Raw genomic sequence first — 114,086 nt, forward strand, 5'->3', positions numbered from 1 at the left:
GCGATGAGCTCGAACGCCTGCGCGGCCGTCTGGCCCTCGGGGATGGTGACCTTGGCCTGGCTCTGGCTCGACGGATCCTGCAGCAGCGCCAGCGCGGACGCCGCGCTCATCTGCTTCCGCAGCGTGTACGTGCCCGGCTGGAAGACGACCTCGCCGCCTGATGCGACGACGGCCCGGTAGAACGCCTTCGACGTCTTCACGACGTCCTGCGACGCGAGCGTGTCGCCGATGGTGCTGCCCGTGTCGCCCGTCTTGACGACCACCTGCACCTCGCCGGTTCCGTCGCCGTCGTAGTCGGTGGGCTCGGCGGGCGTGAGGAGCGCCGTCACGACCGGGCCGAAGAGCGACGTGGCGATGACGGCCGCGCCGCCGAACAGCGCGATGAGCAGGACCACGACGTACGGCCACTTCGGGTGGCGGCGCTTCGGCTTCGGGGCGACGGGGACCGCCCTGCGCTCCGGTGCGCCGCGGCCGCCGTCCGCCGCATCGCGGGTCGGGGTGAGCGGGGTCGGGGTGGTCCGGGCGGCGCTCGGGGCCGCCTCCTCGACGCGCGGACGCTCCTCGGAGGCGGGACGCGGCGCGCCGGCGGAGGCGAGCGGCGCGGTCTCGCGCGCGGGGGGACGCTCGTCGGCCACCGTGCGTCGTGGTGCGTCATCCGGTGCGGAAGCCCCCGCCTGCGCCTCCGCCGCCTCGCGCAGCGCGCGGAGCTCGCGTCGGGTCATGGGCGCCCCGGTGCCGATGCCCGGTCCCTCTCCGCGGGGAGCGGCCGCGGGATCCGGCGCGGGAGCGGCCGCGGGCGTCGACGCCGGGGAGTCCGCGGGGCGGTCGCCGAAGAGGCTCTCGAAGGGGTCGCCACCTCCACCCGCGGCCGCCGTGGCTCGTCGGGTGGGATCGGTCTCAGGCGTGTCGGTCAGGATCGACTCGGTTCCTCGGGACGAGAGCACCGGGTGGGGAGCCGGCGGCGCGCTCGGTCTCGAGCGCGTGTTGAAGGATTATAACGGCCGCCACCTGGTCGATCACCGGCTTCTGCTTACGGGAGCCTCTGCCCGAGGCCCGCAGGGCGCCCTGCGCGGAGACCGTCGAGAGGCGCTCGTCGACCAGCCGCACGGGGATCCCGGTCGCGTCCGCGAGCCGCCGGGCGAACCCCTCCGCGTCGTCCGTGGACGCGGTCGCGCGGCCCGAGAGCGCCAGCGGCAGGCCCACGACGAGCTCCGCGCAGTCGATCTCGGCCGCCACCTCGAGGATCCGCCGCACGTCCGCCGAGCCCCCCGCGTCGCGCGGCACGGTCTCGACGGGCGTCGCGATCAGGCCGTGCGGATCCGACCGGGCGAGGCCGATGCGGGCCTTGCCCACGTCGACGGCCAGCCGGGATCCGATCCGCATCAGGAGGCGAGCGCCTGGCGGACCGCGGCCAGCGCGTCGGCGATGGCTGCCACGTCGGATCCGCCGCCCTGCGCGAGGTCGTCCTTGCCGCCTCCGCCGCCCCCGAGCACGGCCGCCGCGGCGCGGGCGAGCTGCCCGGCCTTGGCGCCGGCGTCGCGCGCGGCCTGGTTCGTGGCCACGATGACGGTCGGCTTGCCGCCCGCGTCGCCCGCCAGGGCGACCACGACGGGCTCGGATCCCGCGCGCTCCCGCACGAGGGTGACCAGCTGGCGCACCTCGTCCGCCGAGCGGACGCTGCCGAGCGACTCCTGGATCAGCATGACGGCGCCCACGCGCGCGCCCTGCAGGAGGAGCGCCGGCACGCGCTGCTGCAGCGCCTGCGCCTCGAAGTCCGCGATGCGCCGCTCCGCCGTCTTGAGGTTCTGCATGAGATCGGCGATCCGGTCCGGCAGCTGCTCGCGCGGCGTCTTGAGGCTCGACGTGAGCTGCGACACGATGGCGCGCTCGACGGCGAGGTCCTGGAACGCCTCGCGGCCGACGAGGGACTCGATGCGACGGTTGGTGGATCCGACGGACGACTCCCCCACCACGTTGATGAGCCCGATCTGCGCGCTGGACGACACGTGCGTGCCGGCGCACAGCTCGCGCGACCACGGACCGCCGATGTCGACCACGCGCACGGTGTCGCCGTACTTCTCGCCGAACAGCGCCATGGCGCCGAGCTGCTTGGCCTCGTCGATGGGCATCACGCGCGTCACGACCTGCAGGTCGTCGCGCACCGCCCCGTTGGCGATGTCCTCGATCTCGCTGCGCGTCTCCGCCGACAGCGCCTGGTTCCACGCGAAGTCGAGGCGCATGTAGCCGGCCCGGTTGTAGGAGCCCGACTGGTGCGCGTCCTGGCCGAGCACCTGGCGGAGCGCGGCGTGCACGAGGTGCGTGCCGGAGTGCGCCTGGGTCGCGCCGCGGCGCCAGTCGGCGTCGACGACGGTCGTGGCGGCGTCCCCGACGCCCACCTCGCCCGAGCGGACCTGCACGCGGTGGCTGATGAGGCCCTTCACGGGCTTCTGCACGTCGAGCACCTCGAGGTCGAAGCCGTTCCCGACGATGCTGCCCGCGTCGGCCTCCTGGCCGCCGGACTCCGCGTAGAGGCTCGTCTCGGGGAGGATGACCTCCGCGATGTCGCCCGCGACCGCGTGGTCGACGCTGTGGCCGCCCACGATGAGGCCGAGGATCGTGGTCCCGGTCTCCAGCTCGTCGTACCCGGTGAAGCGCGTCTCGCCGGCCGCGCGGAACGCGCTGTAGACGGTGAGGTCGGCCAGCGCCGTCTTCTTGCTCTTGGCATCGGCCTTGGCGCGCGTGCGCTGCTCCAGCATCAGGCGGTCGAAGGCCTCGCGGTCGACCGTGAGGCCATTCTCCTCGGCCATCTCGAGCGTGAGGTCGATGGGGAAGCCGAACGTGTCGTGCAGGAGGAACGCGGTGTCGCCGGCGATCCGCTCGCCGCCCTTGGCCTTCGTCTCGCCGACGGCCACGTCGAGGATCGTCGTGCCGCCCGAGAGCGTGCGGAGGAACGTCTCCTCCTCGGCGTACGCGAGGCGAGAGATGCGCTCGAAGTCGTCGGAGACCTCGGGGTACGCGGCCTTCATCGCGTCACGCGACGCGGGGAACAGCTCGCCGAAGGTCGCGGCGTCCACGCCCATGAGGCGCATGGCGCGCACGGTGCGGCGCATGAGGCGGCGCAGGATGTAGCCGCGCCCCTCGTTCGACGGCCGCACGCCGTCGGACATGAGCATGAGCGAGGAGCGCACGTGGTCGGCGACGATGCGCATGCGCACGTCGTCCTCGTGGTCGGCGCCGTAGCGGCGGCCCGCGAGCTCGGCCGCGCGGTCGAGGACCGGGCGCACCTGGTCGATCTCGTACATGTTCTCGACGCTCTGCTTGAGGAACGCGACGCGCTCGAGCCCCATGCCGGTATCGATGTTCCTCTTCGGCAGGTCGCCGAGGATCTCGAACTCGCTCTTGCTCGTGCCGGCGCCGCGCAGGTACTGCATGAAGACGAGGTTCCAGATCTCCACGTAGCGGTCGTCGTCGGTCGCCGGGCCGCCGTCGGCGCCGTACGCGGGACCGCGGTCGAAGAAGATCTCCGAGCAGGGGCCGGCGGGGCCGGGCTGGCCGGTGTGCCAGTAGTTCGTGTCGCGCCCGAGGCCCTGGATCCGGTCGTCCGGCAGGCCCGCGATGCGCTTCCACGCCTGCCGGGCCTCGTCGTCCTCGTGGTACACGGTGACCCAGAGGTCGTCGGGCGCGAAGCCGAGGCCGCCGTCGGCCTCGCTCGTGGTGAGCAGCTCCCACGCGTACGCGATGGCCTGCTCCTTGAAGTAGTCGCCGAAGGAGAAGTTGCCGTTCATCTGGAAGAAGGTGCCGTGCCGCGGCGTGCGGCCGACCTCCTCGATGTCGAGCGTGCGGATGCACTTCTGGACGCTCGTGGCGCGCGGGAACGGCGCGGGCACGACGCCCGTGAGGTACGGCACGAACGGCACCATGCCGGCCACCGTGAACAGCAGCGTCGGGTCGTCGCTCACGAGCGACGCCGACGGCACCACGGTGTGCCCCCGGTCGCCGAAGTACGTCAGCCAGGCGTTGCGGATGTCTGCGGTCTGCATCGGGTCTACTGCTTTCCCAGCTCGGTGATGGTGTCCTCGGCCTCGCCCACGGCGGAGCGGAGCTCGGCCTCGCGGCGGCGGTAGCCGTGCTCGACGGCCTCGCCGAAGCGGCGGGCCCGGGCGTCGACGCCCTGGAAGAGGCGGTGCCCGGCGGGCGTGCGGTCGACCACGTGGGCGACGGCGAAGCCGATCGCGACCCCCACGACGATGAGGACGAGGTTCTTCATGCTTCTCCCCTTCCGGGAGGTGACGCGACGGGCTGCTGGCCTTCGGGGCCGAGGGCGATCCTACCGGCCGGGCCCCGCGCCTCCCCGGCCGAGCCGCCCCAGCGACGCCCGGATACGCCGCGAGGCGGGCCGCCCCGGGAAGGGACGACCCGCCTCGCGGGATGGTGCGATGGGGCTAGCGGGCCGCGTAGTACTCGACGACCAGCTGGACCTCGCAGGTCACGGGGACCTCGGCGCGCTTCGGCAGTCGCACGAGGCGGGCCTGCAGCTTGTCGAGCTCGACCTCGAGGTACGGGGGGAGCTTCGGCAGCACGTCGGCGTGACCGCCGGCGGCGGCGACCTGGAAGGGCTCGGTGCCCTCGGAGCGCGGCTTGACGTGGATCATCTGGCCGGCCTTCACGCGGAAGGAGGGGCGGTCGACGATCTTGCCGTCGACCATGATGTGGCGGTGCACGACGAGCTGGCGGGCCTGCGCCGTGGTGCGCGCGAGGCCGGAGCGGACGACGAGCGCGTCGAGGCGCTGCTCGAGGATCTCGACGAGGTTCTCACCGGTCAGGCCCTGGGTGCGACGCGCCTCCTGGAAGGCGATCTTGAGCTGGGCCTCGCGGATGCCGTACTGGGCGCGCAGACGCTGCTTCTCGCGCAGGCGGACGGCGTAGTCGCTGTCCTGCTTGCGCTTGGACCGGCCGTGCTCGCCCGGCGCGTAGGGGCGCTTCTCGAGGTACTTGGCCGCCTTCGGCGTGAGCGGGATGCCCAGCGCGCGGGAGAGGCGGGTCTTGCTGCGGGTGCGTGACTTGGTGGACACGTTTTCCTTCCAGGGAGAAAGTCTCAGACTACGGGTGGTGCAGGGCGTCCGCGCACACGCATGGGCGCGCGACGACACGAGACCGCTGATGCGGTGTCCTGCGGAAGTAGAGGGATTCGCCACGGGTCGTCCGGCTACAGGACGTGTCCCTTGATCATGATGTCGACGCAGCCGCACGCGACACCCGATTGAGGCGTCAGCAAGCGTAGCACGCGACCGCCGTGATCTCCGGGATGCGCCGCGCCGGCATCAGCCTCCGCGGACGATGCGCCGCAGCTTCTCCAGCCGCGCCGACAGGTCGCGCTCGTGCCCGTGCTGCGTGGGCGAGTAGTAGGTGCGGCCGACGAGCTCGTCCGGCAGGTACTGCTGGGTGACGACGCCGATGTCCGCGTCGTGCGGGTAGCGGTAGCCCTTGCCGTGGCCGAGCAGCTTCGCGCCCGGGTAGTGCGCGTCGCGGAGGTGCAGGGGGACGCGGCCGAACGCGCCGGCGCGGACGTCCGCGATCGCCTGGTCGATGCCGAGGTAGGAGGCGTTCGACTTGGGCGCGGTCGCGAGGTGCACGACCGCCTGCGCCAGCGGGATCCGCCCCTCCGGCATGCCGATGAGCTGCACCGCGTCCGCCGCCGCGACCGCGACGACGAGCGCCTGCGGGTCGGCGAGCCCGATGTCCTCGGACGCGGAGACGATGATCCGCCGGGCGATGAAGCGCGGGTCCTCCCCCGCCTCGATCATGCGGGCCAGGTAGTGGAGCGCGGCGTCGACGTCGGATCCGCGGATCGACTTGATGAACGCGCTGATGACGTCGTAGTGCTCGTCGCCGTTGCGGTCGTAGCGGAGCAGCGCCCGGTCGACCGCGAGCGCGACCTGCTCGGTGGAGATGGGGATGGGCGCGGGATCCTCGGCGGGGGCCGCGTCGCCGTCCTCGTCCTCGTCGCCGTCCTCGTCGTCGTCCGCCGCCGCGCGCGCCTTGCCCGTCGCGTCCGCCTGCGCCGACACGGCCGCCGCCTCGAGCGCCGTCAGCGCGCGGCGCGCGTCCCCGGACGCCAGGCGGATGATCATGGCCCGGGCGTCGTCGTCGAGCGCGAACCGCCCGCCGAGGCCGCGGTCGTCGGCGACGGCGCGGTCCACGAGCACGCCGAGGTCGTCGTCGTCGAGCTGCTCCAGCGTCAAGAGGAGGCTGCGGGAGAGCAGCGGCGAGATGACGGAGAAGGACGGGTTCTCCGTGGTGGCCGCGATGAGGATCACCCACCCGTTCTCCACGCCGGGCAGCAGCGCGTCCTGCTGCGCCTTGGTGAAGCGGTGGATCTCGTCGAGGAAGAGCACGGTCGAGACGCCGAAGAGGTCGCGGTCGCTCAGCGCCTTCTCCATCACCTGACGCACGTCGCGGACGCCCGCGGTGACGGCCGAGAGCTCGACGAAGCGGCGGCTGGATCCATGCGCGATGGCCTGCGCGAGCGTCGTCTTGCCCGTCCCGGGCGGGCCCCACAGGATGATCGAGACCGAGCCCTGCTCCCCCGCCACGTCCGAGGCGAGGCTCACGAGGGGCGAGCCGGGCGTCAGGAGATGGCGCTGGCCGGTGACCTCGTCGAGGCTGCGGGGTCGCATCCGGACGGCCAGGGGCGTCGCCCCCGAACGGAGGCCCGGTCGCGTGTCGGTCATGGTCTCGATGGTAGGCGCGACCGGCTATGGTTCCCGTACCGCCGCCTCGGGCGGGACCGACCGTGAGGACGCCGTGGCCCCGAAGAACGACCGCGCAGCCCGCGAGGCGCAGGCCCGGCTCCGCCGTTACGCCGCCCGTCAGGAGCTCCACTCCCGGTCCGTGCGACGCCGTCGCCGCGACGACCTGGCCGCGGTCGTCGCCGTGGTCCTCGTCGCCGCCCTCGCGGTGGGGGCCCAGCTCGCGTACGAGTCCGGACCCGGCGCCCCGGAACCGGCGCCGGCCCCGTCGTCCTCGCCGTCGACCCCTGCCCCCGCCCCGGAGACGCCGGACGCCACGCCGACCCCCTGACCCGCCTCCGCAACCCGGTCCCCGCGGTGCGCGCGACCGGAGGGTCGGCCCCCCGGTCCTCACGGGCCCCTGCGAGGCGCGTCGGATCCGCGGAGACCGGAGCATCGGCGGCCCGCCCTGGGGCATGATCGACAGGTCAGCCAGCGCCCGGCGCGAGACGATCGCGCCCGTGAGGCGTGCTCTAGGCTGGCGTGCACGTCTCCGCACCGGTCCGGCCGGTCCTACGAACAAGGTGAGCATCCGTGGCTGACAACGATCAGACCCCCTGGGGCCGCGTCGACGAGACGGGCACCGTCTTCCTCCGCGAGGGCGACGGCGAACGCGCCGTCGGCCAGTACCCCGACGGCACCCCCGAGGAGGCGCTGGCCTACTTCCAGCGCAAGTTCACCGACCTCGCGGGGCAGGTGACGCTCCTGGAGCAGCGCGCCAAGCGCGGTGCCCCTGCCGCCGACGTCTCCAAGGCCGTCGCGCACCTCATCGAGGCCGTGGACGGCGCGAACGCCGTCGGCGACCTCGCCGCCCTCCGCGCCCGGCTCGACGTCCTCGCCGCCACCATCGGCGAGCTCACCGAGAAGCAGGGCGAGGAGCAGCGTCAGGTGGTGCAGGGCGCCATCGCCGAGCGCACCGCCATCGTCGAGGAGACGGAGCGCCTCGCCACCCAGGACTTCTCGAAGGTCCAGTGGAAGCAGCTGACCGCCGAGGTCGACGCCCTGTTCGGCCGCTGGCAGCAGCACCAGCAGACGGGCCCACGTCTCCCCAAGAACGACGCCAACGAGCTCTGGAAGCGCTTCCGCACGGCGCGCTCCACCATCGACACCGAGCGCAAGGCGTTCTTCGCCGAGCTCGACAACGCCCACAAGGACGCCCGCTCCAAGAAACAGGCCATCGTCGACCAGGCGCGCGCGCTCGAGCCGCAGGGCGTCGGCGGCATCCCCGCGTACCGCCGTCTCCTGGACGAGTGGAAGCTCGCCGGTCGCGCGGGCAAGCGCTACGACGACGCGCTGTGGGCGCAGTTCAAGGCCGCCGGCGACGTGCTGTACGGCGCCAAGGCCGAGGTGGACGCTGCGGACGACGAGGAGCAGCAGGCCAACCTGCAGGCCAAGCTCGCGCTCCTCGACGAGGCCGAGCCGATCCTCCAGATCACCGAGCGCACGGCGGCGCGCGACAAGCTCACCGCCGTCCAGCTGCGCTGGGACGCGATCGGTCGCGTGCCGCGGGACAGCGTGAAGACCGTCGAGGACCGCCTGCGCAAGGTCGAGACCCACGTGCGCACGCTGGACGAGGAGTTCTGGCGCAAGAACAACCCGGAGACGAAGGCGCGCTCCGAGGGGCTCGCCTCGCAGCTCGGCGCGGCCATCGACAAGCTCCAGCGCGAGCTCGACGCGGCCAAGGCCGACGGCGACGTGCGACGCATCAAGGACGCGGAGGAGGCCCTCGCGGCCCGCCACGTCTGGCTGGACGCCCTCGGCTCCTAGCCGACGCCTCCGCACCGCAGGCGACGGCCCGGGATCCTCCACAGGATCCCGGGCCGTCGTCTGTCCGGCGACGCGCGATGGCATGGTGCGCCCATGTCACCCCGCCTCGCGCCCGTCCTGTCCGTCCTCGATCTCCCGCTCGCCGAGCTCTGCTCCGCCCGCCTCGACGGCGAGGTGTACGAGGTCGACGCCTGCTACTCCCCCGTCGACGAGCTCGCCTCGCCCTGGCTCCGCGCCGCGGCCCTCGCCGCCCAGGTCCCCTCGCGCCTCATCGCCGAGCGGTCGACCGCGGCCTGGGTGCACGGCGCCGTCCGCACCCCGCCGCGCACCCACGAGTACTGCGTGGACAGCGTCGCGCGCTGCCACCCGCCGGCGTTGCGCAACGTGCGCATCCGCGAGGTCGTGCTCGACGAGCGCGACACGTTCGTGCTGGCGGGCCTCCGCGTCACGACGCCGCTGCGGACCCTGTGCGACATCACGCGCACGGTCGCGGACTTCACGCCGACCCACGAGGCCGCGTGCCTCGGCCTGCTGGCCCTGCCCGGGGTCACCGGGACCGCCGCGCGCGAGCACCTCGCGGCCTCGGGGGCGCTGCCCGACAAGCGCCGCGCGCTGCTCCGGCTCGACGCCCTGGCCCGCCGCACCGCGTCGTCGGATCGCGCGGACGGCCGGCCGGCGGCGGATCCGGTCAGCCGCCGTTGACGCGGTACACGTCGTACACCGCGTCGATGCGGCGCACGGCGTTGAGCACGCGGTCCAGGTGCGTCACGTCGCCCATCTCGAAGACGAAGCGGCTGATGGCCAGGCGGTTGGCCGACGTCGAGACGGACGCGGAGAGGATGTTGACGTGGTGTTCCGACAGCACGCGCGTCACGTCGCTGAGGAGGCCGGACCGGTCGAGCGCCTCGACCTGGATGTGCACCAGGAACAGGCTCTTCGACGACGGCGCCCACTCGACCTCGATCATGCGGTCGGGCTCCGCGCGCAGCGAGTCCACGTTGTGGCAGTTCGCCTGGTGCACGGAGACGCCCGCGCCCCGGGTCACGAACCCGATGATCTCGTCGCCCGGCACCGGGGTGCAGCACTTGGCGAGCTTCACGAGGATGTCCGGCGCTCCGCGCACGAGCACGCCGGAGTCGCTGTTCCGGGACACGCGCGAGCGCTGCGTGACGGCGAAGACTTCCTCGGCCTCCCCGCCGCTGTCGCCCTGGATGGACGAGAGCACCTTCTCGATCACCGACTGGGTGGAGACGTGGCCCTCGCCGACGGCCGCGTAGAGCGCCGCGACGTCGTCGTACTTCATGCTCTGCGCCACGTCCGAGAACGCGTCCTGGTTCATGAGCTTCTGCAGCGGCAGGTTCTGCTTGCGCATGGCGCGGGCGATGGCGTCCTTGCCCTGCTCGATCGCCTCCTCGCGCCGCTCCTTGGTGAACCACTGCTTGATCTTGTTGCGCGCGCGGGCGCTCTTCACGAACGCGAGCCAGTCCTTGCTCGGACCGCTGTCGGGGTTCTTCGACGTGAATACCTCCACCACGTCGCCCGTGGTGAGGGGGTTCTCGAGCGGCACGAGCCGGCCGTTCACCTTCGCGCCCATCGTGCGGTGGCCCACGTCCGTGTGCACCGCGTACGCGAAGTCCACGGGCGTGCCGCCGGCGGGCAGGCCGATGACCTTCCCGTGGGGCGTGAAGACGTAGACCTCCTTCGCGCCGATCTCGAAGCGCAGCGAGTCGAGGAACTCCCCGGGATCCGCCGTCTCGGACTGCCAGTCGGAGATGTGCGCGAGCCAGGCGAGGTCGGTGTCCGCCTGCGGCGACACCTCGGCGGCGCGCCCGCCGTTCATGCGCTCCTTGTACTTCCAGTGCGCCGCCACGCCGAACTCGGCGCGCTGGTGCATCTCGTGCGTGCGGATCTGGATCTCCACCGGGCGGCCCTTCGGCCCGATCACGGTCGTGTGCAGCGACTGGTAGAGGTTGAACTTCGGCGTGGCGATGTAGTCCTTGAAGCGCCCGGGCACCGGAGTCCAGCGGGCGTGGATCGCGCCGAGCACGGCGTAGCAGTCGCGGAGCGAGTCGACCAGCACGCGGATCCCGACGAGGTCGTAGATCTCGTCGAACTCGCGACCGCGCACGACCATCTTCTGGTAGATTGAGTAGTACTGCTTCGGTCGCCCGGCCACCTTGCCGCGGATCTTGGCGGCGCGCAGGTCGTCGTTGACGCTGTCGATCACCTGCTGCACGAACTCCTCGCGCTGCGGGGTGCGCTGCTTCACGAGGTTCTCGATCTCGATGTATATCTTCGGGTAGAGCACCGCGAACGAGAGGTCCTCGAGCTCCCACTTGATGGTCGAGATGCCGAGGCGGTGCGCGAGCGGCGCGTAGATCTCGAGGGTCTCCTTGGCCTTCCGCTCGGCGGACGCCGACTCGACGAAACCCCACGTACGCGCGTTGTGCAGGCGGTCGGCGAGCTTGACGACGAGCACGCGGATGTCCTTCGACATCGCGACGACCATCTTGCGCACCGTCTCGGCCTGGGCGCTGTCGCCGTACTTGAGCTTGTCGAGCTTGGTGACGCCGTCGACGAGCATGGCGATCTCGTCGCCGAAGTCGTGGCGCAGCATGTCGAGCGTGTACTCGGTGTCCTCGACCGTGTCGTGGAGGAGGGCTGCGGCGAGGGTCTTCGGACCGATCCCGAGGTCGGCGAGGATCTGCGCCACCGCGACCGGGTGGGTGATGTACGGCTCGCCGCTCTTGCGCTTCTGGCCCTCGTGCGCCCGCTCGGCGACGGCGTATGCCCGCTCGATGAGGCTCATGTCGGCCTTCGGGTGGTGCAGGCGCGCGGTGCGGATGAGCTGCTCGACGGCGCCGGCGGGCTGCGCCCGGGAGAAGAGGCGGGGCACCAGGCGCCGGAGGGAAGCCGTGCTCGAGGTCGTCTCCGTCATCGTTCAGCCTCCCAGGCGTGTGCTGGAGACCAAATTATCACCGGCCCCGAGAGCTCCCGACCACGGGCGGCCGTCGCGACGAGCGGGACGCGACGGACGGGGCTCAGGCGATGCGGCCGGGCTGCCCGTCGTCCGTGACGACGTCGCCGCCCATCTCGGACCAGGCGTGCATGCCGCCCGTGATGTTGGAGGCCGCGAATCCGCCGCGCAGCAGCGCCTGCGTCGCGATGGCGGACCGGTGGCCGGAGCGGCAGACGACGGCGATGTGCTGGTCGGCGGGGATCTCGGCGACGCGGGCCTCGAGCTCGCCCATCGGGAGGTGGTGGGCCACGGCCGAGTGTCCGGCATCCCACTCGTCCTGCTCGCGCACGTCGAGCAGCCACGACTCCCCGGTGGCGGTGCGGGCCTTGGCCGTCGCCGCGTCGAGGTCCTCGGGCACGCCGGCGCCCTGCGAGCTCGTCACGACTCCACCGTCACGGCGGCGCGCTCGGCCTGGGCGCGGCTCGCGGCCGAGGCGGCGAGGGCATCGCCCCGCTTCACCTTGGGCTCGCTCTCGCGGAGGTGCGCATACAGCGGGGCCGCGATGAAGATCGTCGAGTAGGTGCCGACGATGATGCCGATGAACAGCGACAGCGCGATGTCCCGCAGCGTCCCGGCGCCGAGGACGACGGCGCCGATGAAGAGGATCGAGCCGACCGGGAGGATGGCGACGATCGAGGTGTTGATCGAGCGGACCAGGGTCTGGTTCACCGCGAGGTTCACCGACTGCCCGAAGGTGCGCCTCGACTCCTGCCCGTCCTCCGCGGTGTTCTCGCGGATCTTGTCGAACACCACGACGGTGTCGTAGAGGGAGTACCCGAGGATCGTGAGGAACCCGATGACGGCTGCCGGCGTGACCTCGAAGCCCGTGATCCCGTAGATGCCCGCGGTGAGGACGAGGTCGTGCAGGAGGGCGACGATCGCGGCCACGGACATCTTCCACGTGCGGAAGTAGACCGACATGACGACCGCGGCCAGCGCGAGGAAGACCACGAGGCCCCAGAGCGCCTGGCGCGTGATGTCCTGACCCCACGACGGCCCGATGAAGGACTCGGTGACGCTGGACGTCTCGACGCCGTACGCCGTCGCGAGCGCCTGGCGGACCGCGTTGCTGTCCGCGGGCTGGAGCTGGTCGGTCTGGACGCGGACGGCGTCCGACCCGACGGACGAGACGCGCGCCGGAACGGGCGTCACGGTCGCGACCGCCTCGCTCGCGATGTCCTGCGACTGCGACTGCACGCCGCTCACCGTGTACTCGGATCCGCCCGTGAACTCGATCCCGAACGTGAAGCCGCCGCGCAGCAGCGGACCGAGGATGGAGACGAGGATGCAGATCGCCGCGATCGAGTACCAGAGGCGGCGGCGGCCGACGATGTCGAACGAGCGCTTGCCCGTGTAGAGGTCGTTGCCGAACTCGGAGAAGCCAGCCATCAGTCGTCCCTGCTCGTGTCGTCGGCCCGCGGTGCGTCGATCGTCGCGGTCTTCGTGGATCCGGGCGCCTGGCCCTGGGCGGCCTTGCGCTCGGCGATGGTCTGCCGGCGCGCCGCCTCCTTGGCCGCGGCGGCGTTGCGCCCCGCGGTGGCGGTGGGGGTGCGGAAGGTCGCGCGGCCGCGGTACACGGCACCGAGCGCGCGCGGGTCGAGCCCGCTCATGCGGTGGCCCTCGGCGAAGAAGGGCCGGTTCGCGAGCAGCTGGAGGATCGGGTGCGTGAACAGCGACACGACGATGAGGTCGATGATCGTCGTGAGCCCGAGCGTGAGCGCGAAGCCCTTGACATTGCCCACCGCGAGGATGAAGAGCACCGCGGCCGCCAGGAAGTTGACCGTGTCGGACGCGATGATCGTGCGGAGTGCGCGCTTCCAGCCCTGCTCGACCGAGGAGACGAGACCGCGGCCGTCGCGCAGCTCGTCCTTGATGCGTTCGAAGTACACGATGAACGAGTCGGCCGTGATGCCGATGGCCACGATGAGCCCCGCCACCCCGGCGAGCGACAGCCGGTACCCCTCCCGCCAGCTGAGCAGCGTGATGAGGAGGTAGGTGATGACGGCGGCGATCACGAGCGACGCGATGGTCACCGTGCCGAGCACCCGGTACTGCACGAGCGAGTAGAGCACCACGAGCACGAGGCCGATGAGCCCGGCGATCAGGCCGCTGGTGAGCTGCGAGGACCCGAGGGTCGCCGAGATGACGTCCGAGCTCTGCAGCGTGAAGCTGAGCGGCAGCGCGCCGAACTTGAGCTGATCGGCCAGCGCCTTCGCGCTCTCCTGCGTGAAGTTGCCGGTGATGGAGGGCTTGCCGTTCGTGACGACGCCCTGCGTGACGGGCGCGGAGATGACCTCGTTGTCGAGGACGAACGCGAACTGGTTGCGCGGCGACTCGAGCGTGATGAGGCGGGTCGACATGTCGCCGAACTGCTTCGTGCCGTCGCCGTCGAAGACGAGGTTGACGGACCAGGTGCCGGTGCTGACGCCCTGGCTCGACTGCTGGAGGCCGCTCGTGGCGTCGGAGATGGTGCTGCCGTCGACCTCGACCGGGCCGAGCACGTACTTCGCGGAGCCGTCGTCGGAGCAGGCGATGATCGCGCGGTCGGCGGGGGCCGCCTGGCCGTCGCTCTCGGGGGCGGTCGCGCAGTCGTAGGCGGCGAACTCGGCCTGGAGCCGCGGGGTGACCCAGGACACGTCGCTCGGGCCCGTGGGCTCCGCGGTCGGCTCGTCGGAGAGGGTGGAGGGATCCGGGGTGGCCTCGGCCGCGGGCGTCTCCGCCGCGGGGGTGGAACCGTCGGCGGGCGCCGATCCGTCGGTGGGCGTGGGCGTGGGCGTCGCGGCGGACGACGCCGTGCCGGCCGCGGCGATGAGGACGGGGCGCAGCTCGAGCTTCGCCGACGACTGCAGGCGCTGCATGGTGGCCGCATCGGGCTCGCCGGGCAGGCTCACGACGATGTTGCTGCCGCCCTGCGTGGTGATCTCCGCCTCGGAGACGCCGCTCGCGTCGACGCGCTGGCGGATGATCGACACCGCCTGGGCGAGCTGCTCGCTCGTGGGCCCGGAGGACGCGCCGTCGAGCTGCGGCGCGAGGATGATCTGCGTGCCGCCCTCGAGGTCGAGCGCGAGCTTCGGGCTCCAGGACCCGTTGCTGAACGCCACGCTGGCGGCGTTGCCGCCGGCGAGGAGGCCGATGATGACCAGCAGCCAGATGAGCTTGCGCCTGGCCTTGCGTACCGGTGTGGGCGACTTGGCCACCTGGACACTCGACTTTCTTCGCGGTGGGCCGGCGGGATCCGCGCGGCGCACCGGATGGAGGGGGGTGAACGGGTCCGGGCGGCGAGCCGCCCGGGAGGGGCGGGCGACCGGTGGTCGTCCGCCCGGAGGATCAGGAGCGCGCGGTGGGGGCGTCGCCGTCGTCGAGGCGGCGCGACGCGTCGCTCGTGCCGGTCTCGTCGACCACGTCCGCGACGGGCGCGTCGTCCACGAGCACGGAGGCGTCCTCGGCGACGGTGGGCTCGACCACGCGGGCGATGGTCTGGCGGTGCAGCTTCAGCACCGTGCCGGGCGAGACCTCGAGGTACGCGAAGTTGTTCTCCTCGTCGAAGGAGACGAGCGTGCCGTAGATGCCGGACGCGGTCATGACCTCGGCACCGGGGACCATCTGCGTCTGCAGCTCGGCGAGATCCCTCTGGCGCTTCCGGCTGTTGCGGAACATGAAGAAGATGAGCAGCGCCAGGACGGCGAACATGATCAAGGTGAACGGGTCCATGCGGGACGGGCCTTTCAGGTGCTGGGAGGTGACGGACACGACGAACCGGCGACGTTCCGCGGGAGGCCAGCTTGAATCATAGTTCATCGCCGAAGAGGGCCCCGGCGGCATCCCACGGACCCGACGCGCGGGCGGGAGCGCCCGGCGATGCGGGCGCCTGGAGGCCGAAGTGCTCCCACGCCGCTGGCGTCGCGACGCGACCGCGCGGCGTGCGCGTCACCAGCCCGATGCGGACGAGGAACGGCTCGACGACCGACTCGATCGTCTCCGCTTCCTCCCCCACGGACACGGCGAGGGTGTTGAGCCCCACCGGTCCGCCGCCGAAGCGCGTGAGGATGCCGCGCATCACGGCGCGGTCGAGGCGGTCGAGGCCGAGCGGGTCCACGTCGTAGAGGTCGAGCGCGGCGCGCACGGACGCGAGGCCCGCCTCCGTGCCGTGCACGAGGGCGTAGTCGCGGACCCGGCGCAACAGGCGGTTCGCGATGCGCGGCGTGCCCCGGCAGCGTCCCGCGATCTCGGCGACCGCCTCGTGCTCGATATCCAGGTGGAGCATGCGGGCGGCCCGCCCGATCACCTGCTCGAGCTCGTGCGTCTCGTAGAACTCGAGGTGCGCGGTGAAGCCGAAGCGGTCGCGGAGCGGGCTCGGCAGCATGCCCGAGCGCGTCGTGGCGCCCACCAGGGTGAACGGCGACAGTTCCAAGGGGATGGAGGTCGCGCCCGCGCCCTTGCCCACCATGATGTCGATGCGGAAGTCCTCCATCGCGAGGTACAGCATCTCCTCGGCGGAGCGCGCCATGCGGTGGATCTCGTCGACGAAGAGGATCTCGCCCGGCACCAGCGCCGACAGCACGGCCGCGAGGTCGCCCGCGTGCTGGATGGCCGGACCGCTCGTGAGACGCAGGGGCCGACGGCTCTCCTCCGCCACGATCATGGCGAGCGTCGTCTTGCCGAGCCCGGGCGGGCCCGCGAGCAGGATGTGGTCGGGCGAGCGGTTCTGCATGGCGGCGGCGGTCAGCAGCAGCTCCAGCTGGCCGCGCACCTTGACCTGGCCGACGAACTCGGAGAGCGACCGCGGGCGGAGCGCGCCCTCGAACGCGAGCTCCGCGTCGGACTCCGGGACGGGACTGGACGCGTCGCCGTGCTCGATGCCGCTCACCGGTCGGCCGCCTGGCCGGCGGCGGACGCGCCCGCGGGCTGCTGCGGCCCGAGCATCCCCAAGGCCACGCGCAGGAGGCGGGGCATGTCGGCCGGGAGGCCCTGCTCGGCCGCGGCGGCCACGGCGTCGTCGACCGCGGTGCGGGCCACGCGCTCGGACCAGCCGAGGCCGACGAGGGCCGTGACGACGTCCGCCGTGACCGTCGACGCGCCGGACGCCGTCGGGCGGGCCCGCGGCTGCGTGACGAACAGCTTCCCCGCGAGCTGCAGGACGATGAGCTTGGCGGTCTTCGGGCCGATGCCGGAGACGCGGCGGAACGCGGCGTCGTCCTCGGCCGCGACGGCCTGGGCCATGGCCTCGGGATCCAGGTGCTCGAGCACCGCGAGGGCCGACTTCGGGCCGACGCCCGTGACGCCGCAGAGCAGCTCGAAGGCGCGCAGCTCGTCGGGCCCGGGGAAGCCGAAAAGGGTGAGCGAGTCCTCGCGGACGACCAGCGAGGTGAGCACGGTGGCCTCGGATCCGTGCCGCAGCTCGAGCGCGTGCCGCGGCGTCACGGAGACGCCGTAGCCCACCCCGTGCACCTCCAGCAGGAGGGTCTGACCGGAGACGGACAGCACGGTGCCGCGGAGGGAGGAGATCACTCCTCAACCCTACGAGCTAGCGCCGACCCCGCTGCGCGCGCTCGGCCGCGAGCCACGCGGCCTGCGCCGCGGTCGGTCCCGCACCCGCCGCCGCGTCCGCGACGGAGGAGCGCGCGGCCGGCGCCGGCGTCCCCGCGATGCCGGCGCGGGACATGCCCGCGCGCCAGCCGGCGCAGATCGCGAGGGCGAGCGCGTCGGACGCGTCGGCGGGCGTCGGCAGCTCGTCGAGGCCGAGGATCCGCGCGACCATCGTCGCCACCTGCTTCTTGTCGGCCTGGCCGTACCCGGTCACGGCGGCCTTGACCTCGCTCGGCGTGTGCAGGGCGACGTCGAGGCCCCGGCGCGCCGCGCCCACGAGGGCGACGCCCGTGATCTGCGCCACGCCCATCACGGTCGAGAGGTTGTCCTGCGCGAATACGCGCTCGATGGCGACGACGCACGGCCGGTGCCGGTCCACGAGCTCCTCGATGCCGTCGCCGACCGCGAGCAGCCGGTGGTGCAGCTCCGCCGTCGGGCTGGTGCGGACGACCTGCACGTCGACGAGCCGGGCCGACCGGTCCGGGTAGACGTCCACGACCCCGACGCCGCAGCGCGTCAGGCCGGGGTCGATCCCGAGGATCCGCACGGACGGGCCGCTGCCCGACGCGCCGCTCCCCCGCACCCCGGCGATGAGGGCCTACTCCTCGTCGTCGTCCAGCGCGGCCTGCACGTCGGCGGGCACATCGCTGTTGACGTAGATGTTCTGGACGTCGTCCAGGTCCTCCATCGCGTCGACGAGCTTGTTCACCTTGCGCGCGGTCTCGAGGTCGACCTCGACCTTGACCTGCGGCACGAACTCGACGTCGGCGGAGTCGTAGTCGATCCCCGCCTCCTGCAGCGCCTGCCGGACGGCGACCATGTCGGACGGCTCGCAGCGGATCTCGAACACCTCGCCGTGGTCGGTCACGTCCTCTGCGCCCGCGTCGAGGACGGCCGCCAGGACATCGTCCTCGGTCGGCGCCTCGGCGTGCGGCACGGCGAGGACGCCCTTGCGATGGAAGTTGTAGGCGACGCTGCCCGGGTCGGCCATGGTGCCGCCGTTGCGGCTCATGGCCGTGCGGACCTCGGCGGCCGCGCGGTTCTTGTTGTCGGTGAGGCACTCGACGAGCATTGCGACGCCGTTGGCCGCGTAGCCCTCGTACATGATCGTCTGGTAGTCGACGACCTCGCCGAGCAGGCCGGCGCCGCGCTTGACCGCGCGGTCGATGTTGTCGTTCGGGACGCTGGTCTTCTTGGCCTTCTGCACCGCGTCGACGAGGGTCGGGTTGCCGGACATGTCGGCGCCGCCCATCTTGGCCGCGACCTCGATGTTCTTGATCAGCTTCGCGAACGACTTGGCGCGCCGCGAGTCGATGATCGCCTTCTTGTGCTTCGTGGTCGCCCACTTGGAATGTCCGGACACGGGTGGTTCTCCTTACGCGGCGTCTGCTCGCTGTCAATGATGGACCATCGGCGCACCCCGTCGGGGGACGCGGGGGGGTCAGAGGGTGCGGCCCGCGTCCTCGACCATGTCGAGGAAGAGGCGGTGGAACCGGAGGTCGCCCGTGACCTCCGGGTGGAACGACGTGCCGAGGAGCGCGCCCTGCCGCACGGCGACGACGCGGCCGTCGTCGAGCGACGCGAGCGCCGACGCGGCAGGGCCGACCGAGGCGACCACGGGCGCGCGGATGAACACGGCGTGCACGGGAGGGTCCCCCAGCGCCGGCACGTCGAGGTCGACCTCGAACGACGCGGTCTGGGATCCGAACGCGTTCCGCCGCACGGACACGTCGAGCCCGCCGATGCTCCGCTGGTCGTGGATCGCGTCGACGATCTCGTTGGCCAGCATGATGAGGCCCGCGCACGTCCCGTAGACGGGGAGGCCGTCGTCGATCGCCGCGCGCAGCGGCGCCGCGATCCCGAACTGCCGCGACAGCTTGTCCATGACGGTGGACTCGCCGCCGGGGATCACGAGCCCGGAGATCCCGGGGAGGTCCTTCGGCTGGCGCACGAGACGGGTCCGGGCGCCGAACCCCTCGAGCACGCGCACGTGCTCGCGGACGTCCCCCTGCAACGCGAGGACGCCGACGAGCGGACCGCCGCCGGGCGTGCCTGCGCTGCTACCAGCCACGCTCGGCGAGGCGGTGCGGGGCGGGGACGTCGGCGACGTTGATCCCGACCATGGCCTCGCCCAGCCCGCGCGACGCCTCGGCGATGGCGTCGGGGTCGTTGAACAGCGCGGTGGCCGTGACGACCGCCTTCGCGCGCGCGACCGGGTTGCCGGACTTGAAGATGCCGGATCCGACGAACACGCCGTCGGCGCCGAGCTGCATCATCATCGCGGCGTCCGCAGGGGTGGCCACGCCGCCCGCGGTGAAGAGGACGACGGGGAGCTGACCCGTCGTGGCGACCTCGAGCACGAGGTCGTACGGCGCCTGCAGCTCCTTCGCGGCGACGTAGATCTCGTCGTGCGTGAGGGCCCTGAGCGCGCGGATCTCGGACTTGATGGTGCGGATGTGCTTGGTGGCCTCGGAGACGTCGCCCGTGCCGGCCTCGCCCTTGGAGCGGATCATGGCCGCGCCCTCGGTGATGCGGCGGAGCGCCTCGCCGAGCGTGGTGGCACCGCAGACGAAGGGGACGGTGAAGCCCCACTTGTCGATGTGGTTCACGTAGTCGGCCGGGCTCAGCACCTCGGATTCGTCGATGTAGTCGACCTCGAGGGACTGGAGGACCTGCGCCTCGACGAAGTGGCCGATGCGGGCCTTCGCCATGACGGGGATGGAGACCTCGGCCTTGATCTGGTCGATGAGGTCGGGGTCGCTCATGCGGGCGACGCCGCCCTGCGAGCGGATGTCGGCGGGGACGCGCTCGAGCGCCATGACGGCGACCGCTCCCGCGTCCTCCGCGATGCGCGCCTGCTCGGCGGTGACGACGTCCATGATGACGCCGCCCTTGAGCATCTCCGCGAGTCCGCGCTTGACGCGGCTCGAGCCGACCTGTCCGGGGGTGTTGGTGTCAGTCATTGTGGTCCCTATCCTATTCGCCCGCGGGGGGCGGGCCAGGCTGCGGCGATGGATGCGCGCACGTCGCCCAGCAGCTGCGGCAGCGCCTTGGTCTTCGCGATGATCGGCAGGAAGTTGGCGTCCTGCCCCCACCTCGGCACGATGTGCTGGTGCAGGTGCTCGGCGATGCCGGCGCCCGCCACCTGGCCCTGGTTCATGCCGATGTTGTAGCCGTCGTTCCGCGACACCTCGCGCACGACCCGCATGGCGGTCTGCGTGAGGGACCCGATCTCGGCGACCTCCTCGGGGGTCGCCAGGTCGTAGGTCGCGATGTGACGGTACGGGCAGACGAGCAGGTGCCCGCTGTTGTACGGAAAGAGGTTGAGCAGCACGTACGCATGCTCGCCGCGCGCCACGATGAGCGCGTCCTCGTCCGCCATCGACGGCGCGATGCAGAACGGGCACTCGTCCCGGCCGGGCTGCTGCCCCTTCTGGATGTAGACCATGCGGTGCGGGGTCCACAGGCGCTGGAACTCGTCGGGCACGCCCACGAGATGGCCGGGGTCGTCGACGCGGACCTCGCCCGCCTCGCCATCTCCCCCGGACTCGTGGTCCGACATCGTCAGACGGGCCACGCGGTCACCACCTGCTCGCGGCGCGCGATGGCTCCCGTGATCCGCTCCACGGCCTCGGCCACGGGCACGCCGTTGACCTGCGTGCCGTCGCGGAAGCGGAAGCTCACGGATCCCGCGGCCCGGTCGTCCTCGCCGGCGATGAGCTGGTACGGCACGCGCGCCTTCGTGTGCGTGCGGATCTTCTTCGGCATGCGGTCGTCCGACGTGTCGAGCTGGACGCGGACGCCCTCCGCGCGCAGCCGGTCGAGGACGCCGCCGAGGTACTCCTCGTAGTCCTCGGCCACGGGGATCCCGACGACCTGCACGGGCGAGAGCCACACCGGGAACGCGCCCGCGTAGTGCTCGGTGAGCACGCCGAAGAAGCGCTCGATGGAGCCGAACAGCGCGCGGTGGATCATGACCGGCTGCTTGCGCGTGCCGTCGTTCGCCGTGTACTCGAGGCCGAAGCGCTCGGGCAGGTTGAAGTCGAGCTGGATGGTGGACATCTGCCACGTGCGCCCGATGGCGTCGCGCGCCTGCACCGAGATCTTGGGGCCGTAGAACGCGGCGCCCGCGGGATCCGGCACGAGCTCGAGGCCCGTGTCGACCGCGACCTGACGGAGCGTCTCGGTCGCCTCCTCCCACACCTCGTCGGATCCGACGAACTTCTCCGGGTCCTTCGTGGACAGCTCGAGGTAGAAGTCGTCGAGCCCGTAGTCGCGCAGGAGCGACAGCACGAACTCGAGCGTGCCCTTCAGCTCGTCGGCCATGCGCTCGCGGGTGGTGAAGATGTGGGCGTCGTCCTGCGTCATGCCGCGCACGCGGGTGAGGCCGTGGATCACGCCCGACTTCTCGTTGCGGTAGACGGTGCCGAACTCGAACAGGCGCAGCGGCAGCTCGCGGTACGAGCGCTGGCGCGACCGGTAGATGAGCACGTGCATGGGGCAGTTCATGGGCTTCAGGTAGTAGTCCGCGCCCTGGCGGGTGATCTCGCCCTCGTCGTTCCGCGCCTCGTCGAGGTGCATGGCGGGGAACATGCCGTCCTTGTAGAAGTCGAGGTGGCCGCTCGTCTCGAACAGGTTCGACTTCGTGATGTGCGGCGAGTAGACGAACTCGTAGCCAGCCGTCTCGTGCCGGCGGCGCGAGTAGTCCTCCATCTCCCGGCGGATGATGCCGCCCTTGGGGTGGAAGACCGCGAGGCCGGATCCGATCTCGTCCGGGAAGGAGAAGAGGTCGAGCTCGGCGCCGAGGCGGCGGTGGTCGCGCTTGAGGGCCTCCTCGATGCGGCCCTGGTACGCGCGCAGCTCGTCCTTCGTGGGCCACGCCGTGCCGTAGATGCGCTGCAGCTGCGGGTTCTTCTCGGAACCGCGCCAGTAGGCGGCGGCCACGCGCGACAGCGCCCAGCCGTTGCCGACCATGCGCGTGCTCGGCAGGTGCGGGCCCCGGCACAGGTCGCGCCAGAAGACCTCGCCGGTCTTGCCGTCGACGTTCTCGTAGACCGTGAGCTCCGCGCCGCCGACCTCGACGGACTCGCCGTCCTCGCCCAGCTCCTCGCTGGATCCGCCCTTGAGGCCGATGAGCTCGAGCTTGTAGGGCTCGTCGGCCATGAGCTCGCGCGCCTCCTCCTCGGAGACCACGCGGCGCGTGAAGCGCTGCCCCTGCCGGATGATGCGCTCCATGTTCTTGGAGATGGCCTTGAGGTCCTCGGGCGTGAAGGGCTCGGCGACGTCGAAGTCGAAGTAGAAGCCGTCGGTGACGGGCGGGCCGATGCCGAGCTTCGCCTCGGGGTTGATCTGCTGCACGGCCTGCGCCATCACGTGCGCCGCGGAGTGGCGGAGGATCGCGAGGCCGTCGGGCGAGTCGATGCGGACGGGCTCGACGACGTCGCCTGCGGCGACCTCGGCCGCGAGGTCCTTGAGCTCCCCGTCGATGCGCATCGCGACGACGGCGCGGTCGGAGAACAGCGTGAACCCGGTGCCCGCCTCCGTCGCCTCGACCGGCTGCCCGGTCGGCTCCGCGGGCGCGGCCTCAGTGTGGATCTCGGGCTGGGCGGCGTCTACCACTGCGGGCTCCTTGCGGGACGGGGAGGGAACCGATCCAGACTACCGGCGCGCGACGGGACCCCTTCGACGCGAGGAGCTCGGGAGAGCCTCGACGGCAGACGGCCGTGAGCACGGGGCACCCGGGAAATGCAGAAGGCCCCGGTCTCCCGGGGCCTTCGTGTGGTGAGCGATACTGGGATCGAACCAGCGACCTCTTCCGTGTCAGGGAAGCGCGCTACCGCTGCGCCAATCGCTCATGCACTTGCTCGAGGTGGGGACGGGATTTGAACCCGCGTGGACGGCTTTGCAGGCCGCTGCCTCGCCTCTCGGCCACCCCACCACCGGTGGTTCCCACCTTGTGAAAGGCACCCCCTTCGGGGCCCCTGTTCGAGCGGATGACGAGATTCGAACTCGCGACCCTCACCTTGGCAAGGTGATGCGCTACCACTGCGCCACATCCGCATTTCGCTCGCGCGCCGCCGGCTTCCCGGCGACCCTGCGTGCTCGATGACTCTAGCCGATCTCCTGGCGCGGGTGCAAAACGACGCACGCCCGAGCGCTCGCCATGCTCCGCGCGCACGCCGTTCGCCCCGTGTTCACGCGGATCGGGTGGACGCGGGCCCGACCGCGACCCGGGCGTGTCGCGACGGCGCCCGACCCTCGATCGCGCCGCCGACGCCCCCCTGACCGCGACCGACCCCGCGGTATGGCATCATGGATCCGCACCGTCCGCGGTGCGAGCACGGGCGATTGGCGCAGTTGGTAGCGCGCTTCCTTCACACGGAAGAGGTCATCGGTTCGAGTCCGGTATCGCCCACCGAAGCAGTCCCTCCCTCACCCGCCGCGGATCCGTCGCGTCACGCGAGCAGCGCCCGGGCCGTCCCCTCGTCGAGCACGATGTCGGTCACGAGCCCGGCGGCGAGCGCGCCCCGCACGCTGCGGACCTTGGACGCGCCGGCGACCACGCACACGCGCCGCGGCGCCCGGCGGATGGTGGCGAGATCCGGTCCGCTCGCCCGGGCGTTGATCCCGATGTCGGCGGACGAGCCGTCCTCGCGGAAGAAGACGGTGGACACGTCGCCCACCACGCCGTCGGCGTCCAGCGCCCGCTGGTCGGACCGCTCCAGGTAGCCGCCCGAGTAGACGTGGCTGGGCACGAGGGCGACCGGGGATCCGACGCCGAACAGCACCATGTCCATCCGCTCCTGCAGCTCGAGCACGCGCTTCGTGCTCCGCTCGCGCCAGAGCGCCTGCTTGGTCGCCGGGTCGTCGAAGAACGCCGGCACCGGGAACTGCTGGACGGTCGCGCCGTACGCCTGGCCGAACCGGCGGAGGATCTCGCTCGCGTACATGATCCCGGTGGTGCGCACGTTGCCCGCCCCGTTGAGCTGCACCACGAGCGTGTTGTGCGTCGGCTTCGGCACGAGGTAGCGGCTCACGGCGCTCACGGTCGAGCCCCACGCGACGCCGACGACCATGTTCGAGTCGACGTACTGGGTGAGCATCCGTGCAGCGGAGAGGGCCACCCGGTCGACGCGATCGACGTCGCTCGTCTGGTCGGGCACCGGCACCACGTGCGCGACCACGCCGTAGCGCTCGTGCAGCTGCTCCCCCAGCACCGTCGCGAGGTCGAGCGGCGAGCGGATCTGGATGTCCACGAGGCCCGTCTCCCGGGCGAAGGAGAGGAGGCGCGACACCGAGGACCGGCTCGTGCCGAGCTCGCGCGCGATCGCCTCCATCGTGAGGTCCTGCATGTAGTAGAGGTGCGCCGCGCGGAGGGCGTCCTGAGTGCGCTCGTGCGCGATGCCGTCGACCATGACGCGAGCCTTGCACATCCGTGCACGGGCTTCGCATGATCCGTTCGCGAGCGGATGATGGGGGGAGACGCGCGAACGATGCGCGCATGCACTGACAGAGAGAAGCCCCTCGTGACCCAGTCGAAGAAGACCGACCTGCGGGACAACGTCGCCCGCATCCACAACCGCCCGAGCGCGAAGGTGCTCGTCATCGGCGGCGGCATCAACGGCATCGCGACGTTCCGCGACCTCGCGCTCCAGGGCGTCGACGTCGTCCTCGTCGAGCGCGCCGACTACGGCTCGGGCGCCTCGGCGGCGAGCTCGCACATGATCCACGGCGGCATCCGCTACCTCGAGAACGGCGAGTTCCGCCTCGTCCGCGAGTCCGTCGAGGAGCGCAACGGCCTCATCCGCATCGCGCCGCACTACGTGAAGCCGCTGCAGACGACCATGCCGATCTTCTCCACCTTCTCCGGCATCCTCAACGCGCCCCTGCGCATGCTGACCCACAAGCAGCGCTCCACCAAGGAGCGCGGCGCCCTCCTCATCAGCGTCGGCATGACGCTCTACGACTCCTTCTCCCGCGACGGCGGCTCGGTCCCGCGTCACCGCTTCCGCATCGGGAAGGCCGCCCGCGAGGACATGCCCGCGTTCAACAAGGACGTCAAGTTCACCGGCACCTACTACGACGCCTCCGTGCACGAGCCCGAGCGCCTCGCGCTCGACGTGCTCAAGGACGGCCTGGCCGCGGGCGACCACGCGCGCAGCGCCAACTACCTCGAGGCCGTGGGCGTCGCGGACGGCGGCGTGAAGCTGCGCGACGTCGTCTCCGGCACCGAGTTCGTCGTCACGGCGGACGTCGTCGTCAACGCGTCCGGCCCCTGGACCGACCTCACCAACGAGGCCATGGGCGGGGACACGAAGTTCATGGGCGGGACCAAGGGCTCGCACATCGTCGTCGACAACGACGAGCTGCTCGAGGCCACCAAGGGCCGCGAGATCTTCTTCGAGAACAACGACGGCCGCATCGTCCTCATCTACCCGCTCAAGGGCCGCGTCCTCATCGGCACGACGGACATCGACGCCGACCCGAGCGAGCCGGCCGTCTGCACCGAGGAGGAGGTCGACTACTTCTTCGACCTCGTCAAGCACGTCTTCCCGCAGATCGAGCTGAACCGCGACCACATCGTGTACCGCTACTCGGGCATCCGCCCGCTGCCGCGCCACGAGGACACCGCGCCCGGCTTCGTGTCGCGCGACTACCGCATCGTCGAGACCGAGATCGCGGGCCTGTCCGGCAGCAAGGTGCTGAGCCTCGTCGGCGGCAAGTGGACGACGTTCCGCGCGCTGTCGGCGCACCTCTCGACGGAGGCCACCACGCGCCTCGGCGTCGAGCGCTCGGTCGACACGACCGGCATGCCCATCGGCGGCGGCAAGGACTTCCCGTCCTCCAGCACCGCCCGGGCCCGCTGGATCGCGACGCAGGCCGCGCGGTCCGAGGGCATCGGCACCGAGCAGGTCGACCGCCTGCTCAACCGCTACGGCACCCGCGCCACGAGCGTCATCGACGTCCTCTCCGGACAGCCGTCGACGCCGCTCACGACCGACCCGCAGCTGACGCGCGCCGAGATCGCGTACTTCGCCACGCACGAGGACGCGGTGCACCTCGCCGACGTCGTCCTCCGTCGCACGAACCTCGCGTTCGTCGGCGGCGTGACCCACGAGATGCTCGCGGAGATCGCGGACGTGCTGCAGGAGGCGCTCGGCTGGAGCGACGACGAGCGCGACGACGAGATCCAGGACACCGTCGACACGCTGCGCACGTACCACGGCGTCGACGTCGGCGCCACGAAGGTCGCGGCTGACGCGACCGTCACGGAGTTCGCGAACTAGCACCACGCACGGCGGATCCGATCCGCATCCGGGAGGCCGGTCGCCGAGAGGCGGCAGGCCTCCCCGCGTCCCGGCAGCCGGGAGCCGCTGTCAGGGGACGGGTCTACGTTCGGGCCATGACGCATCCCCGACTCGATCCGATCCCGCTGACCACCCTCCAGGGAGAGGACACCACGTTCGGCGCGTACGCCGACAAGGTCGTGCTCGTCGTCAACGTCGCCTCGCGCTGCGGCCTGGCGCCGCAGTACGAGAAGCTCGAGCAGCTGCAGCGCACCTACGGGGAGCGCGGCTTCACAGTCATCGGCTTCCCGAGCAACCAATTCCTGCAGGAGCTCGGATCCGCGGAGGCCATCGACGAGTACTGCTCCACCACGTGGGGCGTCACCTTCCCGATGATGGAGAAGGTCAAGGTCAACGGCCGGTCCGCGCACCCCGTCTACGCGGAGCTGACGAAGACGCCCGACGCCGAGGGCAAGGCAGGCCGCGTGAAGTGGAACTTCGAGAAGTTCGTCGTCACGCCGTCGGGCGCCGTGCACCGCTTCCGGCCCACGGTCGAGCCGGACGCACCGGAGATCGTGTCGCTCATCGAAGCCGAGCTGCCCTCCTGAGGGCGGTGGCGGTCGGCGGTCGCTCGCGCCGATGCGCCTCCGTCGTCAGCGGCGACGGGCGACGAGGCCCGCGAGGTACGACGCCTGGCCGGCGTGCTGCAGGTCGTCGGAGAGCACGCTGACGAGGCGGGCGCCGAGCGTCACGGGCGGGGTCCAGTCCTCGTCGACCACGCGGTCGAGGTCCGCGTCGTCGAGCCCGGCGAGGTAGGACAGCGTGGCCGACTGCACGGCGTCGAGGTAGCCGAGCAGCAGCTCGGCGGTGACGCCCGCGAGCGATGCGACGTCCTCCGGCGACTGCCCGTACCCGGTCGCCGTCTCGTCGAACGGGAGGGCGAAGCGTCCCTCCCATCCCCCGGCCTTCCACGTCTGGTCCCGGCCGGCGACGTCGGCGACCTGGGCGTCCTGCACGCGGGCGAGGTGCCAGACGAGCCAGCCGACGGAGTTGGCCGGGGGATCCGGACGGAAGGCGAGATCGTCGGCGTCGAGCCCGTCGACGGCGACGCGGACGATCTCGGCGATGCGCCCGTAGGCGTCCACGAGCAGGTCGGTGGCGGGGGTCATGGTGCTCCTCGGGTCGCGGATCGAGCGGGCCGGCGGGCGCGGTCGCCCCTCCATCCTGCTCCGCGTCGCCGGCATGGGAGGCTCGCAGGATGACGCGCCTCTCCCCCGAAGCCCCGTGGTCGACGCCCGACGACGACGCCTGGTGCCCGTGCACGAGCGGCAATCCGTACGGCGCGTGCTGCGGTCCGCTGCACCGGGGCGACACGGACGCGCCGACCGCGGAGCGGCTGATGCGCTCCCGGTTCTCCGCCTACGCCCGCGGCGACGCGGCGTACCTCGCGCGCAGCTGGCACCCCTCGACGCGACCCGGGGAGATCGACCTCGACCCGTCCGTCCGGTGGTTCCGGCTCACGATCCACCGCACGGCGCTCGGCGGGCCCGACGACGCGACGGGCGTCGTCGACTTCGAGGCGGTGTTCCGGCACGACGGCGAGCGCGGCAGCCAGCGGGAGGCGAGCCGCTTCGTCCGGCAGACGGGATCCTGGGTGTACCTCGACGCCCTCTGACCGCCCCGGCCGCGAGAGCCGCGTCAGGCCTCCCCGAACCCCGACTCGATCAGCTCGACCAGCGCGGTGACGGCCTCCTCGGCGTCGTCGCCCGTGGCCTCGATCACGACGTGCGCGCCGCGGGTCAGGCCGAGGGCCATGACGCCCAGGAGCGACGCCGCGTTCTGCCCGTTGACGGTGACGGCCGCGGAGTAGGCCGACGCGCGCGTGACGAATTCGGCGGCGGGCCGGGCGTGCAGGCCGTCGCGGTTGACCAGGGTCGCCTCGCCGCGGACGGTGCCCGATCCGCCTGCCGGTGCGGGCTCGGTGCAGTCGGCGCCCGGATCCGGAGCGAGGCCCGCGTCGGCGTCCTCCGCGGCGTCCGCGCTTGCGGCCGAGGCGGCGGCCGCGGCCACGTCCTCGAGGGAGCCGCCCGTCTCGGCGGCGACCGCGGCGGCGACCGCGCCCTCCACCAGCGGCGCGCGCACCACGAGGACGCGCGCGGCGGCGTCCTCGTCGAGCAGGTCGACCGCGGTCTCGGCAGTGAGGTACGCGGATCCGAGGTCGGCGAGCACGACGACGCCGTCGCCGCCCTCGGCCTCGGCGAGCGCAGCGGAGACGACTTCGAAGCTGGTGCCGATGCCCGCGTCGTCGCGCGTGCCGTCGCCGGATCCGCCCGCGGGCACGAGCGCGACGGTCGGCGCCATCTGGCGCGCGAGGTCGACGAGCCCGTGCGCGATGAGGGCGCTGTGGGAGACGAGGACGATGCCGACGCTCACGACGCGGCCCCCTCGGCGTCGCGGGCCGTCGCGGCCGCCGCGCGCAGGAGGAGCGCGGACGACTGCGCGCCCGGATCCCGGTGACCGATGGCGCGTTCCCCCAGGTAGGACGCGCGTCCCTTGCGGGCGACGAGCGGCTCCGTCGCCTTCGCCCCGCGCGCGGCGGCATCGGCGGCGGCCCCCAGGGCGTCGGCCGGGCTCGATCCCGCGTCGGCGGCCGCACGCGCGGCCTCGGCCGCGGGGCCCCACGCGTCCACCATCGTCTTGTCGCCGCGCTCGGCCTTGCCGCGGAGGACGATGCCGCCCACCGCCGCCTCGAGGAGGTCGGCGATCGCGGACGCGTCGAGGTCGGCGCGGCCCGTGACGGCCGCGGAGGCCTTGAGGTAGGCCGTGCCGAGCAGCGGGCCGGACGCGCCGCCGACGGTGGAGATCAGAGTGGTGGCGACCGTCTTCAGCGCGTCGGCGGGCGAGGCGTCGGACGCGAGGCCCGCCAGCTTCTCCGTGACGGCCCCGAAGCCGCGGTCGAGGTTCTCGCCGTGGTCGCCGTCGCCGATCTCGCGATCGAGCGTGATGAGCTCACCGCGCTGGTCGGCGACGACGCGCGCCGCCTCCGTGATCCAGGCGACGACCCAGTCGGTCCCGAGTGCCATGAGCTACCTCCCCCACCGCAGCGCGGCGGTCTGCACGGGCGAGTCCCACAGGTCGACGAGCTCGTCGTCGAGCAGGAGCACCGTGAGGGAAAGACCCTCCATGTCGAGGGCCGTGACGTAGTCTCCCACGAGGCTGCGGGCGACCGTCAGGCCGGCCTCCTCGAGCACGGCGGCCGCGCGGCGGTAGGCGATGTAGAGCTCGGACAGCGGCGTCGCACCCATCCCGTTCACGAGGAGCAGCACGCGGCTGCCGGCCGGCGCACCGAGATCCTCGAGCACCGGGTCGAGGAGGCGCTCCACGATGGCGTCCACCGGCTCGAGGGGCAGACTGACGCGGCCGGGCTCGCCGTGGATCCCGATGCCGATCTCCATCTCGTCGTCCTCCAGCGCGAAGCTCGGCTCGCCGGCGTGCGGGACGGTGCATGCGCGGATGGCGACGCCCATGCTCCGCACCTGCCCGACCACCCGCTCGGCGATCGCGGCCACGGCCTCGAGGTCGTCCCCGCGCTCCGCGGCGGCGCCCGCGATGCGCTCCACGAGCACGGTGCCCGCGACCCCGCGGCGGCCGGCCGTGTACAGGGAGTCGGTCACCGCGACGTCGTCGTCGACCACGACGGTCCGCACCCGCACGCCCTCCGCCTCCGCGAGCTCGGCCGCGGTCTCGAAGTTGAGGACGTCGCCCGTGTAGTTCTTCACGATGTGCAGCACGCCCGCCCCGCCGTCCACGGCCAGGGTGGCGGCGACGACCGGATCCGGGGTGGGGCTCGTGAACACCGGCCCGGGCACGGCGGCGTCGAGCATCCCGTGGCCCACGAACCCGGCGTGCAGCGGCTCGTGCCCGCTGCCGCCGCCGCTGACGAGGGCGACGCGCCCGGGGCGGGTGGCGTCCGCGCGCCGGACGAAGAGCGGGTCGGCGCTCAGGACGACCAGGTCGGGGTGGGCGGCGGCGAAGCCCGCGACGGCCTCGTCGGCCACCGCCCTCGGATCGTTGATCAGCTTCTTCACTGCCGGCTCCTCGCGGGTCCCGGGCGGCCCCTCGGCCGCCGCGCATCCGAGCCGGATCGAGATCGGGACTCGGTCGGCGGCGACTCGGGCATGCCGCCAACTTACGCCCGGCAGGAGGAGCTCCGACAGCCCCGCGGACCCTCCCCCGCGGGCCGGATGCACGTCGCGGAGCGGCCAGCCGGGACAGGGACGCCCTCGTCGCCGGCACTAGATTGGAGGGACCGCAATGAGGCGGAAGAGGTCGCCCCCGCGCCTCGACGAACGATCGGAGCACCACGCAGTGGATCTTGGAGTCATATTCCTGTCGGAGACGGTGGGCACCGCCCTCCTCGTCCTCCTGGGATGCGGAGTCGTGGCGAACGTCGCGCTCATCAAGTCGAAGGGCCTCGCCGGAGGCACCCTGATGGTCAACTTCGGCTGGGGCCTCGCGGTCTTCGCCGGCGTCACCGTCTCGTACGCGTCCGGCGCGCATCTGAACCCCGCCGTCACGCTCGGCCTCCTCGCCGCCGGCAAGATCGAGGACGTCGCGAGCGTCCCCGTGTACATCCTCGCCCAGATGGTCGGCGCCATCATCGGCGCCGTCTTCTGCTGGCTCGCCTACAAGCAGCACTTCGACGAGGAGCCCGACGCGGCCACCAAGCTCGGCGTCTTCTCGACCGGCCCGTCCATCCGCAACTACGCGTGGAACCTCGTCACCGAGATCATCGGCACGTTCGTGCTCGTCATCGTGATCCTCGGCTTCAGCCTCGCGAACAACCCCGACGCGGACGCGGCCACCCCCGCCGGCCTCTCCGCCCTCGGCGCGATCCCCGTCGCGCTGCTCGTGGTCGGCATCGGCGCGTCCCTCGGCGGCCCGACCGGCTATGCCATCAACCCCGCACGTGACCTCGGGCCCCGCATCGCGCACGCGATCCTCCCCATCAAGGGCAAGGGCTCGAGCGACTGGTCCTACGCGTGGGTCCCCGTCGTCGGCCCCGCCATCGGCGGCGTCCTCGCCGGCCTCGCGTCCTACGCGCTGCTCCCCATCCTCTAGAACCCCGACCCTCATAGGAGAGACCACATGAGCGAGAAGTACATCGTCGCCATCGACCAGGGCACCACCAGCACGCGGGCCATCGTCTTCGACCACAGCGGATCCATCGTGTCCACCGGCCAGCTCGAGCACGAGCAGATCTTCCCCCGCGCCGGCTGGGTCGAGCACGACCCGATGGAGATCTGGCGCAACACGCGCGAGGTCATCGGCCAGGCGCTGTCCAAGGCCGACATCACGCGCCACGACGTCGAGGCCGTGGGCATCACCAACCAGCGCGAGACCGCCGTCGTGTGGGACCGCACCACCGGCAAGCCCGTCTACAACGCCATCGTCTGGCAGGACACCCGCACCCAGAGGATCGTCGACCGCCTCGCGGCCGACGGCGGCGTCGAGCGCTTCAAGCCCACCGTCGGGCTCCCGCTCGCCACCTACTTCTCCGGCACGAAGATCGTCTGGATCCTCGAGAACGTCGACGGCGCCCGCGAGAAGGCCGAGGCCGGCGACCTCATGTTCGGCACGACCGACACATGGGTCCTGTGGAACCTCACCGGCGGCACCGACGGCGGCGTCCACGTCACCGACGTGACGAACGCCTCCCGCACGCTCTTCATGGACCTCGAGACCCTCCAGTGGGACGACGAGATCCTGGAGGCGTTCGACGTGCCGCGCTCGATGCTCCCCGAGATCAAGAGCTCCTCCGAGGTCTACGGGCACGTCGAGTCGTCGAGCCTCCTGCGCGAGGTCCCCATCGCGGGCATCCTCGGCGACCAGCAGGCCGCCACGTTCGGCCAGGCCGCCTTCGACCAGGGCGAGTCGAAGAACACGTACGGCACCGGCAACTTCCTGATCTTCAACACCGGCACCGACATCATCCACTCGCAGAACGGCCTCCTCACGACGCTCGGCTACAAGCTGGGCGACGCCGAGCCGCACTACGCGCTCGAGGGATCCATCGCGGTCACGGGCTCGCTCGTGCAGTGGATGCGCGACAACCTCGGCCTCGTGTCGAGCGCCGCGGAGATCGAGACGCTGGCGGCCACGGTCGAGGACAACGGCGGGGTGTACTTCGTCCCCGCGTTCTCCGGCCTGTTCGCGCCGTACTGGCGCTCGGACGCGCGCGGCGCCCTCGTCGGCCTCACGCGCTTCGTCAACAAGGGCCACATCGCCCGTGCGGCCCTCGAGGCCACGGCCTTCCAGACCCGCGAGGTGCTCGACGCGGTCAACGCCGACTCCGGCGTCGACCTCACCGAGCTCAAGGTCGACGGCGGCATGATCGCCAACAACCTGCTCATGCAGTTCCAGGCCGACATCCTCGGCGTCCCCGTCGTCCGCCCGGTCGTCGCGGAGACCACCGCGCTCGGCGCCGCGTACGCCGCGGGCCTCGCCACCGGGTTCTGGAAGGACCTCGACGACCTCCGCAGCAACTGGCAGGAGGACAGCCGCTGGACGCCGGACATGGACGACGCCGAGCGCGAGCGCCAGCTGCGCCTCTGGAAGAAGGCCGTCACGAAGACCTTCGACTGGGTCGACGACGACGTGCAGTAGACCGCACCCGCACGATCCGCGCGCCCCGTCAGCACCGCTGGCGGGGCGCGCGGCGTCTCCCGGCGGCCATGCGGCCGCCCGTTCGCCCGCGGCCGCGTCAGAGGAGCGTCGGCTGCTCGCCGTCCGCGGGCGCGTCGTCGACGGGCGCGACGAGGTCGGGCCCGTCGTTCCGCACGCTGTTGACGCGCGTCGACACGAGCCGCGGCACGAGGTGCGGCTCCGGCAGGGAGCCCAGCAGGTGCCGCACGTCGTCGACGGCGGTCGTGCCCGCGTCCAGCCAGTCGTCCAGACGATCGCGCGGCACGATCACGGGGGTGCGGTCGTGGATGTGCCCGAGCGCATCGCTCGCGGCGGACGTGATGATCGCGAGGCTCCGCAGCCACGCGCCGGGCTCGCCGTCCGGGACGGACGGGTCCCGCCAGTGCTCGTACACGGCGGCGAATGCCAGCGGGCGATCGTCCTCGGCGTGCAGGTAGACCGGCTGCTTCCCGGACGCGGTGGCCTGCCACTCGTAGTACCCGTCCGCCGGCACGACGGCCCGCCGCGTGAGCACGGCCCTCCGGAACGTCGGCTTCTCGGTGACCGTCTCGACCCGCGCGTTGATGAGCGGCGCCCCCTGCACGGCCTTCGCCCACGGCGGGACGATCCCCCACCGGGCGCCGGTCACGACGCGGCGGACGTCGCCGCCCGGGTCGCCGTGCGGATGCCGGTCGGCGACCATGCGGACCGTGGTCGTCGGGGCGACGTTCCACGAGGGGGCCGGGTCGTCGCCCTCGACGTCGTCGACCGACCAGTCCCCGACGAGGTCGCCCGTCGCCCGCGCCACCACGAATCTCCCGCACATGCGTCCATCATCCGCTCGCACGGCGGACATCGTCAGCGGCGACGCGGATCAGGCGCGCGTCGCCGCCGCCCACTCCTCGAGCTTCGCGGCGGCGCGGCCGGAGTCCACCGCGTCGGCGGCGACGGCGAGCTTCTCGCGCAGCCGGCGCGCCATCGGCTGCTGCACGCGCGTCGGATCCCCCATCAGGTCGAATGCCTCGAGGCCGGCGGCGACGTTCAGCAGCACGACGTCGCGCTGCGGACCGGCTCCTCCGGCGAGGACGCGGCGGATCACCTCCGCGTTCTCCTCCACCCCCGCGCCGAGGAGCGCCTCGATGGGAGCGCGCGGGATCCCGAGCTCGAGCGGGTCGAGGTCGTGCTCCGTGACCGCGCCCCGGCTCACCTCCCAGATGTGGCTGTGCCCCGTGGTCGTGAGCTTGTCGATCCCGTCGTCGCCCCGGTACACGAGCGCGGTGGCGCCGCGGGTCCGGAAGACCCCCACCATGAGCGGGACGCGCGACAGGTCGGCGACGCCCACCGCGGACGACTCGGGCCGCGCCGGGTTGCAGAGCGGCCCGAGCACGTTGAACAGCGTCGAGATGCCGAGCTCGCGCCGGGTGGACGCGGCATGGCGGAAGCCCGGGTGGAAGAGGGCGGCGTGCGCGTACGTGATGCCGGTCTCGCGGAGCACCTCCGCGACGCGCTCGGGCGCGATGGTGAGGTCGACCCCGAGGGCGCTCAGCACGTCGGACGCGCCCGAGGGCGAGCTCGCCCCGCGGTTGCCGTGCTTGATGACGGGGACGCCCGCGGCGGCCGCGATCACCGACGCCACCGACGAGATGTTGAGGACCGCGCCGTAAGGGTCCCCTCCCGTGCCCACGATGTCGAGCGCGCGCGGATCCGCGTCGAGCGGCAGCGCCTCCTCGAGCACCGCGTCGCGGAAGCCGACGATCTCGTCGACGGTCTCGCCGGACGCCCGCAGCGCCACCAGGAGGCCGCCCAGCTGCGCGGGAGTCGCCTCCCCGCGCATCACCTGGCGCATCGCCCAGGTCGACTCCGACACCGAGAGGTGGCGCCCCTCAATGAGCGTGGTGATGAGCGCGGGCCAGGTCGGGGCGGAGGGCATGGCGATCAGCCTAACGAGCGGCTGGATCGGATCTCACGGGCGGCCGGGGTGGGCATCGGGTGTCGTCGGCCTAGGTCATAATGGAACCTGTGACCACCACCTCAATCTCCCCAGTATCGACCGCGCCGGTGGTGAACCGGCCGAACACGGTCGCCGTCGGCACCATCGTGTGGCTCGGCAGCGAGGTGATGTTCTTCGCGGGTCTCTTCGCGATCTACTTCACCCTGCGTTCCACGTCCGGTGCCCTCTGGGAGTTCGAGGCGGGCCGCCTCAACGTGCCCTTCTCCCTCGTGAACACGCTCATCCTCGTGTCGAGCTCGTTCACGTGCCAGTTCGGCGTGTTCGCGGCCGAGCGCCTGCAGGCACGGGCCACGGGCTGGAAGCCCAGCCAGTGGGGCACGGTCGAATGGTTCTTCCTCACCTACGCCCTCGGCGCCATCTTCGTCGTGGGCCAGATCTTCGAGTACGCCACCCTCGTCACCGAGGGGATCACGCTCGGCAGCAATGCCTACGGCTCGGCGTTCTACATAACCACGGGCTTCCACGGCCTCCACGTCACCGGCGGCCTCATCGCCTTCCTCCTCGTCATCGGCCGCATCTTCGCGGTCCGGTCGATGGGGCACAGGGAGGCCACGAGCGCCATCGTCGTGTCCTACTACTGGCACTTCGTCGACGTGGTCTGGATCGGGCTCTTCCTGGTCATCTACGTCCTCAAATAGCACCGAGCGGGAGCAACAACCACAGCATGAGCACCAAGACAGCACGCGCCCGTCGAACCGGTCGCCGCAGCCCCCTGACCACCATCGCCCTGCTCGCCATCGGCCTGCTCGCCACGGGCGGCGCCTACTCGATGATCCAGTCGGGCACCGCGTCGGCCGAGGTCGACCTCAAGTCCGCGCAGACCATCGACGAGGGCCAGAAGCTCTTCGGCTCGAACTGCGCCACCTGCCACGGCATGGACGCGACCGGCACGGGCGTCGCCCCGAGCCTCATCGGCGTCGGCGCGGCCTCCGTCGACTTCCAGGTCGGCACCGGCCGCATGCCGCTGCAGGGCACCACGGTCCAGGCACCGGAGAAGCCCACGCAGTTCACCGACACCCAGGTGAAGCAGCTCGCGGCCTACGTCGCCTCCCTCGCTCCGGGCCCGGCCATCCCCGACGGCCAGTACCTCGATGGCAAGGGCGACGCGGCGAACGGCGCCGAGCTCTTCCGCATCAACTGCGCCATGTGCCACAACGTGGCCGCGGCAGGAGGCGCCCTCACGGAGGGCAAGTTCGCCCCCAGCCTCGAGGGCGTGGCCCCGGTCCACATCTACGAGGCCATGGTCACCGGCCCGCAGAACATGCCGGTCTTCAACGACACCAATATCTCCCCCGAGGACAAGCGCGACATCATCACGTCGCTGCAGTACATCGAGGAGAACAGCACGGTCGGCGGCGCGAACCTCGGCGGGCTCGGCCCGGTCTCTGAGGGGCTCTTCATGTGGATCTTCGGCCTCGGCGGCATCGTCGCCCTGACCGTGTGGCTCACGGCCCGGTCCAACTGACGCCCGCATCGATGACCCGCAGCAGAACACAGGAGAGGCACGTACATGGCACACGACGATAAGGACGAGTCGGGCGTCGTCCCCGCGGGCTACGACGCCGGCGAGCTCGAGCCGGCAGGCCGTGACGTCGTGCTCCCCGGCGGCACCGCCGTCGCCACGCGCGACGCCTTCCAGAACCCCGGCTTCCCGGAGCACCGCATCCGCGTCACCGACAAGGACCCGAAGAAGGCGAAGACCGCCGAGCGCGTCGTCTACACCTGGTTCTACCTGTCCATCGTGGGCAGCGTCTTCGCCATCGGCGCGTACTTCGGCTTCCCGATCTACGCGGACGACCCCGGCAGCGTGCGCCTCAACAACCTCTTCCTCGGCGTCGGCATCGCGCTGGCGCTCCTGAGCCTCGGCATCGGCGCCATCCACTGGTCCAAGTCCCTCATGAGCGACCACGAGCTGATCGACGAGCGCCACCCGCAGGGCGGCTCGCCCGCCACGCAGGCCCGCGCCGTCGAGATCTTCGCCCAGGCCAATGAGGAGTCCGGCTTCGGTCGTCGCTCCCTCATCCGCAACAGCCTCATCGGCGCCCTCGTCGCGTTCCCGCTCCCGGCCGTGATCCTCTTCCGCGACCTCTACCCGGGCAGCGCCGAGGAGCCCGCCTCCGCCCTCAGCCACACTCTGTGGAAGAAGGGCGAGGTCCTCACCCGCGATCCCTCCGGCACCCCCATCAAGGCGTCGGACGTCACGATCGGCTCGGCGTTCCACGTCATCCCGGCCTCCCTCATGGAGCTCGAGGAGGGCAAGCTCGAGGAGAAGGCCAAGGCCGCGGTGCTGCTCATGCGCCTCCGCCCCGAGGACCTCGTCGAGACGCCGGAGCGCAAGGGCTGGTCCTACGACGGGATCGTCGCGTACTCCAAGGTCTGCACGCACGTGGGTTGCCCGGTGGCGCTCTACGAGCAGCAGACCCACCACCTCCTCTGCCCCTGCCACCAGTCCCAGTTCGACGTGACCAACCACTGCGAGGTCATCTTCGGACCGGCCAAGCGGCCCCTGCCGCAGCTGCCCATCGCCGTCAACGACGAGGGCTACCTCATTGCACAGAGTGATTTCACCGAGCCCGTAGGGGCGAGTTTCTGGGAGCGTCGTGGTGACTACAACAGCTGATCCGACCACGACGGGTGCCGCCGCGCCCGCCGCCAAGAGCGGGGGCGGCCTCACCGCCGCCGCCGCCACCTACCTCGACGAGCGCACCAGCGTCAGCGTCGCGGTCAAGGAGTTCGGGCGGAAGATCTTCCCGGACCACTGGTCCTTCATGCTCGGCGAGGTGGCGCTGTACAGCTTCGTCGTCATCCTGCTCACGGGCACGTGGCTCACGTTCTTCTTCAACCCGTCGATGGCGGAGACGCACTACGCCGGCTCGTACGCGCCCCTCAAGGGCGTCGAGATGTCGGTCGCCATGTCGTCGTCGCTCGACATCTCGTTCGACATCCGCGGCGGACTGCTCATGCGGCAGATCCACCACTGGGCCGCCCTGCTGTTCGTGGCGTCCATCGGCCTGCACATGCTGCGCATCTACTTCACGGGTGCCTTCCGCAAGCCGCGCGAACTGAACTGGTTCATCGGCTTCGTGCTCTTCATCCTCGCGATGGCCGAGGGCTTCACGGGCTACTCGCTCCCCGACGACCTGCTCTCCGGCAACGGCCTGCGCATCATCGACGGCATGGTCAAGGGCATCCCGGTCATCGGCACGTGGATCTCCTTCCTGCTCTTCGGCGGCGAGTTCCCGGGAACGCACATCATCCCGAGGCTCTACACCCTGCACATCCTGTTGCTGCCGGCGATCCTCGTGGCGTTCCTGGCGCTCCACCTCCTGTTCGTGGTCGTGCACAAGCACACCCAGTTCGCCGGCCCCGGCCGCACCAACGAGAACGTGGTCGGCGTCCCGGTGCTCCCCACCTTCGCGGCGAAGGCGGGCGGGTTCTTCTTCGTGGTCTTCGGCGTGATCGTCGTCATGGCGTCGTTCTTCACGATCAACCCGATCTGGAACTACGGGCCCTACGACCCCTCCCCCGTGTCGGCGGGAACGCAGCCCGACTGGTACATCGGCTTCGCGGACGGCGCGCTGCGACTCGTGCCGCCAGGACTCGAGTTCGTGCTGTTCGACCACACGTTCTCGTTCAACATCATCCTGCCGATCATGGTCCTGGGCCTGTTCATCGTGCTCGTCGCGCTCTACCCCTTCATCGAGGCGTGGATCACGGGCGACAAGCGCGAGCACCACATCCTCGACCGCCCGCGCAACGCCCCGACGCGCACCGCGATCGGCGCCGCCGGCGTCACGTTCTACGCGGTCCTCTGGTCCGCCGCGAGCTCCGACCTCATCGCCACGCACTTCAAGGTGTCGATGGAGGGCGTCATCCACACGCTGCAGGCGCTGCTGATCCTCGGACCGGTCATCGCCTACCAGGTGGCCAAGCGCATCTGCTTGGCGCTCATGAAGAAGGACCGCGAGATCGCCCTCCACGGCGTCGAGTCGGGCCGCATCGTGAAGCTGCCCGGCGGTGAGTTCATCGAGGTGCACGAGCAGCTGGACGAGTACGAGCGCTGGCGCCTGGTCAGCTTCGACGACTACAAGCCGCTCATGATTCGCCCGGACAGCCGTGGACGCATCACGGTCAACCAGCGGGCCCGCGCGGCGCTGTCGAAGTGGTTCTTCGAGGACCGGATCTCACCGGTCACCACGAAGGACGTCGAGCGCAGCGACCACCACTAGGCACGATCTCCGCTCGCGCTGAAGCTCGAGCACGACCGAGAGCCGGTCCGGCCGCACGCCGGACCGGCTCTCGTGCGTCCGGGTCCGAACATCGCCCACCACCACCGAGGAGCATCCGTGGACCTCGCGCGCCTCGCCTCCTGGCTGCGCTGCCCCACCTGCGGCGCCGACCTGCACCCGGATCCGCCACTCGTGCTCCGCTGCGAACGGGGCCATGCCGTCGACGCGAACAAGCGCGGCTACGCGACACTGCTGGCCGCCGGGACGCGCGTCACGGGCGACAGCGCGGAGATGCTCGCGGCCCGCGGCCGCTTCCTCGATCGCGGCCACTACGCGCCCGTGGTCGACGCGCTCGCTGACGCGCTCGGCATCGGACACCCGCCCATGGGGCTCCACCCCTCCGAGGGCGCGGACCCGACGCTCCCCGGAGGCGCCCTCCGCCTGCTCGACGCGGGGTGCGGCACCGGCCACTACCTCCACGCTCTGCTCGACCGCCTGCCGCGCTCCATCGGACTCGCGGCGGACCTCTCCCCCGTGGCCGTCGCCACGGCGGTGCGCGGCCGCACGCATGTGGACGGCGTCGTCGCGGACACCTGGTCCGGCCTGCCCCTGCGCGACGGCGCGGCGGACCTGATCCTCGACGTCTTCGCCCCCCGGAACATGCCGGAGTTCCACCGTGTGCTCGCGCCCGAGGGGCGCGTCGCGGTCGTGGCGGCGGGACCGGACCACCTCGCGCAGCTGCGCGAGGCGGGTCGGGCGGTCGGCGTCCAGGAGGCCAAGCGCGAACGGATACTCGAAGCGGCCGACCCGCTGTTCGAGGCCGTCGCGGAGACGCGCGTCCACCGCACCCTGCGTCTCTCCGACGACGACGTCGCGCTGCTGCTGGGGATGGGGCCGTCCGCGCATCACACGGGCGCTCACACGACGGGCGCCGCCGACGCTTCGGAGGCGCGAAGCTGCGCGCACGACCTCGAGCTCCAGGACGTGACGATCGACGTCATGATCCACGTCCTCCGCCGACGACAGGACGACACGTCCGACTGACGCCCGGGTCGTCCCGCCGAGCTGGGCGCGCATGCTCGGGCGCGCTGGTCGTCCGCGTCCCCGGGAGGCACCGGATCCCCGGGTCACGGCGACCGGATCTCCGCCCGGCGAAGCACCCCCCCGGTTCCCCCGGAGTCTTTTCCCTGCACCTAGAATTTCTCGGCGCGGCAGGTAGCCTGACAGGGTCACTGTGCTGCTGTCCGGGGGGAAGCGGTTCCCCGGCGTCGATGCTCCCCGCGCGGGAGCCCCGCACTCACGACGGAGGATCCCGCACCGGATCGACCGTCGGGCCCGACCCAGGATCACGGACCGCACCTTGCTCGACTTGACCACCCTCCGCGTCACGTTCGGCGTCTCGACCCTCACGCTGTTCCTGCTGTTCGCGCTCGTCACCTACCGGCACACCCGCTCGCCCTTCAGCTTCTGGTGGTGCGCCGCGCTCGCCCTCTTCATGGGCGGATCACTGGCGTACCTCCTCGACGGCACTCCGGGCCAGGCATGGGGCAACCCGCTCGGCAACGGCCTCATCGTCGCCGGCGCCGCGTCGACCTGGATGGGGAGCCGCTCCCTCCGCGGCCTGCCGACGCCGTGGTGGCTCGTGGTGGCGCCGACGGCGCTCGTCGTGGCCGTCTCGAGCGTCGATTCACCGGCGACCGACGACTGGTCCGGCGGCGCCCTGTACCTCGCCCTCATGTGCGCCCTGATCGCCCTGTCCACGCGGGAGCTCGTGCTGCTGGACGCCGGGCTGTCGCGCACCCGCTGGCCGCTGATCACGGCTTCCGGGGCGCTCGCGCTGTACTACGCCGTGCGCTTCGTCGTCTTCGTCGCGAGCGGGCCGCGGAGCGAGCTGTTCGGGGCCTGGTTCGGCACGCCGTCCACGACCCTGATCACCCTCGTGCTGCTCGTCGTGGTGTCCTTCAGCATGGCGTCCTTGAGCGGCGAGCAGGTGGCGAGGATGTTCGCCGCCCGTGCCGCACGATCCCGCCAGGAGCTCGTGGACGGCGGAGGCGTGCAGCGGCGGCTCCTCCCCCAGGCCGTGCCCGACCTGCCCGGCTACGACGTCGCCGGCTCGTGCGTGCCGAGCGGCGCGGTCAGCGGTGACTTCTTCGACTGGAAGGCGACTCCGAACGGCCTCGTCGTCACGCTCGCCGACGTCATGGGCAAGGGCGTGGGCGCCGCCATGATCGCCGCGACAGTGCGCGCCGCCCTGCGCATCGCCTCCCCCGAGCACGACCCCGCGGGCACGCTCACGGTCGTCGACCGCACCCTGGAGTCCGACCTCGATGTGAACGACGCCTTCGTCACCCTCCTCCACCTCCGCCTCGAAGCGTCCACCGGCGAGGTGGCCGTCGTGGACGCCGGTCACGGACTCGGCGTCGTGTGCCGCGTCGACGGTACGCGGGAGTCCGTACCGTCCCTCAACCTCCCGCTCGGCGCACTCGGGACGCAGCAGTGGGCCACGAGCACCGTGCGCCTCGATCCCGGCGACCTCCTGCTCACCTGCAGCGACGGGGTGCTGGACCTCTTCGACGGGACGCTCGCGTCGCTGGACACGGCCGCGCTCACCGCCATGGCCGCGGAACCCACGGCCCACGCGGCCGTCTGCAGCCTCACGCGACTGGCTGCCGAGGGGACGCCGCCCGACGACGTGACGGTGGTCGCCATCCGGCGCACGACCGACGCGCCCTGAGGAACGGCGCCGCTGCGCGCGGCGCTCGGCGATCACGTGGTCCGGGGCCCACCCGGACGTCGATGCGCTGCCCGCATCCCCGGCCGCGGAGAGCGCGGGCACGGTCCATGAGCGATCACCGCCCGCGGACGTCACCGCGCGGCCGGCTGCTGTCGACGTGGTCGGCGCGCGGTCTGAACGCGACGATGCCCGGCTCCCATGGGGGCCGGGCATCGAGGAGTGCGAGGTGGATCAGCGCAGGAGCTTCTTGTAGAACTCCGCCGTACGCTCGTAGCCGAGGCGCTTGTAGAAGTCGCCGGCGCGACGCGTGCTCATGGTGATCTGCCCGACGCCGCGGTCACCGCACAGGCGCTCGACTGCACGGACCAGGGCCGAGCCCGTCCCGGCGCTGCGGGCCGTCGTGTCCACCACGAGCTCCTCAAGGTGCGCGCTCAGTCCGCCCGCGTACAGGAGACGCGACACGACGAGGTAGGCGTACCCCACGACCGTCCCCGCGTCCTCCGCTATGAGGAGGACGTCGCGCCCCTCGTCCTTGTTCGCGCGCAGGATGTGGGAGAAGGTGACGTCGAAGTCGTCCCGTGTCGCCGGGGCGTTGATCATGTCCAGCTGCTGGCAGAGCGCGAACACCGCGTCGCCGTCCGAGGCCTGGGCGTGCCGGATGTCGACCATCGGATCAGCGGGCGAAGTAGCCGCGGTAGTACTCGTAGGTCCAGCCCACGAGCGCGATGAGCGCGAGCCCACCGCCGATGATGGCGATCCAGATGCCCACGGCGAGGCCGAGGAACACCGATGCGGCACCGGCGGCGAGGATCACGGGCCACCAGCTCCACGGGCTGAAGAATCCGAGCTCCGGGTCGCCGTCGTCGACGTTCGCGTCGCTGCGGTCCTCCGGCAGCTCCCCGTTCTGCGCGGCGTACAGCCGTGCCACGAAGAAGCCGATGAACGCCGCCAGCGCACCCGAGAGCGCGATGGTGAGCGTGCCGACCCACTCGACCGTGCCCTGGTCGATCAGGTGCCAGATCGTGTACGCACCCGCCGCGATGACGAAGAAGACCGCGAGGACGTAGAAGAGGTTCCTATTGGCGCGCACGTCACTTCACCTTGTCGCTGGAGATGTCGTAGGTCGCGGCATCGGGAGCGTCCTTGGCCGGACCGATTCCCACGGGTATGCCCGCCTCGGGGTGGTTGAGGTCGAAGGCCGGGGCCTCCGAGCGGATCCGCGGGATGGACGTGAAGTTGTGCCGCGGCGGCGGGCACGAGGTCGCCCACTCGAGCGAGCGGCCGTAGCCCCACGGGTCGTTCACGGTGACGCGCGGAGCCGTGCGGGCGGTGATCCAGACGTTCAGGAAGAACGGGATCATCGACAGCGCGAGGATGCCGGCGCCGATGGTGGACAGCTGGTTCATCCACGTGAAGTCGTCCTCGGGCTGGTACGTCGCGTAGCGACGCGGCATGCCCATGACGCCCAGCCAGTGCTGGATGAGGAACGTGGTGTGGAAGCCGATGAACAGCAGCCAGAAGTGGACCTTGCCGAGGCGCTCGTTGAGCATCCTGCCCGTCCACTTCGGCCACCAGAAGTAGAAGCCCGAGAACATGGCGAACACGACGGTGCCGAAGACCACGTAGTGGAAGTGCGCGACGACGAAGTAGGTGTCGGACACGTGGAAGTCGAGTGGAGGCGACGCCAGGATGACGCCGGTCAGACCACCGAACGTGAACGTGATGAGGAAGCCGATGGCCCAGAGCATGGGCGTCTCGAACGTGACCGAGCCGCGCCACATGGTGCCGATCCAGTTGAAGATCTTCACGCCGGTGGGGACCGCGATGAGCATGGTCATGAGCGAGAAGAACGGCAGCAGCACGGAGCCCGTGACGTACATGTGGTGCGCCCACACCGTGACCGAGAGGGCCGCGATGGAGATGGTGGCGTACACGAGCGTCTTGTACCCGAAGATCGGCTTGCGGCTGAAGACCGGGAAGACCTCGGACACGATGCCGAAGAACGGCAGCGCGATGATGTACACCTCGGGGTGCCCGAAGAACCAGAAGAGGTGCTGCCAGAGGATGGCGCCGCCGTTGGCCGGGTCGTAGATGTGCGCGTCGAAGATGCGGTCGGCGCCGAGGCCGAACAGCGCGGCCGCGAGGACCGGGAACGCCATGAGCACGAGGATCGACGTCACGAGGATGTTCCACGTGAAGATCGGCATGCGGAACATGGTCATGCCGGGGGCGCGCATCGTGATGATGGTCGTGACGAAGTTGACCGCACCGAGGATGGTGCCGAAGCCGCTGAGCGCGAGGCCCATCACCCAGAGATTGCCTCCCAACCCTGGCGAGAACGTCGTGCTGGACAGCGGCGCGTACGCGAACCATCCGAACGAGGCCGCGCCGGCCGGGGTGAGGAAGCCGGCGACCGCGATGAGCGAGCCGAAGTTGAACAGCCAGTACGCGAACGCGTTGAGACGCGGGAACGCGACATCGGGTGCGCCGATCTGCAGCGGCATGAGCACGTTGGCGAAGCCGGCGAAGAGCGGCGTCGCGAACATCAGCAGCATGATCGTGCCGTGCATGGTGAAGAGCTGGTTGTACTGCTCCTTCGTCTCCACCACGTGCAGGCCCGGTTCGAAGAGCTGGGCGCGGATGACGAGCGCCATGACCCCGCCGAGGCAGAAGTAGAGGAACGAGGTGATCAGGTACAGGTACCCGATCGTCTTGTGGTCGGTGGAGGTGATCCAGTTGACCACGACGTTGCCACGACGCTCGGCCCTGCCGGAGCCGTCGAGGACCTTCGCCTGGCCCGCGGGGATCGCGGTGGGACGGTTCAGTGTCGATGTCACGATGTGTGCCCTACTTCTCGGACGACTCGGTGGTGGCCGGCACATCGGTGCCGGGGAGGTTCTGCAGGCGGTCGTAGTCCTTGCCGAGGTCTCCGGCGAAGCCGGCCGCCTTCTGCTTCTCGATGTAGGCGTTGTACTCGTCGATGGAGACGACCTTCACCTGGAAGAGCATGAGGGAGTGGTACTCGCCGCAGAGCTCGGCGCACTTGCCCATGAACGTGCCCTCCTTCTCCGGGATGAACGTCATGTAGTTCGTCTTGCCGGAGATGAGGTCCTTCTTGTAGAGGAAGTCCACGACCCAGAAGGAGTGCAGTGTGTCGCGCGTGTTGAGCTCGAGCTCGACCTTCGTGTTGACCGGCAGGTAGAGCGTGGGGAGCTTGTCCTTGTCGATGGAGCCCTGGGGGCCGTTCGGGTCGTCGACCGCCTGGACGCCCTGCTCGTACGCGCCGCCCTCGATCGGCTGGCCGGCCTCGGTCTCGCCGCCCAGGTAGTTGAAGTCCCACGCCCACTGCTTGCCGAAGACCTGGACCTTGACCTCGGGCTTGTCGAAGCGGGCCTCGATGGCGGCCTGGTCCTTGGCGGTGAACGCGAAGAAGCCGAGGACGAGGATCAGCGGCACGATCGTGTAGAAGATCTCGATCGGCATGTTGTAGCGCATCTGCAAGGGCAGGCCGGTCTGGCCCTTGCGACGGCGGTACACGACCGCGGCCCAGATGGTGAGGCCCCACGTGAGGACGCCCACCGCGAGGAGGACGATCCAGGCGGTGACCCAGAGGCCGATGACCGAGTCGACGTGGTTGGTCGTGCCCGGCTCCGTCGGCAGGAAGCCCTGGAGCTGCTGCTGCGTGCACCCCGCGAGGAGTATCGAGATGCCCAGGGCGACGGGGATCGTCAGCCAACGTTGACGGCGAGTGAAGCGCACGTGCAGACCCTTCGGAGAACCGGATGTGACGGGTTCCACACTACGCGACAGGGAGCCGCCCGAAGGACGACTCCCTGCTCGGGCCCCGTGTTTCCGGGCCCAGATCCGCTTACCGTTCGGTGTGTCAGTGGAACGAGTCACCGCACGCGCACGAACCGCCCGCGTTCGGGTTGTCGATGGTGAATCCCTGCTTCTGGATGGTGTCCTCGAAGTCGATGGTGGCGCCGTCGAGGTACGGGACGCTCATCTTGTCGACGATGACCTCGACGCCGTCGAAGTCGACCGTGGCGTCGCCGTCGAGCTCGCGCTCGTCGAAGTACAGCTGGTAGATGAGGCCGGAGCAACCGCCGGGCTGGACGGCGACGCGGAGGCGGAGGTCCTCGCGGCCCTCCTGCTGGAGCAGGCTCTTGACCTTGCTCGCCGCGGTCTCCGTGAGTCCGACGCGGTGGGCCGCCTGCGCGGTCTCGGTCAGCGTGGTGTCGGTCATGAGCACTCCTCGGGTGGTGGGATCTGCGGTCGGACGACTCCGGTGGAGTCTACGTCGTGCAACCGCGGGAGTCACCCGGGTGTTCCCGGCCACCGGCCCGATCCGCCAGGCGCTCATGGACCGGGGCGCGAACGTCAGCTGCGGCGGGCGATCCGCGACAGGAGGACGGCCTCGCTGAGGATCGCGCGCTGCAGCACGCCGAGGTGCTGCGACTCGTTCGGGCTGTGGGCGCGCGTGTCCGGGTCCTCGACGCCGGTGACCAGGATCTGCGCCGAGGGGAAGGCCTCGACGAGGTCGGCGATGAACGGGATGGATCCGCCGATGCCGGCCTGCACGGGTGCGCGCCCCCATCCGGCGGTCATGGCGGCCGTGGCCTCGGCCATCGCCCAGCCGGTCGTGTCGACGAGGAACGGGTCGCCCTGGTCGACGTCGCTGATCTCGACGTGCGCGCCGAAGGGGCGGTTCCCCTGGATGTGCGCCTCGAGGGCGCGGTACGCGTCCGCGGCCGTCTGCCCGGGGGCGATGCGCGCGCTGATGCGGACGGACACCTCAGGGAGGAGCGTGTTGCTCGCGTTGGCGACCGAGGGGGCGTCGATCCCCGTCACCGTGATGGACGGCTGCGCCCACAGGCGCGTGAGGATCGGGCCGGTGCCCACCGCGGAGACGCCGTGCAGGAGCGCGGCCTCCTCGGCGAGACGCGCGTCGTCGTAGGCGGGCGTGTCCATCTCCGTGGAGGCGAGGCCCGCGACCGCGACGGAGCCGCGCTCGTCCCAGAGCGAGTCGAGGAGGCGGACGGCCGCCATCATCGCGTCGGGGACGGCGCCGCCGAACATGCCGGAGTGCGACGCGTGGTCGATCGTGCGCACCGTGAGGCGGAAGGTGACGTTGCCGCGGAGGGCGATGGTGATGGAGGGGGTGTCGACGTCCCAGTTGTCGCTGTCGGCGACGACGATGACGTCGGCCGCGAGGGCGTCGTGGTGCGTGGCGAGGAAGTCGGAGAAGGATCGGGATCCGGCCTCCTCCTCGCCCTCGATGAAGACGGCGAGGCCGAGGTCGAGGTCGTCGCCCTCCGCCTCGACGAGCGCGCGGATGGCCGCGACGTGCGTCATGATGCCGGCCTTGTCGTCCGAGGCGCCGCGGCCGTGCAGGCGATCGCCGCGCAGGGTGGGCTCGAAGGGCGGCGTCTCCCAGTGCTCGTCCGCTCCGGGGGGCTGCACGTCGTGGTGCGCGTAGAGGAGCACCGTGGGCTTGCCGTTGCGCGGAGCGCGCGTGGCGAGGACCGCCGGCTGCCCGTCATCGCCCGACGGCGTCGTGGCGCGGTGGACGGAGACGTCGTCGAAGACGCCGAGCCCCGCGAGGAGGCCCGCGACGGCGTCCGCGCTGGCGACGACGTGGGTGGGATCGAAGGCGGGCCAGGACACGGAAGGGATGCGCACGAGCGCCGAGAGGTCGGCGATCGTGGTGGGGAGCCCTCCCGCGACGGCGGCGGCGAGCCGGTCGACGGCCTCCTGGTCCGGTGCGGTCACGGCGTCTGCGGAGGTGTCGGGAGGCGTCATGCAGGTAATCTTAGATTCACTCCAGGCAAGGACGAGAGACGTGGCGAAGCAGCAGACCCCCGCAGAGACCCCCTCCGAGACGAGCGTCCCGGCGTCCGTCGACGGCCGCACGGCCGACGGGAAGAAGGGCCCCACCCCGACCCGTCGGGAGCGCGAGGCCGCGAACCTCCGGCCGCTCGTGCCCCAGGACCGCAAGCTGGCGGCCCAGCAGGCCAAGGAGAAGGCCCGCGAGGCGCGCGCCCGGGCGAACGCCGGCATGGCCGCGGGCGACGAGCGCTACCTGCCCGTCCGCGACAAGGGCCCGCAGAAGCGGTACGCCCGCGACGTGGTGGACGCCCGGTGGAGCGTGGGGGAGTTCCTGCTGCCCGTCATGGGCGTCGTGGTGGTGCTGGCCTTCGTCGTGCCGAGCCTCTCGGCAATCCCGCTGCTGTCGATCTACGTGTTCGTCATCGCCGCGATCGTCGACGCGTACTTCACCGGCCGCCGCGTCCGGGCCGCCATCGTCGCCCGTGTCGGCGCCGACCGCGTCGAGCGCGGCATCCGCTGGTACACCGGCATGCGGACCATCCAGATGCGGCCGATGCGCCTGCCGAAGCCGCAGGTGAAGCGGCACGAGAAGGTCACCTTCCGCTGATCCGTCGGCTGCCCGCCCTGGTCGGGTGCGCGGACGCCGCTGCATCCGGTCGTCCGGGGAACACGGGTCAGCGCGGGCGACGGAGCCGCGCGAGGCCGGTGTTGACCGACCGGGCCCAGAGCGGGCCGCGGTAGAGGAACGCCGTGTAGCCCTGCACGAGGGTCGCTCCCGCGTCGAGCCGCGCCTGCACGTCCGCGGCCGTGTCGACGCCGCCGACCGAGATCACGCACGCGTCGGCCGGCAGGACGCGGCGGAGGATGCGGAGGACCTCGAGCGCGCGCGGTGCCAGCGGCGCCCCGGAGAGCCCGCCCGCACCGGCCGCCTCCACCACCGCGGCGTCCGTGCGGAGGTCCGCGCGGGACAGCGTGGTGTTCGTCGCGATGACGCCCGCGAGCCCCAGCTCCGTCGCGAGCTCGGCGATGCGGTGCACCTCCACGTCCTGCAGGTCCGGCGCGATCTTGACGAGGACGGGCACCCCGTCCGCCGCGTCGCGGATGCTCGTGAGCAGCGGCCGGAGCAGCTCGATCTCCTGCAGGCCGCGCAGCCCCGGGGTGTTCGGCGAGCTGACGTTGACCGCGAGGTAGTCGGCGACGGGGGCGACCAGGCGCGTCGTCGTCACGTAGTCCGCCACGGCATCCTCGACAGCCACCACCCGGGTCTTGCCGATGTTGACGCCGATGACCGGCCGGTCACGCCGGGCCCGCACACGGCGGAGCCGGTCCGCGAGGGCCGCCGCTCCCCCGTTGTTGAACCCCATGCGGTTGATGACGGCGCGGTCCTCGATGAGCCGGAACAGCCGCGGCCGCGGGTTGCCGGGCTGCGCCTCCGCGGTGACCGTGCCGACCTCGACGTGACCGAAGCCGAGCTGGCCGAGCCCGAGCACGGCCTGCGCATCTTTGTCGAAGCCCGCGGCGACGCCGAACGGGGAGGGGAAGCGGAGGCCGAGCGCGTCGACCGCGAGCGACGGATCCGGTGCGGTCAGCCGCCGGGCGATCCAGCCGAGGCCGGACGACGGGAGGAGGGCGATGGCCGTGGACGCGAGGTGGTGGGCGTCCTCCGGGTCCATGCGCGACAGGACCGTGCGGAAGAGGAGGGGATACATCGGCACCAGGCTAGCGCCTGCGCGGGCACCCGCCGGCTGCCGCGACCCGCGTCGCGCCAGGGATCAGAGCGCGTCGGCGTCCGGGGTGGCGGCGTGCGCGACGCGGAGCTGCGCGATGGCGGACTCGAAGTCGTCGAGCGAGTCGAAGCCCTGGTAGACGCTGGCGAAGCGGAGGTACGCGACCTCGTCGAGCTCGCGGAGCGGCGGCAGGATCGACAGGCCGATGTCGTTCGCCTCGATCTGCGACGCGCCGGTGGCCCGGATCGCCTCCTCCACGCGCTGCGCCAGCACCGCGAGATCGGTGTCCGTGACGGGACGACCCTGGCACGCCTTGCGGACGCCGGTGACGATCTTCTCCCGGCTGAACGGCTCGACCACGCCGTTCCGCTTGATCACGCTGAGGCTCGCGGTCTCCGTCGTGCTGAAGCGGCGACCGCACTCGGGGCACTGCCGACGCCGGCGGATCGACAGCCCGTCGTCGCTCGTGCGGGAGTCGACGACGCGGGAGTCGGGGTGGCGGCAGAAGGGGCAGAACATGGTGTGGCCAGGATACGTCAGCGCGTGAGGCGCGCGGTCACCGCGTCGCCGTGCGCGGGGAGGTCCTCGGCCCGGCTGAGCGCGACGATCATCGGCTCGGCCTCGCGCAGCGCGTCGGCGTCGTAGCGCACCACCTGCTGCGGCCGGAGGAACGTGTACGCGCCGAGGCCCGAGCCGAACCGCGCCTGGCCGCCCGTGGGGAGGACGTGGTTGGACCCCGCGAGGTAGTCGCCGAGGCTCACCGGCGAGTGCGGGCCGAGGAAGATCGCGCCGGCGCTCTGCAGGTGCGCGAGGAGCGCGTCGGGGTCGGCGGTCTGCACGGACAGGTGCTCGGGGCCGTAGGCGTCGCTGTAGCGGGCGGCCGTCGCGAGGTCGTCGACGACGAGGATGGCCGACTGCGGGCCGGTGAGCGCCTGGCCGACGCGGGCCGCGTGGCCGGTGGACGCGGCCAGGGCCTCGACCTCGGCGTCGACCGCGCGAGCGAGCTCCGGCGAGTCGGTGACGAGGACGGATGCCGCCATCTCGTCGTGCTCCGCCTGGCTGACGAGGTCGGCGGCGACGAGGCGGGCGTCGGCGTGCGCGTCGGCGATGACGAGGATCTCCGTCGTGCCGGCCTCGGAGTCGATCCCCGTGACGCCGCGGACGACGCGCTTGGCCGCCGCGACGTAGATGTTGCCGGGTCCCGTGACGACGTCGACGGGCTCCAGGCCGAGATCCGGCACGCCGTGCGCGAAGGCGCCGATGGCGCCGGCGCCGCCCATCGCGTAGACCTCGTCGACGCCGAGGAGGCCGGCAGCGCCGAGGATGACCGGGTGCACCGATCCCCCGTGCGCGGCCTGCGCGGGAGAGGCGAGCGCGATGCTCGCGACGCCGGCGACCTGCGCGGCGACGACGTTCATCACGACGCTCGACGGGTAGACGGCCTTGCCGCCGGGCACGTAGAGGCCGACGCGGCGCACGGGCTGCCAGCGCTGGACGATGGTGCCGCCGGGCACGACCGTGGTCGTGGTCTCCGGCGGGACCTGCGCCGCCGAGCCGAGGCGCACGCGGCGGATGGCCTCCTCGAGCGCCGCGCGGACGGCGGGGTCGAGCCCGTCGACGGCGGCGGCGATGGCCGCGGAGGGCACGCGCAGCGTCTCCGGTCGCACGCGGTCGAGCCGCTCCGCCTGGTCGAGCAGGGCCGCGCTCCCCCGGGTGCGCACATCCTCGACGAGCTCGCGGGCCACGTCGAGCGCGACGGCGACGTCGGTGACGGGACGCGGGAGGAGGGCGAGCAGATCGGCGGTGCTGGGCGTGGTGCCGCGGAGGTCCTGGATGCGCATCATGACTCCGGAAGTCTACCGAGCGGGCGTCCGGCGGATCCGGCGGCTAGCGTCTCCAGGCATGGACGCGCACCCCGCCACCACGCTCGCCGAGGCCCCGGGCCAGGCCGCATTCCGCGCCGCGTTCCGGCGCCACGCCGCGGGCGTCGCGGTCGTCACGACCCGCGATGCCCAGGGCTCCCCCGTCGGCTTCACGGCGACGTCGCTCGCCTCCGTCTCCGCGGATCCGCCGCTCGCCAGCTTCAGCCTGGCGCGCACGGCGTCGAGCGCCGCCGCCCTCGCCGTGGCCGACCACGTCGCGATCCACGTGCTCGGCGCGCGCGACCGGCACCTCGCCGAGCGCCTCAGCGGCCCGGCGCCCGAGCGCTTCGCGGGCGACCACTGGTCCTCCGGCCCGCACGGCCTGCCGGTGCTCGCGGGCGGGACCGCGCTCCTCGTCGCGCGCATCGTCGAGCGGGTCCAGGTGCACGACGCGATCGTCGTGATCGTGCGGGTCGAGGACGGCGGACCCGGAGTGGACGACGAGCCGCTCGTCTACCACGCGCGCCGCTACCTGCGGCCGGGCGCGGAGGCCTGAGCGCCGGGCCGCCGCACGCCGACGCCGACACCCGGGGAACCGACCCGGCGGATCAGCCCAGGCAGTTCGGCCCGAGCAGCGACTTCAGCTCGCCGTAGAGGTCCGCGCTCACGGTGACCGGGAACGGGATCTCGAACACGCGCCCCGTGTCGCCCTTCACGAGCTGGAGCCGCACCTCGGTGTCGCCCGAGTGGCGGATGAGCACGTCGTTGAGGCCCATGACGGTCTCCGTCGTCGCGCGGTTCTCCGCGAGGCTGATGAGCAGCGGCCCCGAGCCGAGGCTCTGCCCGAGGTCGGGCTGGAACATCGAGAAGGCGTGGATGTTCATGCCGTCGTCGCGGGTGGACACGCGGCCGCGGATCACCACGACGGTGTCGCTCTGCAGGGCCGGCGCGAACTCCTGGTACGCCTTGCCCATGAACATGCAGGTGATCTCGCCGCCGAAGTCCTCGAGCTGCACCATGCCGTACTGGTTGCCCGAGTTCCGCGCCGTGCGGTGCTGCACACTCGTGAGGAGCCCCGCGAGCGTCACGGTCTCGCCGTCCATCGACGCGTCGGTCGCCAGCAGCTCGGCGATGCCCGTCGAGGCGAGCTTCGCCAGCGGGATCTCGAGGCCGGCCAGCGGGTGGTCGGACACGTAGAGGCCGAGCATCTCCCGCTCGAACGCGAGCTTGTCGCGCTTCGCCCACTCCGGCCGCTCGGGTACCTTGCGCGCGTGCTGCGGCTCGTCCCAGAGGCTGTCGAAGTCGAAGCCGACCTGGCCGTTCATCGCCGCGCGCTTGTCGCTGACGGAGGCGTCGATCATGCCCTCGTGCACCTCGAGGAGCGCCCGCCGGGTGTCTCCCAACGAGTCGAAGGCGCCGGCCTTGATGAGCGACTCGACCGTGCGCTTGTTCGCGACCGGCAGCGGGACCTTCTTGAGGAAGTCGTCGAAGGACTCGAACGCGCCCTGCTCGGTGCGCGCGCCGCGCAGCGCCTCGACCACGTTCGCGCCGACGTTGCGCACGGCGCCGAGCCCGAAGCGGATGTCCGCTCCCGCTGCCGCGAAGAAGCCGATGGACTCGTTGACGTCCGGCGGGAGCACCTTGATGCCCATGCGCCGGCACTCGTTGAGGTAGAGCGCCATCTTGTCCTTGGAGTCGCCGACGCTCGTGAGGAGCGCGGCCATGTACTCGGCCGGGTAGTGCGCCTTGAGGTAGGCCGTCCAGTAGGAGACGACGCCGTACGCCGCGGAGTGCGCCTTGTTGAACGCGTAGTCGGAGAACGGCAGCAGGATGTCCCAGAGCGCCTTCACCGCGGCCATCGAGTAGCCGTTGTCCTTCATGCCCTGCGAGAAGCCCTCGAACTGCTTGTCCAGCTCCGACTTCTTCTTCTTGCCCATGGCCCGGCGGAGCAGGTCGGCCTGCGCGAGCGTGAAGCCCGCGAGCTTCTGCGCGACCGACATGACCTGCTCCTGGTAGACGATGAGGCCGTGCGTGGTGCCGAGCACCTCGCGCAGCGGCTCCTCGAGCTCCGGGTGGATGGGGGTGATCTCCTGCAGCCCGTTCTTCCGCAGCGCGTAGTTCGTGTGCGAGTTGGCGCCCATGGGGCCGGGCCGGTACAGCGCGATGACGGCCGAGATGTCCTCGAAGTTGTCGGGCTTCATCATCCGCAGCAGCGAGCGCATGGGCCCGCCGTCGAGCTGGAAGACGCCGAGGGTGTCGCCGCGGGCGAGCAGGTCGTACGCGCCCTGGTCGTCGAGGCCGAGGTCCTCGAGCACGAGCTTCTCGCCGCGGTTGGACTCGATGTTGTTGAGCGCGTCGTCGATGATCGTGAGGTTGCGCAGACCCAGGAAGTCCATCTTGATGAGGCCGAGCGACTCGCACGCGGGGTAGTCGAACTGCGTGACGATCTGGCCGTCCTGCTCCCGCTTCATGATCGGGATGATGTCGATGAGCGGCTCGCTCGACATGATGACGCCGGCCGCGTGCACGCCCCACTGCCGCTTGAGGTTCTCGATGCCCTGCGCGGTCTCGAAGACCTTCTGCGCCTCGGGGTCCATCGCGAGCACCTCGCGGAAGTCGCCGGCCTCGCGGTAGCGCGGGTGCTCGGTGTCGAGGATGCCGGACAGCGGGATGTCCTTGCCCATGATCGCGGGCGGCATGGCCTTGGTGAGCTTGTCGCCCATGGAGAACGGGTAGCCGAGCACGCGGCTCGAGTCCTTGAGCGCCTGCTTGGCCTTGATGGTGCCGTACGTGACGATCTGCGCGACGCGCTCGTCGCCGTACTTGTCGGTCACGTAGCGGATGACCTCGCCGCGGCGACGGTCGTCGAAGTCGACGTCGAAGTCGGGCATGGAGACGCGGTCGGGGTTGAGGAACCGCTCGAACAGCAGGCCGTGCTCCAGCGGGTCGAGGTCGGTGATGCCCATGGCGTACGCGACCATCGAGCCGGCGCCCGACCCGCGGCCGGGGCCCACGCGGATCCCGTTCTCCTTCGACCAGTTGATGAAGTCGGCGACGACGAGGAAGTAGCCCGGGAAGCCCATCTGCGCGATGACCCCGACCTCGTAGTCCGCGCGCTTGCGCACGTCGTCGGAGAAGCCGCGCGGGTAGCGCCGGACGAGGCCGCGCTCGACCTCCTTCACGAACCAGGTCTGCTCGCTCTCGCCCTCGGGCACCGGGTAGCGCGGCATGTAGTTGGCGGACTCGTTGAACTGCACGTCGCACCGCTCGGCGATGAGGAGCGTGTTGTCGCATGCCTCCTCGTGGTCGCGGAAGAGGTGGCGCATCTGCTGCGCGGTCTTCAGGTAGAACTCGTCGGCGTCGAACTTGAAGCGGTTGGGGTCGTCGAGCGTCGTGCCGGACTGGACGCACAGGAGGGCCGCGTGGCTCGTGGCGTCGTGCTCGTGCGTGTAGTGCAGGTCGTTGGTCGCGACGAGCGGGAGGCCGAGGTCCTTCGCGAGGCGGTGGAGGTCGGTCATGATGCGGCGCTCGATGCCGAGCCCGTGGTCCATGACCTCGCAGAAGTAGTTCTCGGCCCCGAAGATGTCGCGGAAGTCCGCGGCGGCCTTCACGGCCTCGTCGTACTGGCCGAGGCGGAGGCGCGTCTGCACCTCGCCGGACGGGCAGCCGGTGGTGGCGATGAGGCCCTTCGCGTACGTGCTGAGGAGCTCGCGGTCCATGCGGGGCTTGAAGTAGTAGCCCTCGAGCGAGGCGCGCGACGAGAGCCGGAACAGGTTGTGCATGCCCTCGGTCGTCTCGGCGAGCATCGTGAGGTGCGTGTAGGCGCCGGATCCGGAGACGTCGTCCTGGCCGCCGTTGCCCCACCGGATGCGGGTGCGGTCGCCGCGGTGCGTGCCCGGCGTGATGTACGCCTCGGTGCCGATGATGGGCTTCACGCCCGCGGCCTTCGCCTGCTTCCAGAAGTCGAAGGCGCCGAACACGTTGCCGTGGTCGGTGATGGCGACGGCCGGCATCTTCTGCTCGGCCGCGGCCTGCACGAGCGGGCCGACGCGGGCCGCCCCGTCGAGCATCGAGTACTCGCTGTGGACGTGGAGGTGGACGAACGAGTCGTTGCGGGGCACGGGTCTCTTCTACTGGTCGATCGACGGTGTGGCCATCATAGGCAGGCTCCGGGAGGCCCCTCGGGCGTGTCGCCCATCAGTCGCGCAGGACGTCGAGCGCGTGCTGCAGGTCGGCCGGGTAGGTGCTCGAGAACGACGCGCGGTCGCCCGTCGCGGGGTGCGTGATCTCGAGCCGCATCGCGTGCAGCCATTGCCGGTGGAGGTCGAGCTGGGCCGAGAGCGTCGGGTCGGCGCCGTACATCGCGTCGCCCGCGCAGGGGTGGCGCTGCGCCGCCATGTGCACGCGGATCTGGTGGGTGCGGCCGGTCTCCAGGTGCACCTCCAGCAGCGCCGCGCGCCGGAACGCCTCGAGCGTCTCGTAGTGCGTGACGGACGGCTTGCCGTCGGCGGTGACCGCGAACTTCCAGTCGCTGCGGGGGTGGCGGCCGATGGGCGCGTCGATGGTGCCCGCGAGCGGATCCGGATGCCCCTGCACGACCGCGTGGTAGACCTTCTCGACCTCGCGGTCGTGGAACTGCCGCTTGAGCTCCGTGTACGCGCGCTCGGTCTTGGCCACCACCATCAGGCCGCTCGTGCCCGCGTCCAGCCGGTGCACGATGCCCTTCCGCTCCTCCGCGCCCGAGGTGCTGAGGCGGAACCCGGCGGCGGCCAGCGCGCCGAGGACGGTGGGGCCGGTCCAGCCGACGCTCGGGTGGGCCGCGACGCCGACGGGCTTGTCGACCACCACGATGTCGTCGTCGTCGTGCACCATACCGAGGTCGGGGACCGCGAGCGGCACGACCGACGGCTCCTGCCGCGGCTGCCAGCTGACGGCGAGCATGGATCCGCCGACGAGCCGGTCGGACTTGCCCGCCTCCCGGCCGTCCTGCGTCACGCCGCCGGCCTCCGCGACCTCCGCCGCGAAGCTGCGGGAGAAGCCGAGTAGCCGGGCGAGGCCTGCGTCGACGCGCTGCCCGTCGAGGCCGTCGGGGACAGGGATGGTGCGGTGCTCCAACGGGTGACCTCTTCCGGTGCGATGCGGCGGTGGTGCGGGCCCGCGAACGACGACGGCGACGCGGGACCCCGTGGCTCCGAGGAGCCGGGTCCCGCGCCGCCGTCGGGCGCGCGGGTGGTGCGGTGCTAGTTGCCGAACGAGGCGGTGGCGGGCGCCTCGCTGGAACCGGCCGAGTCCAGCTCGCGGAGCTGGCCCTCGATGTAGCCCTTGAGCTTGGTGCGGTACTCGCGCTCGAACGTGCGCAGCTCGTCGATGCGGCCCTCGAGGACCTGGCGCTCCTTCTCCAGGGCGGCGGTCTTCGAGCGCTGCTCGGCCTCGGCCTCGGCGGCGATGCGCGCGGCGGTGGCGTGCGCCTCGGCGACGAGGGCGTCGCGCTTCTCGACGCCCTCGCGGACGTGCTCCTCGTGGAGCTTGCGGGCGAGCTTGAGGAGGCTGCTCGTGCTGGAGGTCTCGTCGTCCTCATCCGCGGCCGGGGCGGCGGGCGCCTGGGCGACGACGGGAGCCGGCTCGGGCTCGACGGCGACGGGAGCCTGCTCGACCGCGGCGGGCGCGGGAACGGGGGTGTCGATGACGGTGGTCGCGGCCGGGGCGGCGTCGCCCGACGAGAGGCGCTGGCGCAGCTCCTCGTTCTCCTGGTGGAGGCGGCGCAGCTCGACGACCACCTCGTCGAGGAAGTCGTCGACCTCGTCCTGGTCGTATCCCTCGCGGAATTTTGTCGGCTGGAAACGCTTGTTGACGACGTCTTCAGGAGTGAGAGCCATGGCCTGCCACCTCTTTTGTGCGTAGAGCGGGGTCCGCGGGCGCGGACGGGGATTCGGGACAACGTGCGACCCAACGCTATCAGCGGAACGCATTGCTCCGGGGACCCGCGCGGGGATCGGCGGATGCGGCGTCCCCGTCTCAGCGCATCAGGGAGCTGGCGACGTTGAACAGGATGATCGCCACGAGCATCGTGATCATCCAGCCGAAGTCGAGCGCCACCGGGCCGAGGCGCAGGGGCGGGATCAGGCGACGGACGAAGCCGATGGGCGGATCCGTGACCGTGTAGGAGGCCTCGGCGACGATGAGCATCGCGCCGCGCGGACGCCACTGCCGGGACAGCGACTGGACCAGGTCGAGGACGAACCGGCCCCACATGCAGATGATGAACGCCAGGAGGGCGAACCACAGGACGGTGGCGACGATGTTGACGATGATCACGGACACAAGTATGGCGGGCGCCGATGGGAGGTCCCGTCGGCGCCCGCCATCTCGGGGGCTCGGTGGATCAGCGTCCGAAGAAGGAGGCCTCGACCTCGGCCTCGGTGGCCGACTGCTCGCCGGACACGGCGACGTGCGACGGCGACAGGAGGAAGACCTTCGCCGTGACGCGCTCGATCTTGCCATAGAGGCCGATGGACAGGCCGCTGGCGAAGTCGATGAGCCGACGCGCGTCGTCGTCCGTCATCTGCGAGAGGTTGATGATGACCGGCACGCCCTCGCGGAAGTTCTCGGCGATGACCTGGGCGTCCTTGTAGGCCTTGGGGTGGACGGTGAGGATCTCGTTCATTTCAGCCGGCGCCGCATTCCTTGTGGTGGTCGAGGGCTTGTGCAGGGGGGTCACGGGTGCGCGCTTCGCCTGCTGCTGCGGAGCGGGGGCGGGGGTCGGGACGGCCTGCACGGGCGACTGCTGCTGCTGCGCGGGCTGCTGCCCCTGCTGGTACTCGAGCTCCTCGTCGGCGAGTCCCAGGTACACCATGGTCTTGCGAAGTGGGTTGGCCATCATTCCTCTTTCCGGGTCGGCGTGACGAACCGGACCGCACTGTCGACATTAAGGGCCGCCGGGCCGCTTTCCCGTGATTGCCGATCCGATCCGAAGGTGTGTCGCGCCCTCGAGGAGCGCCTCGCGCAGGTCGCCGGACATCCCCGCCGAGATGGCGCCCGCGTCGGGCAGGATGCGGCGCACGTCGTCGGAGATGCCGCGGAGGCGGGCGAACGCGCGGCGGGGCTCCCCGTCGTCGGGCGCGACCGCCATGACGCCGAGGACGCGGATGCCGGCGGCCACCGCCGCGTGCTCCGCGAGGGCCTCGGCCTCCGCGGGAGCGACTCCCCCACGCTGCGGGTCGTCGGTGAGGTTCACCTGCAGGAAGACGCGCGTCTCCCGCTCGTCGGACGCGAGCGCGTCGACGAGCGACGCCCGGTCGACGGAGTGGATCACCGAGGCGTAGCGCCGGACCTGCCTGGCCTTCTTGCCCTGCAACTGGCCGACGAAGTGCCATGCGACGCCCGCGCCCTCGAGCTCGGCGGCCTTGCCCTGGGCCTCCTGGTGTCGGCTCTCGCCGAGGTCGCGGACGCCGAGGTCGACGAGGGCGCGCAGGAGGGAGACGGGCTGGAACTTGGTCACCACGACCGTCGTCACCTCGTCCGGCTGGCGGCCGGCCACGCGGATCCCGTCGGCGACCTCCGCCTGCACGGACGCCCACCGCTCGGCGAGGCCCGGGTGGGCGTCGTCGGGGTGGGCGTCCGGCGCGTGCGCGCCGCCGGTCAGCGGAGCGGCGGTCACTTCAGGAAGTCGGGGATGTCCAGGTCGTCGCCGTCGTCCTCGAACGTCGGGTCGCTCGCGGGGACGGACGCGACGGGCGCCTCCGCCTGCGGGCGGGCCGGCGCCTGCTCGACGGCCTCGGGAGCGATGACCGCTCCCCCGTCGGCGGCGACGAAGCCGCTGCGGCGGTTCTCGACCTTGGAGACCGGCTCGCCGCCGTCGAAGCCCGCGGCGATGACGGTGACGCGCACCTCGTCGCCGAGGGTGTCGTCGATGACCGCGCCGAAGATGATGTTCGCCTCGGGGTGCACGGCCTCCTGCACGAGCTTGGCCGCGTCGTTGATCTCGAAGATGCCGAGGTTGGATCCGCCCTGGATGGAGAGCAGCACGCCGTGGGCGCCCTCGATGCTCGCCTCGAGGAGGGGGGAGGCCACCGCGAGCTCGGCGGCCTTGATGGACCGGTCGGCGCCGCGGGACGAGCCGATGCCCATGAGCGCGGATCCGGCGCCCTGCATGACCGACTTGACGTCGGCGAAGTCGAGGTTGATGAGGCCGGGGGTGGTGATGAGGTCGGTGATGCCCTGGACGCCCGCGAGGAGCACCTGGTCGGCGGTCGCGAAGGCCTCGAGCATGCTGATGCCGCGGTCGCTGATCTCCAGGAGGCGGTCGTTCGGCACGACGATGAGGGTGTCGACCTCGTTCTTCAGCGTCGCGACGCCTAGCTCGGCCTGGGCCGAGCGGCGCTTGCCCTCGAAGCCGAAGGGCTTCGTGACGACGCCGATGGTGAGCGCGCCGATCGACTTCGCGATGCGGGCCACGACGGGCGCGCCGCCCGTGCCGGTGCCGCCGCCCTCGCCCGCGGTGACGAAGACCATGTCGGCGCCGGCCAGCGCCTCCTCGATCTCCTCCGCGTGGTCCTCGGCGGCGCGACGGCCAACCTCGGGGTCGGCGCCCGCGCCGAGGCCCCGGGTGATCTCGCGGCCAACGTCGAGCTTGACGTCGGCGTCGCTCATGAGCAGCGCCTGCGCGTCGGTGTTGATCGCGATGAACTCCACGCCCCGCAGACCGAGCTCGATCATGCGGTTGACGGCGTTCACGCCGCCACCGCCGATGCCGACGACCTTGATGACGGCGAGGTAGTTCTGGTTGTTCGACACGACGGGCCTCCGCTAGAACCTTCGACCTCCGGTGGAGGCTTAGAGTTTACTCAGTATGCATTTCCTGATCCCGACGTTAGGGGGCTCGGGGTCGGCGCGACGACTCCCGTGCCGCGTGTCGCGAAGGCCGCGCGGGATCAGGGTCCGGCGACGGGCGCGTCGGGCGCCGAGACGTCGTAGGAGCCCACGTCACCCCGGGCCTTCACGAGCGCCTGCAGCACCTCGGCCTTGTCGACCGAGCGCTCCCCGCTCCCCCACAGCACCTTCTTGCCGCTGCGCAGCGTGAGCATCACGTCGTCGGTCGTGTTCGCCTGGATGCTGTCGACCTGCGGCAGGAAGTCGGCCGGCAGCGCGACGAGCACAGCGGCGGCGGCCTGGAAGCGCGGGGACGAGAAGTCGGCGCTCGGCAGGTCGATGAGCGGGTAGCCGTCGGGGCGTGCCGTCGCGCGCTCGATCGTGATGCCCGCGGGATCCACGAGGTCGAATCCCGCGCCCGACTGGATGACGGCGACGGGCGTGCGCTCGACGATGCGGATCACGAGCGTCGACGGCGGGCGGCTCTCGGTGCTGTAGCTGCGGATGAGGGGGAACGCGCGGAGCTCGTCACCGACGCGGTCGAGGTCGACGAGGGGCAGCGGCGTGCCGACCTGGTCGGCCAGCGCCGCCTGGATGCTCGCGGGCGACACCCGGTCGGCGCCCTCCACCTCGACGGTGCGGAGCGCGAGCAGCGGCGAGTACACGGCGATGCCGACGACGATCGCCAGGGTGAGGACGGCGCCGAGCGCGCCGAGGAGCCCGGCGCGTCGACGACGGGCGCGCTGCGTGAAGCGACGCACCTCCTGGCGCTCGTAGCGCTGCCGCACGCGGCGGGCGCGGCGCAGCTGGCGGCGCGCCTCGGCGTCGCCGGTGGCCGAGCTCGCGGGGCGGGCGGGGCGATGGGCCCGGGGCGTTGGCTCCCCGTCCGCGTCCACGGGCGTGCGCCGGCGGAGCGGACGGGCGGCGGCCGCGGACTCGGCCGCGCCACGCGCCCGCGCGCCGAGCCGGCCGGCCAGGCCGCCCGTGCGAGGAGCGGCCTCCTCGCGGCCGGTGCGCGGCGTGGGCGGGGCCTGGACCGGCGCCTGCGCGAGGTGCGGGAGGACGATCGGCTCGGTGTCCGGCTCGTCGTCGTCGCGCCATGCGGCGCGGGGCCGCGGGGGCGCGGGCGGCGTCGGTGCGGGGGTCGGCGTCGGGGCCGGAGCTGGCGTCACGGGCTCGGCGGGCGCGGATCCGCGGCGACGGCGGGCGGGCGCGTCGGCCCCCTCGACGCGCGCGTCGGGCGCGGGCGGCCTCGGGACCCGGGGCCGGTCGAAGCCCTCGGGCCGCTTCACTCGCGGGGCCGGGAGGACGCGGCGGGCTGCGGGGATCCGGCGGGACGCTCGAGCGCGCCAACCACCTGCGGGATGATCCGGTACACGTCGCCGCAGCTGAGGGTGACGATGAAGTCGCCGTCGCGGGCGATCTCCGCCGCGCGATCCGCGGCCTCCTGCCAGTCGGGGAGGTAGTCGACGTGGCTCGGGTCCGCGAAGCGCTCGGAGACGAGGGCGCCGGTGACGCCGGGGATCGGGTCCTCGCGGGCGCCGAACACGTCGAGCACGATGGTGTGGTCGGCGAGCTCCTCGTATACGCGCGCGAAGTCGGCGGCCATCATCTGGGTGCGGCTGTAGAGGTGCGGCTGGTGGACGGCGATGATGCGACCGTCCCCCACGACCGTGCGCGCGGCCTCGAGCGCCGCGCGGACCTCCGTGGGGTGGTGCGCGTAGTCGTCGTAGACGCTCACCCCGCGGATCTCGGCGTGCAGCTCGAAGCGCCGGCCGGTGCCGGAGAAGCCGCCGAGGCCCGCGATCGCGTCGTCGGGATCCACGCCGAGGCCGACGAGCACGGCGTACGCGCCCGCGGCGTTGATCGCGTTGTGGCGGCCGGGGACGCGGAGCGCGGCGCGGCGGGAGACGCCGTCGTGGGTGAGCGTGAAGGCGACGGGGCCGTCGGTGACGATGTCGGTGATGCGGATGTCGGCCGCGGGGTCCTCGCCGAACGTGACCACGCGGCCCTCGATGCGCGCGGTGACGCGACGCGCGCCCGGGTCGTCGCTCGAGATGACGACGAGCTCCGACGCGGCCGACGCGAAGCGCACGAATGCGTCGTCGAAGGCCTCGTGCGAGCCGTAGTGGTCGAGGTGGTCGGCGTCGACGTTGGTGATGAGCGCGACGGACGTGTCGTAGAGGAGGAACGAGCCGTCGGACTCGTCGGCCTCGACCACGAAGAGCTCCTCGGAGCCGGGGGCGCTCGATACGCCGAGCCCGCCGATCACGCCGCCGTTGACGAACGACGGGTCGCGGCCCGCCTCGAGGAGCGCGGTGACGATCATGCCCGTGGAGGTGGTCTTGCCGTGCGCGCCCGCGACGGCGACGAGGCGCTGGCCGGAGATGAGCCAGGCGAGCGCCTGCGAGCGGTGCAGGATCGGCAGGCCCCGCTCCTGGGCGAGCACGTACTCGGGGTTGTCCTGCCAGAGCGCGCCCGTGACGACGAGCGCCTCGGCGTCGCCCACGTGCGCGGCGTCGTGGCCGACGTGGATCTCGGCGCCGAGCTCGCGGAGCGCCTGCACGGCGTCGGAGTCGCGGGAGTCGGATCCGGTGACGCGGTGGCCGGCGGCGAGGAACAGGCGCGCGATGCCGCTCATGCCGGACCCGCCGATGCCCACGAAGTGGACGCGGCCGAGCTCGCTCGGGATGTCCATGGTCAGGTCGGGTGCGATCACGTGCGGTCTCCTCGGGAGGTGCGAAGCGGGCGGGCGGCGCGCGGTCAGCGCCGCGCGGCGGGCCGGGGCGGGCGGGCGGCGACGGCGGCGCGGACGAGGTCGGCCATGCGGGCGGCGCCATCGCGCGTGCCGACGGAGGCCGCCGCTCGGGACATGCGCGCGAGCGCCGCCGGGTCGGACAGGAGCGGGAGGACGTGCGCGAGCACCCAGTCGGGCGTGAAGTCGGCGTCGGCCACGACGATGCCGCCGCCGGCCGCGACCACGCCGCGGACGTTGACGGCCTGCTCGCCGTTGCCCACCGGGTACGGCACGTAGATCGCGGGGACCCCCACGGCGGTGAGCTCGGACAGCGCGCCGGCCCCGGCGCGGGACACGACGAGGTCGGCCGCGGCGATGGCGAGCTCCATGCGGTCGGAGTAGCCGACGACGTGATAGCGCTCGACGCCCGGGTCGGTGAACTCCTGCGCGCCGCCGACGATGTGCAGGATCTGCGCGCCCGTCGCGGTGATGCGCTCGGCCACCTGCACGACGGTGCGGTTGAGGCTGCGCGCGCCCGTGGATCCGCCCGTGACGAAGAGCGTCGGGCGGTCCGCGTCGAGGCCGAGCTCAGCGCGCGCGGCGTCGCGCACGGCGTCGCGGTCGAGGGTCGCGATCTCGCGGCGCAGCGGCATGCCGACGGCCTGCGCACGAGGGAGGACGGTGTCGGGGAACGTGATCCCGACGGCGATGGCGACGCGGGCCCCGAGCCGGTTGGCGAGGCCGGGCGAGGCGTTGGCCTCGTGCACGACGACGGACACGCCCGAGCGACGCGCGGCGAGGTAGGCGGGCGCGGCCGCGTAGCCGCCGAAGCCGACGACCACGTCGACGCCGCGCTCGGCGAGCATGCGCCGGATGTGCCCGACGGCCCGCGCGAACGCGGGCGCGAACGCCACGGCGGCGCGGTTCGGACGGCGCGGGAACGGCAGGCGCGCGATGGTGAGCAGCTCGTAGCCGCGCGCCGGGACGAGCCGGGACTCGAGCCCCTCGCGCGTGCCGAGGACGAGGATCGTGGACTCGGGCTCGCGCGCCCGCAACTCGTCGGCGACGGCGAGCAGCGGGTTCACGTGCCCCGCCGTGCCACCGCCGGCCAGCAGGTAGACCGTCACGAGCGCATGCCGATCACGGCCGGGATCACGTCCGGCGACTCCTCGGTCGTCGGCCTCCGGGCGAAGCCGAGCACGATGCCCATCGCCACGAGCGTCGTCACGAGCGAGGACCCTCCCGACGACACGAACGGCAACGGCACCCCGAGCACCGGGAGCAGGTTCAGCACCACGCCGATGTTCACGAAGGCCTGCACGATGATCCAGGTCATGACGGCGCCCGTGGCGACGCGCGCGAACGTGTCGGTGTTGGCGCGGATCACGCGGATGAAGCCGATGGCGAGCACGACGAACAGGAGGATGACGACGATCGCGCCGATGAGGCCGAGCTCCTCGCCGATGATCGCGAAGATGTAGTCGTTGTCGGCCTCGGGCAGCCACATCCACTTGGCCTTCGAGTTGCCGAGGCCGACGCCGAAGATCCCGCCGGCGGCCAGCGCGTACAGGCCGTGCGTGGACTGCCAGCAGCCGCCCGCGTAGTCGCACTGGCCGGTGATGAACTCGGTGACTCGGCGCATGCGGCTGTCGCTGATCACGGTCATGAGCACCGCGAGCACGGAGCCGATCGTGAGCATGAGCGTCAGCTTGCCGATGGGGATGCCCGCGAAGAACAGGGCGCCGAGCACGATGCTCGCCATGATGATGACCGTCCCGAGGTCGCCGCCGAGCGCGACGAGGCCGACGGCGCCGCCCGCGACGGGCAGCACGGGGATGAGGATGTGGGGCCAGGTGCGCAGCAGATGGCGCTTCCGGGCGAGGATGAAGGCCAACCAGATCACGAGGCCCACCTTGATGAGCTCCGCGGGCTGGAACGTCGTGCCCGCGATGCGGATCCAGCCGATGTTCTCGCCGACCTTCACGCCCATGGGGCCGAACACGAGCAGCTGCACGGCGGAGGCCGCGAGCAGGAGGACCCACGCCCAGCGCTTCCAGAACATGGGCGGCACGAGCGAGACCAGCAGCATCAGCGGCACGCCGATGAGCGCGAACATCCCCTGCTTGAGGAAGATGCCGAAGAAGCCGCCGCCGGCGACGAACGAGTCGATGCTCGACGACGACAGCACCATCACCAGGCCGAAGACGACCAGGAAGAGCGTGGTGCCGAGCAGGAGGAAGTAGGAGCCGCTCTCCGCGTGGAAGGCGCGACCGAGGTGGATCCGGGCGGCGAGGCCGCGACGCTGCGTCCCCTCCTGCGCGTCCTCGGCGGGAGCGGACGGGGTGCGCGGGCCGCGGGGCCCCGGCGCGTCAGCCGCGCGAGGGGTCCGCGTCGTTCTCGGGGGCAGTGTCATCCGCCGCACCTCCCAGGTGGTGGTCGACCGCGGCCCGGTATCGGCGTCCGCGATCGGCGTAGTCGGTGAATTGGTCCATGGATGCCGCTGCCGGAGCCAGGAGGACGGTGTCGCCCTCCCGGGCCACGCCCGCCGCGAGCCGCACGGCGGACCGCATGACCTCCTCAGTGTCGCTCTCGGCCACCTCGAGGACGGTCACGTCGGGCGCGTGTCGCGCGAATGCCGCGAGCACCTTGGCGCGCTCGACGCCGATGACGACGGCGGCGCGCAGGCGCGGCGCGTGGGCGCGGATCAGCTCGTCGAGCTCCACGCCCTTGAGGAGGCCGCCGACGAGCCACACCACGGAGGGGAACGCCGCGAGCGACGCGGACGCGGCATGCGGGTTCGTCGCCTTCGAGTCGTCGACGAACGCGACGCCGTCGCGCTCCCCGATCCGCTCGATGCGGTGGCTGTCGAGCTCGAAGCGCTGGAGCGCCTGCCGCACGACCGCCGGCGAGACGCCGTAGGACCGGGCGAGCGCGGCCGCGGCGAGGATGTTCTGCACGATGTGCGGTGCCGCGAGGCCGACCGCGCGCAGCTCGTCGAGTGTCGTCAGCTCCAGGGCGCTGGTGAAGCGCTCCTCGAGGAAGGCGCGGTCGCAGAGGATCCCGTCGACGATGCCGAGGTCGCTCGGACCCGGCGCGTCGAGGCCGAAGCCGATGGCGCGCGCGCCGTCCTGCACGTCCGCCTCGCGGACCGCGTCCTCGGTGGCGCGGTCGGCGCGGTTGTAGACGCAGGCCACGCGCGTGTCCGCGTAGACGCGGCCCTTGGCGGCGGCGTACGCCTGGCGGGACCCGTGCCACTCGAGGTGGTCGTCGGCGAGGTTGAGGAAGGCGCTCGAGTACGGCCGCACCTCGCGCATGTAGTGCAGCTGGTGGCTGGAGAGCTCGACGACGAGCACGTCGAAGCCGTCGGGATGGCGCACGACGTCGAGCACGGGCAGGCCGATGTTCCCGCACGGCACGGCACGCACGCCGCCCTCCTGCAGGAGCGCGGCCGTGAGCTGCGTGGTGGTGGTCTTGCCGTTGGTGCCCGTGATCGTGATCCACTCGGCCGGCGTCCCGGTCTTGTCGCGCACGCGCCAGGCGAGCTCGATGTCGCCCCACAGCGGGAGCCCCGCCTCCGTCGCCCAGGCGGGCAGCGGGTGCGCGGGCGCGTAGCCGGGCGACACGACGACGAGCTCGGGCGCGAACGCCACGAGCTCCGCGGGCACGGGCTCCTCGTCGGTGGGCCGGACCAGGCGCCCGCCGATGACGTCGAGCAGCGCCAGCCGCTCCGGCGACGCGTCGGCCGCGACCACGAGCACGTCCGCGCCGAGCTCGATCAGCGTGTCGGCGACGGAGAAGCCCGTGCGCCCGAGGCCGAGGACGGCGACGCGGAGCCCGGTCCAGTCGTCGTGCCAGCTGTGCAGGGAGTCGGGTCGCGCGAGCGCCCGGCCGTCGTCGAGGGGAGCGTCCGTCATCTCTACTGCGTGATCCATTCCAGGTAGAAGGTGCCGACGCCCGCCGCCACCAGCAGGCCCGCGATGATCCAGAAGCGCACGACGACCGTGACCTCCGCCCAGCCCTTGAGCTCGAAGTGGTGGTGCAGCGGGCTCATGAGGAAGATGCGCTTGCCGTGCGTGAGCTTGAAGTAGATGCGCTGGAGCACCACCGAGCCCGCGACGATCACGAACAGGCCGCCGATGAAGACGAGCAGCAGCTCGGTGCGGCTGAGGATGGCGAGGGCGGCGAGGGCGCCGCCGAGGCCGAGGGAGCCGGTGTCGCCCATGAAGATCTGCGCGGGCGAGGTGTTCCACCAGAGGAAGCCGATGAGCGCGCCCACGATGGAGGCCGCGATGATCGCGAGGTCGAGCGGGCTCGCCACCTCGTAGCAGCGGTACTCGTTCTGGTAGCTGGAGACGCTGTCGCACGACTGGTTGAACTGCCAGAAGCCGATGATGACGTACGACCCGATCGAGAAGATCGACGCGCCCGCGGCGAGGCCGTCGAGGCCGTCAGCCACGTTCACGCCGTTCGAGGCGCTCGCGACGATGAGGCAGATCCAGACGATGAACAGGCCCGTGCCGATGACCGCGCCGAGCGCCATGAAGTCGAGCGGCAGGTCACGGAACAGGCTGATGGCGGTGGACGCGGGCGTGAGCCCCGACACCGGGTCGCGCAGCGTGATGGCGAGCACCGCGAACACAGTGGCGACGATGACCTGGCCGGCGACCTTCTGCCAGCCGCCGAGGCCGAGGGACTGCTGCTTGCGGGTCTTCAGGTAGTCGTCGAGGAAGCCGACGAAGCCGAGGCCGACCATCATGAACACCACGAGGAGGCCCGACGGCGTCACGGGGTCGAAGCGGATCCCGTCCCAGGTGAGCAGGTGCCCCACGAAGTAGCCGATGACGCTCGCCAGGATGATGACGATGCCGCCCATGGTGGCCGTGCCGCGCTTGGTGTGGTGCGACTGCGGGCCGTCGTCGCGGATGAACTGGCCCCACTGCAGCCGGTGGAACAGCTTGATGAACAGCGGCGTCAGGAAGAGCGTGAAGACGAGCGAGATGGCGCCCGCGCCGAGGAGGGCTACCACGAGTACTTCTCCCCCAGCTCGTCGCCGAGGAAGCGGAGCCCGGCGGAGTTCGAGGACTTCACGAGCACCAGGTCGCCGTCGCGGAGGATCCGGTCGAGGATCTCGCGCGCCTCGCCCGCGTCCTCGGCGAAGATCGACTCGCCGTCCCAGGATCCCTGCGCGATGGCCTCGAGGTGCAGGCGGCGGGCGGGCCGGCCCACCACGACGAGCTGCCCGATGTTGAGGCGCACCGCGAGCAGGCCCACGCGGTCGTGCTCCTCCTCGGAGAACTCGCCGAGCTCGCTCATCTCGCCGAGGACCGCGACCGTCCGCTGCTCGGGCCCGCGGATCTGCGCGAGCGTGCGGAGCGCAGCCGCCATGGAGTCGGGGCTCGCGTTGTAGGCGTCGTTGATCACCGTGACGCCGTTGCCGCCGAGCACCTCCATGCGCCAGCGCTCGGCGCGCTGCACGGTCTGCAGGGCGGACACGATGGAGTCGCCGTCGACGCCGAGCGCCCACGCGCCCGCCGCGGCGGCCAGCGCGTTGGTGACGTGGTGCTCGCCGAGCACGCGGAAGGAGACCGGGCGCTCGGATCCGTCGGGCAGGTGCAGCGTGAAGGTGGTGCCGGCGGCGGACGCGACGATGTCGGTCGCGCGGACGGCGGCGCGGGCGTCCCGGCCGAACCACAGCACGGGCGCCTCGGTCTTGTCGCTCATGGAGGCCACGCGCGGGTCGTCGGCGTTGAGCACGGCGGTGTCCTCGGGCAGGAGGTCCTTCACCATCTCGGTCTTCGTCACGAGCGTCCGCTCGATGCCGCCGAAGCCGCCCGCGTGGGCGAGGCCCACCGTGAGGACGATGCCGACGTCGGGCTTCGCCATGCGGATGAGGCGCGTGATCTCGCCCAGCCCGCTCGCGCCCATCTCCGCCACGAGGAAGCGCGTGCTGCGCGTGACCTTGAGCATGGTGAGCGGCGCGCCGACCTCGTTGTTGAAGGACGCGACGGGCGACACGGTCTCGCCCTGCGTGGAGAGGATCGCGTGCAGCAGGTTCTTGGTGGTGGTCTTGCCGTTGGATCCGGTGACCGCGACCATCCGCAGCCCGCCCAGCGCGCGCACCCGTGCCACCACCTCGTGCGCCAGCCGGCCGAGCGCGTCGACCACGTCGGGCACGAGCACCTGGGGCACGGGCAGGTCGAGCTCGCGCTCGACGAGGAGGAGCGCGGCGCCGGCCTCGACGGCCTTCGGCGCGAACAGGTGGCCGTCGGTCTCCTCGCCGGGCTTGGCGACGAAGATCCCACCGGGGCCGATGAGGCGGCTGTCAGTGTCGACCGCCCCGTCGACGACGGTCTGCGCGGTGGCGTCGCCGCGCAACAGGAGGCGGCCGTCGACCGCCTCGGCGATCTCGGCGAGGGTGAGGGCGATCATGTCAGCTCCAGCCTGCGTCGCGGAGGGCCGCGCGCGCGTCGTCACGGGCGGAGAACGGGATCTTGCGCCCGGCCACCTCGTGGTAGTCCTCGTGCCCGGGTCCGGCGACGAGGATGGTGTCGCCCTCGCCGACCAGCGACACCGCCGTGCGGATCGCGGTGGCGGGGTCGGGCACCTCGTGGATCTCGCGGCCCGGCACCGCAGCCCGCGCGCCCGCGATGAGGCTCGCCCGGATCGACGCCGGGTCCTCGTAGCGCGGGTGGTAGTCGGTGATGACCACGACGTCCGCGAGGCGGGCGGCGATCGCGCCCATCTCGGCGCGCTTCGTGGTGTCCCGGTCGCCGTCGGCACCGAACACCATCACGAGCTTCCCGGGCGTGAACGGCCGGAGCGCCTGCAGCGTCTGCTCGAAGGCGTCGGGCGTGTGCCCGTAGTCGACGAAGAAGAGGGGACCGGTCTCGCCGGACACGCGCTCGGCGCGGCCGGGGATGTAGGCCTGGATGCCGCCGTCGCGGTCGAGCACGTGGGCGACGGCGTCGAGGTCGTAGCCCGACTCGACGAGCATGACGATCGCGAGGCCGGCGTTCGCGGCCATGAACCAGCCGGGCACGGGCACGCGCGAGACGAGCACGCGGTTGTCGGGGCCCTCGAGGCGGAAGCCCGTGGAGTCGGGCGTCTGCTCGAGGACGGTCACGGTCCAGTCGGCATCGACGCCGGGCTTCGAGGAGATGGTCGTCATGGGGATGCGGGAGCCCTCGACGATGCGCTGGCCCCACTCGGTGTCGAGCGACACGACGCCTCGGCGCGCGCGGTCGGGGTCGAAGAACGCGGCCTTGGCCTCGAAGTACTCCTCGAAGTCGGCGTAGTCGTCGAGGTGGTCGTGGCTCAGGTTGATGAAGGCGGCGACGTCGAAGACCAGGCCGTCGACCCGGTGCCGGGTGAGGGCCTGCGCCGAGACCTCGATCGTGACGGCGCGGACCTCCGCCTCGCGCATGCGGGCGAGGAGCGCGTGCAGCTCGCTCGCCTCGGGCGTGGTGAGGCGGCTGGTGATGCTCTCCTCGCCGATGCGCCGCTCGGCGGTGGAGGTCAGGCCGGTCACGACGCCGAGCTGGCGGAGCAGACCGTCGAGCAGGTACACCACGCTCGTCTTGCCGTTCGTGCCCGTGACGCCGTAGAGCGTCGCCGGGTTCTCCGCCGAGCGGTGGACCCATGCGGCGATGTCGCCGAGGGCCGCGCGCGGGTCGGGGGTGAGGATCACCGGCAGGCCCGAGCCCTGCGCGTCGGCGAGCCCGTCGGGGTCGGTGAGCACCGCGACCGCGCCGCTCGCGGCCGCGTCCGCCGCGAAGCGGGCGCCGTGCGCGCGGGCGCCGCGGAGCCCGACGTAGAGGTCGCCGGGCTGCACGTCCCCGGAGGACAGGGTGACGCCGGTGACCTCCACGTCGTCCACGTCGCCGGAGACGTCGAGCGCAAAGTCGCGCACCAGGCCGGACAGCGACCGTGCGACGGGATGCTCGGGGCGGAGGGCGGGAGTGGCAGGGGAGGTCATCGCCCTCATCTCTCAGTAGGTCGTCGGGAGGTTCGGGGACGGCACGCTGGAGGGCGGGACCCGGTAGGTCTTCAGTACCTGGGACATGATCTTCTGGAAGACCGGCGCCGCGGCCGCCGAGGACTTCATGGTATCCGGATTGGCCAGGCTGATCGACACGACGTACTGGGGGTCCTCGGCCGGCGCGAGGCCCGCGATCGACACCAGGTAGTTCTTGCCGTACTTGCCGTCGGCCTCCGCGACCTGCGCCGTACCGGACTTCGCCGCCACCCGGTAGCCCGGGATCGTGAGGTCCTTGGAGAGGTGCCCGTCGGTGACGACGGTCTCGAGCATGTTCACGGTGGAGTCGGCGGCCTGGGGTGAGACGACCTGCGTGCCGGTCGTGTCCGGCTGGTCCGTGACGGTGCCGTCGGCGGCCTTGCAGCCCGAGACGAGCGACAGCGGCAGCTTCACGCCGTGGTTGCCAATGGTCTGGTAGATGCTCGCGACCTGGAGCGCCGTGGTCGTGAGGCCCTGCCCGAACATGGTCGCGTAGTTGGTCTGCGGGTCCCACTCCTGCCAGGGGCGGACGAGCCCGCTGCTCTCGCCGGGGAAGTCGATGTCCGTCTTCTCGCCGACGCCGAAGGCCTTGAGGTAGCCGTAGCGGTCCTGGGCAGACAGGCGCTCGCCGAGCGCCGAGATGCCCGTGTTCGAGGAGTCCATGAGCACGCCCGCGAGCGTGAAGTGGAGGTCGGGGTGCACGTAGCTGTCGCTGAGCTTCACGTTCGGGCGCGTGAACGTGTACGGCGCCACCACGTGGGTGCCCGCGTCCGCCTTGCCGGAGTCGAGGAGCGCCGCGGCGGTCACGGTCTTGAGCGTGGATCCGGGCTCGAACGGCGAGCTGAACGCGCGGCTCCCCCGGTCCTCGGGCTTCGTGGCGGACACGTCGTTGGGGTCGACGGACGGGTACTCGGCGACCGCGAGGACCTTGCCGGTCTTCACCTCGACGATGGTCGCGTGCCCGTAGTCGGCGCCGACCTTCACGGCCTGCTCGGCGACGGCGGTCTGGGCGAAGTACTCGAGGTCCGTGTCGATGTTGGTCATCACGTCGCTGCCGTCCTTGGCCGGCTTCTGCGTGACGGTGCTGCCGGCGATCGGCACGCCGTCCGCGCCGCGCTCGTACGTCTGCGCGCCGTCCTGCGCCGCGAGGCACGAGTCGTACTCCTGCTCGAGCCCGGCCTTGATCGTGCCGTCACCCGCGATGTAGCCGAGGATGCTGCCCGCGATCTGCCCGTTGGGGTACGTGCGGCTCGAGACCGCCTGGAAGTAGATCCACGGGATCTTGAGGTCCCGGATGGCCAGGTACGCGTCCACGTCGACGCCCTTGGTCACATAGCCGAAGAGCGACTTCGGGTCCGTGGCGAGCGCGCCGGTGATGAGCCCGTCGATCTCCTCGGGCTTCTGCCCCGTGATCGCGCCCAGCTGCGCCTCCGCGTCCGCGAGCGACACGTCCTGCTTCACCGGCTTGCCGTCGTCGCCCGTCACCGTACGGGTGAAGTCGCCGGCCTTGGAGGGGTCCATCGTCACGTCGTAGCGGAGCACGCTGTCCGCGAGCACCTTGCCGTCGGCGTCGTAGATGCTGCCGCGGACGCCGGGCAGGGTCTGCGAGATGGCCCGCTTGCCGAGCGCCTCCTCGTTGAGCTCCGAGGCCTGCACGACCTGGATGTCGATGAGCTTCACGACGAAGACCCCGATGACGGCGAGTATCGCGATCAGGGAGAAGGCGATGCGCCGTCGGTTCGAGATCGTGCTCACTCGGTGGTTCCTCTCGGTGCCTGTGGTGCGGTGCGGTGCTCCGTCGGAGCGGTGTCGTGCGGTGCCGACGGCCCCTCGGCGGGGCCGGGCGTCAGCGGGTCTGCGGGGTCGGGATCGCCGTGGCCGACGCTAGCCCGGAGGCCGCGCCCGACGCGGGAGGCGCGCTCAGGGTCCCGGCGGTCACCCCGCCGGTCGCCTCGGCGGAGCCCGGGATGGCCGAGCCCGGGTCGACCGCGGCGGCGCCGTCCTGCGCGGTGGCGGCCTGGAGGGCGGCCGCGTGCTTCGTCGGGTCGCTCTCGATGGTGAGTGGCACGCCGGAGAGGAGCGAGTTGCCGATGAGGGTGTCGGCGGTGAGCGCCGTCGTGGCGCCGTCCTTGGCGTGCGGCGTGCCCTGGATGGTGCCGTCGAGCGAGAGGAAGGAGGGCGACGCGCTCGCGACCATGCCGAGCGCCTGGGCGTTCCGCGCCAGGTTCTGCGGGGACGACAGCCGGTCGACGTCCTCGGTCAGCGCCTGGTGCGTGCGGTCCAGCTCCTTCTGCTGCTGCTGCAGCGACTGGATCGCGTACGCCCCGTCGGACAGGCCGATGGAGAGCAGCAGCTGCGCGAGGAGCACGGCGAAGAGCCCGCCCACGACGATCACGGCGTAGACGGTGCGCGGTCGGGCGCGACGCTGGCCGCGGGTGGCCACGACCTCGATGTGGCGGGTGGGCGGCTCGGCGGACGGCCGGATCCGGGGACGCGCGGTCGCGCGTGCTGCATCGGTCATGCGTGTCGCCTCCTGGCTCGTTCGGCGGCGCGCAACCGGACGGATGCGGCGCGGGGGTTCTGGGCGATCTCGTGCTGGTCCGCGAGCTCGGCGCCGCGGACGAGGAGCTTCAGCTCGGGACGGTGCTCGGGGAGCTCGACGGGGAGCCCCACGGGTGCGGTGCTCGTGGACCGGGCGCGCAGCTCGCGCTTCACGATGCGGTCCTCGAGCGACTGGTACGACTCGACGACCACGCGACCGCCGACCGCGAGCCGGTCGATCGCGGCCGGCATCGCCCGCGCCAGCACGCTCAGCTCCTGGTTGACCTCGATGCGCAGCGCCTGGAACACGCGCTTGGCCGGGTGCCCGGCCCGCTGCACCGCGGCGGGCGTCGCCTGCTGGATGATCTCCACGAGCCGCGCCGACGTGGTGATCGGCTCCACCTCGCGCGCCTGGACGATGCGGCTGGCGTAGCGGGGGGCGAGCTTCTCCTCGCCGTAGTCGTAGAAGATCCGGCGCAGCTCGAGCTCGTCGTACTCCGCCACCACCTGGGCGGCCGTGAGGCCCGCGGTGCCGTCCATGCGCATGTCGAGGGGCGCATCCTGCGAGTACGAGAAGCCGCGCTCGACCCGGTCGAGCTGGAGCGACGAGACGCCGAGGTCGAAGAAGACGCCCTGGACCTCGCCGATCCCGAGCCCGTCGAGCGCGCGGCCGATGCCGTCGTACACGGTGTGGACGAGGTGGACCCGGTCGCCGAAGCGGGCGAGCCGCTCCCCCGCGATCGCGAGGGCGTCCGGATCGCGGTCGAGCCCGACCAGGCGGAGGCCGGGCAGCGCGTCGAGGAACGCCTCGGAGTGGCCGGCCATCCCGAGGGTGGCGTCGACGAGCACGGCGCCATCTCCCTGGAGGCCGGGGGCGAGCAGCTCGAGGCACCGATCGAGGAGGACAGGGGTGTGGATGTCGTCGAGGGCCATGGCATCCCGATGCCCTGTCCGCGGCTCCTGATCCCCATCCGTCCCGACCTGCCACCGGGGAAGTGCGGCAGGGCGTCGGACGGCTGGGAGTCAGGGGCCGGGGTCAGAACAGGCCGGGGATCACCTCCTCCGCGGTGTCGGCGAACGCGCTCTCGTTGGCGGTGAGGTACTCGTCCCACGTGCCGGCGTCCCAGATCTCGACGCGGCTGCCCGCGCCGATGACCGCAAGCTCGCGGTCGAGGCCCGCGTAGGTGCGGAGCGCCTGCGGGATGGTGATGCGGTGCTGCTTGTCCGGCGTCTCGGCGTTCGCCCCGGACAGGAAGACGCGCATGTAGTCGCGCGCCTGCTTGCTCGCGAGCGGCGCCTGGCGCATGCGGTCGTGCAGCTCCTCGAACTCGCGCGTCGTGAACACGTAGATGCAGCGGTCCTGGCCGCGCGTCATGACGACGCCGCCCTCGAGCTCGTCGCGGAACTTCGCGGGGAGGATGAGCCGCCCCTTGTCGTCGAGACGAGGCGAATGGGTGCCGAGGAACACACCAACACCCCCTGTCTCTCCGGCCGTGGTTCAGGACTTGCTCCACTTTACTCCACAGCCCTCCACCCACTGCCAGGCACGTGAGGTTAATTCGCAGCGAGTGTCCCCCGATCCCCGTGATCCCGTGGCATCTCGTGCGGGGAGGGATGTGGAGGGACATCCGTCGTCCGGCGCGCCGTGGACGCGCGACGACGCCCCGCCGGCGGTCACGGGGGCGGCCGGCGGGGCGTCGGGGAGCGATGTGGGGCGCGGGGAGAACAGGAGAAGGGGCCGATCCCGGTTCGGGATCGGCCCCTTCGGGTCGAGTGGAGGGCGGTGGAGGGCCGCCTCAGGAGGTGGTCAGTCCTGACCGCCCTGGCGCTTCTCCCAGCGCTCGTTAATGCGGTCCATGAAGGAGGACGACGAAGAGGGTCGCTTGCCGGAACCGCGGCCAGGGGCACGGGGCGCGGAAGCGGTCGGCGCACCGGCGCCCGCGTCACGCGGACTGAAGATGAGGAGCGCCCCCACGATCATGATGGCGAAGCCGAGGATGCCGATGATCGCCAGCTTGGTGATGACGCCGGCGGCCAGGGCGGCGATGCCGAGGACGATGACCAGCACCCCGACCACGACCATCGTGTAGTTCGGTCTGGTGCGGCGACCGCTGACGGTCGCCACGAAGTCTGCGTCGTTGTGATAGAGGCTGCGCTCCATCTCCTCCAGCAGGCGCTGCTCTTGCTCGGAAAGCGGCATCATGTTCCCCTCAGGCTCGGGACGACGCGTCGGTGATCACCTGTGGATTCTAGCTCCCTGCCCCTGGCTAGGCTAGGCGGGTGCCCGAAAGCGACCGCCTCGTCAGCCACGTCCAGACCCGCCTCGACGACTTCCTGACGACCCAGGCGGCGGGACTCCGGGAGATCAGCCCGGATCTTGCGCCCATCCAGGAGTTCTCCTCGGATCTGCTGAGAGGCGGGAAGCGGTTCCGCGCGCAGTTCTGCTACTGGGGGTGGCGTTCGGTGATCGACCTCGAGCCCTCCCCTGCCGGACGGCCTCAGGGCGAGGAACGACCGGGCTACCGCGCGGTCGTCGGCGTGGCCGCGGGCCTCGAGATCTTCCACGCGGCGGCGCTCGTCCACGACGACATCATCGACCGCTCCGACACGCGTCGCGGCCGACCCGCAGCCCACCGCCGCTTCGAGGCGCTGCACGCGGCGAGCGGCTGGGGCGGATCCTCGGCGGGCTTCGGCGAGGCGGGGGCGATCCTCCTGGGCGACCTCCTCCTGGGGTGGAGCGACGAGCTGCTCATCGACTCGCTCCTGGCGCTGGCGGACGGGTCGGCGGCCCGCGCCACCCGCGCCGAGCTCGCGACGATGCGCACCCAGGTCACGCTCGGCCAGTACCTCGACGTGCTCGAGGAGGTGGCGTGGCCGACCGTGCCCGAGGACGACACGCTCGCCCGGGCCCACAACGTGATCGTCTACAAGTCCGCGAAGTACAGCATCGAGGCGCCGCTCGTCGTCGGCGCGAGCCTGGCGGGGGCGACGCCCGAGCAGGTGGCGGCGCTCCGCGCCGTCGGCCTGCCGCTCGGCATCGCGTTCCAGCTGCGGGACGACGTGCTCGGCGTGTTCGGCGACAGCGCCGTGACCGGGAAGCCGAGCGGAGACGACCTGCGCGAGGGCAAGCGCACCGTGCTGATCGCGCTGGCGCGCCGGCGGCTGCCGGACGGGGTGCGCCGCACGGTCGATGCGCTCCTCGGGGATCCGGACCTCGACGACGAGCAGATCCGCGCCCTACAGTCGATCCTCCGCGAGAGCGGCGCCCTCGACGAGGTGGAGGGGATGATCTCCCGTCACGTCCGCGAGTCGCTCGCCGCGCTGCGCGAGGCCCCCATCGGAGCCCGCGCGAGGAACCAGCTCGAGCTGCTCGTCGACACCGTCACGCGCCGCGTCACCTGATCGGACCGCGGGTCGGACCCGGCCGATCAGCCCGCGGCCGCGAGGGCTCGGGTCAGGCGCTGGCCTGCGCGACCCGACGCACCTCGGCCTTGCGCCCCGCCAGCAGGGCGTCGATGGGGGCGGTGCCGAGGCTCGGCTCCTCCGTGAGGAGCCAGTGCATGGCCTCCTCGTCGGTGAAGCCGTTGTCACCGAGCACGATGATCGTGCCCCGCAGCTCGGACAGCGGCTCGCCGTCCCGCAGGAAGACGGTGGGCACCTTGAGCACGCCGTCGAGGCGGACCGCGAGCAGGCGCCTGTCCTCGATGAGCCGGCGCACGCGGCTGACGGTGAGACCCATGAGGTCGACGAGATCGGGGACGGTCGACCACTCACGGTCGGCATAGGGCTCGTTCACGCCTCACATGCTGGCACGTCCTGCGTCGACCCGGGACCGAGCACCCGGACGCGAGGCGCTTCGCCGCTCGGAACGCCTGCCTATCCGCCGAAGGCGCGTGTCGCTGTTCACTCCAGTCACATCCGTCCCTTATGTGCCCTTTTCTCTCCCTGCGTGTTAACGTGAAACACCTGCATCAGGGAATCGAGCACGACGGCCGGAGTAGACCAGCATGCCCATGACCGAACCCACCTCCCCTCGCGACACCAACCGGTCCTCGGACACCGCCACAGGACGCTCGGCGAACCGCCGCTCCAAGGCGCTCCTCGCGACCATGCCCATCGTGCTCGTCGGCTCCCTCGCGGTGAGCCTCGGCATGGCGTCGCCCGCGGAGGCCGCCCCCGTCAAGCGCATCCCCAAGGCCAAGTCCGGCCCGACGCAGACCAAGCTCCCCCGCATCGCGGCTCAAACGGCAGCCCCCGCGGCCGCGCCCATGGTGGCCGCGCCCTCCACGTACGTGGTCGAGCAGGGCGACACGGTGTCGAGCATCGCCGGCCGCTTCGGCCTCTCGACCGCGTCGGTGCTCGCGCAGAACGGGCTCGGCTGGAAGACCACCATCTTCCCCGGCCAGACGCTCACACTCGGCGGGTCCGGGACGTCGACCCCGGCACCGGCCGCGGCATCGACCGGATCGGGAGCGAGCTACACGGTCGTCGCGGGCGACACCGTGACCGGCATCGCGGGCAAGCACGGCGTCTCGACCTCGGCCGTGCTCCAGGCCAACGGCCTGCAGGCGACGAGCACGATCTTCCCCGGCAACCGCCTCACCATCCCGGGCTCCGGTACCTCGGCTGCGCCGGCGGCACCCGCCAGCGCCTCCCCCGCCGCGAAGCAGGGCCTCTCCGGCACGTACACGATCGAGACCGGCGACACGCTCCACAGCATCGCGACGAAGTCGGGCGTCACCATCCAGGACCTCCTGAACACCAACGGCCTCAACTGGTCGAGCATCATCTACGCGGGCAGCAAGCTCACCATCCCGCACGCGTCCGCGTCCGTCGTCCAGGTCGCGTCGCTGGACGGGACGACGATCATGACCGACGAGATGCGCCGCAACGCGCGCGTCATCGTCCAGGTCGGACGCTCCGCCGGCGTCAGCGACTACGGACTCGTCATCGCGCTCGCCACCGCGGCGCAGGAGTCGACCCTCCGCAACCTCGACTGGGGCGACCGCGACTCGATCGGCCTCTTCCAGCAGCGCCCGAGCCAGGGCTGGGGCCAGCCCGCCCAGCTCAACGACCCCGTGTACGCGGCGCGCGCGTTCTTCGGCGGCAGCGTCAACCCGAACCCCGGTGCGACCCGCGGCCTCCTCGACATCGCCGGCTGGAAGTCGATGACCGTCACGCAGGCGGCGCAGGCCGTCCAGTACTCCGCGTACCCGGACGCCTACGCCAAGTGGGAGGCCTCCGCCTGGGCGTGGCTCGACGAGATCGGCTGACGCCGATCCGCAGGCGCACCCGCCCGGCGGCGCACCGGTGTGCCGGGGAGGCCCCGGCACCGGCGATCCCTAGAATCATCCAGTGACCTCCAGCCCGACCGACCCCATGATCGGCCGTCTCCTCGACGGTCGGTACCAGGTCAGGTCCCGCATCGCACGCGGCGGGATGGCGACGGTCTACGTGGCGACCGACCTGCGGCTGGAGCGTCGCGTCGCCGTCAAGGTGATGCACGGGCACCTCGCCGACGACAGCGCGTTCCGGGACCGCTTCATCCAGGAGGCGCGCTCGGCCGCGCGGCTGGCGCACCCCAACGTCGTCAACGTCTTCGACCAGGGCCAGGACTCCGACATGGCGTACCTCATCATGGAGTACCTGCCCGGCATGACGCTGCGCGAGCTGCTGCAGGAGTACGAGCGGTTGACGCCCGAGCAGACGCTCGACATCCTCGAGGCCGTGCTCTCGGGTCTCGCCGCCGCGCACAAGGCCGGCATCGTGCACCGCGACCTGAAGCCCGAGAACGTGCTGCTGGCCGACGACGGGCGCATCAAGATCGGCGACTTCGGCCTGGCGCGCGCCGTCAGCGCGAACACGGCCACGGGGCAGGCGCTCCTCGGGACCATCGCGTACCTCTCCCCCGAGCTCGTGACGCGGGGCATCGCCGACACCCGCAGCGACATCTACGCCGTCGGCATCATGATGTACGAGATGCTCGCGGGCGAGCAGCCTTTCAAGGGCGAGCAGCCCATGCAGATCGCGTACCAGCACGCGAACGACCAGGTGCCCACCCCCAGCACAGCCAACGCGTCCGTGCCGGTCGAGCTCGACGAGCTGGTCCTGTGGGCGACCGCGCGAGATCCCGAGCAGCGGCCCCGTGACGCCCGGGCGCTCCTCGACGAGCTCTACGCCGTGCAGAACCGCCTCGACGCGCGGTCGGGCGACCCGGCTCCGCTCCAGCGCACCGTCGTCTTCCCGAGCGCCCCGGCGCTCCCCTCCGTCACGACCGGCGAGACGCAGGTCGTGGGCGGTCCGCCCGTCATGACGCGGCAGGAGGACGAGCGCACCGAGCCGGAGTCCGTCGTCGCGCTCGCCGCCGCCGGCTCGCGCCGTCGATCGCGCGGGTGGATGCTCGCGCTCCTCGTGGTGATGCTCGCCGCCCTCGCCGGCGGCACGGGTTGGTACTACGGGCAGGGCCCGGGCGCGCGCATCCCGGTGCCGTCCGTGACGGCCATGGCCATCGACGACGCCGCCGGCACCCTCCAGGGCCAGGGCTTCGTCGTCGCGCGCGCCGAGGAGCCGAGCGTGGACGTCGAGGTGGGGCACGTGACCCGGAGCGTCCCGGCTTCCGGGACGCCCGTCGACCAGGGATCCACCGTGACCGTCTACGCCTCGACCGGACCGCGGCTCCTCGACGTGCCCGACGTGGTCGGGGCCGCCGAGGCCGACGCCCGGACGCGCCTGGAGGGCGTGCCCTTCGTCGTGCAAGAGGCGACCATCCGGCAGTACGGCGACGCCGCCGAGGGCACCGTCGTGCAGGTGCTGGACTCCTCGGGAGCCCCCGTCGCCGCCCAGTACCCGGAGCAGCAGACGGTGACCCTGGTGGTCGCCGCCGGGAAGATCCCCCAGGTGAACGGCCGCTCCGTCGACCAGGCCAAGGCGACGCTCGCCCAAGCGGGGCTCGTCGGCGAGCCGGGGAAGCAGAGCTTCAGCGACGACGTCGACGCGGGCGAGGTCATCTCCGTCTACCAGCTGGACCAGAACCCGGTGCGCTCCGGTCTCGGCGACGCCCCCGGCAGCAAGGTGGGGCTCGAGATCTCCAAGGGGCCGGACCTCGTGGCCGTGCCGAACGTAGTCGGCCTCACGCGCGATGGAGCGAAGGCCGCGCTCGACAAGGCGGGCTTCACGTACGCGTACTCCACGTTCTGGGATGCGGTGCCGGACGGCATCACGAAGGTGGTGTCGGCGAGCCCGGATGCGGGCGCCATGGTCCGCCGTGGCTCCACCGTCAACCTCGGCATCACCGCCTCCGGCTGATCCGCCCGACGCCAGCGCGGACCCGGAACGACGATGCCCCACCGCCTCGAGGGCGGCGGGGCATCGTCGTGCTCGCGGGGTCAGCTGCGCGCGGCGGCCAGCTCCTCCGCGACGAGGAACGCGAGCTCGAGGCTCTGCATGTGGTTGAGCCGCGGGTCGCACAGCGACTCGTACCGCGTGGCGAGCGTGGCCTCGTCGATGTGCTCGGATCCGCCCAGGCACTCGGTGACGTCGTCGCCGGTGAGCTCGATGTGGATGCCGCCGGGATGCGTGCCCGCCGCCCGGTGCGCCTGGAAGAAGCCCTGCACCTCGTCGACGACGTCGTCGAAGCGCCTGGTCTTGTATCCGGTGGGCGTGGTGAGGCCGTTGCCGTGCATGGGGTCGGTGACCCAGAGCGGGTTCGCGTCCGACGCCTTGACGGCCTCGAGCAGGGGCGGCAGGGCGTCGCGGATCCTGCCCGCGCCCATGCGCGTGATGAAGGTGAGGCGGCCGGGCTCGCGGTCCGGGTCGAGCTTCTCGATGAGCTCGTGCACCGTCTCGGGCGTAGTCGACGGGCCGAGCTTCACGCCGAGCGGGTTGCGGACGCGAGAGAGGAAGTCGACGTGCGCGCCGTCGAGGTCGCGCGTGCGCTCGCCGATCCAGATGAAGTGCGCCGACGTGTTGTAAGGCGTGCCGGTGCGCGAGTCGATGCGCGTCATGGGCCGCTCGTAGTCCATGAGGAGCCCCTCGTGGCCGGTGTAGAACTCGACGCGCTTGAGGTCGTCGAAGTCGGCCCCGGCGGCCTCCATGAACTTGATCGCGCGGTCGATGTCGCGGGCGAGCTGCTCGTACCGCTGGTTCGCCGGGTTCGCGGCGAAGCCCTTGTTCCAGCTGTGCACCTCGCGGAGGTCGGCGAAGCCGCCCTGCGTGAAGGCGCGGATGAGGTTCAGCGTCGATGCGGCCGTGTGGTACCCCTTCACGAGGCGCGCGGGATCCGCCGCGCGCGACTCGGGGGTGAAGTCGTAGCCGTTGACGATGTCGCCGCGGTACGCGGGCAGGGTCAGGTCGCCGCGCGTCTCGGAGTCGCTCGAGCGGGGCTTGGCGAACTGGCCGGCCATGCGGCCCATCTTCACGACGGGCATGGCCGCGCCGTAGGTGAGGACGACGGCCATCTGGAGCACGGTCTTCACGCGGTTGCGGATGGCGTCGGCCGTGGCGCCCGCGAACGTCTCGGCGCAGTCGCCGCCCTGGAGGAGGAACGCGCGGCCGTCGGCGGCGGCGGCGAGGCGGGAGCGCAGCAGATCCACCTCGCCGGCGAAGACCAGGGGCGGCAGCAGGGCGATCTCGGCGGATGCCGCGTGGACGGCGGCGGCGTCGGGCCACTGCGGCTGCTGCTTGACCTCGAGAGTGCGCCAGTGGTCGAGTCCGGCGAGGACGTCGGGATGGGCGGGGACGAGGTGCTCAGAGGCCACGGTGGGATCCCGGTTCGTGTCGTGCGCGTGGTGCGCGGTGGAGGCGGGGCGGGAGACGGTCAGCGGGCCGCGCTCCCGCGCTTCTCCTTGACCGAGGTCGCATAGACGTCGACGTACTCCTGGCCGCTCAGCCTCGAGAGCTCGTACATGATCTCGTCGGTGATGGAGCGGAGGATGAAGCGGTCTCCCTCGAGGCCGGCGAACCTACTGAAATCTAGCGGCTCGCCGATGACCACACCAATCCGGCGGACCTTCGGGATGCGGGTGCCGATGGGCATGACCTTCTCGGTGTCGATCATCGCGATCGGGACGACCGGGACGTCGCCCTCGAGGATCATGCGGGCGACCCCCGTGCGTCCGCGGTACATGCGGCCGTCGGGGCTGCGCGTGCCCTCGGGGTAGATGCCGAGCATGCGCCCCTCGGCGAGCACGCGGAGCCCCGTGTTGAGCGACGCCTCGGACGCCTTGCCGCCGGAACGGTCGATGGGGAGCATGCCCGTGGCCGTGAAGAACATCTTCGTGGCCCAGCCCTTGAGGCCGGTGCCCGTGAAGTAGTCGCTCTTCGCGAGGAACACGAGGTTGCGGTCGACCAGCAGCGGGAGGAACACCGAGTCGATGAACGAGAGGTGGTTGCTCGCGAGGATGACGCCGCCCTTGGCGGGGATGTTCTCGAGCCCGGTGACCCACGGGCGAAAGGTGCTCCGGAGGAGCGGTCCGGCGACCAGGTTCTTCATGAACCAGTAGAACATCGTCGGTCACCTTCCGGGTGGGGTCGCATCCAGCATAGGCGGACCGGGACGGGGGACGCCGCAGGCCGAGGCGGCCGGCCGACGCCCGGGCTCAGGCGCCGTGGCGGAGAGCCGCCGCGTGGCGTCGCGCGAGGTCGGCCGCGCCCACGACGCCGGCGTCGTTGACGAGCTCGGCGATGCGGAACTCCGCCTCCGGGTGGTATCCGCGGGCCGGGAGGTGCGCGAGGTAGGCCTCGCGGATCGGGTCGAGGAGGAGGTCGCCCGCCTGCGCGACGCCGCCGCCGATGACGAACATCTGCGGGTCGAGGATCGCGCCGATGCTGGCGGCCGCCTCGCCGAGCCAGCCGCCGAGGCGACGGAGGGCGAGGAGCGCGCCGGGGTCGCCGGCCTGGATGAGGTCGCTGACGTCGTGGCCGGTGAGCGTGCCCACCTCGCGCCGCCGCGCCGCGAGGCCCTCGCCGTGCGTGCCGCCGAGGTCGGCGAGCTCGTCCGCGGTGCGCAGGAGCGCGCGGCCGGATCCGTACTGCTCGATGCAGCCCCGGGCGCCGCACCCGCACGGCAGGCCGTCGGGCACGACGCGCATGTGGCCGAGCTCGGCGCCCGCGCCGAAGCCGCCGCGGAACAGGCGGTCGTCGGCGACGATCGCGCCGCCCACGCCCGTGCCGATCGTGAGCGTGACCATGTCGCTGACCAGGCGGCCCGCGCCGTAGCGGAACTCGGCCCAGCCCGCGGCGTTCGCGTCGTTCTCGATGACGATGGGCACGTCGATCCGGCCACGCAGCTTCTCGCGCACCGGCTCGTTGCGCCAGTTGATGTTCGGGGCATAGTAGACGGAGGACTGCGCGGCGTCGATGAAGCCCGCCGCCGCGACGCCCACGGCGGCGACGTCGGGGTGCTCGGCGCGGAGCCGGCCGACCATCGCGACGACGGACTCGACGATGGCGTCCGGGCTGCTCGCCTCCGTGGGCGTGCGCTCCTCGGCCGCGATGGCGCCGAGCTCGTCGACCACGGCCCCCGCGATCTTCGTCCCGCCGATGTCGATCCCTATTGCATGCACTCCGCGGGCCCTTCCGTTCGTCTCGCCCGTCGATCCTACTGACGCGACGGGCGCCCCCGACCGGGGACGAGCGCGCGGGCCCGGCCGCCCATAAGCTGATGCCATCCATTTCCGGTACCGAGGGAGTTGCCGTGGAACAGCACACCATGCCCGCCGTCGTCGAGGCGAGACCCGACGACAACATCACCGACGTCCTGGTGCACCGCGTGAGGACGAGCCCGGACGCTCCGCTGTTCGCGCTGCCAGACGGGTCGGGCGGGTGGACCGACGTCTCGGCGTCCGAGTTCCACCGCCAGGTCGTCGCCCTCGCGAAGGGCCTCGTGGCCGCGGGCATCGAGCCGGGCGAGCGCATCGGCATGATGTGCCGGACGCGCTACGAGTGGACGCTCGTCGACTTCGCGGTGTTCTTCGCCGGCGCCGTCCTCGTCCCCGTGTACGAGACCTCCTCCCCCGGCCAGGTGCACTGGAACCTGCAGGACTCCGGCAGCGTGGCCGTGATCCTCGAGTCCGCCGAGCACTTCTCGCGATTCGACGAGGTCCACCCGGAGCTGCCCGCGGTCCGCCGCGTGTGGCAGATCGACCTGGGCGACCTGGACAAGCTCGCGGAGCAGGGCGTCGGCGTGCCGGACGCCGAGATCGAGCGCCGCCGGAACATCGCGGTCGGCTCGGACATGGCGACCCTCATCTACACGTCGGGCACCACCGGCCGGCCGAAGGGCTGCATCCTCACGCACGCGAACTTCGTCGAGCTCGCGCGGAACGCCGAGGTCGCGATGGAGGAGGTCGTGCAGGTCGGCGCCTCGACGCTGCTGTTCATCACCACCGCGCACGTGTTCGCGCGCTTCATCTCGATCCTCAACGTGCAGGCGGGCGTGAAGACCGGGCACCAGGCCGACACGACGCAGCTCCTGCCCGCGCTCGCGTCCTTCAAGCCGACGTTCCTGCTCGCGGTCCCGCGCGTCTTCGAGAAGGTCTACAACTCCTCGGAGCAGAAGGCCGAGGGTGCGGGGCGCGGGAAGATCTTCCGCAAGGCGGCCGAGGTCGCGTACGCGCACTCGGTCGCGGTCGACGCCGGCTCCGTGCCGCTCGCGCTGAAGCTCCAGTACAAGCTCTTCGACGCGCTCGTGTACTCCAAGATCCGGCAGGCGATGGGCGGGCGCGTGCGCTTCGCGGTCAGCGGATCCGCGCCGCTCGGCCTCCGGCTCGGGCACTTCTACCGGTCGCTCGGCCTCACGATCCTCGAGGGCTACGGGCTCACCGAGACCACGGCGCCCGTGAGCGTCAACCTCGTGAAGGGCTTCCGCATCGGGACGGTGGGCCCGGCGATGCCCGGCGTGGCCACCCGCATCACCGACGAGGGCGAGATCCAGGTCAAGGGCGTCAACGTCTTCGACGGGTACTGGCAGGACGCGGAGGCGACCGCGGCCGTCTTCGACGACGGCTGGTTCCGCACGGGCGACCTCGGCAGCTACGACGCCGACGGCTACCTGACGATCACGGGCCGGAAGAAGGAGATCATCGTCACCGCCGGCGGCAAGAACGTCGCGCCGGCCGCGCTCGAGGATCCCATCCGCGCCAACCCGCTCGTCGGCCAGGTCGTGGTGGCCGGCGACCGGCGGCCGTTCATCTCGGCGCTCATCACGCTGGATCCGGAGATGCTCACGGTCTGGCTGGCCAACAACGGGCAGGACCCCGCCCTGACGCTCGAGCAGGCGTCGCAGAACCCGGCGGTGCTCGCCGAGGTGCAGCGCGCGGTGGACGCGGCCAACGCGACGGTGTCGCGCGCCGAATCCATCCGCAAGTTCGTCGTGCTGCCGGTGGAGCTGACGGAGGCGGCAGGGCACCTCACGCCGAAGCTCAGCATCAAGCGCCAGGTGGTGCTCGAGGCCTTCGCCGACGTGATCACCCGGATCTACGAGGCGGCGCCGACGACCGAGGGGCACTCGCTGGTCCACTGATCGCAGGCGTCGGCCCGCGCGAGCGCGCGAGCCGACGGCCTGGTCAGAACCAGTCGGACTCGCGCACCTGCTTCATGGCCTCGCGGCGGCGCTGCTTGTCGAGCCGGTCGAGGTAGACGAGGCCGTCGAGGTGGTCGACCTCGTGCTGGAAGGCCTGCGCGAGGACGCCCGAGCCCTCGATGCGGACGGGCTTCCCGTCGAGGTCGAGCCCCGAGATGACGGCCTCGGGGTGGCGCATGGTGGGGAACCAGAGGCCCGGCACCGAGAGGCAGCCCTCGTCGACGAGGACGGCCTCGCCGCGCAGCTCCTCGATGACGGGGTTGAGGACGTAGCCGAACGCCGGCCCCACGTTGTAGCTGAAGGCCCGGAGGTTGACGCCGATCTGCGCGGCGGCCACCCCGGCGCGGCCGTCGGGCCGCACGCTGTCGAGGAGGTCCTCGACCAGGGAGCGCACGCCCTCGTCGATCTCGCGGATCTCCGAGGAGACGGTCTTCAGCACCGGATCGCCGAACAGGCGGATCTGTCGTTCAGTCATTCTCTGCTTCCGTGGGTCCTAGTCCGGCGGCGGGTCAGGATCGACCAGCCCCCGCGGGCGCGTCGCCCTGGCCATTCTCCCGTGCCCAGTCGGCCACCGCGGACTCGGCGGCGAGCAGCGCGTTCTCGACGATCTCCGTCACGGCCGGGTGCGGCCAGTACTGCGCCCGGGCGAGGCCCGTGACCCGGTGCCCGAGGCTCGCGGCCATGAGGAGCGGCTGGATCAGCGCCGCGGAGTCCGAGCCGATGATGTGCGCGCCGAGGAGGGTGCCGCCGTCGCGCGGATCCACCACGAGCTTGCAGAACGAGGTCGTGTCCTCGAGCGCCCAGCCCCACGCGGTGGACGAGTACGGCTGCTCGATCGTGACGACGGGTCCGGCCTCGCGCGCCTCCGCCTCCGTGAGGCCGAACGAGCCGATCTGCGGGCGCGAGAAGACCGCCAGCGGCACGGGCCCGGGCGCACCGCCGATCAGGTCGTCCGGGTGCAGGAGGTTGTGCTGCACGACGCGGGCCTGGTGGTTGGCCACGTGCTTGAGCTGGTGGTCGGCGCTGATGTCGCCGAGCGCGAAGACGCCGGGGACCGGCTCGCCGCCCGCGAGGACGCGCTGCCGGTCGTCGACCACGATGCGGCCGTCGTCGTGCAGGTCGTAGCCCGCGTTCACGACGGCGAGCGTGTCCGTGTTGGGGACGCGCCCGAGGGCGACCAGCACGGCCTCGGTCTCGACCAGGTGGCCGGACGCGAGACGCGACCTGAGCACGTCGCCGTCGCGCTCGATCTCCTCCACCTCGCAGTCGGTGATCACGTCCCACTGCGTGCGCGCGAGCGTCGTGAAGCGCGTCGAGACGTCCTCGTCGAGGTTGCCGAGCAGGTGCGCGGAGCGCGCGACCTGCGTCACGTGCACGCCGAGGTGGCTGAAGACGTGCGCGAACTCGGCCGCCACGTAGCCGCCGCCGACGATGAGGAGCGAGGCCGGCAGCGCGGCGATGCGCATGATCGAGTCGGAGTCGTGGATGTCCGGGTCGGGCGCGTAGACGGCCTGCAGCGGCCGGGGGCGGGAGCCAGCCGCGAGCACGATCCGGTCGGCGGTGATCCGCTGCCCGCTCGCCGACACGAGCTCGCCGGGCGCCTCGAAGCCCACGCTCTCGCGCAGCAGCGTGATGTTCTCCGAGCCGCTCTCGCGCCACTCGCGGCCGTCCTCGCTGATGGCGTCGATGCGGCCGAAGACGCGGTCGCTGATCGCGGGCCAGTCCACGGCGTCCACCGACGCGCGGATGCCGAGCGCGGCGCCGTCGCGCGTCTCCGCCGCGATGTCGGCCACGTGCACGAGCATCTTCGTGGGGATGCAGCCCGCGTTGAGGCAGGTGCCGCCGAAGTGCTCGCCGTCGTCGACGAGCAGCACGCGCTGGTCGGCGAAGCGCTCGTCGACGATCGAGTTGCCGGATCCGGCACCCACGATCACGAGGTCGTAGTGCTCGTCCTGCTGCGGGTCCTGCTGTGCGTCCGTCATCTGGTGGCTCTCCTCCTAGGGCTCTACGATCACGAGCAGGTCGCCCGCGTCGACCTGCTGGGTTGTGGGGACCGCGAGGCGCGCGACGCGGCCCGCGACGGGCGACGTGATGGCCGCCTCCATCTTCATCGCCTCGATGGACGCGACCGGCTGGCCGGCGGCGACGACCTGGCCCTCCTCGACCTTGAGGGTCACGACCCCGGAGAACGGCGCCGACACGTGGCCGGGGTTCGCCGGGTCCCCGCGCTCGGCCACGGTCGTGGTGACGGCGATGCCGCGGTCGCGCACGAACACCGGACGGAGCTGCCCGTTCATGACGACCATGACGGTGCGCATGCCCGACTCGTCGGCGTCGCCGACGGCCTCCAGCGCGATGAGGACCTCGACGCCCCGGCTGATCCGCACCGCGTGCTCCTGGCCCGGGCGGAGGCCGTGCAGGTAGTCGTCCGTGTCGAGCACGGAGAGGTCGCCGAACAGCTCCCGGATGGTCTCGAACTGCTCGGTCGGCTGCGGGAAGAGCAGGCGGTTGAGCGCGCGGCGTCGCTCGGCGCCCGGCAGCTCGAGCGCGGCGCGGTCCTCGGCGAACAGCGGAGTGACGCCGATCCGCACGTCCCGGCCCTGGAGCACGCGCGTGCGGAAGGGCTCGGGCCAGCCGCCGGGCAGATCGCCGAGCTCGCCCGCCATGAAGCCGACCACCGAGTCGGGGATGTCGTAGTCCTGCGGGTTCCGCTCGAAGTCGGCCGGGTCGGCCTTTGCGGCCGCGAGCTGGAGGGCGAGGTCGCCGACCACCTTGGACGACGGCGTGACCTTCGGGATGCGGCCGAGGATCCGGTCGGCCGCCTGGTACATGTCCTCGATGAGCTCGAAGTCGTCGGCGAGGCCGAGCGCGATGGCCTGCTGCCGCAGGTTCGAGAGCTGGCCGCCGGGGATCTCGTGCCGGTACACACGCCCGGTCGGGCCGGCCAACCCGGACTCGAACGGCCGGTAGAGGCGGCGGACCGCCTCCCAATAGGGCTCGAGGTCGCTGACCGCGTCGAGCGAGAGGCCCGTGTCGCGCTCGGTGTCCGCGAGGGCCGCGACGAGCGCGGACGCCGACGGCTGGCTCGTCGTGCCCGACATGGGCGCGCTCGCCACGTCGACCGCGTCGGCGCCGGCGCGGCTGGCTGCGAGCAAGGTCGCGAGCTGGCCGCCCGCGGTGTCGTGCGTGTGCACGTGCACCGGCAGGTCGAACTCGCGGCGCAACGCGGTGACGAGGCGCTCGGCCGCGGCGGGGCGGAGGAGCCCGGCCATGTCCTTGATCGCGAGGACGTGCGCGCCGGCGGCCACGCTGCGCTCCGCGAGCCGCAGGTAGTAGTCGAGCGTGTAGAGGTCCTCGGCGGGATCCAGCAGGTTGCCCGTGTAGCAGAGCGCGACCTCGGCGACAGTGGTGCCGGTGGCGAGCACGGAGTCGATGGCCGGCCGCATCCGTTCGACGTCGTTGAGCGCGTCGAAGATGCGGAAGACGTCGACGCCGGTGGCGGCCGACTCCTGCACGAACGCGTCTGTGACCGCGGTGGGGTACGGCGTGTAGCCGACGGTGTTGGCGCCGCGCAGCAGCATCTGGATCGCGACGTTCGGCAGCGCCTCGCGGAGCGACGCGAGCCGCTCCCACGGGTCCTCGCCGAGGAAGCGGAGCGCGACGTCGTAGGTGGCCCCGCCCCACGCCTCGACCGAGAGCAGCTCGGGCGTCGTGCGCGCGACGTACGGGGCGACCGCGACGAGGTCGCGCGTGCGCACGCGCGTGGCCAGCAGCGACTGGTGAGCGTCGCGGAACGTCGTCTCCGTGACGGCGAGGGCGGTCTGCGCGCGAAGGGCCTCGGCGAAGCCGAGCGGGCCGAGCTCGAGGAGGCGCTGGCGGGATCCCGCGGGCGCCGGCAGCCGGAGGTCGGCGTCGGGCAGCTTGTCGGCGGGCCGGACGACCGCGGTGCGGGGACCGTTCGGCTGGTTGACGGTGACGTCGGCCAGCCAGTTGAGGATCTTCGTCCCGCGGTCCTTCGACACGTTGCTGCGCACGAGGCCCGGCCGCTCGTCGATGAAGGACGTGCTGATGTCGCCCGCCTGGAAGTCGGGGTCGTCGAGCACGCCCTGGAGGAACGGGATGTTCGTGGAGACGCCACGGATCCGGAACTCGGCGAGGGCCCGCTTGGCGCGCGTGACGGCGGTCGGGAAGTCGCGCCCGCGGCACGTGAGCTTCGCGAGCATCGAGTCGAAGTGGGGGCTGATCTGCGCGCCCGTGGCGACCGTGCCGCCGTCGATGCGGATCCCGCCACCGCCCGGCGACCGGTACGTCGTGATCTTGCCTGTATCCGGGCGGAAGCCCTGGGCCAGGTCCTCCGTCGTGATGCGGCACTGGAGCGCCGCGCCGCGCAACGCGATCGCGTCCTGGCGGAGGCCCAGCTCCGCGAGGGTCTCCCCCGCCGCGATGCGCATCTGCGCCTGCACGAGGTCGATGTCGGTCACCTCCTCCGTCACGGTGTGCTCGACCTGGATCCGCGGGTTCATCTCGATGAAGACGTGCTGTCCCGCCCGCGGCCCGTCCGTGTCCAGCAGGAACTCGACCGTCCCGGCGTTGACGTAGCCGATGCTCCGGGCGAAGGCGATCGCGTGCGCGTGCATGGCGTCGCGGATCGCGGGGTCGAGGTTCGGCGCGGGGGCGATCTCCACGACCTTCTGGTGCCGCCGCTGCACCGAGCAGTCGCGCTCGAAGAGGTGCACGGTCTCCCCCGTGGCGTCGGCGAGGATCTGCACCTCGATGTGCCGCGGCCGGAGCACGGCCTGCTCAAGGAACATGGTCGGATCGCCGAAGGCGCTGTCGGCCTCGCGCATCGCGGCCCGGAGCGCGTCCTCGAGGTCCTCCGCGCGCTCGACGCGCCGCATGCCGCGGCCGCCGCCGCCCGCGACGGCCTTCGCGAAGATCGGGAACCCGATGCCCGCGGCCTGCTCGAGCAGCAGGTCGACGTCGGTGGACGGCGGCGTCGAGGCGAGGACCGGCACCCCGGCCGCGGTCGCGTGCTCCTTCGCCGTGACCTTGTTGCCCGCCATCTCGAGCACGCCGGCGTCGGGGCCGATGAAGACGATGCCGTTCGCGGCCGCGGCACGCGCGAGGTCGGGGTTCTCGGAGAGGAAGCCGTACCCCGGGTAGATCGCGTCGGCACCCGACTCCTTCGCCACGCGGATGATCTCGTCGACGTCGAGGTACGCCCGGACGGGGTGCCCCTCCTCGCCGATCAGGTAGGCCTCGTCCGCCTTGAGGCGGTGCAGCGAGTGCCGGTCCTCGTGCGGGTAGACGGCCACCGTGCGGGCGCCCAGCTCGACGGCGGCGCGGAACGCGCGGATCGCGATCTCCCCGCGGTTGGCGACCAGGATCTTCTCGAACATGGCGGGGCCTCTCGTCGGATGGGGCTTGGGCACCCCCGCGTTTAGGTCTTCCCAGAATATCGACGGTAGCCTCTCCCACGTGCATGTACTGAGCGTCAGCTCCCTCAAGGGGGGCGTGGGCAAGACCACAGTGACCCTGGGACTGGCGTCCGCCGCCTTCTCCCGCGGCTTGAGGACCCTCGTGGTCGATCTCGACCCGCAGGCCGACGTGTCGACGGGCATGGACATCCAGGTCGCCGGCCACCTGAACGTCGCCGACGTCCTCGCCTCCCCCAAGGAGAAGATCGTCCGCGCGGCCATCGCGCCCAGCGGCTGGACCAAGGGGCGCCCCGGCACCATCGACGTCATGATCGGCAGCCCGTCCGCCATCAACTTCGACGGCCCGCACCCGAGCATCCGCGACATCTGGAAGCTCGAGGAGGCCCTCGCCAACGTCGAGGCCGACTACGACCTCGTGCTCATCGACTGCGCCCCGTCGCTCAACGCCCTCACGCGCACCGCGTGGGCGGCCAGCGACCGCGTGACGGTCGTCACCGAGCCCGGCCTCTTCTCGGTCGCCGCCGCCGACCGAGCGCTCCGCGCCATCGAGGAGATCCGCCGCGGCCTGTCACCGCGCCTGCAGCCCCTCGGCATCATCGTCAACCGCGCCCGCGTGCAGTCGCTCGAGCACCAGTTCCGCATCAAGGAGCTCCGCGACATGTTCGGCCCACTCGTCCTCAGCCCGCAGCTGCCCGAGCGCACGTCGCTCCAGCAGGCGCAGGGCGCGGCGAAGCCGCTGCACGTGTGGCCCGGCGAGAGCGCGCAGGAGATGGCGCGCAACTTCGACCAGCTGCTCGAGCGCATCATGCGCACGGCCAAGATCGGCGACTACGCGGAGAACGCCGCGCGCTGACCCGCTCGAAGACCTGTCGCCGCTCCTCCTCGAGGGGCGGCGTTCGTCATCTCCGATGCCGGACAGCACGGGACGTGCCGCCGGCGCGCGCTCGGGTCTAGGACGCCTTGATGGCGCGACGGGCGGCGAGCTCGTCGGTGGGATCCACGGTCTGCGTGTCGATCTCGACGAGGGAGTGCTCCACCTCGCGGAGGACCTTGCCGACGGCGATGCCGAAGACGCCCTGGCCACGGCTCACGAGGTCGATGACCTCGTCGTTGCTGGTGCAGAGGTAGACGCTCGCGCCGTCGCTCATGAGCGTGGTCTGCGCGAGGTCGACGACGCCGGACTCGCGGAGCTGGTTCACCGCGGTGCGGATCTGCTGCAGGGAGATGCCGGTGTCGAGGAGGCGCTTGACGAGCTTGAGGACGAGGATGTCGCGGAACCCGTAGAGGCGCTGGGTGCCGGAGCCGGAGGCCCCGCGGACGGTGGGCTCGACGAGGCCGGTGCGGGCCCAGTAGTCGAGCTGGCGGTAGGTGATCCCCGCGGCCCGGGCGGCGACGGCGCCGCGGTAGCCCGCGCTCGCGTCCATCTCCGGGAGGCCGTCGGTGAAGAGCAGACCGAGGTCGTAGCGCCCGGAGTCCGGGGTGGAGTCGCTCATCGTTCTGCCTTCCACCCCTCAGCGCTCGCCCCGGTGGGGTTCGCGCGCTGCTCGGGTCGGTTCGTCGGGATCGTGTTCTCACGGTAGCGGGGCCCGCGGGCCCGATCAACGACATCCGGCCGAAGCGCCCGGCGTGTCGCCCCGGCCCTCCGCCGCGCCCCCGTCGGGGGTGCGCATCGGCCGGTCCCGACGGGCCCCTCCGACGTGCGGACGGCCCCGTGCGGGCACGTCAGTCTACGGGCCGCACCCGTCGTCGCGGGCGCGATCAGGACGACAGGCGGCCGAGCGCGGACTCCGACGCCAGCGCGACCTCAGGACGACAGACGGCCGAGCGCGGACTCCGACGCCAGCGCGACCTCAAGACGAGAGGCGGCCGAGCGCGGAGCGGATGAGGCTCCCCCGCACGACCTCGAGCTGCGTGGCGATCTCGCGGGCGAGCTCCGCGGCGTGCGCGCGGCTGGACGCGTCGCGGCGGCGGGACACCGGCACCAGGGCCGACTCGATGAGGCTCAGCTCGCGCTCCGCGGCCTGGCGGAAGCCGCGGAGGTGCCGCGGCTCGATCCCGGTGCGCTGCAGCTCGACGAGCGCGCGCATCACCTGCACCGCCTCCTCGCCGTAGACCTCCGCCGGCATGAGCACGCCCGCGGTGATGGCGTCGCCGAGGAGCGGGGCGGTGGCGCCGGACTCGCGCACGAGCTCCGCGCGGCTGTAGCGGCGCTCCTGGTCGAGCATGGAGACGCCCGGGACGGGCGTGCCGCCGGGGAGCGCGGGCGAGAGGCCGGCGTCGAGGTCGTGGAGGTAGGAACGGATGACCTTGAGCGGGAGGTAGTGGTCCCGCTGCATCCCGAGGACGGTACGCAGGCGCTCGACGTCGGCGGGGCTGAACTTGCGGTAGCCGGACTCGGTGCGGGACGGCTGGACGAGCCCCTGCTCCTCGAGGAAGCGGAGCTTGCTGTTGGTGAGGTCGGGGAACTCCGGCGTGAGGCGCGCCAGCACCTGACCGATGCTGAGGAGACCAGGGGTGCGGGCTCGCGTCGACCGGGCGGCGGACGCCGGCACTACTCGGCGGTCCGGCCGACGAGGTCGGTGCGCGACGCGTAGAACGTGAGGCGGAACTTGCCGACCTGCACCTCCGCGCCGTCCTGGAGGAGCGCGGTGTCGATCCGCACGCCGTCGAAGTAGGTGCCGTTGAGCGAGCCGAGGTCCTTGACCTGGAACGACGTGCCCTGCCGGACGAACTCCGCGTGGCGGCGGGAGACGGTCACGTCGTCGAGGAAGATGTCGGCGTCGGGGTGGCGGCCGGCCACCGTCACGTCGGCGTCGAGGAGGAAGCGCGCGCCCTGGTTGGGGCCACGGCGGACGACGAGGAGCGCGGATCCCGAGGGGAGCGCCGTCACGGCGTCCTTCTCCTCGGCGGAGACGGCGCCGTCGAGGCCCGCGAGCGCCGCTCCGAGCTCATCGCGGAAGGTGGCCGTGGTGTCCGTGCTCGTGTACTGCTCGGGCACGCGCGTGGCGCCGTGACCCTCTTCGCGTCCATCCATGGTCGTACCTCCTGTGACCTGACAGCGTAACGGATCGGGCACGGCCGGGACCACGGTGGGCGGCACCCGGGCGTGGCCCCGTCCCTTCTCAGCGGGAGGTGGAGCGCGGCTCGTCGCCGCGCTCGCCCGCCCGCGTGACGTCCGCCTCGATGGCCTCCGCAGGGGCCTTCAACTCGGCCCCGTGCTCGGTGCCCATGCTCTTCTCGTCGAAGGGGTCGCCGCCGCCGAGGACGAGGGCGACGCGGTCGGCGTCGATGCCGCGGGTCCACGTGCCGATGAGGAGCGTGGCGACCGCGTTGCCGGTGAAGTTCGTGAGCGCGCGCGCCTCCGACATGAAGCGGTCGATGCCGACGATGAGGCCGACGCCGTCCACCAGGTCGGGCCGGTGCGACTGCAGCCCGCCCGCGAGGGTCGCGAGGCCGGCGCCCGTGACGCCCGCAGCGCCCTTCGACGCGATGATCATGAAGACGAGGAGCGACACCTGCTCGCCGAGGGCCAGCGGGGTGCCCAGCGCGCTCGCGATGAAGAGCGACGCCATCGTGAGGTAGATGGCCGTGCCGTCGAGGTTGAACGAGTAGCCCGTGGGCACGGTGATCCCGACGACGGGCTTGGACACGCCCACGTGCTCCATCTTCGCGATGAGGCGGGGCAGCGCGACCTCGGACGAGGACGTGGAGACGATCAGGAGGTACTCGCGGCCGAGGTACCGCATCAGCTTGAAGATGCTGACGCGGGTGACGAACCAGAGGAGCGAGCCGAGGATCACCACGACGAACAGCGCGCACGTGATGTAGAAGCCGATCATGAGGGTCGCGAGGCTGATGACGGCCTGGAACCCGGTGGCGCCGACGACCGCCGCGATGGCGCCGAACGCGCCGAGCGGGGCCACCCACATCACCATGCTGAGGATGCGGAACACGAGGATCTGGATGTTGCGGATGCCCTCGAGCACGGACTCGCCCCGCTTCCCGAGCTGCTGCAGGGCGAAGCCGACGAGGAGCGCCACGAACAACGTCTGCAGGATGCTGCCCGAGGTGAGCGACGACAGCAGGGACGTGGGGATGATGGAGAGGAGGAAGTCGGTCTCGCCGGCCGCCTCCGTCGAGCCCTCCGGCGCGCGCAGGCCGCTCAGGTCGAGGCCCTCGCCCGGGTGGATCAGGTTGCCGACCACGAGGCCGACCGCGAGCGCGAGCGTCGACATGACGATGAAGTAGAGGAGCGCGAGGCCGCCGACGCGACCCACCATGGCGGCCTTCGCTACCGAGCCGACGCCGAGCACGATGGTGCAGAAGATGATGGGCGCGATCATCATCTTGATGAGGGCGACGAACGCGTCGCCGATGGGCTTCAGGGCCACGCCCGTCTCGGGTGCGACGAGGCCGACCGTGACGCCGAGGATCACCGCGATGATGACGGCGATGTAGAGGTAGTGCTGGCGGTCCAGGCGGCGGAGCGCGGCTATCGGGTTGGTCATGGGACGTCCTTGTCTCGTGAGCGGCGCCCGCGCACGAGTGCGCACGGCGGTCCTCGACAGGATGGCCCACGCGCGGGGGCGCCTGGGCGTTGTGTTCATAATGTTCCTGCCGGGTGCCGGCCGCGGACGCTGGGGGGCAGCATGGCCGGACGCGCCCTCGCCGACCCGCCCCGGCGCGCGCGGACCCGCCTCCGGGTGGGCCTCCCCCGCGGGATCGCCGCCCGGCTCCTGGTGGTGCAGCTGGCCGTCCTGCTGCTGGTCGCCGTGGTCGCGACCGCGGCGCTCTGGGCCGACTCGCGGCAGCGCGCCGAGCAGGCGGCGGCCGACCGGAGCCTGGCCGTCGCGACGACCGTGGCCGACTCGCCGCGGGTGGCGGAGGGTCTCGCGTCCGCGGATCCCACGGCCGCCCTCCTCGACTACTCGCTCGACGTGACGCGCGACACCGGGGTCGACTTCGTCACGATCATGGACCGCGACACCGTGCGCGTGACCCATCCCGACCCCGACGAGATCGGCCGCAGGTACCTCGGCACCACGGGCCCCGCGCTCGCCGGGCGGTCGATGACCGAGACCTTCACGGGGACGCTCGGGCCGAGCGTCCGCGCGGTCGTGCCCGTGCGCGACGCGGACGGCGGCATCGTCGGGCTGGTCGCGGCCGGCGTCACCGTCGACCGCGTCACCGAGGTGCTCGGCGCGCGCCTCCCGGGGCTCGTCGGCACGGTCGGGGCGCTCGCGCTCCTCGTCGCCGCCGGGGCCGTGCTCCTCAGCCGATCGCTCGAGCGGACGACGTGGGGGCTCGGACCCGAGGAGATGGCGCGCATGCTCGCGTACTACGAGTCGGTGCTGCACTCGGTCGGCGAGGGCATCGTGCTCGTCGACCGCGACCGTCGGCTGGTGCTCCACAACGACCAGGCGGCCGAGCTGCTCGAGCTCGAGCTGGATCCCGCCACCGGGCCCGTCGAGGTGAGCGCGCTGGGCCTGCCGCCCGCGATCGAGCGGCTGCTCGTCGAGGGCACGACGGCCGACGAGGTCGTGCACCTGCCGAGCGGTCGCGTGCTCGTCGTGACGCAGCGGCCGGCGCTGCCGACGGGACGCACCGGGAGCGCCGCGCGGCTGGGCACGGTGACGACGCTGCGCGACCGGACGGAGATCCTGCGCCTGTCGGGCGAGCTCGCGACGCTCCGGACCCTCTCGGACGCCATGCGCGCGCAGACGCACGAGTTCGCGAACCGGCTGCACACGATCGTCTCGCTCATCGAGCTGGAGCGGCCGCGCGAGGCGCTCGCGCTCGCGGCATCCGAGCTCGAGACGGACCGGCGGGCGTCGGAGGGCGGGCTGGCGGCCGACGCGGATCCCGTCGTGCGGGCGCTCGTGTGCGGCAAGACGGCGCAGGCGGCCGAGCGCGGGGTGCGGCTGTCGGTCCGCGTGGCCGACGGCACGGGCGACCCGGGCGTGCCCGCGACCGAGCTCGTGACGATCGTCGGGAACCTCGTCGACAATGCCATCGACGCGGCGGCCGACCCGTCCGTCGCGACGGCGCGCGGGGACGACCGCGGACGGGTGGAGCTGTCGCTGTCGCGCACGGACGCGGGCGGGCTCGTCGTCGAGGTGGCGGACGACGGTCCGGGCGTGGATCCCGCGGTGCGGCCGCGCGTGCTGGAATTCGGGGTCACGACCAAGGCGGGCGACGCGGGACCGCGCGGGGTGGGCCTCGCCCTCGTGGCGCGCTCGGCCGCGCGGCTCGGCGGACGCGTCGAGGTCGGCGACGCGGACGCCCCGCTAGGCGGGGCGCGCGTGCGGGTCGTGCTCCCCGCGGAGCCGCGCACCGCAGCCGCCGACCCCGACCGGGCCGACGCGCGCGACGGCGGGGTGCGCGCGTGATCCGGGTGCTGGTCGTCGACGACGACGAGCTGACCGCCGAGGCCCACTCCCTGTACGTCGGCCGGCTCGACGGCTTCGCGGTCGTGGGCGTCGCGCACACGGGCGGCGAGGCGCTGCGGCTCGTGGCCGAGGCGGGGCCCGACGGGATCGACCTGGTGCTGCTCGACATGACGCTGCCCGACATGCACGGCCTCGAGGTGTGCCGCCGGCTGCGGGCCGCCGGGCGCGCGACCGACGTCGTGGCCGTGACCGCGGTGCGGGACCAGGCCGTCGTGCGCAGCTCGGTGACGGCGGGCATCGTGCAGTACCTCATCAAGCCGTTCACGTTCGCGGCCTTCGCCGAGAAGATGGTGGCGTACGTCGGCTACCGCGAGGGGCTCGGCGCGGGCAGCGGGAGCACCACGCAGCTGCAGGTCGACCGGGCGCTCGCGGCGCTGCGCTCCCCCGCGTCCGACACCCGGCTCCCCAAGGGCATGTCGGCGGAGACGCTCGACCGGGTGCGCGGGATCGCGCGGGGCGACGGGCATGCCGACGCCACCGCCGACGGCGTCTCGGCCGCCGAGGTGTCGGGCGCGCTCGACGTGTCGCGCGTGACCGCGCGCCGGTACCTCGAGTACCTCGCCGACGTGGGCCAGGTGGAGCGGGTGCCGCGCTACGGGACGCCCGGCCGGCCCGAGCTCGGGTACCGCTGGACGAGCTGACGCGCCGTACGCGACGGGACGCGGTCGCGCGACCCCCGCACCGGATCCGCCGCGACCCGTGACGATGTCGTCGCCCCGTGCGAGTCTCGGGTCATGAGACGCACCATCCTCCCGCCGTACCTGCTGACCCGCCTCGCCGAGGCCGATCCCGACCGCCTGGCCGCCGCCCGCCAGGCCGCCCGTCGCGCCCTCCGCGACCAGGGGCCGCTCATCCACGACCGGCGCGGCCCGGGCGCCGCGCCCGAGCGGGCGGCGGCCGCCGAGCGAGACCCGTCGGGGATCCACCGCACCATCTCCGACGCGGGGAACCGCGAGGAGCTCCCGGGCCGCACGGTCCGCGTCGAGGGCGCGCCCGACACCGGCGACGCCCAGGTCGACGAGGCCTACGCCGGGCTCGGCGCCACCTACTCCCTCTTCTCCGAGGTCTACCGCCGGGAGTCGCTCGACGACCGCGGCCTGCCGCTGCTCGCGACCGTGCACTACGGCGAGGAGTACGACAACGCGTTCTGGGACGGCACGCGCATGGTCTTCGGCGACGGCGACGGCGAGGTGTTCGCGCCCTTCACGCGCTCGCTCACGGTCATCGGGCACGAGCTGACCCACGGGGTCACCGAGCTCACCCTCGGCCTCGTCTACCAGGGGCAGTCGGGCGCGCTCAACGAGTCGATCTCCGACGTCTTCGGCGTCCTCGTCGAGCAGCACGCGCTCGGGCAGACCGCCGCCGACGCGACCTGGCTCGTCGGCGCGGAGCTGTTCCTCGACCGGTCGACGGGCGTCGCGCTCCGCTCGATGCGCGCGCCGGGCACGGCGTACGACGACGACGTGCTGGGGAAGGACCCGCAGCCCGGGCACATGGACGACTACGTGGAGACCGAGGAGGACAACGGGGGCGTCCACATCAACTCCGGGATCCCGAACCGCGCCTTCTTCCTCGCGACCACGGCAATCGGCGGCGAGGCCTGGGAGGGCGCGGGCCGAGTCTGGTACGACGTGATCGAGTCCGGCGCGGTGCGCGCGGACGCCGACTTCGGGGCGTTCGCCCGGGCCACGGTCGACGCCGCGTCCGCGCGGTACGGTGAGGGCGCGTCCGAGGTCGCCGCGGTCCAGGCGGCGTGGGAGGGCGTCGGGATCGAGGTCTAGGTGGAGATCGCCGTGTCGCGCACGGGCGGGGTGGCGGGCATGACCCGCACCTGGTCGGTGCGCGTGGACGACGGCGCGTCCGAGTGGGGCGAGCTCGTCGACGCATGCCCCTGGGACGAGCCCGCCGTGCCCGCTCACGGCGCCGACCGCTTCGTCTACCTCGTGCGTGCGGGCGACCGCGAAGCGCGGCTCGGCGAGGCCGCGGTCGACGGCCCGTGGCGTCGGCTCGTCGACCGGGTGCGCGACGCGTCCCGTGAGAGCCTCGGAGGATGACGCCGCCTCCCCTCGACGACGACCGCTACGGACAGGACGTGCTCACCCCCGGGTGGCGCGGGCCTGCGAAGAAGGCCCCGCGGCCGCAGGACGCGACGCGCGACCTCGTGGTCGAGGAGCTGTCGACCGGCTTCTGCGGCGCGATCGTGCGCGTCGAGTCGGGCATGGTCGTGCTCGAGGACTACCGGCGGAAGCAGCGCACGTTCCCGCTCGGCGGGTCCTTCCTGCTCGAGGGCGAGCCCGTCGCGCTCCGCGTGCCCCGCGCGGCGCCCGCCGGCCCGGCGCGCACCGCGTCCGGGTCGCTCGCGGTCGCCGACCGGCAGGCCCGCGTCGCGCTCCCCAGCCGGATCTTCGTGGAGGGCCGCCACGACGCCGAGCTCGTCGAGAAGGTCTGGGGCGAGGACCTCCGGATCGAGGGCGTTGTCGTCGAGTACCTCGAGGGCGTCGACCACCTCGACGAGGAGCTCGACCGCTTCCGCCCCGGCAAGGGCCGGCGCGTGGGCGTGCTCGTCGACCACCTCGTGAAGGGATCCAAGGAGAGCCGGATCGCCGAGGCCGTCGCCCGCGGGCCGCACCGCGCGCACGCGCTCGTGGTCGGGCACCCCTACGTCGACGTCTGGCAGTCGGTGAAGCCCGCGCGTCTGGGCCTCCGCGAGTGGCCCGTCATCCCGCGGAACGTCGAGTGGAAGCACGGCATCTGCGCCGCGCTCGGCTGGCCGCACGACGAGCAGGCGGACATCGCGCGCGCATGGCAGCGGATCCTCGGCCAGGTGCGCTCGTACCAGGACCTGGAGCCCGCGCTCCTCGGCCGCGTGGAGCAGCTCATCGACTTCGTGACGGATCCCGCGGGGCGGTAGCGCCCGAGGCCGGGGCGGCGATCAGGCGGGCGCGGCCGCCGTGTCGCCGATCCGCACGCGCACCGGCAGCACGACGTCCGCCGGCGCCCGGCCCGCGAGCAGCTCGCCGACCATGCGGCCCGCGCGCACGCCGCGGTCGTGCAGCGGCTGCTCCACGGTCGTGAGGCGGCGCTCGAGCCACGGCAGGTGCGCGCCGTCGAATCCCGTGACGGTGAGGTCCTCGGGCACGCGCAGCCCGCGGGAGGCGGCGGCCCGGATGGCGCTCGCGGCGAGGATGTCGTTCTGGGCGAGGATCGCCGTCGGCCGCGACGGCAGGTCGAGCAGCACGCCCGCGGCGCGCTCCCCCGCCTCCAGGTCGCGCCCGCCCGCCTCGACGCGCACGGCGTCGGGGAAGACGCTGCGCGCGGCGCGGAGCCGCTCGCGGATGGTGCGGTTGACGATCTCCTCGAGGCCGCGACCCACGGGGATCACGGGGCCAGGCGGGCCGTCCTCCTCGATCCGCGTCGTGCGCATCAGCACGGCGACGCGGCGGTGGCCGAGGGCGCGCACGTGCCGCGCGAGCTCGCCCATGCCGCGCGCGTCGTCGATGTCGACCACGGCGACGCCCTCCCCGTGCGGGCCCTCGACGCCGACCATGGGGATCCGGCGGGCGCGCAGCCCGGGCAGGAGCGCGTCCACCTCCTCGCCGCGGGTGAGGAATACCACGGCGTCGACGGGCATGCCCTCGAGCAGGGGCGCGGATCCCTCGCGCGGCTCCCGCCGGCCCGGCAGCAGCAGCTGGCCCACGTCGAGGTCGTCGAGCGCCTCGCTGAGGCCCGCCATGGTCGCGAGCGCGACCGGGTTCTGGAACGCCCGGCGGATGCTGCCCGCGACCACGACGCCCACGATGCCGGTGCGGCCGCTCTTCAGGGACCTGGCCGTGGGATCCGGCCCCGCGTAGCCGATGCTGGCCGCGGCGCGCAGGATGCGGGCGCGTGTGGCCGGCGTGATCGAGCCGGTGCTGCGGTACGCGAGCGACGCCGTGGAGGTGGAGACGCCCGCGAGCGCGGCCACGTCGGCGAGGGTCACGGAGGCGCGCGGCGAGTTCCTCCTCATGCCGCCCACCCTATTCACGGCCCGCTCCCCGGCAGGCCCGTTCGTCCTCGGGGACCGGTATCGCCACGTCCCGTTCACGTCCGGGCAACCGGAGGACCGCACCATCGAAACGATGCGATCCGCATCGCTCCCCCAGCAGAAGGACACCCGACCCGTGATCCCCCGCCGTTCCCTCCTCGCCCTCGCCGCCGCCGCGTCCGCCGCGGTCGCGCTCGCGGGCTGCGCTCCCACCACGAGCACACAGGCCCAGGCCCAGAACCACGCCGTCACCGACGCATCGGGCACCGCCCGCGTCTTCATCTCCGGCGACACCAACGTCCAGGCCCTCTGGGACGACGGGATCATCCCCGCGTTCGAGAAGGCGAACCCCGGCGCCTCCGTCACCACGACGCTCGACCTGCACGGCCAGCACGACGCGCAGACCATGGCCACGCTCACGAGCTCGGTGCAGGGCGGATCCGACCCCGGCTACGACCTCATCGACGCGGGCTTCACGGCCGCGGCCGGCACCGGCGGGCTCCTCGCGCCCGTCTCGGCCGACACCATCCCGAACCTCGCGACCGTGCCCGACGCGACCGTGCAGTCCGGCGGCGGCTTCGGGATCCCCTACCGCGCCTCCTCCGTGCTGCTCGCCTACGACTCCACGAAGGTGACCGACCCGCCGAAGACGCTCTCCGGCCTGCTCTCCTGGATCCGGGCCAACCCCGGCCAGTTCGCCTACAACTCCCCCTCCACCGGCGGATCCGGCGCGGCCTTCGTCACGACCGTCCTCGACACCCACGTCGACGACGCCACGCGCGAGAAGATGACGACCGGCTACGACCAGTCGCTCGAGGGCGCGTGGGACGCGGGCTTCGACGAGCTCAAGGACCTGAACTCGTCCATGTACCAGGGCGGCGTCTACCCCAACGGCAACAACCAGGTGCTCGACCTGCTGGGCACGGGCGCCATCGAGATGGCCCCCGTCTGGAGCGACCAGGTCATCACGGCCCAGAAGGCGGGCACGCTGCCCGCGACCGTGAAGTACGCGCAGATCTCCGACCCGGCATTCACGGGCCACGCGTCCTTCCTCGGCATCCCGAAGACGGCCGAGCACGCCGACGTGGCGCAGAAGCTCGCCGACTACGTGCTCTCCGCCGAGGGCCAGGCCATCATCGCGAGCACCATCGCGGGCTACCCCGTCATCTCGCTCGACCAGGTACCCGCGGACCTGAAGGACCAGTTCGCCTCGGCCGACCCGTCGACGCTCCGTCCCGGCTACTACAGCCAGATGGCGTCGGACATGTCGAACCTCTGGGACCAGAAGGTCCCCGGCCAGTGACGGCCGTCCGGACGGCGGCCCCCGCCGCCCGGGCCTCCCGCGCGCGGCGGGTCTCCCCGGAGACCCGCCGCGCCGGCGTCGGCCTGGCGCTCGCCCTCCCGCCCGCGCTGCTGCTCGCGTTCTTCGTCGGGATCCCCGTCGTGCTCGCGATCGGCTTCAGCCTGGGCCACACGGGCGGGCTCAACAGCACGATCGCGACGATCGGCCTCGGCACGCGCACCGCCACCAGCTGGTGGGGCACGTTCGACGCCTACGTGGACGTGTTCACCGACCCGCGCTTCCTCCGCGACCTCGGCGTCACGGTGCTCGTGACGGTGCTCTCCACGGCCATCGTCATCGCCCTCTCGCTCGCGATCGCGCTCAACCTGCGCCTCCGCGGCGGCCGGCTCGCGTCGGTCTTCGCCGGGCTCGCGATCGTGCCGCTGTTCATCCCGGTCGTCATCGCGTCGTGGGCGATCCTCACCTTCTACTCGGGCGACGGCTTCGTGCGCACGGTCTTCGCGCTCGTCGGCCTCGAGGGGCCGACGTGGGGCTACACGACCGTCGCGGTGGTCATCGGCTCCGTCTGGACGAGCCTGCCCTTCGCCACCCTCATGGCGACCTCCGGTGTCCAGGGCATCCCCGACGCCATGATCGAGGCCGCGCGCGACGCGGGCGCCTCGACGTGGGCCATCGTCACGCGGGTGCTCGTGCCGCTCGCCGCGATCCCGCTCGTCATCGCGACGACCTTCACGGCGATCGGCGTGCTCGGCTCCTTCACGGTGCCGTACTTCACCGGACCGAACGCGCCCAGCATGCTCGGCGTCGACATCTCGAAGTACTTCACGGGGTTCAACCACCCGCAGGAGTCGATCGTGATGGCCGTCGTGGTGTTCGTCCTCGCCTCCGGCATCGCGTTCCTCTACGTGCGGGCCAACTTCCGCTCCGCGAAGAAGGAGGGCCGGGTCTGATGCGCGCCCTCCTCTCCGCCCGCGGGTGGATCCAGGCGGCACTGTTCGCGGTCGTCGCGGTCTTCATCCTCGGCCCGCTGCTCTGGCTCGCGGCGCACGCGTTCGCGACCAGCTGGGACTACCCGAGCCTCGTCCCCGCCGGCCTCACGCTCGACTGGTGGCGCGTGGTCTTCGAGGACGCCGAGCTCGCCGCGGCCGTCCGCAACTCGCTGTACTTCGCGCCCATCACGGTGCTCGTCTCGGCTCTCGTCTGCCTGCCGGCCGCCTACGCGTTCTCGCGCTTCCGGTTCCCGGGCCGGCGGATCCTGCTGGTGGGCCTGTTCGCCACCAACGCGTTCCCCAAGATGGGGCTCTTCGTGTCGATGGCGTCGCTGTTCTACGGGCTGCACCTCATGAACACCATCACGGGCATCGTCATCGTGCAGCTCATCGGCACGGTCGTGTTCATGACCTGGATCCCGGCCGCCGCGTTCAGCGCCGTGCCGCGCTCCCTCGAGGAGGCCGCGCGCGACGCGGGCGCCGGACGGGTGCGGACGTTCCTGCAGGTGACCCTGCCGCTCGCGCTGCCGGGGATCCTCGTGGCCGTGCTCATGTCGTTCCTCGCCGCGTTCGACGAGGCGCAGGGCACGTACCTCGTGGGCGCGCCCGTCTACATGACGATGCCGACCGAGATGTACTCGCTCGTCCTCAACCACCCGAAGCAGGTCGCCGCCGTGTTCGCGATCCTCCTCTCCGTCCCCTCCGTCGCCCTCCTCCTGCTCGCCCGCCGCCACATCATGGGCGGGCGTCTGGCCGAGGGCTTCCAGATCCGTTAGGCCGGCCATGACCGCATCCGCTCCCTCCACCACGACCGTCTCTCCCCCGCGCGCCGACGACGACGGCACCGCGAGCGTCCCGCCGTCGGGCCTCGTCGTCGCGGGCCTCTCCAAGGACCTCGGCGGCCGCACCATCGTCGACGACCTCCACCTCGACGTCGCGCGCGGCGAGCTCGTCGCGCTGCTCGGCCCGTCCGGCTGCGGCAAGACCACGACGCTCCGCATGATCGCGGGCTTCCTCGAGCCCGACCGCGGATCCGTGGTCATCGGCGGCCGCGACGTCACCGCGTCCGGTCCCGACAAGCGGCCGAGCGCGATGGTGTTCCAGAACTACGCGCTCTGGCCGCACCTCACCGTGTTCAAGAACGTCGCCTTCCCGCTCACGCTGCGGAAGCTGCCCAAGGACGAGGTCGCGCGCCGGGTGATGGCGGCCCTCGAGACCGTGAACCTCGCGCACCACGCGCACTCGCGGCCCGTGCACATCTCCGGCGGCGAGCAGCAGCGCGCGGCGCTCGCCCGCGCGATCGTGCAGGAGCCCGACCTGCTGCTCCTCGACGAGCCGCTGTCGAACCTCGACGCGAAGCTGCGCGTGAAGGTGCGCGAGGAGATCCGCGACATCCAGCAGCGGCTGGGGATCACGACCGTGATGGTCACGCACGACCAGGACGAGGCTCTCGCCATCTCCGACCGCGTCGCCGTGATGCACCAGGGCCGCATCGAGCAGGTGTCGGCGCCGACGGAGCTGTACGCCCGGCCGCGGACCCTCGTGGTCGCGTCGTTCATCGGCAGCATGAACCTGCTGCCGGCGCCGCGCCTGCAGGGCACCACGCCCGAGACGCTCACGGCCGGCGCACCCGCGGCCTTCGTCCCGACGTCGGCGGACGCGGACGTCTGGGCCGTGCGCCCCGAGGACGTGGCCTACGCGCCGCGCGACACGCGACCGGAGCCCGACGCGACGTCCGTGGTCATCCGCCGCGTGCTGCCGCACGGCCACTTCCAGGAGCTCGTGCTCGACGCGGGCGGCGTGGAGGTGCGCGCGCTCGTGACCGGGTCCGCGCCGGCGGTCGGCGAGGCCGGCACCGTCACGCTCCGCGAGGTGCGGCACTACCGGGAGGGGATCCTCGTGCCCGACCGGGCCCCCGCCGTCGCCACCGCCCCGACCGACGCCCCCGCCGCGACGGACGACGCGCGATGACGGCCGCGACCGCGCACCGCGGCGACTCCTCCCGGCACCGCGAGAACACGCTCGCCGCCATCCGCTCGGCGGCCGAGGCCGGCGTGCGGACGGTCGAGGTCGACGTCCACGTCACGCGCGACGGCGGGGTCGTGCTCCTCCACGACGACACGCTCGACCGCCTCTGGGGCGTCGACGCGCGGGTCTGTGACCTCGACCTCGCCGACGTGCGGGCGCTCGGCGGCGGCGAGCTGCGGATCCCGCTGCTCGCCGAGGCGCTCGAGCTCCTCGCGGGCACGGACGTCGAGCTCGTGATCGACATGGCATCCGGGGATCCGGCCGCCGCCGCCCACGCGGTCGTCGCCGCAGCTCCGCGCACGCCGCGGGTCGCCTGGTGCGGGCACCTCGACGGCATGCGCACGATCCGCGAGCTCGACCCGGCCGCCGTCATCTGGCTGCCGTGGGCCGACCCGCAGCCGCCCACCGCGGATGACCTCGCGGAGCTCCGGCCCGCGGTCGTCAACCTGCCGCACCTCGTCGTCGGCCGCGCCCTCGTGGAGGCCGTCCACGCGCACGGCGCCCAGGTGGCGGCGTGGACGGTCGACGAGCCCGCGCAGATGGAGTGGCTGGCGTCGATCGGGGTCGACGCGATCACGACCAACCGGCTGGCGACGCTCCTCGACGTGCTCGCGCGCCGGGCGGCGGATCCCGCGGCCGCCGACGCACGGGCGACCGCGCCCGCCGCCGAGCGCACCCGGGCCCGCGCCGCGGCGCGCGACCTCGCCGCGCGCGCGATGCACCACGTCCGGTCGCACGCGGTGGGCGCAGTCACGACGAAGGCGAACCCCGCCGACCACGTGACGGAGATCGACCGGGCCGTCGAGCGCGACGTGCGCGCGGTCGTCGGCGCGCAGTTCCCGCACCACGTGCTCGTCGGCGAGGAGTACGGCGGCGAGGCCGTGCCCGGCCGCCCGTGCTGGTACCTCGACCCGGTCGACGGCACCGCGAACCTCGCCAACGGCGTGCCCTGGACGAGCTTCTCGCTCGCCCTCGTGGTCGACGGCGTTCCCGTCGTGGGCGTCGTGGCGGATCCCTGGCGCGGCACGGTCGTCGAGGCCGCCGCCGGCGAGGGCGCCTGGTCCGCCGGCGCGCGCCTCGACCTGACGGCCGCACCCGGCGGCGTGCACGCGCCCAACGCGGATCCGCTCCGCGGCCGGATGGTGAGCACCGAGCTCGCGGGCCACGCGCCCTGGCCGGGGATGCTCCCGCTGCTCGACGCACTCACCGCGCGGTACTGCACGATGCGGGTGATGGGGTCCGGCACGCTCACGGTCGCGGGCGTCGCGCTCGGGCACGGCGTGGGCGCGGTGGTCGGCTCGTTCGGGCCGGTCGACCACCTCGCGGCGACGCTCATCGTGCGCGAGGCCGGCGGCGTGGTGCTCGACGCGGACGGCGAGGACACGCTGTTCCCGGCGACGGGCGGCGTGCTCGCGGCCCGCGACCGGCCGACCGCCCTGGCCCTGCACGGGCTCTGGCGCGCGGGGATCGTCGAGGCCGCGTCGGTCGCCCTCGCGTCCGGCGCGACGGCCGAACCGGCTCCGGCCGCCTAGCCCGCGTCGCGGTCCGCGCGCGCGTCGAGCAGCGCGCGGACCCGGCCCGGCCCGACGACCCGGGCGCCGAGTGCCTCGACCCGCGCGACGAGCCCGCGGTCCGCCGTGACCACCACGACCTCGCGGCCCTCGTCCCGCGCCGCGCCGACGACGCGCACGATCTCGCCGTCGCCGTCCGCCGCGGCCTCGACCACCGCGACGCCGGGTGCGCGCAGCACGGGCGACGCGGGATCCTCGACGGGCGCCGCCGGCAGCGACGCGTCGCGCGCGTGCCCCTCCACGACGGCCACCACGTCCGGCCACCTGACGTCGCCCGGCAGGCCGAGGTCGGCGGCGGGGAGGCCGTCGCGCGCCAGGGGGTCGAGCTCGGCGAGGAGGCGGGACGTGGATCCGGCGCGGTCGCGCCACCAGCCGTCCGGCCGGGAGCCGAGCAGGTTCGCGGTGTCGACGACCAGCGTCACCTCGCGCGCGAGCTCGCCGCGCAGCATGGGCCAGGCCCGGCCGAACCCCGGGTGCAGCTCGCGGCCGTCGACCTCGTCGACCGGCACCCAGCGCACCTCGATGCTCTCGGCGTCCGCGACGCGCGGCTCGAAGGGCCGGAGGACGCGCGCGCTGACGGTCGTGTAGCTCCAGAAGCCGAGGTCGAGCACGGTCGCGAGCACGGGCCGGATCCCCGCGGGCGGCACCCCCGCCTCCTCGGCGGCCTCGCGCGCGGCGCCGTCGACCGCGGACTCGCCCGCGTGCCGCGCGCCTCCGGGCAGGCCCCACGTGCCGCCGTGATGGCTCCACGCGACGCGGTGCTGGAGGAGGACGCCGCGATCCGGGTCGTGCACGAGCAGGCCGGCCGCGCCGAACGCGCCCCAGAAGCGCTGGCCGTCCGGGCCCTCGACCCACGCGTCTCCGCTGTCGCGATGCGCCCCGCGCGGGGGCTCGGGCGGGCGCTCGGCGGTCATGGACCCACCATCTCACGGGCACCTTCGATAGCGTCGGGGCATGTCGTGCATCAGGTTCACCACCGCCGCGCAGCTCGAGGCCCTGCACCGGACCGCGCCCGCCGTCCTCACCGCGGAGCAGGCTGCCGCGCTGCATCCCGCGCCCGAGGTCACGCCCAGCAAGATCCGCCGGCTGCGCCTGCTCGCCGAGCACCGCGACCCCAAGGTGCGGGAGAGCGTGGCGAGCAGCCTGCACGCGCCGCTCGACGTCCGGCAGGCGCTCGCGCGCGACGCCGACGAGGGCGTCCGCGCGTGCCTCGCCCGCAACCCCCAGGCACCCGCTGCCGTGCTCACGATGCTGGTGGGCGACACCTCCGAGCGCGTGCGCTCCTGGCTCGCCGTCAACGACGCGACGCCCCGCGCCGCCGTCGCGATGCTCGAGTGCGACGAGTCCCCCGCGGTGCGCGACCTGCTGCGGTGGCGCGAGGCGCACATCGAGACCCCGGACGAGCCGGAGCCCGCCGAGGTCGTCGCGGGCTGACCGCCGCGGGCGTCACCCGCCGCGCATCACGCGCGACGCGTCAGGCACGCCCCTCCGCCACGTCGCGCGCCTTCGCCGTGCTGCGCCGGTCGCCCGGGTAGTGCACGGGCCGCATGCCGAGCACGATCTTGCCGCGGGCGTGCCGGCGCTCCAGGTCGTCGAACGCGTCCCGCACCTCCGCCAGCGGGTAGAAGCCGGAGACGAGCACGTCGACCTCGCGCTTGGCCGCGAGGTCCGCCACCGTCGCGAGCGTGCGGGAGCGGTGGACGTCGTCCTCCTCCACGGGTGGCAGGACGGCCTCGAGCTCGAGCTCGCGGCGGTCGTCGCTCGAGCTGAAGCGCTTCCCCGCCACGCCCAGCTCCTCGGCCACGTGCTCGCCGCCGCCGAAGTTGTCGACGAAGCCCTGCACGCCGTTCGGGGCCGCCGCGCGGATCCGGTCGGCGAGTCCGTCGCCGTAGACGACCGGGGTGACGCCGATCTGGCGCAGGTAGTCGAAGTTCCGCTCGCCGCACGTGCCGATGACGCGGGCGCCGCGCCGCATGGCGAGCTGCGCCTCGATGCTGCCGACACCGCCCGCCGCGGCGGTGACGACGAGCGTGTCGCCCTCGCCGACCGTGACGGCGTGCAGCACGTCGTGCGCGACGAGGCCCGCGAGGAAGAGGCCGCCCGCGACCTCCCACGGGAGCTGCGCGGGCTTCAGGACGACGTTGCCCGCGGGCACGACCACATGCGTCGCGTGCGCGGCCATGACGGTGTGGCCGAGGACGTCCTGGCCCTTCCGGAAGCGGGTGACGCCCTCGCCGACCGCGGCGATGCACCCGGCGAAGTCGCTGCCCTGGCCGTTGGGGAAGGACGTCGGCACCTCGTCGGGGAAGCGGCCCTGCCGGATGTACGCCTCGATGTGGTTGATGCCCGCCGCGAAGACCTCGACGAGGACCTCGCCGGGGCCGGGCGACGGACGCGGGACGTCGACGACCTCGAGGACGTCGACGCCGCCGAAGGAGCCGAACTGCACCTGCTGGCTGGTGGATCGCGATGAAGGGCTCATGCGCGTCATCCTGCCGCTCCCGCCCGCGACGCGCGAGGGCACGGAGCCGATCGTGAGACCTCGTTCGTACACTGGATGCGGCTGGCCTGCCCGGTGCCGGCCGCGATCGGAGTCACGTGCAGAGGATCCTCGGTGGCGTGCGCCTGGTCGCCGCGATCGTCGTGGTCGTCGCGCTCGTCGCCGACTTCGACTATGTGCAGGGCTTCACGACCTTCGCGGCCGAGAACTGGTTCAGCTACTTCACGACGCAGAGCGGCATGGCGGGCGTCGTCGTGCTCGCGGCGTCCGGCCTGCACGCGCTGCGGGGCCGCGTCGAGCTGCCGCTGATGGCCGCCGTGCGCGCCGTGGTGCTCAGCTACGTCGTGGTGTCCGGCGTGGTCTTCGGCCTCATCGTGCTGGAGTCGAGCTCGCAGGCCTACTACGTCGAGGTGCCGTGGTCGAGCCGGCTGCTGCACTTCGTGATCCCCGCCTACGCGCTCCTCGACTGGACCCTCGCGCCCGGACGCCCGCGCGTCACGTGGAAGGCGGTCGGCTGGGCGATGCTCTTCCCAGTCGCCTGGTGCGCGTTCACGGAGGTCCGCGGCCCGCGCGTGGGCTGGTACCCGTACTTCTTCCTGGATCCCGCGCAGGTCGGCGTCCCGTTCGAGATCGCCGCGTGGCTGGCGCTCGTGGCAGGGGTGCTGGCGGGGGTGTCCGCGTCCGTCGTGGCGCTCAGCCGCGTGCGGCCGGCGGAGGCCGCGCCTCGGGACGGCGCCCGCTCGGGCGGCGAGGAACAGGACCGGGAGGCCGTCGCGCCCGCCCCCGAGTCGAGGCCCGCGTCCCCGTCGACGTCGCGTGAGACGGCGGCCGCCGAGCGCTGAGCGTCCGGTGCACCCCGATGGGCGGATCCGCCCGTGCGAGCCTGGGGGCATGACCGCTCCCGACGACCCCCTGACCCCGGACGACGACCGCCCCGCCCTCGAGCTGCGGTGGCCGAGCGTGATGACCGATGGCGGCGATCCCGAGGCCCCCGTCGTCGACGTCGTGAACGTCGGCACCGAGCGATGGATCCCGCGAGAGGGCGACGCCCTCCTGGCGTTCGGCGCGTTCACGGAGCCCGGCGCGCCCGCGCCCGGGATCCCCTTCGCCTTCGCCGGCGGGCCGCGCGGAGCGGTGGCGCTGGATCCCGGCGACAGCACGCGCGTGCCCGTCGCCATCGCGGCCGGCGACTGGACCGGGCTGCGACCCGGCCCGCACGACCTCCACGCCGCGCTCGTCGGCCGGCACGCGCACCGAGCCGGCCCCCTCCGCGTGACCGTCACGGCCGAGGCGATCGCGCGCCGCCGACCGGTCGACGGGTCGGGACGGCCTCCGACGGACTCCGACATCCGCCGGTCGTACGACGCGCGCATCGCCTGGCTCCGGATGCGCGTCGCCGCCGCCGACGCGCTCGGGCCCCTCGTCGCCGAGCTCGCCGGGGTCGCGTCCCGGGCCGAGGCCGGGGAACGGATCCGCGGGCTGCTCGAGGTCGACGAGGAGCACGCCGAGCTGCTGCTGCACGCGCAGCTGCTGGATCTCCTGCCGTACTCGGCGGAGGCGACCCGCCGAGAGGTCGACGAGGCCGTGCTGCGGCGGGACGCGCTCGGGCCGGAGCCCGCGGAGGACCCGGGTCCGTCCTAGGGCGTCGGGGTCGCGCTCGGGCCCGGATCCGGGGTGGCCGTCCCCTCCGCCAGGAGCGACGGATCCGCGAACGGCGCGAGCGTGCGGAGCGCCGCCGACCGCAGCGCCTGGTCGTCCATGGCCGCCACCCGCTCGGCCGCCGCCGCGCCCACCTCGGCCATGAGCACGGGCTCGCCCGAGATCGGCATGAGGTTGTACCAGCGCGTGAAGCTGCCGCCGGCGTCGTAGGAGGTCCAGACCGTCGCGGTCGTGGACCAGAACGGCTCCTCGAAGCGCAGCCAGATCCGGTCGGCGCGGCCGGGCCCGAGCGCGCGGATGGCGACGTCGTGCGAGGACGGCAGCGCCGGGTCGAACGCGATCGCGCCCTCCTGCAGCACGCCGAGCGGCACGGTCACGACCACGCGGTCGACCGACAGCGACTCGCCGGACCCGAGCCGCAGCCCCACCCGGCCGTTGCCGTACGCGATGCGGGTGACGGTGGACTCCCGCAGCACGTCGATGTCCTGGTCCCGGAGGAGGTGCTGCACGAGGCCCGCGAAGCCGCCCGTGACGGCGACGTTGCCGACGGGCGCCGGCTCGTCGAGGCCGTGGGCGCCGGAGAGCTCGTCGGGCGCGGCGCCGTGGGCGATCGCGACGTCGGTGGCGAGGAGCGCGGCGAGGCGGGCGGCGGGCGAGGCGGCGCCGCCCTCGGTGGAGAGCGCGTCGCCGCCGGTCTCGCGCAGGGCCGCGGCGAGGCTCACGGCGCCGGGCTGCGCGCGGGCCCGGGCCTGCGCGGCGGCGAGGGCGTCGGATCCGGCGGTCGAGGGATCCAGCACCGCGCCGTCGGGTCCGCGGCTCTCGGCGACGAGCGCGAGGCCGTAGCGCGCGACGCCGGCGGCCTCGAGCGCGTCGCGCAGCAGGTCGTCGTGGTCGGCGGCGATCCAGAGGGCGCCGAGCTCCGCGGGGTGCGGCCAGCCGGTGCCGCCGGCCGCGCGGATCCGGCCGCCGAGGTCCGCGCGAGCCTCCATGAGCACCACGTCGTGCCCGGCGTCGCGGAGGGCGCGGGCGGCCGCCGTGCCCGCGATGCCGGCGCCGACCACCGCGACGCGCTCGGATCCGGCGCCCGCGCGATCCACCTCGCCGGCCGCGCGGATCCCCGAGGCGTAGGCGCCCGCGACCGTGCCGGGGCGGTCGGCGCTGGTGTGCTCCCCGGCGAAGAACACGCGGTCCTCGAGCGGGCGGGCGAGCGCCTCGCGGTCGGCGGTCATGGCGCCGGGGCGGAGGAAGCTGCCGGATCCGCGCGCGAACGGGTCGCCCGCCCAGTCGGAGCGCGCGAAGGCGACGGGTTCCGGGAGGCCGGCCGCGCCCACGGTGGGCGTGGGGGTCGGGGTCGGCGAGGGGCTGGCCGTGGGGGTCGCGGGTGTCGGCGTCGTCCGGGTGCACGCCGCGAGCCCGAGGAGCGACAACCCCGACACGGACGCGGTGAGGAGGGTGCGGCGGGAGATCGACATGCTCGGGCCAGCGTACCGGGGAGCCGTCGCCTAGGGTCGGAGCATGCCGTCCGACGCCCCGCCTCCCGCTGGCGCCGTGCAGTCCGCCGTCCGGGTCGACAGCTGGCTCTGGGCCGTCCGCGTGTACAAGACCCGATCCCAGGCCACCGCCGCCTGCCGGGCCGGGCACGTGAAGGTCGGCGACGAGCGCGCGAAGGCGTCGCAGTCGGTGCGGCCCGGCGACGAGGTGCGCGTGCGCGTGGCGGGCGCCGAGCGGATCCTCGTGGTGCGCCGCACGCTCGTGAAGCGCGTCGGGCCCACGATCGCCGCAGAGGCGATGACCGACCTCACTCCCCCGCCGCCCCCGCGCGACGCCGTGCCCGCGACGGTCGTGCGCGACCGCGGCGCTGG

105 protein-coding genes and 4 tRNA genes (2 of these 109 only partly in view) are annotated in these 114,086 nt (G+C 72.4%); 36 read left to right on the forward strand and 73 right to left on the reverse strand.

Annotated elements, in window-relative coordinates; translation table 11 throughout:
• The 6 genes from mltG to CMN_RS08800 form a co-directional block, all read right to left on the reverse strand.
• Positions 1-722: the 5' portion of an endolytic transglycosylase MltG gene (mltG, locus tag CMN_RS08775; RefSeq protein ID WP_227077666.1), read on the reverse strand. The gene continues 631 nt to the left of window position 1, outside the view; only the first 722 of its 1,353 coding nucleotides appear in the window; the start codon lies at positions 720-722; its stop codon lies off the left edge, out of view.
• A 175-nt stretch (positions 723-897) separates the two neighbouring features.
• Positions 898-1,383: a Holliday junction resolvase RuvX gene (ruvX, locus tag CMN_RS08780; protein ID WP_015490466.1), complete on the reverse strand. Its 486-nt coding sequence runs from the start codon at positions 1,381-1,383 to the stop codon at positions 898-900.
• Positions 1,383-4,040 (reverse strand): alanine--tRNA ligase, encoded by a 2,658-nt coding sequence (alaS, locus tag CMN_RS08785; RefSeq protein WP_015490467.1) that lies wholly within the window; start codon positions 4,038-4,040, stop codon positions 1,383-1,385. The genes ruvX and alaS overlap by 1 nt, the downstream gene beginning before the upstream one ends.
• Before the next feature lie 5 nt (positions 4,041-4,045).
• Positions 4,046-4,267, reverse strand: coding sequence for a hypothetical protein (locus CMN_RS08790; RefSeq protein WP_015490468.1), 222 nt, complete (start codon positions 4,265-4,267; stop codon positions 4,046-4,048).
• Positions 4,268-4,442: 175 nt separating this feature from the next.
• Positions 4,443-5,072 (reverse strand): 30S ribosomal protein S4, encoded by a 630-nt coding sequence (gene rpsD, locus CMN_RS08795; RefSeq protein WP_012298156.1) that lies wholly within the window; start codon positions 5,070-5,072, stop codon positions 4,443-4,445.
• Positions 5,073-5,321: 249 nt separating this feature from the next.
• The gene (locus CMN_RS08800; protein WP_015490469.1) at positions 5,322-6,731 is read right to left on the reverse strand and encodes a replication-associated recombination protein A; all 1,410 of its coding nucleotides are present in this window, start codon (positions 6,729-6,731) and stop codon (positions 5,322-5,324) included.
• 73 nt (positions 6,732-6,804) lie between these two features.
• Here CMN_RS08800 and CMN_RS08805 point away from each other — a divergent pair, with 73 nt between their 5' ends.
• The 3 genes from CMN_RS08805 (at position 6,805) to CMN_RS08815 (ending at position 9,257) form a co-directional block, all read left to right on the forward strand.
• Entirely contained in the window at positions 6,805-7,080 is a 276-nt protein-coding gene (locus CMN_RS08805; protein WP_015490470.1) for a hypothetical protein, read from the forward strand.
• A 242-nt stretch (positions 7,081-7,322) separates the two neighbouring features.
• Entirely contained in the window at positions 7,323-8,555 is a 1,233-nt protein-coding gene (locus tag CMN_RS08810) for a DUF349 domain-containing protein (protein WP_015490471.1), read from the forward strand.
• A gap of 93 nt (positions 8,556-8,648) precedes the next feature.
• On the forward strand, positions 8,649-9,257 hold the full coding sequence (locus CMN_RS08815; RefSeq protein WP_015490472.1) for a type IV toxin-antitoxin system AbiEi family antitoxin: 609 nt from the start codon (positions 8,649-8,651) through the stop codon (positions 9,255-9,257).
• Here the strand turns inward: CMN_RS08815 and CMN_RS08820 are convergent.
• From CMN_RS08820 to CMN_RS08895, 16 genes are all read right to left on the reverse strand, one after another.
• Positions 9,244-11,493 carry a RelA/SpoT family protein gene (locus CMN_RS08820; RefSeq protein ID WP_015490473.1) on the reverse strand — a complete coding sequence of 750 codons (2,250 nt, stop codon included), beginning with the start codon at positions 11,491-11,493 and terminating at the stop codon, positions 9,244-9,246. The two genes, CMN_RS08815 and CMN_RS08820, sit on opposite strands and share 14 nt — an antisense overlap.
• 103 nt (positions 11,494-11,596) lie before the next feature.
• Positions 11,597-11,956 (reverse strand): rhodanese-like domain-containing protein, encoded by a 360-nt coding sequence (locus CMN_RS08825; RefSeq protein ID WP_015490474.1) that lies wholly within the window; start codon positions 11,954-11,956, stop codon positions 11,597-11,599.
• The gene (secF, locus tag CMN_RS08830) at positions 11,953-12,963 is read right to left on the reverse strand and encodes a protein translocase subunit SecF (RefSeq protein WP_015490475.1); all 1,011 of its coding nucleotides are present in this window, start codon (positions 12,961-12,963) and stop codon (positions 11,953-11,955) included. The genes CMN_RS08825 and secF overlap by 4 nt, the downstream gene beginning before the upstream one ends.
• Positions 12,963-14,771, reverse strand: a complete 1,809-nt coding sequence (gene secD, locus CMN_RS08835; RefSeq protein ID WP_015490476.1) for a protein translocase subunit SecD — start codon at positions 14,769-14,771, stop codon at positions 12,963-12,965. The genes secF and secD overlap by 1 nt, the downstream gene beginning before the upstream one ends.
• Before the next feature lie 130 nt (positions 14,772-14,901).
• The gene (gene yajC, locus CMN_RS08840) at positions 14,902-15,285 is read right to left on the reverse strand and encodes a preprotein translocase subunit YajC (protein WP_227077667.1); all 384 of its coding nucleotides are present in this window, start codon (positions 15,283-15,285) and stop codon (positions 14,902-14,904) included.
• A 76-nt stretch (positions 15,286-15,361) separates the two neighbouring features.
• Complete coding sequence (ruvB, locus tag CMN_RS08845; protein WP_015490478.1) at positions 15,362-16,441, reverse strand: Holliday junction branch migration DNA helicase RuvB; 1,080 nt, start codon at positions 16,439-16,441, stop codon at positions 15,362-15,364.
• Positions 16,438-17,082, reverse strand: coding sequence for a Holliday junction branch migration protein RuvA (gene ruvA / locus CMN_RS08850; RefSeq protein ID WP_015490479.1), 645 nt, complete (start codon positions 17,080-17,082; stop codon positions 16,438-16,440). Before ruvA ends, ruvB begins: the two co-directional genes overlap by 4 nt.
• A gap of 16 nt (positions 17,083-17,098) precedes the next feature.
• Positions 17,099-17,707, reverse strand: coding sequence for a crossover junction endodeoxyribonuclease RuvC (gene ruvC / locus CMN_RS08855; RefSeq protein ID WP_015490480.1), 609 nt, complete (start codon positions 17,705-17,707; stop codon positions 17,099-17,101).
• 51 nt (positions 17,708-17,758) lie between these two features.
• Complete coding sequence (locus CMN_RS08860; protein WP_015490481.1) at positions 17,759-18,523, reverse strand: YebC/PmpR family DNA-binding transcriptional regulator; 765 nt, start codon at positions 18,521-18,523, stop codon at positions 17,759-17,761.
• Positions 18,524-18,601: 78 nt separating this feature from the next.
• Positions 18,602-19,231 (reverse strand): pyridoxal 5'-phosphate synthase glutaminase subunit PdxT, encoded by a 630-nt coding sequence (pdxT, locus tag CMN_RS08865; RefSeq protein WP_015490482.1) that lies wholly within the window; start codon positions 19,229-19,231, stop codon positions 18,602-18,604.
• Positions 19,221-20,123, reverse strand: a complete 903-nt coding sequence (gene pdxS, locus CMN_RS08870; RefSeq protein WP_015490483.1) for a pyridoxal 5'-phosphate synthase lyase subunit PdxS — start codon at positions 20,121-20,123, stop codon at positions 19,221-19,223. Before pdxS ends, pdxT begins: the two co-directional genes overlap by 11 nt.
• An 8-nt stretch (positions 20,124-20,131) precedes the next feature.
• Positions 20,132-20,722, reverse strand: a complete 591-nt coding sequence (locus CMN_RS08875) for an HIT family protein (protein ID WP_015490484.1) — start codon at positions 20,720-20,722, stop codon at positions 20,132-20,134.
• A 2-nt stretch (positions 20,723-20,724) separates the two neighbouring features.
• Entirely contained in the window at positions 20,725-22,779 is a 2,055-nt protein-coding gene (thrS, locus tag CMN_RS08880; RefSeq protein ID WP_015490485.1) for a threonine--tRNA ligase, read from the reverse strand.
• A 160-nt stretch (positions 22,780-22,939) separates the two neighbouring features.
• Positions 22,940-23,014: transfer RNA gene (locus CMN_RS08885), tRNA-Val, on the reverse strand.
• Between the two features lie 13 nt (positions 23,015-23,027).
• Positions 23,028-23,098 (reverse strand) — tRNA-Cys (locus CMN_RS08890).
• Positions 23,099-23,148: 50 nt separating this feature from the next.
• Positions 23,149-23,220: transfer RNA gene (locus tag CMN_RS08895), tRNA-Gly, on the reverse strand.
• A 282-nt stretch (positions 23,221-23,502) separates the two neighbouring features.
• Between CMN_RS08895 and CMN_RS08900 the strand changes: the two genes are divergently transcribed.
• A tRNA-Val gene (locus tag CMN_RS08900) sits at positions 23,503-23,575 on the forward strand.
• Positions 23,576-23,615: 40 nt separating this feature from the next.
• Here the strand turns inward: CMN_RS08900 and CMN_RS08905 are convergent.
• Positions 23,616-24,575 (reverse strand): sugar-binding transcriptional regulator, encoded by a 960-nt coding sequence (locus tag CMN_RS08905; protein ID WP_015490486.1) that lies wholly within the window; start codon positions 24,573-24,575, stop codon positions 23,616-23,618.
• Between the two features lie 111 nt (positions 24,576-24,686).
• On the opposite strand from CMN_RS08905, the gene CMN_RS08910 reads away from it, so the two are divergent.
• On the forward strand, positions 24,687-26,447 hold the full coding sequence (locus tag CMN_RS08910) for a glycerol-3-phosphate dehydrogenase/oxidase (protein WP_015490487.1): 1,761 nt from the start codon (positions 24,687-24,689) through the stop codon (positions 26,445-26,447).
• Positions 26,448-26,563: 116 nt separating this feature from the next.
• Positions 26,564-27,055, forward strand: a complete 492-nt coding sequence (locus CMN_RS08915; RefSeq protein ID WP_015490488.1) for a glutathione peroxidase — start codon at positions 26,564-26,566, stop codon at positions 27,053-27,055.
• 45 nt (positions 27,056-27,100) lie between these two features.
• On the opposite strand, the gene CMN_RS08920 is transcribed toward CMN_RS08915, so the two are convergent.
• Positions 27,101-27,616 carry a mycothiol transferase gene (locus CMN_RS08920; RefSeq protein ID WP_015490489.1) on the reverse strand — a complete coding sequence of 172 codons (516 nt, stop codon included), beginning with the start codon at positions 27,614-27,616 and terminating at the stop codon, positions 27,101-27,103.
• Positions 27,617-27,705: 89 nt separating this feature from the next.
• Here CMN_RS08920 and CMN_RS08925 point away from each other — a divergent pair, with 89 nt between their 5' ends.
• Positions 27,706-28,122 (forward strand): YchJ family protein, encoded by a 417-nt coding sequence (locus CMN_RS08925; protein ID WP_015490490.1) that lies wholly within the window; start codon positions 27,706-27,708, stop codon positions 28,120-28,122.
• Positions 28,123-28,145: 23 nt separating this feature from the next.
• On the opposite strand, the gene dhaM is transcribed toward CMN_RS08925, so the two are convergent.
• From dhaM to dhaK, 3 genes are read right to left on the reverse strand one after another with little or no spacing between them, the layout of a single operon-like run.
• Entirely contained in the window at positions 28,146-28,880 is a 735-nt protein-coding gene (gene dhaM, locus CMN_RS08930) for a dihydroxyacetone kinase phosphoryl donor subunit DhaM (RefSeq protein ID WP_015490491.1), read from the reverse strand.
• Positions 28,877-29,530: a dihydroxyacetone kinase subunit DhaL gene (gene dhaL / locus CMN_RS08935; RefSeq protein WP_015490492.1), complete on the reverse strand. Its 654-nt coding sequence runs from the start codon at positions 29,528-29,530 to the stop codon at positions 28,877-28,879. The genes dhaM and dhaL overlap by 4 nt, the downstream gene beginning before the upstream one ends.
• A gap of 3 nt (positions 29,531-29,533) precedes the next feature.
• Positions 29,534-30,535, reverse strand: coding sequence for a dihydroxyacetone kinase subunit DhaK (gene dhaK, locus CMN_RS08940; RefSeq protein WP_015490493.1), 1,002 nt, complete (start codon positions 30,533-30,535; stop codon positions 29,534-29,536).
• A 226-nt stretch (positions 30,536-30,761) separates the two neighbouring features.
• On the opposite strand from dhaK, the gene CMN_RS08945 reads away from it, so the two are divergent.
• Both CMN_RS08945 and glpK read left to right on the forward strand, forming a co-directional pair.
• Positions 30,762-31,568, forward strand: a complete 807-nt coding sequence (locus tag CMN_RS08945) for an MIP/aquaporin family protein (RefSeq protein ID WP_172638677.1) — start codon at positions 30,762-30,764, stop codon at positions 31,566-31,568.
• Positions 31,569-31,595: 27 nt separating this feature from the next.
• Entirely contained in the window at positions 31,596-33,113 is a 1,518-nt protein-coding gene (gene glpK, locus CMN_RS08950) for a glycerol kinase GlpK (protein WP_015490495.1), read from the forward strand.
• Positions 33,114-33,210: 97 nt separating this feature from the next.
• Here glpK and CMN_RS08955 read toward each other — a convergent pair whose 3' ends face one another.
• Together CMN_RS08955 and trpD are read right to left on the reverse strand one after the other, a co-directional pair.
• The gene (locus CMN_RS08955) at positions 33,211-33,957 is read right to left on the reverse strand and encodes an SOS response-associated peptidase (protein ID WP_041465271.1); all 747 of its coding nucleotides are present in this window, start codon (positions 33,955-33,957) and stop codon (positions 33,211-33,213) included.
• A 48-nt stretch (positions 33,958-34,005) separates the two neighbouring features.
• Complete coding sequence (gene trpD, locus CMN_RS08960; protein WP_015490497.1) at positions 34,006-35,061, reverse strand: anthranilate phosphoribosyltransferase; 1,056 nt, start codon at positions 35,059-35,061, stop codon at positions 34,006-34,008.
• An 80-nt stretch (positions 35,062-35,141) separates the two neighbouring features.
• Between trpD and ctaE the strand changes: the two genes are divergently transcribed.
• The 6 genes from ctaE (at position 35,142) to CMN_RS14660 (ending at position 42,105) form a co-directional block, all read left to right on the forward strand.
• The gene (ctaE, locus tag CMN_RS08965; RefSeq protein ID WP_015490498.1) at positions 35,142-35,780 is read left to right on the forward strand and encodes an aa3-type cytochrome oxidase subunit III; all 639 of its coding nucleotides are present in this window, start codon (positions 35,142-35,144) and stop codon (positions 35,778-35,780) included.
• Between the two features lie 26 nt (positions 35,781-35,806).
• Positions 35,807-36,607, forward strand: a complete 801-nt coding sequence (qcrC, locus tag CMN_RS08970) for a cytochrome bc1 complex diheme cytochrome c subunit (RefSeq protein WP_015490499.1) — start codon at positions 35,807-35,809, stop codon at positions 36,605-36,607.
• 45 nt (positions 36,608-36,652) lie between these two features.
• A complete protein-coding gene (gene qcrA, locus CMN_RS08975; RefSeq protein WP_015490500.1) occupies positions 36,653-37,762 on the forward strand; it encodes a cytochrome bc1 complex Rieske iron-sulfur subunit in 1,110 nt (369 codons plus the stop codon).
• On the forward strand, positions 37,746-39,371 hold the full coding sequence (qcrB, locus tag CMN_RS08980; RefSeq protein ID WP_106389149.1) for a cytochrome bc1 complex cytochrome b subunit: 1,626 nt from the start codon (positions 37,746-37,748) through the stop codon (positions 39,369-39,371). The genes qcrA and qcrB overlap by 17 nt, the downstream gene beginning before the upstream one ends.
• 117 nt (positions 39,372-39,488) lie before the next feature.
• Complete coding sequence (locus CMN_RS08985) at positions 39,489-40,415, forward strand: methyltransferase domain-containing protein (RefSeq protein ID WP_015490502.1); 927 nt, start codon at positions 39,489-39,491, stop codon at positions 40,413-40,415.
• A 325-nt stretch (positions 40,416-40,740) separates the two neighbouring features.
• Complete coding sequence (locus CMN_RS14660; protein WP_051057932.1) at positions 40,741-42,105, forward strand: PP2C family protein-serine/threonine phosphatase; 1,365 nt, start codon at positions 40,741-40,743, stop codon at positions 42,103-42,105.
• Positions 42,106-42,336: 231 nt separating this feature from the next.
• On the opposite strand, the gene CMN_RS09000 is transcribed toward CMN_RS14660, so the two are convergent.
• The 6 genes from CMN_RS09000 to CMN_RS09025 all read right to left on the reverse strand — a co-directional run bounded on the left by CMN_RS09000 (position 42,337) and on the right by CMN_RS09025 (position 47,907).
• Entirely contained in the window at positions 42,337-42,774 is a 438-nt protein-coding gene (locus CMN_RS09000) for a GNAT family N-acetyltransferase (RefSeq protein ID WP_015490504.1), read from the reverse strand.
• A gap of 4 nt (positions 42,775-42,778) precedes the next feature.
• Entirely contained in the window at positions 42,779-43,195 is a 417-nt protein-coding gene (locus CMN_RS09005; RefSeq protein ID WP_015490505.1) for a cytochrome c oxidase subunit 4, read from the reverse strand.
• A gap of 1 nt (position 43,196) precedes the next feature.
• Positions 43,197-44,942 (reverse strand): aa3-type cytochrome oxidase subunit I, encoded by a 1,746-nt coding sequence (ctaD, locus tag CMN_RS09010; RefSeq protein ID WP_015490506.1) that lies wholly within the window; start codon positions 44,940-44,942, stop codon positions 43,197-43,199.
• 10 nt (positions 44,943-44,952) lie between these two features.
• Entirely contained in the window at positions 44,953-45,864 is a 912-nt protein-coding gene (gene ctaC, locus CMN_RS09015) for an aa3-type cytochrome oxidase subunit II (RefSeq protein ID WP_015490507.1), read from the reverse strand.
• A gap of 124 nt (positions 45,865-45,988) precedes the next feature.
• The gene (gene erpA / locus CMN_RS09020; protein WP_015490508.1) at positions 45,989-46,351 is read right to left on the reverse strand and encodes an iron-sulfur cluster insertion protein ErpA; all 363 of its coding nucleotides are present in this window, start codon (positions 46,349-46,351) and stop codon (positions 45,989-45,991) included.
• Between the two features lie 134 nt (positions 46,352-46,485).
• Positions 46,486-47,907 carry a dipeptidase gene (locus CMN_RS09025; protein WP_015490509.1) on the reverse strand — a complete coding sequence of 474 codons (1,422 nt, stop codon included), beginning with the start codon at positions 47,905-47,907 and terminating at the stop codon, positions 46,486-46,488.
• Positions 47,908-47,947: 40 nt separating this feature from the next.
• Here CMN_RS09025 and CMN_RS09030 point away from each other — a divergent pair, with 40 nt between their 5' ends.
• Entirely contained in the window at positions 47,948-48,541 is a 594-nt protein-coding gene (locus tag CMN_RS09030; protein ID WP_015490510.1) for a DUF3043 domain-containing protein, read from the forward strand.
• Positions 48,542-48,608: 67 nt separating this feature from the next.
• Here CMN_RS09030 and CMN_RS09035 read toward each other — a convergent pair whose 3' ends face one another.
• From CMN_RS09035 to hisD, 3 genes are all read right to left on the reverse strand, one after another.
• Positions 48,609-49,643, reverse strand: a complete 1,035-nt coding sequence (locus CMN_RS09035; RefSeq protein ID WP_015490511.1) for a quinone-dependent dihydroorotate dehydrogenase — start codon at positions 49,641-49,643, stop codon at positions 48,609-48,611.
• 63 nt (positions 49,644-49,706) lie between these two features.
• Positions 49,707-50,180: a transcriptional regulator NrdR gene (gene nrdR, locus CMN_RS09040; RefSeq protein ID WP_012038534.1), complete on the reverse strand. Its 474-nt coding sequence runs from the start codon at positions 50,178-50,180 to the stop codon at positions 49,707-49,709.
• Between the two features lie 17 nt (positions 50,181-50,197).
• Entirely contained in the window at positions 50,198-51,502 is a 1,305-nt protein-coding gene (gene hisD / locus CMN_RS09045; protein ID WP_015490512.1) for a histidinol dehydrogenase, read from the reverse strand.
• A 61-nt stretch (positions 51,503-51,563) separates the two neighbouring features.
• Here hisD and CMN_RS09050 point away from each other — a divergent pair, with 61 nt between their 5' ends.
• Positions 51,564-52,079 (forward strand): flavin reductase family protein, encoded by a 516-nt coding sequence (locus CMN_RS09050; RefSeq protein WP_015490513.1) that lies wholly within the window; start codon positions 51,564-51,566, stop codon positions 52,077-52,079.
• A gap of 52 nt (positions 52,080-52,131) precedes the next feature.
• On the opposite strand, the gene dnaE is transcribed toward CMN_RS09050, so the two are convergent.
• The 20 genes from dnaE to CMN_RS09150 form a co-directional block, all read right to left on the reverse strand.
• Complete coding sequence (dnaE, locus tag CMN_RS09055) at positions 52,132-55,593, reverse strand: DNA polymerase III subunit alpha (RefSeq protein WP_045929231.1); 3,462 nt, start codon at positions 55,591-55,593, stop codon at positions 52,132-52,134.
• A 127-nt stretch (positions 55,594-55,720) separates the two neighbouring features.
• A complete protein-coding gene (locus CMN_RS09060) occupies positions 55,721-56,638 on the reverse strand; it encodes an RluA family pseudouridine synthase (RefSeq protein ID WP_015490515.1) in 918 nt (305 codons plus the stop codon).
• A gap of 125 nt (positions 56,639-56,763) precedes the next feature.
• Positions 56,764-57,399, reverse strand: coding sequence for a DivIVA domain-containing protein (locus CMN_RS09065; RefSeq protein WP_015490516.1), 636 nt, complete (start codon positions 57,397-57,399; stop codon positions 56,764-56,766).
• Positions 57,400-57,538: 139 nt separating this feature from the next.
• Complete coding sequence (locus CMN_RS09070; protein WP_015490517.1) at positions 57,539-57,838, reverse strand: YggT family protein; 300 nt, start codon at positions 57,836-57,838, stop codon at positions 57,539-57,541.
• Between the two features lie 67 nt (positions 57,839-57,905).
• Positions 57,906-58,400 (reverse strand): cell division protein SepF, encoded by a 495-nt coding sequence (locus CMN_RS09075; protein ID WP_015490518.1) that lies wholly within the window; start codon positions 58,398-58,400, stop codon positions 57,906-57,908.
• A gap of 48 nt (positions 58,401-58,448) precedes the next feature.
• Positions 58,449-59,180, reverse strand: coding sequence for a YggS family pyridoxal phosphate-dependent enzyme (locus CMN_RS09080; protein ID WP_015490519.1), 732 nt, complete (start codon positions 59,178-59,180; stop codon positions 58,449-58,451).
• Positions 59,177-60,316 (reverse strand): cell division protein FtsZ, encoded by a 1,140-nt coding sequence (gene ftsZ, locus CMN_RS09085; RefSeq protein ID WP_015490520.1) that lies wholly within the window; start codon positions 60,314-60,316, stop codon positions 59,177-59,179. Before ftsZ ends, CMN_RS09080 begins: the two co-directional genes overlap by 4 nt.
• 137 nt (positions 60,317-60,453) lie before the next feature.
• Positions 60,454-61,683, reverse strand: a complete 1,230-nt coding sequence (locus CMN_RS09090) for a cell division protein FtsQ/DivIB (protein WP_227077668.1) — start codon at positions 61,681-61,683, stop codon at positions 60,454-60,456.
• On the reverse strand, positions 61,680-63,110 hold the full coding sequence (gene murC, locus CMN_RS09095; RefSeq protein WP_015490522.1) for a UDP-N-acetylmuramate--L-alanine ligase: 1,431 nt from the start codon (positions 63,108-63,110) through the stop codon (positions 61,680-61,682). The genes CMN_RS09090 and murC overlap by 4 nt, the downstream gene beginning before the upstream one ends.
• 44 nt (positions 63,111-63,154) lie before the next feature.
• Positions 63,155-64,255: an undecaprenyldiphospho-muramoylpentapeptide beta-N-acetylglucosaminyltransferase gene (gene murG, locus CMN_RS09100; RefSeq protein WP_015490523.1), complete on the reverse strand. Its 1,101-nt coding sequence runs from the start codon at positions 64,253-64,255 to the stop codon at positions 63,155-63,157.
• Entirely contained in the window at positions 64,252-65,541 is a 1,290-nt protein-coding gene (gene ftsW / locus CMN_RS09105) for a putative lipid II flippase FtsW (RefSeq protein WP_015490524.1), read from the reverse strand. The genes murG and ftsW overlap by 4 nt, the downstream gene beginning before the upstream one ends.
• Positions 65,498-67,042 (reverse strand): UDP-N-acetylmuramoyl-L-alanine--D-glutamate ligase, encoded by a 1,545-nt coding sequence (gene murD / locus CMN_RS09110; RefSeq protein WP_015490525.1) that lies wholly within the window; start codon positions 67,040-67,042, stop codon positions 65,498-65,500. The genes ftsW and murD overlap by 44 nt, the downstream gene beginning before the upstream one ends.
• A gap of 2 nt (positions 67,043-67,044) precedes the next feature.
• Complete coding sequence (gene mraY / locus CMN_RS09115) at positions 67,045-68,154, reverse strand: phospho-N-acetylmuramoyl-pentapeptide-transferase (RefSeq protein WP_015490526.1); 1,110 nt, start codon at positions 68,152-68,154, stop codon at positions 67,045-67,047.
• Positions 68,148-69,557 carry a UDP-N-acetylmuramoyl-tripeptide--D-alanyl-D-alanine ligase gene (locus CMN_RS09120; protein ID WP_015490527.1) on the reverse strand — a complete coding sequence of 470 codons (1,410 nt, stop codon included), beginning with the start codon at positions 69,555-69,557 and terminating at the stop codon, positions 68,148-68,150. Before CMN_RS09120 ends, mraY begins: the two co-directional genes overlap by 7 nt.
• Position 69,558: 1 nt before the next feature.
• Complete coding sequence (locus CMN_RS09125) at positions 69,559-71,103, reverse strand: Mur ligase family protein (protein ID WP_015490528.1); 1,545 nt, start codon at positions 71,101-71,103, stop codon at positions 69,559-69,561.
• Positions 71,104-71,115: 12 nt separating this feature from the next.
• A complete protein-coding gene (locus tag CMN_RS09130; protein WP_015490529.1) occupies positions 71,116-72,897 on the reverse strand; it encodes a peptidoglycan D,D-transpeptidase FtsI family protein in 1,782 nt (593 codons plus the stop codon).
• Between the two features lie 91 nt (positions 72,898-72,988).
• On the reverse strand, positions 72,989-73,663 hold the full coding sequence (gene ftsL / locus CMN_RS09135) for a cell division protein FtsL (RefSeq protein ID WP_015490530.1): 675 nt from the start codon (positions 73,661-73,663) through the stop codon (positions 72,989-72,991).
• Complete coding sequence (gene rsmH / locus CMN_RS09140) at positions 73,660-74,616, reverse strand: 16S rRNA (cytosine(1402)-N(4))-methyltransferase RsmH (protein WP_015490531.1); 957 nt, start codon at positions 74,614-74,616, stop codon at positions 73,660-73,662. Before rsmH ends, ftsL begins: the two co-directional genes overlap by 4 nt.
• Positions 74,617-74,719: 103 nt before the next feature.
• Positions 74,720-75,151: a division/cell wall cluster transcriptional repressor MraZ gene (mraZ, locus tag CMN_RS09145; protein ID WP_012038555.1), complete on the reverse strand. Its 432-nt coding sequence runs from the start codon at positions 75,149-75,151 to the stop codon at positions 74,720-74,722.
• 339 nt (positions 75,152-75,490) lie between these two features.
• On the reverse strand, positions 75,491-75,886 hold the full coding sequence (locus tag CMN_RS09150; protein WP_015490532.1) for an SCO2097 family morphological protein: 396 nt from the start codon (positions 75,884-75,886) through the stop codon (positions 75,491-75,493).
• A gap of 77 nt (positions 75,887-75,963) precedes the next feature.
• On the opposite strand from CMN_RS09150, the gene CMN_RS09155 reads away from it, so the two are divergent.
• Entirely contained in the window at positions 75,964-77,085 is a 1,122-nt protein-coding gene (locus tag CMN_RS09155) for a polyprenyl synthetase family protein (RefSeq protein WP_015490533.1), read from the forward strand.
• 52 nt (positions 77,086-77,137) lie between these two features.
• On the opposite strand, the gene CMN_RS09160 is transcribed toward CMN_RS09155, so the two are convergent.
• Positions 77,138-77,479 (reverse strand): Rv2175c family DNA-binding protein, encoded by a 342-nt coding sequence (locus CMN_RS09160; protein WP_015490534.1) that lies wholly within the window; start codon positions 77,477-77,479, stop codon positions 77,138-77,140.
• Positions 77,480-77,690: 211 nt separating this feature from the next.
• Here CMN_RS09160 and CMN_RS09165 point away from each other — a divergent pair, with 211 nt between their 5' ends.
• Together CMN_RS09165 and pknB are read left to right on the forward strand one after the other, a co-directional pair.
• Positions 77,691-78,956: a LysM peptidoglycan-binding domain-containing protein gene (locus CMN_RS09165; RefSeq protein ID WP_015490535.1), complete on the forward strand. Its 1,266-nt coding sequence runs from the start codon at positions 77,691-77,693 to the stop codon at positions 78,954-78,956.
• 82 nt (positions 78,957-79,038) lie between these two features.
• Entirely contained in the window at positions 79,039-80,988 is a 1,950-nt protein-coding gene (gene pknB, locus CMN_RS09170; RefSeq protein ID WP_015490536.1) for a Stk1 family PASTA domain-containing Ser/Thr kinase, read from the forward strand.
• Between the two features lie 80 nt (positions 80,989-81,068).
• Here pknB and CMN_RS09175 read toward each other — a convergent pair whose 3' ends face one another.
• The 3 genes from CMN_RS09175 to CMN_RS09185 all read right to left on the reverse strand — a co-directional run bounded on the left by CMN_RS09175 (position 81,069) and on the right by CMN_RS09185 (position 84,245).
• Positions 81,069-82,439, reverse strand: coding sequence for a class II 3-deoxy-7-phosphoheptulonate synthase (locus CMN_RS09175; RefSeq protein WP_015490537.1), 1,371 nt, complete (start codon positions 82,437-82,439; stop codon positions 81,069-81,071).
• 59 nt (positions 82,440-82,498) lie between these two features.
• Positions 82,499-83,188 (reverse strand): lysophospholipid acyltransferase family protein, encoded by a 690-nt coding sequence (locus CMN_RS09180; RefSeq protein WP_015490538.1) that lies wholly within the window; start codon positions 83,186-83,188, stop codon positions 82,499-82,501.
• Between the two features lie 91 nt (positions 83,189-83,279).
• The gene (locus tag CMN_RS09185) at positions 83,280-84,245 is read right to left on the reverse strand and encodes an ROK family glucokinase (protein WP_015490539.1); all 966 of its coding nucleotides are present in this window, start codon (positions 84,243-84,245) and stop codon (positions 83,280-83,282) included.
• 131 nt (positions 84,246-84,376) lie between these two features.
• Between CMN_RS09185 and CMN_RS09190 the strand changes: the two genes are divergently transcribed.
• Complete coding sequence (locus CMN_RS09190; protein WP_015490540.1) at positions 84,377-86,203, forward strand: AMP-dependent synthetase/ligase; 1,827 nt, start codon at positions 84,377-84,379, stop codon at positions 86,201-86,203.
• Positions 86,204-86,246: 43 nt separating this feature from the next.
• Here the strand turns inward: CMN_RS09190 and CMN_RS09195 are convergent, their stop codons facing one another.
• From CMN_RS09195 to CMN_RS09205, 3 genes are read right to left on the reverse strand one after another with little or no spacing between them, the layout of a single operon-like run.
• Positions 86,247-86,738 carry a peptide deformylase gene (locus CMN_RS09195; RefSeq protein WP_015490541.1) on the reverse strand — a complete coding sequence of 164 codons (492 nt, stop codon included), beginning with the start codon at positions 86,736-86,738 and terminating at the stop codon, positions 86,247-86,249.
• A gap of 34 nt (positions 86,739-86,772) precedes the next feature.
• Positions 86,773-88,245, reverse strand: a complete 1,473-nt coding sequence (locus CMN_RS09200) for a mycothione reductase (RefSeq protein WP_015490542.1) — start codon at positions 88,243-88,245, stop codon at positions 86,773-86,775.
• A 15-nt stretch (positions 88,246-88,260) separates the two neighbouring features.
• On the reverse strand, positions 88,261-91,662 hold the full coding sequence (locus tag CMN_RS09205; RefSeq protein ID WP_015490543.1) for a pyruvate carboxylase: 3,402 nt from the start codon (positions 91,660-91,662) through the stop codon (positions 88,261-88,263).
• 79 nt (positions 91,663-91,741) lie between these two features.
• Between CMN_RS09205 and CMN_RS09210 the strand changes: the two genes are divergently transcribed.
• On the forward strand, positions 91,742-92,554 hold the full coding sequence (locus CMN_RS09210; RefSeq protein WP_012038568.1) for a ParA family protein: 813 nt from the start codon (positions 91,742-91,744) through the stop codon (positions 92,552-92,554).
• Positions 92,555-92,651: 97 nt separating this feature from the next.
• Here CMN_RS09210 and CMN_RS09215 read toward each other — a convergent pair whose 3' ends face one another.
• From CMN_RS09215 to CMN_RS09230, 4 genes are all read right to left on the reverse strand, one after another.
• A complete protein-coding gene (locus CMN_RS09215; RefSeq protein WP_015490544.1) occupies positions 92,652-93,194 on the reverse strand; it encodes a MerR family transcriptional regulator in 543 nt (180 codons plus the stop codon).
• Positions 93,195-93,551: 357 nt separating this feature from the next.
• Entirely contained in the window at positions 93,552-94,253 is a 702-nt protein-coding gene (ftsR, locus tag CMN_RS09220; protein ID WP_015490545.1) for a transcriptional regulator FtsR, read from the reverse strand.
• On the reverse strand, positions 94,253-94,735 hold the full coding sequence (locus CMN_RS09225) for an FHA domain-containing protein (RefSeq protein WP_012298726.1): 483 nt from the start codon (positions 94,733-94,735) through the stop codon (positions 94,253-94,255). The genes ftsR and CMN_RS09225 overlap by 1 nt, the downstream gene beginning before the upstream one ends.
• 88 nt (positions 94,736-94,823) lie before the next feature.
• The gene (locus CMN_RS09230) at positions 94,824-96,209 is read right to left on the reverse strand and encodes a C4-dicarboxylate transporter DctA (RefSeq protein WP_015490546.1); all 1,386 of its coding nucleotides are present in this window, start codon (positions 96,207-96,209) and stop codon (positions 94,824-94,826) included.
• Between the two features lie 141 nt (positions 96,210-96,350).
• Between CMN_RS09230 and CMN_RS09235 the strand changes: the two genes are divergently transcribed.
• The 5 genes from CMN_RS09235 to CMN_RS09255 all read left to right on the forward strand — a co-directional run bounded on the left by CMN_RS09235 (position 96,351) and on the right by CMN_RS09255 (position 101,061).
• Positions 96,351-98,090: a sensor histidine kinase gene (locus tag CMN_RS09235; RefSeq protein WP_045929220.1), complete on the forward strand. Its 1,740-nt coding sequence runs from the start codon at positions 96,351-96,353 to the stop codon at positions 98,088-98,090.
• Entirely contained in the window at positions 98,087-98,791 is a 705-nt protein-coding gene (locus tag CMN_RS09240; protein WP_015490548.1) for a response regulator, read from the forward strand. Before CMN_RS09235 ends, CMN_RS09240 begins: the two co-directional genes overlap by 4 nt.
• Before the next feature lie 93 nt (positions 98,792-98,884).
• Positions 98,885-99,931: a M4 family metallopeptidase gene (locus CMN_RS09245; protein WP_015490549.1), complete on the forward strand. Its 1,047-nt coding sequence runs from the start codon at positions 98,885-98,887 to the stop codon at positions 99,929-99,931.
• Complete coding sequence (locus tag CMN_RS09250; protein ID WP_015490550.1) at positions 99,932-100,204, forward strand: protealysin inhibitor emfourin; 273 nt, start codon at positions 99,932-99,934, stop codon at positions 100,202-100,204.
• On the forward strand, positions 100,201-101,061 hold the full coding sequence (locus CMN_RS09255; protein ID WP_015490551.1) for a DUF3097 domain-containing protein: 861 nt from the start codon (positions 100,201-100,203) through the stop codon (positions 101,059-101,061). Before CMN_RS09250 ends, CMN_RS09255 begins: the two co-directional genes overlap by 4 nt.
• Positions 101,062-101,082: 21 nt before the next feature.
• On the opposite strand, the gene CMN_RS09260 is transcribed toward CMN_RS09255, so the two are convergent.
• Positions 101,083-102,156 (reverse strand): substrate-binding domain-containing protein, encoded by a 1,074-nt coding sequence (locus tag CMN_RS09260; RefSeq protein WP_015490552.1) that lies wholly within the window; start codon positions 102,154-102,156, stop codon positions 101,083-101,085.
• 112 nt (positions 102,157-102,268) lie between these two features.
• Between CMN_RS09260 and CMN_RS09265 the strand changes: the two genes are divergently transcribed.
• The 5 genes from CMN_RS09265 to CMN_RS09285 are packed head-to-tail and all read left to right on the forward strand — an operon-like array spanning position 102,269 to position 108,026.
• Complete coding sequence (locus tag CMN_RS09265) at positions 102,269-103,477, forward strand: extracellular solute-binding protein (protein WP_227077669.1); 1,209 nt, start codon at positions 102,269-102,271, stop codon at positions 103,475-103,477.
• Positions 103,474-104,427 carry an ABC transporter permease gene (locus tag CMN_RS09270; protein WP_015490554.1) on the forward strand — a complete coding sequence of 318 codons (954 nt, stop codon included), beginning with the start codon at positions 103,474-103,476 and terminating at the stop codon, positions 104,425-104,427. The genes CMN_RS09265 and CMN_RS09270 overlap by 4 nt, the downstream gene beginning before the upstream one ends.
• Positions 104,427-105,242 (forward strand): ABC transporter permease, encoded by an 816-nt coding sequence (locus tag CMN_RS09275; protein ID WP_015490555.1) that lies wholly within the window; start codon positions 104,427-104,429, stop codon positions 105,240-105,242. The genes CMN_RS09270 and CMN_RS09275 overlap by 1 nt, the downstream gene beginning before the upstream one ends.
• A gap of 7 nt (positions 105,243-105,249) precedes the next feature.
• On the forward strand, positions 105,250-106,437 hold the full coding sequence (locus tag CMN_RS09280) for an ABC transporter ATP-binding protein (RefSeq protein ID WP_015490556.1): 1,188 nt from the start codon (positions 105,250-105,252) through the stop codon (positions 106,435-106,437).
• Entirely contained in the window at positions 106,434-108,026 is a 1,593-nt protein-coding gene (locus tag CMN_RS09285; RefSeq protein WP_015490557.1) for an inositol monophosphatase family protein, read from the forward strand. The genes CMN_RS09280 and CMN_RS09285 overlap by 4 nt, the downstream gene beginning before the upstream one ends.
• On the opposite strand, the gene CMN_RS09290 is transcribed toward CMN_RS09285, so the two are convergent.
• Complete coding sequence (locus CMN_RS09290) at positions 108,023-108,979, reverse strand: NUDIX domain-containing protein (protein ID WP_015490558.1); 957 nt, start codon at positions 108,977-108,979, stop codon at positions 108,023-108,025. The genes CMN_RS09285 and CMN_RS09290 overlap by 4 nt on opposite strands.
• Positions 108,980-109,019: 40 nt before the next feature.
• Between CMN_RS09290 and CMN_RS09295 the strand changes: the two genes are divergently transcribed.
• The gene (locus tag CMN_RS09295) at positions 109,020-109,499 is read left to right on the forward strand and encodes a hypothetical protein (RefSeq protein ID WP_015490559.1); all 480 of its coding nucleotides are present in this window, start codon (positions 109,020-109,022) and stop codon (positions 109,497-109,499) included.
• A 40-nt stretch (positions 109,500-109,539) separates the two neighbouring features.
• Here the strand turns inward: CMN_RS09295 and CMN_RS09300 are convergent, their stop codons facing one another.
• On the reverse strand, positions 109,540-110,547 hold the full coding sequence (locus tag CMN_RS09300; protein WP_041465272.1) for an NADP-dependent oxidoreductase: 1,008 nt from the start codon (positions 110,545-110,547) through the stop codon (positions 109,540-109,542).
• A gap of 116 nt (positions 110,548-110,663) precedes the next feature.
• On the opposite strand from CMN_RS09300, the gene CMN_RS09305 reads away from it, so the two are divergent.
• Both CMN_RS09305 and CMN_RS09310 read left to right on the forward strand, forming a co-directional pair.
• The gene (locus tag CMN_RS09305) at positions 110,664-111,407 is read left to right on the forward strand and encodes a Pr6Pr family membrane protein (RefSeq protein ID WP_015490561.1); all 744 of its coding nucleotides are present in this window, start codon (positions 110,664-110,666) and stop codon (positions 111,405-111,407) included.
• A 49-nt stretch (positions 111,408-111,456) separates the two neighbouring features.
• Positions 111,457-112,206, forward strand: a complete 750-nt coding sequence (locus CMN_RS09310; protein WP_015490562.1) for a hypothetical protein — start codon at positions 111,457-111,459, stop codon at positions 112,204-112,206.
• Here the strand turns inward: CMN_RS09310 and CMN_RS09315 are convergent.
• Positions 112,203-113,696, reverse strand: coding sequence for a flavin monoamine oxidase family protein (locus tag CMN_RS09315; protein ID WP_015490563.1), 1,494 nt, complete (start codon positions 113,694-113,696; stop codon positions 112,203-112,205). The two genes, CMN_RS09310 and CMN_RS09315, sit on opposite strands and share 4 nt — an antisense overlap.
• A 43-nt stretch (positions 113,697-113,739) precedes the next feature.
• Here CMN_RS09315 and CMN_RS09320 point away from each other — a divergent pair, with 43 nt between their 5' ends.
• Positions 113,740-114,086, forward strand: partial view of an RNA-binding S4 domain-containing protein gene (locus CMN_RS09320; protein WP_015490564.1) — the 5' portion only. Its footprint extends 70 nt past the window's final position; the window shows 347 of its 417 coding nt (coding positions 1-347); its start codon is at positions 113,740-113,742; its stop codon lies off the right edge, out of view.

It is taken from the genome of Clavibacter nebraskensis NCPPB 2581 (genome assembly GCF_000355695.1).
In the GTDB taxonomy this organism is placed as follows: Bacteria; Actinomycetota; Actinomycetes; order Actinomycetales; family Microbacteriaceae; genus Clavibacter; species Clavibacter nebraskensis.

Excerpts from the sequence above, each read along its gene's own strand:
- CMN_RS09050 (WP_015490513.1), top strand. The coding sequence starts at position 51,564 with ATGGACGCGCACCCCGCCACCACGCTCGCCGAGGCCCCGGGCCAGGCC.
- CMN_RS09285 (WP_015490557.1), top strand. The coding sequence starts at position 106,434 with ATGACGGCCGCGACCGCGCACCGCGGCGACTCCTCCCGGCACCGCGAG.
- CMN_RS09120 (WP_015490527.1), bottom strand. The coding sequence starts at position 69,557 with ATGATCGCCCTCACCCTCGCCGAGATCGCCGAGGCGGTCGACGGCCGC.
- ruvX (WP_015490466.1), bottom strand. The coding sequence starts at position 1,383 with ATGCGGATCGGATCCCGGCTGGCCGTCGACGTGGGCAAGGCCCGCATC.
- CMN_RS08920 (WP_015490489.1), bottom strand. The coding sequence starts at position 27,616 with ATGACCCCCGCCACCGACCTGCTCGTGGACGCCTACGGGCGCATCGCC.
- CMN_RS08815 (WP_015490472.1), top strand. The coding sequence starts at position 8,649 with ATGTCACCCCGCCTCGCGCCCGTCCTGTCCGTCCTCGATCTCCCGCTC.
- dhaL (WP_015490492.1), bottom strand. The coding sequence starts at position 29,530 with ATGGCACTCGGGACCGACTGGGTCGTCGCCTGGATCACGGAGGCGGCG.
- CMN_RS09075 (WP_015490518.1), bottom strand. The coding sequence starts at position 58,400 with ATGGCCAACCCACTTCGCAAGACCATGGTGTACCTGGGACTCGCCGAC.
- qcrC (WP_015490499.1), top strand. The coding sequence starts at position 35,807 with ATGAGCACCAAGACAGCACGCGCCCGTCGAACCGGTCGCCGCAGCCCC.
- CMN_RS08875 (WP_015490484.1), bottom strand. The coding sequence starts at position 20,722 with ATGTCGGACCACGAGTCCGGGGGAGATGGCGAGGCGGGCGAGGTCCGC.
- murD (WP_015490525.1), bottom strand. The coding sequence starts at position 67,042 with ATGACGGACGCTCCCCTCGACGACGGCCGGGCGCTCGCGCGACCCGAC.
- ctaE (WP_015490498.1), top strand. The coding sequence starts at position 35,142 with ATGGAACCTGTGACCACCACCTCAATCTCCCCAGTATCGACCGCGCCG.
- CMN_RS09275 (WP_015490555.1), top strand. The coding sequence starts at position 104,427 with ATGCGCGCCCTCCTCTCCGCCCGCGGGTGGATCCAGGCGGCACTGTTC.
- yajC (WP_227077667.1), bottom strand. The coding sequence starts at position 15,285 with ATGGACCCGTTCACCTTGATCATGTTCGCCGTCCTGGCGCTGCTCATC.
- CMN_RS08820 (WP_015490473.1), bottom strand. The coding sequence starts at position 11,493 with ATGACGGAGACGACCTCGAGCACGGCTTCCCTCCGGCGCCTGGTGCCC.
- hisD (WP_015490512.1), bottom strand. The coding sequence starts at position 51,502 with ATGCGCATCCAGGACCTCCGCGGCACCACGCCCAGCACCGCCGATCTG.
- CMN_RS09165 (WP_015490535.1), top strand. The coding sequence starts at position 77,691 with ATGCCCATGACCGAACCCACCTCCCCTCGCGACACCAACCGGTCCTCG.
- CMN_RS09035 (WP_015490511.1), bottom strand. The coding sequence starts at position 49,643 with ATGTATCCCCTCCTCTTCCGCACGGTCCTGTCGCGCATGGACCCGGAG.
- CMN_RS09315 (WP_015490563.1), bottom strand. The coding sequence starts at position 113,696 with ATGTCGATCTCCCGCCGCACCCTCCTCACCGCGTCCGTGTCGGGGTTG.
- CMN_RS08945 (WP_172638677.1), top strand. The coding sequence starts at position 30,762 with ATGAGGCGGAAGAGGTCGCCCCCGCGCCTCGACGAACGATCGGAGCAC.
- nrdR (WP_012038534.1), bottom strand. The coding sequence starts at position 50,180 with ATGTTCTGCCCCTTCTGCCGCCACCCCGACTCCCGCGTCGTCGACTCC.
- dnaE (WP_045929231.1), bottom strand. The coding sequence starts at position 55,593 with ATGCTCGACGGGGCGGCCCGCGTCGGCCCGCTCGTGCAGGCCGCGGCC.
- alaS (WP_015490467.1), bottom strand. The coding sequence starts at position 4,040 with ATGCAGACCGCAGACATCCGCAACGCCTGGCTGACGTACTTCGGCGAC.
- CMN_RS09225 (WP_012298726.1), bottom strand. The coding sequence starts at position 94,735 with ATGGATGGACGCGAAGAGGGTCACGGCGCCACGCGCGTGCCCGAGCAG.
- CMN_RS08915 (WP_015490488.1), top strand. The coding sequence starts at position 26,564 with ATGACGCATCCCCGACTCGATCCGATCCCGCTGACCACCCTCCAGGGA.
- CMN_RS09180 (WP_015490538.1), bottom strand. The coding sequence starts at position 83,188 with ATGTTCTACTGGTTCATGAAGAACCTGGTCGCCGGACCGCTCCTCCGG.
- secF (WP_015490475.1), bottom strand. The coding sequence starts at position 12,963 with ATGGCTGGCTTCTCCGAGTTCGGCAACGACCTCTACACGGGCAAGCGC.
- rsmH (WP_015490531.1), bottom strand. The coding sequence starts at position 74,616 with ATGGCCCTCGACGACATCCACACCCCTGTCCTCCTCGATCGGTGCCTC.
- CMN_RS09150 (WP_015490532.1), bottom strand. The coding sequence starts at position 75,886 with ATGATGCCGCTTTCCGAGCAAGAGCAGCGCCTGCTGGAGGAGATGGAG.
- CMN_RS09000 (WP_015490504.1), bottom strand. The coding sequence starts at position 42,774 with ATGGTCGACATCCGGCACGCCCAGGCCTCGGACGGCGACGCGGTGTTC.
- glpK (WP_015490495.1), top strand. The coding sequence starts at position 31,596 with ATGAGCGAGAAGTACATCGTCGCCATCGACCAGGGCACCACCAGCACG.
- ftsW (WP_015490524.1), bottom strand. The coding sequence starts at position 65,541 with ATGACACTGCCCCCGAGAACGACGCGGACCCCTCGCGCGGCTGACGCG.
- CMN_RS09205 (WP_015490543.1), bottom strand. The coding sequence starts at position 91,662 with ATGTTCGAGAAGATCCTGGTCGCCAACCGCGGGGAGATCGCGATCCGC.
- CMN_RS09235 (WP_045929220.1), top strand. The coding sequence starts at position 96,351 with ATGGCCGGACGCGCCCTCGCCGACCCGCCCCGGCGCGCGCGGACCCGC.
- CMN_RS08955 (WP_041465271.1), bottom strand. The coding sequence starts at position 33,957 with ATGTGCGGGAGATTCGTGGTGGCGCGGGCGACGGGCGACCTCGTCGGG.
- qcrA (WP_015490500.1), top strand. The coding sequence starts at position 36,653 with ATGGCACACGACGATAAGGACGAGTCGGGCGTCGTCCCCGCGGGCTAC.
- pdxS (WP_015490483.1), bottom strand. The coding sequence starts at position 20,123 with ATGACTGACACCAACACCCCCGGACAGGTCGGCTCGAGCCGCGTCAAG.
- CMN_RS09260 (WP_015490552.1), bottom strand. The coding sequence starts at position 102,156 with ATGAGGAGGAACTCGCCGCGCGCCTCCGTGACCCTCGCCGACGTGGCC.
- CMN_RS09300 (WP_041465272.1), bottom strand. The coding sequence starts at position 110,547 with ATGAGCCCTTCATCGCGATCCACCAGCCAGCAGGTGCAGTTCGGCTCC.
- CMN_RS09195 (WP_015490541.1), bottom strand. The coding sequence starts at position 86,738 with ATGACTGAACGACAGATCCGCCTGTTCGGCGATCCGGTGCTGAAGACC.
- CMN_RS09125 (WP_015490528.1), bottom strand. The coding sequence starts at position 71,103 with ATGACCTCCCCTGCCACTCCCGCCCTCCGCCCCGAGCATCCCGTCGCA.
- CMN_RS09280 (WP_015490556.1), top strand. The coding sequence starts at position 105,250 with ATGACCGCATCCGCTCCCTCCACCACGACCGTCTCTCCCCCGCGCGCC.
- CMN_RS09245 (WP_015490549.1), top strand. The coding sequence starts at position 98,885 with ATGAGACGCACCATCCTCCCGCCGTACCTGCTGACCCGCCTCGCCGAG.
- CMN_RS09215 (WP_015490544.1), bottom strand. The coding sequence starts at position 93,194 with ATGAGCGACTCCACCCCGGACTCCGGGCGCTACGACCTCGGTCTGCTC.
- ftsL (WP_015490530.1), bottom strand. The coding sequence starts at position 73,663 with ATGACCGATGCAGCACGCGCGACCGCGCGTCCCCGGATCCGGCCGTCC.
- CMN_RS08925 (WP_015490490.1), top strand. The coding sequence starts at position 27,706 with ATGACGCGCCTCTCCCCCGAAGCCCCGTGGTCGACGCCCGACGACGAC.
- erpA (WP_015490508.1), bottom strand. The coding sequence starts at position 46,351 with ATGACCGACACCACGCTGACCGAGACCGCGCAGGCGGCCCACCGCGTC.
- CMN_RS08790 (WP_015490468.1), bottom strand. The coding sequence starts at position 4,267 with ATGAAGAACCTCGTCCTCATCGTCGTGGGGGTCGCGATCGGCTTCGCC.
- CMN_RS09310 (WP_015490562.1), top strand. The coding sequence starts at position 111,457 with ATGACCGCTCCCGACGACCCCCTGACCCCGGACGACGACCGCCCCGCC.
- CMN_RS08800 (WP_015490469.1), bottom strand. The coding sequence starts at position 6,731 with ATGACCGACACGCGACCGGGCCTCCGTTCGGGGGCGACGCCCCTGGCC.
- CMN_RS09255 (WP_015490551.1), top strand. The coding sequence starts at position 100,201 with ATGACGCCGCCTCCCCTCGACGACGACCGCTACGGACAGGACGTGCTC.
- CMN_RS09065 (WP_015490516.1), bottom strand. The coding sequence starts at position 57,399 with ATGGCTCTCACTCCTGAAGACGTCGTCAACAAGCGTTTCCAGCCGACA.
- CMN_RS09290 (WP_015490558.1), bottom strand. The coding sequence starts at position 108,979 with ATGACCGCCGAGCGCCCGCCCGAGCCCCCGCGCGGGGCGCATCGCGAC.
- CMN_RS09025 (WP_015490509.1), bottom strand. The coding sequence starts at position 47,907 with ATGACGCCTCCCGACACCTCCGCAGACGCCGTGACCGCACCGGACCAG.
- CMN_RS09295 (WP_015490559.1), top strand. The coding sequence starts at position 109,020 with ATGTCGTGCATCAGGTTCACCACCGCCGCGCAGCTCGAGGCCCTGCAC.
- CMN_RS09265 (WP_227077669.1), top strand. The coding sequence starts at position 102,269 with ATGCGATCCGCATCGCTCCCCCAGCAGAAGGACACCCGACCCGTGATC.
- CMN_RS09200 (WP_015490542.1), bottom strand. The coding sequence starts at position 88,245 with ATGACGGACGCACAGCAGGACCCGCAGCAGGACGAGCACTACGACCTC.
- CMN_RS09230 (WP_015490546.1), bottom strand. The coding sequence starts at position 96,209 with ATGACCAACCCGATAGCCGCGCTCCGCCGCCTGGACCGCCAGCACTAC.
- trpD (WP_015490497.1), bottom strand. The coding sequence starts at position 35,061 with ATGCCCTCCGCCCCGACCTGGCCCGCGCTCATCACCACGCTCATTGAG.
- CMN_RS08905 (WP_015490486.1), bottom strand. The coding sequence starts at position 24,575 with ATGGTCGACGGCATCGCGCACGAGCGCACTCAGGACGCCCTCCGCGCG.